Origin of the sequence: Vitreoscilla massiliensis (genome assembly GCF_001457815.1) — a bacterium.
GTDB classification, from domain to species: Bacteria; Pseudomonadota; Gammaproteobacteria; order Burkholderiales; family Neisseriaceae; genus Vitreoscilla; species Vitreoscilla massiliensis.
In genome coordinates, this window is record NZ_LN898217.1 from 1 (window position 1) to 111676 (window position 111676).

Below are 111676 nucleotides of genomic sequence, written 5' to 3' on the forward strand. Positions count from 1 at the left end.
TCGACTTGCATGTGTAAAGCATGCCGCCAGCGTTCAATCTGAGCCAGGATCAAACTCTTATGTTTAATCTCTAAGCTAATATAACTTCTGGTCTGCTTCTCAAAAGAAAAGAACGAGAAATGATTAATATCATATCTTGTCTTTACTTCTTTAGCAGTGTGAGGCTTTTCGCACTCACACTTATCGGTAATCTGTTTTTAAAGAGCTATGCTACGACACTCAAAGAACCAACCGAAGCGGCTGTTTCGTTGCTGTGTCAGCAGCGAAGAAGCCGAATCTTACGCACATCTCGCCTACCCGTCAACACCCAATCAACAATATATTTACATGAAAATGAAAACCTGCTGATTTACTTGCGTTTTATAGGGAAATTATTTTAAGCAACCGGCCAGAAGCCTTGTATTTACTGCATGAACACCGCTCAATAACAATGCAAAATTCGATAACCAGACCGAAAATAAATCCAATATTCCCCGATACAGCATCACAAACTGCTTTAGCAATGTCTTCACATTCAACTTACAGGCCGCTTTAAGAACTAATATCTGTATATCTATATAGAATGGCTGTATTAAAACTGTATTTAGGACGATCCAAAAATTGCACTTGCCACCAAATGCAATAGCTACTGTTCAATGCTCTATCTATATAAAGACACACAGTATAGTTATAGTACAAACCCCACTGCTCATCATATATAGACAGATATAGGTATTGATTCAGTAGTAACGCCAACACAATACAAATGCGGCCTGTAAACTTATTTACAGGCCGCTTCTTTATATTATGTATATGTATCACTATTGCGTCACCGTCTCAGCATACTCTGCCTGTATGGGGACGACTTGCTCTGCACATTGTGCCAAGCACTGGGCGATTTCTGATTGCGCACTGGCGCCCAATTGCTGGCGGCTCATGCCAGTGCTGTCCAGTGCTGCCAAGATGTGTACTTCAGCCACCGATTGCGGCTGCTGTAATAAGGCCACCAAGGTTTGCCACAGACTGATATCGCCGTGGTAAGCCGGTGCGGGGTTTAAATCACCATTGGGCAATGGGTAACGCACACACAGTGCTTGTACTGGCACACCAGCGCTAATCGGCGCTTGAAACAAGCTGTGTTTAAACGGTTTGAGCTGATGGCCATCGGTAGAAGTGCCTTCGGGGAAAATGGCGATGTTGGCACCGGCCTGTAAGGCATTGCTGATGATATCGTTAGCGGCCAAGGCGGCAGCGCGGTTGCTGCGGCTGATGAAGATGGTATCGGAGCGCGCCACCAGCCAACCGATAACAGGCCAAGTTTGAATGTCGTCTTTGCCGACGAAACGCATCGGCTGTACCGCATTGATGGCGAAGATGTCCAACCACGACACATGATTGGAAACCCAAAAGCGGCCTGTATCTTTCGGTATCGCGGCAATGTCACCCACCACTTGCACGCGCATGCCGCACACGCCCAATAATTGTGCCGACCAATTTTGGATGCGGCGCTGTTTTTGTGCTGGGGTGCTGCGCCCAAAAAACAGTGCGATTTGGGTGCAACCTGACAACAAATGCCAACCCACGCGGCCCATGCGCCATGCCAGTAATAACTTATTGCCTGATGTTGCCATGGTCTTATTTCAAAAAGTGACGCGCATAGCGAGGATTGATGCGCGATATCGGCATCATCACCAACACATCGGCACTGTTAAAATCGGTGTCCCAATGCGGCTCGCCACAGATGTACGCACCGGCACGCACATAGCCTTTAATCAAAGCAGGAAGCTCGACTTCCAAGTCTTGTTGTAAGGCAGCTATCGGTAACGGGTTTTTCGGGAACACGCGGTATTCAGGCGGGGCGTAACACTGTTCTTGCAGGCGTCGGAACATGCTGGCGGCGCTGTGACCGCCGTCTTTCATGCACATGCTGCCGCAACCTATCATGTATTCCAAACCTTGTTGCTGCATGAATTGCATCAATCCCGCCCACAATAAGGTGATGGTACTGCCGGAGCGGTAGTCTTGGTGCACGCAGGCGCGACCGAGCTCTACCGTGTGTGGCAAGATGTGTTGCAAACGGCTTAAGTCAAACTCGCTGGCAGAATACCAACCGCCGACGGCGGCAGCGCCTTCGGCTGTCAACAAACGGTAACATCCGATGATGCGGTCGTTTTCGCGCTCGCGCACCAACAAGTGTTGGCAATGTTCATCGTATTTGTCCACGTCCAAACCATTGTTGGACACGATATTGGCGCCCATCTCTTCGGCGAACACTTTGTAACGCAAGCGCTGTGCTTCTTCTATCTCAAACTCACTGCGCGCAAGCGACACGCTTAAACTACCACCTTGGATGTGAACGTGACTTTGGGATTGCAGTTGTAACATTACTTTTCTCCGTGTTGAGTATGTTAAAGCACGATGCTGCTCACTCTACAAAGTGTGAATGACAAACATGTGTCAGCTGACAAAACATTGAAGCGCTGTGTTGCAGTGATATGACTTAAGACTACCAAGCTTGCTTTAAGTTTTTTACACAATAAAAAGCGTCCTGTAAACCTTACAGGACGCTTTTTGTGCAACTGTTTGCAATATGCGACTTTAAGCAGCGATGCGTGTTTTGACTGCTTCTGCCAATTCTGCCAACAGCACTTCAGTATCGTCCCAACCGATGCACGCATCGGTAATGCTTTGGCCGTAGCACAATGGTTGACCTTCGACCAAATCTTGGCGACCTTCAACCAAATGGCTCTCTATCATCACGCCCATCAAATTGCTTTCACCGGCTTTGATTTGCTCGGCCACATCGCGACCGACTTCCATTTGCAATTCGTATTTCTTGCGGCTGTTGGCATGGCTGCAATCGACCATCAATTTGGTGGCGACTTTGGCTTTGCTCAATTCGGCCACGGCGTTTTGAATGGATTCACTGTCATAATTGGTGTTTTTGCTGCCACCGCGCAAAATCACGTGGCAATCAGGATTGCCGGCGGTGCGCACAATTGCTGAATGACCGCTTTTGGTCACCGACAAGAAATGGTGCGGATTGCTGGCTGCACCTATGGCATCAATGGCGATCTTCATATTGCCATCGGTACCGTTTTTAAAGCCTACTGGACAAGACAAACCTGAGGCCAATTCACGGTGAACTTGGCTTTCAGTGGTGCGTGCACCAATCGCGCCCCAGCTGATTAAATCAGCATAGTATTGCGGCGTAATCATGTCCAAGAATTCGGTAGAGGCTGGGATGCCCATATTGTTCAATTGCAACAACAAATGGCGCGCTTGGCGCAAGCCGAAGTTGATGTCGAAAGAGCCATCCAAATGTGGATCGTTAATCAAGCCTTTCCAACCGATGGTGGTGCGTGGTTTTTCAAAATACACCCGCATCACAATGACCAATTCTTTTTCGTATTTCTTTTTCAATGGCAACAAGCGCTCAGCATATTCCAAGGCAGCTTTGGGGTCGTGGATGGAGCAAGGGCCTACCACCACCAACAAGCGTTGGTCTTTGCCATGGATCAAATCTGAAATTTCAGCACGGGTATCGTGTACCAAAGTGCTGGCAGGTTCTGTTAATGGCAATTCGTATAAGTGGGCAATCGGCGGCAATAATTCTTTTATTTCTTTGATTTTAACGTCGTCGGTATTTTTCATATTGATACTCATGCAAAAACTCTGTTTCTCAAAAAGCAATTAAACTCGAATGAAGCTAGGCTAAACGCTTTGAAACCAAAAATCAAGCGCAATTACGGGCAACAATTGAAATTATATTTCAATACCGGCAATTTAAATAAGTTATATTAAAATTTAATTTCTTAAAAATGAATTTATGACGAAATTTATTTCTTAAAATAAAATTTGGCTTCGTGTTAATGGCGCAAAATCTGTTGCCGTGCAGCAAAATGGCAAAATCACTGTGGTGTCGGCTGGTGGTGATTTGGATTACACTCTGTGTTTCATTTATTCCATTGAAAACACCATGAAAGCAATGATATTGGCCGCCGGTCGTGGCGAACGCATGCGTCCTTTAACCGACACCACTCCCAAACCCTTATTACCCGTGGGGCGTGAACCTTTAATCGGTTGGCATTTGCGCCGTTTGCAACAAGCCGGTTTTACTGAGGTGGTGATTAACCACGCGTGGTTGGGTCAGCAAATCGAAGACGTGTTACAAGATGGCCGCGATTATGGTGTGCACATTGCCTATTCGCCTGAAGGCGCTCAAGGCTTGGAAACTGCCGGCGGCATCGCCACCGCTTTGCCGCTGCTTGGCGATGCGCCTTTTTTGGTCATCAATGGCGATGTGCTCACCGACATTGATTTTGCCCAAGCGACTCGCATTGCAGCGCAAATGGCCACGAATAACGCTTTGGCACACCTGTGGTTGGTTAACAATCCCGATCACAATCCCAATGGTGATTTTGGCTTAGACGGCGAGCATGTTGTCAGCCATGCCGACACGCAATACACCTTCAGCGGTTGCGGCGTCTACCATCCAGCGCTGTTCCAACACACGCCCGCGCATCAAGCCGCCAAACTCGCGCCCTTATTGCGCACTGCCATGGCTGAACAGCAAGTCACTGGCCACAAACACACGGGCTTGTGGTTAGATGTGGGCACGGTTGAGCGTTTGCAACAGGCCAATGCACTGATGCAGCACGCTTAATCACTGAGTAAATCCCATTTACAGGCCGCAGCAAGCATTACAGGCCGCGATTAAGCGGCCTGTAAATTCAAATCACACATCACAATACTTTAAAATCATCTTGGCTGAGTAAATCAATACCGCATTCCAAATCTTCTAACCAATCCAAGAAACGGTTGACCATTTCTTTGCCTTTGAACGAGGCGCCGTGTTGCGGCACAATCCATTCCACATCCAATTGGCGCACCATGTTCACCCAATAACGACAAGCTTTGTTGCCGCTCATATAGCGCTTGTGGAAACCCAACATGCCATTGTTGTGCAAGTGGTGGTCAAAATCGTCTATCGGTTTGCCCGCGGTTTCGGCATCAACCAAAGACGCACCGACGTCACCTGAGAACAGGATTTTGCTGATCGGATCGTAAACATGGAAATTGCCGACTGGATGCAAGAAATGCGCTGGCAACAAATGCAGCTCAGCACCTTGCAATTCCACCTTCATGCCTTGTGCCGGAATGCTGGTCAAACGGCCAGTGGTCGCGCCTTTCAAACAAAAATGCGGAATAAAGCGTTCCCATTCTTTGGCAATCAACACATTCGCGTCGGTAATCAACAACCAACCATTGATGGAGGCGATGATGTCAGGGTCGGCGTGCGACGCGAACACATAGCGCGTGTGCGAAGGCAGGAAGTAATCGGAGATTTCCGCCAACAAATGTTTGTAAGTTAAATTACCACCGGGGTCGAGCAACATGCCATCGCCTTTGTGCACGATGGCAAATTGATTGGACTGTACACCTTCACCGGTAACCAAATCTGAAAAGGCGACACATTTGTGTTCACCGTCGTCGTATAAAACCACTGCCATGATGTGACTCTTTCGATTATTGATTTTATGCTAGAGAGTGCTTTTATAACATAGGCATAATTACAAGTGTTTTGCTAATGTGAATTTGCTTGATATAGACTAAATAATTCAGTAGTTTTCAACCGGTTTTGACAATAAAACCACATAGATACCGACACATAGCCAAACAGGCCGCTTGCCGCCCATGTGTGACACATCAGCGACAGCGGCCTGTAAAACGGCAGGTTTATTTCAACAAGCGAAAATCGTCTTGGGTGATTAAATCTATGCCACATTCCAGCTCTTCAAACCAATCCAAGAAGCGATTGACCATCTCTTTGCCCTTAAACGAAGCGCCATGTTGCGGCACGATCCACTCGATGTCCAATTGGCGCACCATGTTGACCCAATAACGACACGCCTTGTTGCCACTCATATAACGCTGGTGGAAACCCAACATGGAATTGTGGTGCAAATGGTGGTCGAAATCGGTCACGGTTTGCGCCGCTTCTTCAGCATCGACGATGGACGCGCCCACGTCACCTGAAAACAGGATTTTGCTGATGGGGTCGTAAATGTGGAAATTGCCGACCGGATGCAAGAAATGCGCAGGAATGATTTGCAGCTCACCGCCGTTCAAATCCAATTTCATGCCTTGCGGCGGGATGGTGACCATGCGCCCAACCGTCGCGCCTTTTAAACAGAAATGCGGGATAAAGCGTTCCCATTCTTCCGCAATCAACACTTCGGCATCGGTAATCAACAACCAACCATTGACCGAGGCGATGATGTCAGGATCGGGATGTGAGGCAAAAATATAGCGCGTGCGCGATGGCAAAAAATAATCGGAAATCTCTGCCAACAAATGTTTGTAAGTCAAATTGCCGCCGGGATCGAGCAATACTCCCTCGCCATTGTGAGAAATGGCAAATTGGTTGGCCTGTACCCCTTCGCCCGTCACCAAATCAGTGAATACCACACACTTATGTGTTCCATCGTCATACAACACCACCGCCATGTTTATGCTCCGTTTCACAATTGATTGATTAATCACTGCATTGCGATGATTATGGCATAGGCGTTTGGGCTGCTGCGTGGGGATGGGGCAGAATCTGCACCCTTGTTGACATAAATTAAGCAAGCCGCAGATTCGGGCTTGCTTAAGTTTGTGACTTGTTTTTGTGGGCGAATTTATGCCACAGACAACAACTCTACTTCAAACACCAAAGTGGCATTTTTGGGAATCACACCACCAACAGCGCGATTGCCATAAGCCAATTCAGGCGGGATGGTCAGTTTGCGTTTGCCGCCGACCTTCATGCCTTCTATGCCTTGGTCCCAACCCTTAATCACTTGGCCTATGCCCAACACGATGGTCAATGGCTGTTTGCGGTCTAAGCTGGAATCGAATTTGGTGCCATCGGTTAACCAACCGGTGTAATGCACAGTCACTTCTTTATTGGCCACGGCTTCAGCACCGGCGCCAACGCTCAAATCTTCTACTTGTAAACCCATAGCGTTTCTTTCTTGGCAAAAGGCGAATGTACCACAAGCCAAGCGCCATCAGACTCAAGCTTTACAAACTGTGACCACAGCCAAACAGGGTTTTGGGTTTGTCATCGGCGAGCAAGGCGGCCTGTAAGCCACGTTTGGCACGGCGTTTGGCCTCTATGCCTTGCCAGATTTTTTCATGGAAATAGAATACGACGGTATTCACAATCGGCTCGACCAATGCTACGGTACTGGAAATGCCGATGCTGCCTGTGAGCGCATAGGCAACGCTGAATGCCACACTGAAGTGCAAGATGGCAAAAGTCAGGGTTTTAATCATGTTATGACCTCTTTAAAACTGTTGGTGATTTCTATATACAAATGATAACTATTATTATTTGTATTTTCCAACAAAATTTACAAATCATGGAATTGGTTTTCTCTATAAGGACAAATATGAGCAGTTGTCACATCGTGGTTTTGGACCGCGGCACCTTAATGCCTTTACCGTGGACGTTTGATTTTGAACACCACCTCACCGAATACGATGGCACACCCGACGAGGAAGCCATTAACCGTTGCCGCGACGCCGAAATCATCATCACCAATAAGGTCAAAGTCGACCGCGCCACCATAGAGGCCAGCCCGAATCTGAAAATGATAGCCATTGCTGCCACCGGTTTTGAGCATGTCGACTTACAGGCCGCTGCTGAGCGCGGCATCATCGTTTCCAACATCAAAGCCTATGGCAACGACACCGTCGCCGAACACGCGTTCATGTTGATGATGGCTTTGATGCGCCAATTGCCGGCTTACCAACGCGATGTCGCCGCAGGCTTATGGCAAAACTCGCCTTATTTCTGCCATTTTGGTGCGCCCATCCACGACATCAATGGCAAAACGCTGTTGATATTCGGCAAAGGTGGCATCGGTTCGGCCTTGGCGCAACGCGCCGAAGCGTTTGGCATGAAGGTGATTTATGGCGAACACAAAGGCGCGGCGGTGTGCCGTGAGGGCTATGTGCCGTTTGCCGAAGCCTTGCAACAAGCGGATGTGATTTCGCTGCATTGCCCACTCAATGCGCAAACGCGCAATATGCTCGGCGAAGAAGAATTGAAAACGCTCAAACCGGGCTGCGTCATCATCAACGTCGGCCGCGGTGGTTTGGTCGATGAAACCGCATTGATCGCCGCATTGAAATACGGCGGCTTGGGCGGCGCGGGTTTCGATGTGATTACCAATGAACCGCCTACCGAAGGCAATCCTTTGGTCAACACCCATTTGCCCCATTTAATCGTCACCCCACACATGGCATGGGGCAGCCAAGAAGCGATGACGCGCTTGTTCCACATGCTCATCGACAACATCAACCAAGGCATGGCCGGCACGCCCCAAAGCGTGGTCTTGCCCAAATAAGCCCACACCTTGATACACAAGCGGCCTGTAAACCCTAAGAAATGGTTTACAGGCCGCTTTTTATATTGCTTTTATTATTAAGATGGCCAACGCTTTAATACTGCGTGATATACGCCTCACTGCGCCATTGCATGTCGCTTTGGGCAGGCCGTACTTGATAATGACGGCACACCGCCCGCCGCAACGGGTCATCGTCGGCAATCAAGCCACCAAAGCCGCCCATCCATGCCCACACCACGCCTTGGTTCAGCAACATGCTGCGGCGCACATGCGATGCGTTTTGGCCTTCGCGACACGCCATTTGCACTTGCACCAAATGCGCATCGTGCGCCAGCTTGGGAAACATGTCGCTCACGGCCGGCGGCGTGCGCTCATACACCACCCATGCCGTCATCGTTTGCGGCAATACCGCTTCTGGCAGAATTTGGATGCTGTCTACCAACAAGGTCACGCGGCGGTGATTGGGATAGTCTATGCTTTCTTGTACGCTGCGGCGCTGACACACAGATTGCAAAGTGTGTTGTTCCAAGACTGTTAACGGCGGTGGCACGCGCGCATCCAATTGCAATGCCGGCAGCGTCTGCTTGTTCACCGCCGCACGCATATAGGCCAACACATCGGCCGCACGGGGCGACCATTGCTGTGCCGTTGGCGTGTGGCAATCCAAATTCAGCATGTGCGTGCCTTGCTGGCTCACGCTTTCCACATACACTTTGCCTTGATAGCGCACATCGCTGTAAGGCAATAACAGCCGCTCCGGTGCCTCAATCACAGGTTTGTCCGCCGGCGCACACGCCCACACGCTGCCACACAACGCCCACAGTGCCACATGTTTCATCGCCGCCACTCCTTTGCCATCAAGACCTTGCGTCTGAGCGCTACAGATTAATCCAATACAGACTTGTTCACAATCGTGTGCTATAGCATCAGCAAGCGGCCTGTAAACCCAATAGCGCTTTACAGGCCGCTTATTCATATTAATAACTGCCATGCCAATACCCAACGCTTGTTTCGACCGCCATCGAAGCGAGAGTGGATGGCTGCGTTTACAGTATCGTCATCTGCACACCAGTTACTCAGGAACCAGCATGGACGACATACACGTACGTTTGGCCAACCACCCCGGCACTTTGGCGCAATTCGGACAATTATTGGGACAGGCCGGCATCAGCTTGGAAGGTGGCGGCGTGTTTGCCACGGGCGACAGCGCCGAAGCGCATTTTTTGGTGGCCGACGGCGAGCGTGCGGCGCAAGTGTTGCGCGCGGCTGGCTTACACGTCATCGGCCAACGCGCAGTGCTGGTGCGCAAGCTGCACCAAGAGCAGCCCGGTCAATTGGGGAAAATCTGTGCGCGCTTGGCCGCCCACCACATCAACATCCACACCATGTACAGCGACCACCACAATCGGTTAATCTTGGTGGTAGACGATGTGGCCGCCGCTGCCGCACACACTCTTGAATGGCAAGCCTGACATGCACTCCTCCGATCCCGCCGTCCACCATGTGGCAGAACTGGCGCGCGTTTTGGCCGAACCCAAACGCGTGCTCATCTTGTTGGCCTTGATGGATGGCCGCGCTTACACCGCCACCGAATTGGCCTTGATGGCCGACATCGCCCCGTCTACCGCCAGCAGCCATTTGCACAAAATGCGTGAACAAGGCTTTATCGCCTGTGTGTCGCAAGGCAAGCACCGCTATTTCCGCCTCAGCAGTGCCGACATTGCGCAATTACTGGAACAACTGCTGCGTTTTACCGCGCTGCAAAAGCCCAGCATGGTGCCGTCCACGCCGCCGCATCTACGGCAGGCCCGCACGTGTTACCAGCATTTGGCCGGTGAAATCGCCGTAGAGCTGGCGCAAGAGATGGTGACCGCGCAATGGCTGCAAGCGGACAGCTATGATTTGACCGAACTCGGCCACCAAGCGCTGTGTCGCAAAGGCGTGCCACTGGCGGCATGGGAAACTTATCCACAACAGCAATGCACGTGCTTGGATTGGAGCGAACGCCAATTCCACATCGGCAAACGCTTGGGCAGCACACTGCTGCGTTTTTTCATGCAGCAAGGTTATTTCAATACCGTGGCCGAAAGCCGCGAGTTGGTGTTAACGCACAAAGGCAAGCAGCATTTGTTGCAGCAACGCTTTATCCAAACCTGATGCACGGGTTTACAGGCCGCATGCAAGTGGTGATGGCCTCTTATTCCCTCTGTGTTGCAACAGACACAGACACACACCCATTTTTCCGCCCACTGTGGCGGCACAGAAAGCCTCTTATGAGCCTCATCGTTGCATTATTGTTGATTTTCTTACTCGCGGGCATGGTCAAAGGCGTCATCGGTTTGGGCTTGCCCACCATTGCCATGGGTTTGTTGACGGTGTTTTACCCGCCGGCCACCGCCGCCAGTTTGCTGCTGATACCCTCAACCGTCACCAATGTGTGGCAATTGTGCTTGGGCGCGCAGTTGTGGCCTTTGTGCAAGCGGCTGTGGCCCATGCTCGCCGGCATCACCATCGGCACGCTGTGGAGTGTGTTGCCGCCACTTTCGAGCAACAATACTTGGGTGCATGCGGGTTTGGGACTGATTTTGTGTCTGTACGCGCTGTGGGGGCTGTTAGCCAAAAAACTGCCCTCGTCTGCACGGCATGAGCGCTGGTTGTCGCCGCTCATTGGTTATGTTACTGGCACGATTACCGCCGCTACCGGCGTGTTTGTGTTGCCCGCAGTGCCGTATTTGCAAACGCTGTCGCTGTCCAAAGACGAGTTAATCCAAGCGCTGGGCTTGTCGTTCACGGTATCGACGCTGGCCTTGGCGGCGCAATTGCTGTGGCAACAAGGCTTGCCGAACATGAATGTGGGACTGTCGGCACTGGCCATCGTCCCTGCCATTGTGGGCATGTATGTTGGCCAATACCTGCGCCAATTCATCAGCGAGACAGTGTTCAAACGCTGCTTCTTCATCGGTTTGTTGCTGCTCGGTGGTTATATGTTGCTCAGTGATGTGCTGAAATAATCAGCAGAACGATTCAATACAAGCGGCCTGTAAATCTGTTGATGGATTTACAGGCCGCTTATGATTGAGGGTGTAACAGTGCTCAGTGTTTCACATGGTGAACCACGTGTTTGGCTGGCAAACGGTGTTTGTACGCCACTTTTTTGGCTTGAGCATGTTTGATTTGGGCATGGTGTTTCGCACTAGGGTGTTTTTTCACCACCACTTTGTGCGCAGGACGGTGTTGGGCAGTGGGGTTTTTTACCGCCACTTTTTTCACGTGTTTGACTTGGTGCGCCGCTACTGGGTGTTTCATGGGCTGATGACTGGGTACGGTAGCGGCCATGCTCATGGCAGTGAAAGAAGCCAAGACGGTGGCGAAAATGGCGGTAACGATTTTTTTCATGGTGTGACTCCTTGCTGGTTAAGCTGTTTGGATAGACACATCATGCACCGCCAGACTTAGTGGCAACTTAGTACAAGTTTAAGTCTGGTAAACGCTGTGTAAGCGTGTTTGAGTAAACCTTAATTCAGATTCAGAGCCCTGTTTTGACTGGACAATTTTTATCCCTATATGCGGCCTGTAAGCCTATTGCGAGTTTACAGGCCGCTTTCATGTCCATGCACACCCCGCCAAACCGCGTTGATTGCACATTCATATGGAATAGAAGCCCGTCTTTGCTAGTTTGTTTACTTTAAGTTAACAATATATTGAAGATTTGCTAGTGTTTTCAACTCGCAAGAAGCAATACACTGCATCCATCAAATCAATAAACAACAACTTAAAGGCAAACAAAATGAAAAAAACCATCATCACCACCGTATTGGCCGCATTGAGCATCTCTACTGCCATGGCAGCCAACATCGCTAACTTCACCAATGCGACCGAACAACAAAACCCATACGCGCAAAGCAATGCCCAAGTGCAAAGCCAAGCCATCGCTACCGAACAAGTGAATTACGGCAAGGTGAATGGCAAAGTGGTGAACCCATTGTTCAAATACACCGGTGCAACCACTGCCAGCCAAGTGTCAGTTGAAACTTCTGGCGTGCGCGTAAGCCACTAATCTGAATGTACTGCTGTAGCACACCGGTTTATCCCTACTCCTGAAGCCAGTGTGCTGCCCAAAGCGGCCTGTAAACCTGATCTCAACGGTTTACAGGCCGCTTTCACTTGTCTGTGGCCTTGCCTAAGATACCAATGTGACAACGCACGACTTACTACCAGCCATCGATTCATCTTGCAGCCCCAACCCAGACTTGCCTACACTGTATCCCTACCGTAAGCGTTTTTCCCAAACCGCCGCCGACAGGCGCCCATCTGCGCCACCTATCGACTAGGAGCCGTGTATGCGAGACGTCACCGCCGCCATTGTGGCCTTCAACCAAGACCGCCAAGCGCGGTTTTTGCCAAACAAATACACGCTGATGGCCAGCAGCCCGTTTCGCTTTTACCGCGGCTCCTGCCATTTGTTTTACCAAGACTTGGTTGGCGCCCAAACATGGCAAGACCCAACGCGCGCATGGATATGCGGCGATTTGCATGTGGAAAATTTCGGCACTTATCGCGGCCGCAACCGCTTGGTGTATTTTGATTTGAATGATTTTGACGAAGCGGCCTTGGCACCGGTCACATGGGAAATCAGCCGCTTCATCAGCAGCGTGTATTTGCTCGGCCACCAACTCAATATCAACACCGCCGAACTCACCTTGATTGCCTTTTCCTTAATGGAATCGTATTTGCAAGCCATCCACATGGGCAAAGCCTTTGTCTTAGAACGCGAACACAGCTCGGGCATCTTGAAAACGCTGATGCACGCCGCCAACACCACCAACAATAAGGCGTTTTACCAAGCCCGCATCGCCCCCAACAGCAAACGCCAACCGACGCTGCTGACCAATGACAAAAAATACTTTGCCATCAAGCCGACCGCGTTCAAACACGCCTTAATCGCCGCGTTTGAACAGCATTTGAACCAATACGCCGATGATTTGGGCCAATTCAAGGTTTACGATGTCGTCATCCGCGTCGCTGGCACCGGCAGCGTTGGCCTCAAGCGCTATATGTTTTTGGTCTACCACCACCAACAGCAACAATTGCTGTTCTTCGACATCAAACAAGCCAAACCCAGCTCGCTCAAGCCATATTTAAGCCTGCCACAACCAACATGGACGAGCGAAGCCGAGCGCATTCACACCATCCAACACGATTGCGCCTATATGTTGCCAGCGTGGTATTCCGATTTTCAATTTCAAGGCGATGACTACATCGTCAAAGAAACCCAGCCCGAAGAAAGCAAAATGAATTTCGCCTTGTGCCAAGGCAAGCCGAAAAAACTGTGGCGCGCCTGTCACGACATGGTCAGGCTGATGGCATATGCACAACTGCGCTCCAGCGCCCGCGGCCTCACCAACAGCAGCGACGAATTGCAAGCGTTCGCCAACGACCACGCCGCATGGCAAATGCACTTAATCGACTACTCACAACAGTATTACCACCAAGTCTTACAAGACTACCAACACTTTTGCCACGACGTCCCCAGCCTCATCGACAACCTGAACAGCAACACCACCAAATCGCGCAAAAAATAAGCAAATAGACATATTAAAGCGGCCTGTAAACACTTTACAGGCCGCTTTATATTGCCATTGCAGCTTAAGCTTGGGTTTTGCGGCTGCATAACAAAAAGGTGGCGGTTTTCGGGTCGGACAACACGTTTTTGGTTTGCAATTGCTTGCCATTGTCGACCAACGTCATGCTGATGTTCTCCATTACCGCCGCTTGCACCGGCTCACCTGGTTCCAAATACACTCGGCTCACCTTGCCACTGATGTGATTCGGGGTGGACTGTTGTATGCTCACCCAGCGGTTTTTATGGCCGCCTTCGTAAAACCACACTTCGACGCTCTTTTTGGCCGCATGCACATACATCATCACACCGTCGTCGCTGTCGTACTTGCCCGCGCACACTTTGCTGCGCTGTTGTGCATTGTCGGCATACGCCCATTGCCCTTGAAAGCCTGCTGGTATGGTCACATTTTTGGCCTGTGCTGCCGTGGCCAACAATCCCATCAAGACCAACAAAGCGGCGCCTGCGCGCCTGTGTTTGAACCCACCCATATTGCCTCCCCTCAGTATCAACCTCAGTATGGACACCACCGCGCCAGACCCACTGCTGAACACGGCTGCATGACACACCGACATAGAATAAAAAGCTTTTGCACCAAATACATAGGCATCATGACACAGACAAATGCGGCCTGTAAATTATTTACAGGCCGCATGCAATCAACCAGAAATACCCTAGCTTAAGAGCCGCAGCGCACCAATACCCGCGTGGTATTGCGCTGCAACACATTCTTGGTCAGGATTTGACGGCCACCCGCTTGCAACACCATTTGCGCCGGCTCGTTGTAGACGGTATCGGCATCATCGCCCTCATAGCGCGTCTCTGTCTGCAACACCCCACGCACTTGTTGTGCGGTTTTGTCTTTCAAACTGAGCCAGCGCAATTGCGCAGTGTTTTCATAAAACTGCACCTGCATCAGATTGCCCATGGCGTCGATGTGCACGGTGGCGGCATCGTCACCTTGGTATTGCTGGCGACACACTTTGTGCGCATTGGCCACATCCACCGCCGAGGCCCAATGCCCATCAAAAGCCGCCGGCATAGACAAGCGCGGCGTCACCGGAAATGGCGCCATAGACGGCTCCGCCCATGCCAAGATGGGCAATAACAGTGCCAAAGCGGCACCGGTGTTCTTCAAATTCAACATGTGTTTCTCCTTATGACCCAACCCAGATGCTTACCCTAACACAGTCCCAACCCCACACCACGCCAGCAACACCGCTGGGTAAAATATGCGACTGCCAGCAGCATTAAACAACACAGCATTCTGTCACATCGGCAAGGCAGTAAGCATAAAAGCGGCCTGTAAATACTGGCTTATAGGTTTACAGGCCGCTTTTAAAGTGAATACAGGTTTACTGATAAAACTGCGGGGTACGACTACACAACACATACAGAGATGTTTTGTTTTCCTCATCCCAGTTGTAGAGCGCCAACTGTTTGCCACCATTTTTTAAGGTCATGCTCACAGCGATGGCTTCTGGCTGAGGATTCTCATCACCTTGCCCTTGAAACAAATAGCTGACAGTCCCTTTCACTTGAGTGTCACTGATTTGCTGCATGTTCAACCAATGAGCATCACCGCCTTCTTCATAAAATGTCAAACTCATGTGATTATTGTTGACATCAATATTCAAATTGGCCGCATCGTCACTCAAATAATCATCTTTACACGCCTTAGCCGAATTTTTGGTGTAAGAAGTCGTTACCCAATGACCTTGAAACCCTTGTGGCATCACAATTTTTGGCTTACTGGCTTGGGCGCTAGACTTAAACTGAGGCGTTTTTTTATTGATAAAGCCTATGGTCACGCGATTGCCGTCGCGACTTTTGACACCGTAATCACCAAACGGAGTGGCAATCACGCCATTTTGACACGCGCTTAAACCCAATACCGCGACCAGCACGGCCACACTTTGTTTTACCATGGTTCTTCCCCTTCATGTATGGACAGCTACTCCTTGCCAACACAAGCAGTCGTCATACCAAATCTGCCCATGTCTGTGCATGGCCCATATTGAGGCTCTGCATTGCATGGATAAATCCATAACAGCAATCCATCTAAAAACACATCTAAAAGCGGCCTGTAAAACATTTACAGGCCGCTTATTACATCCACTATTGCTGCACACCCATCACAGGCTTTGCTTTAAGAAATGTTCACGCTTGAGCAGTGCCGCTTGCATATTCTTCTCTTTCACATGGCCGTAGCCGCGGATTTGCTGTGGCAGCTGCGCCCATTCCAAGGCCAGAGGCAGGTTGCGCAGATTGAGATTGGCGCTGATTTTTTGCATGTCGGCAATGTAATCGTCTATCCATTGGCGTTCGGCTTTGCGCTCCTCGGTATACCCAAACACATCCAGCGGCGTGCCGCGCAACAGCTTGAACACAGACAGGGTTTTGAACAGTGGCAACATCCATTTGGTTTGGAAGTCTTGTTTCACCAAATGGCCGTTGTTATCGCGTTTGCCCAAGGCCGGTGGTGCCAAATGAAATTGCAATTGGTAATCCACCCCTGGTTCGCCGGCAAATTGCTGGCGCAAATTATTTAAAAACTCAGGACGGCTGTACAAACGTGCCACCTCATACTCGTCTTTGTACGCCATCAATTTGGCCAGATTGCGCGCTACGGCGGTGCTCAAAGGCAAGGTTTTATCCACACCGGCGCGCTGCTCATTGGCACGCACTTGCTGCACCACCTCGCGGTAACGCTGCGCATAGCGACCACTTTGGTAAGCAGTCAAAAACGCGCTTTCTTCGGCGATGATGTCGTCCAAAGTCGGCGCTTTCGGCGCTTCGGTTGGGATGTTCAATTGCTGCATCAAGCCGTGTAAATCGTGGGCGGCAAGGCGGCCGTATTCAAATGCCTGTTTGTTTTTCTCCACTTGCACCGCGTTCAGCGTCATCGCTTGCAAAATCGCCACGCGCGTCAGCGGTATCCAGCCTTTTTGCCACGCATAACCGAGCAACAAGGGATTGGCGTAAATGCTGTCACCGAGCAGTTTTACCGCCAACTGATTGCTGTCGAAAAACTCACAACCATCGCCCAAAGCGGCCTGTAATTCACGTTCTATGCTGCCAGACGGGAAAGTCCAATTGGCATTGGTGATGAATTCGGCCGACGGTATCGGCGCGCGGTTGACCACGGCATGGCTCACGCCTTTTTGCAGCTTGGACAAGGCCTCTACTGAGCCGGCCACGATGGCATCGCAACCGAGCAGCAAATCGGCTTCACCGGTGGCGATGCGTGTGGCATGGATTTTTTCGGGACTGGCGGCGATTTGCACATGGCTGAATACCGAGCCACCTTTTTGCGCCAAGCCAGTCATGTCGAGCACGGTCACGCCTTTTTGCTCCAAATGCGCCGCCATACCGAGCAAAGCGCCAACGGTAATCACGCCGGTGCCGCCCACGCCGGTAATCACAATGCCATACGCGTGGTCGAGCTTGGGCAATTCCGGCTCAGGCAAGCCAACAGTATCGAATTTCTGCTCGCTGACCTTCGGTGGCCGCAATTGTGCGCCATTCAAGGTAACGAAGCTCGGGCAAAAGCCTTTCACACAGGAGAAGTCTTTGTTGCATGTCGATTGGTTAATTTGGCGTTTGTTGCCATGCGAAGTTGGTTTCGGTTCGATGGACAGGCAATTCGATTGCACCGAGCAATCGCCACAGGCCTCGCACACATCGGTGTTGATGAACACGCGTTTGGCCGGGTCGGGATAGGTGCCACGTTTGCGGCGGCGGCGTTTTTCGGTGGCGCAGGTTTGGTCGTAAATGATGATGGACACGCCTTCAACTTCGCGCATTTGTTTTTGCAGCGCATCGAATTCGTCACGGTGATGGATGGTAACGCTGTCGGGGATGCCGATGCGTTCGGCGTATTTTTCGGGTTCATCGCTGACAATAATCAGCTTGGCCGCGCCTTCGGCCAACACTTGTTGCGCGATTTGCGGCACGGTGAGCACGCCATCGACAGGCTGACCGCCCGTCATCGCCACCGCATCGTTGTAGAGGATTTTGTAGGTAATATTGGCTTTGGCGGCAATCGAAGCGCGAATGGCGAGCAAACCCGAGTGGAAATAGGTACCATCGCCGAGATTCACAAACACATGTTTGTCGCGGGTGAAATGCATTTGCCCCAGCCACGTCACGCCCTCGCCGCCCATTTGCGTGAAGGTTTCGGTATTCCTGTCCATCCACATCACCATATAGTGACAACCGATGCCCGCCATCGCGCGCGAGCCTTCTGGCACTTTGGTCGAGGTATTGTGTGGACAACCTGAGCAATACCAAGGCTTGCGCTCTACTGTGATGCGCGGCACTTTCGCCTCTTGTTCTTTGGCACGGATGACTTCCAAACGCGCGTTGATTTTGGCGGTGATTTCCTCGGGCAAATCCATGCGCAACAAGCGGCTGGCAATGGCTTTGGCAATGATGGCGGGCGACAATTCATAGCGCGCTGGCAACAGCCATTGGCCGCGCGGTTTCGACCATTCGCCGCCAGCGTGGTCGCGCTCATCAAATTTGCCATACACGCTCGGGCGCACGTCTTCGCGCCAGTTGTACAACTCTTCTTTCAATGCGTATTCCAAAATTTGGCGCTTTTCTTCCACCACCAAAATCTCGTCCAAACCGGTGGCAAATTCACGCGCGTCGCGTGCATCCAACGGCCACACACAACCGACTTTGAACAAGCGTATGCCCACTTGTTCACACACCTCGTCCGACAAGCCCAAATCGGCCAAGGCTTGGCGCACATCCAAATACGCCTTGCCCGCGGTCATGATGCCGAAACGTGCTTGCGGCGAGTCGATTTCAATGCGGTTTAATTTGTTTAAGCGGATGTATTCCAAGGCCGCATACCATTTGTAATCGTACAAACGCTGCTCTTGCGCCAACGGTGTGTCTGGCCAACGGATATTGAGGCCATCGGCCGGCATTTGAAAATCGGTCGGAATTTTGATGTCGACGCGCTCGGGATTGACCTCGACCGAAGCCGACGACTCCACCACATCGGTGACACATTTCATCGCCACCCACAAACCGGAATAGCGGCTCATCGCCCAGCCATGCAAACCAAAATCCAAATACTCTTGCACGTTCGACGGGAACAACACCGGTATGCCCGCCGCCATCAACACATGCTCAGACTGGTGCGCCACCGATGAGGATTTGGCCGCGTGGTCGTCACCGGCCAACACCAACACACCACCGTGTGGCGAAGTGCCGGCGGCATTGGCGTGTTTCAACACATCCATAGAGCGGTCTACGCCGGGGCCTTTGCCATACCACATGCCAAACACACCATCGCGGGTGGCGGTTTCGTACAAATTGGTTTGCTGCGTGCCCCACACCGCCGTGGCCGCCAAGTCTTCGTTCAGGCCGGGTTGGAACACGATGTCGTTTTTGGTTAAGTGTTCTTTCGCTTGCCACAAGGCCAAGTCGACGCCGCCCAAGGGCGAGCCGCGGTAACCAGACACATAACCGGCAGTATTGAGGCCGGCGCGGGCATCGCGCTGCTTTTGCAGCATCGGCAAACGCACCAAGGCTTGAATGCCACTGATGTAGATGCGACCGTGTTCTTGGGTGAATTTATCGTCGAGCGACAAGGCGTTGTTAATCGCCTGAGTATCAGGGGTGGATTGCATGAGATGATTCTCCTCTTACTACATGTTGGTAACACGCGTTGTATTGTTTTTATGTGGTGCGCCATGGGTAGGGCGCTGGGTGTGGGAGGCGCGGATAGACGTCGACCACTGTATTGGTTTGTGACCAATGGCAATGGACAGTTTGTCTTGATTGACATGCGGTATCAAGCATTTACCCCAACAAAATTGGAGTGTGCTTAGCAAAAAAGAACGCGGCCTGTAAACCGTTTACAGGCCGCTTTTACAGGGCTGGCGTTTCATGTGAAACAAGTTGAGGGCTTTACTAGGTTTATTAACCTAAAAAAGCCTATTTTCGGCATTTTGATGGTAAAAATTGTGTCGGTGTGATGTGTATTGTTGAGGCTCAAGTATCACTACGCTTCACGCAATTTTACCAAGACACAACACATTTGCGGCAGCCGATTCCTCAGCTTATGCCTGACCCGCAGCACTTGAGCTGAATGTGGACGCATTTGCAGCCTCTCCCTCACTTCACGCCTTACAGTGCAAATAAGCGGCCTGTAAATGTTTACAGGCCGCTTTTGCAGTGATGCTGAAAGAGGATTAACGCACTGCGCTGTTATAGCTGTCGACCATGTTTTCATAGCGCGATGGGTCTTTATTCGCCTTCATTTCGCGCCAATAGCCAGTAAACGCGGTCAAATTATCGAAAGTGCCTTCAAATTTGTACGAATCGCTGTCTTTGGTTTTGCCATTGGCTGCGTTCAATTCGGCCAAAGCCGCTTCCAACGTTTTTACCTGAGCATCGGCTTGCGCCATTTTGTCGGCATTGTTGATGTCGGCTGGGCTGTTAATCAATTCCAAGATTTCATTCGCCGACATCAAGGCTTTTTCCTGTGCGGCTTCGCGCAATTGTCCAGCCTTGCTAAAGCGCTCTATGCTGGCCAAACGCTGTGCTTTTTCCACTTTGCCCAGCTCCACATTGAACACCTCGTATTCGGCATTGAATTTTTCCCATTGATGCTCAAACGCGGCATTGTCGGCCTTGGTTTTGGCATAGCCATCGTCCATGAATTTCTTGGATTTGAAATAGGCTTCAAGATCGTCGGCCTGTTGTTTCAATTGTGTGCCTGTGGCAAAAAGCTTGCCAGCCGCCGCTTCCAAAGCAGCAAAATCGCCTCCGACTTTGATTTTGCTGGCGCTGTCCAAATTGCCCAACATATTGCGCAACATCGAAGTGTTCAAATACATAATCGGGTCTTTGGGCGTGGCGGTGCTGAGTTTTTGTCGCTTGTACTGCGCCAATAATGGCTCTAGGCCTTTGGTGCTGCCGTAAAACATGCCCACAATATTGTTGTGCGCGCTGACATACTCATTGTAAGCCTCGGCTTGCTTGGCTTCGGCGCTGCTGCCTGCGTCTTCGCCACTGTCCTCGCTCTGGGTTTGCGTTTGCTGTTGCTCATCGTTATTCGCCGCATCGGCACCACCGCCGCACGCGCTCAATAACAAACTGCCGGCGCACAAACACGCCCATAATTTCATTTTGGTTTCCACGCTGCTTCCCTTTCGCTGGCTTTGCCGCCGCATTTCAGCATTCAAGCTGTGAAATACGCCAGCATAAAAGCAATAGACTCTATATTCAAATTGATACTGGTGCAAGAGATGTGTGCAGACTTAATCTGCTGCAATCACTGCGTTTTTCCTTGGTGCGAAAACACCATGTGCATATGAAATATGAATACAACTTCCATGCCAACATCAAAACAGCGGCCTGTAAATCGTTTACAGGCCGCTGCTCAATACCGCGAGGCTTAAATGACTTTGTGCATGTAGATTTCACACGCGGCGCTGTGGCCGGTGTTGCCCAAAGGGGCGGACAAGTATTCAAAGCCCAGCTTTTCATACAAGGCGATGGCGCGGCTGAGGTTGGCGGTGGTTTCCAAATAAAATTCGCCCTTGTCTCTTTGAATGCCAAAGGCAAAACACATCAACAAAAGGGTATTGGCCAAGCCTTGCCCACGCGCCTCGGGCAAGAAATACATTTTTTGGATTTCCAAGATGTGCTCCGCTCCTTTTAAAGGCGCGACACCACCGCCACCCACCACCTCACCGTGCTCGTTTTCCACCACCCAATACGCCGCCCCGTCTTGGCGGTACACCGCATACAAATCGTCTAAAGTCGCATCGGCCACGGCAAAGCCTTGGCTGGGTGCCAAACCAAATTCGGCTGAAACCGTGCGTATCACCGCGGCGATGGTGGCATTGTCTTCGGGCTGTAATGGGCGTAAATACATGGAATTCCTTGGTGTCTAAGATGAATGCAGGTATGCTGAAGCCACATCATAACAAAACACCCCCCACCTCAACACCGCGCCCACTTTGCCCTCTCACTAGGATACCCATGTTGAAATACCCAACCCGCATCAGCGCTGACGTGAATCTTGTTCCACCGCACAGCGAACATGCACGGGTTTTGTTTGACCTCATCCAAGCGAATTTGCCGTATTTGAACGCTTGGCTCACTTGGCCAGCCTTGATGCAAACACCGCTGGACGTGGCCACGTTTTTAAACAAGGCGCAAGAACACAATCGTGACGGCAAGGCGCTGATTTTGCTGTTGCAATACCAAGGGCAAATTTGTGGGGTGATTTCCTACAATGAGTTTCAAGCGAACAACCGCTCTGCCAACATCGGCTATTGGTTGGGCGAGGCTTACCAAGGCTTGGGCATTGTCAGCACCGCCTTGCGCCGCCTCATCCAATATGGTTTTGAAGACTTGGCCTTGAACAAAGTCATCATCCGCGCCGGCGTCGGCAATGCCAAAAGCAGCGCCATCGCTAAGCGTTTGGGTTTTGTATATGAAGGCACCGCCCGCGCCAATGAATTCCTGCACCAACGCTATATCGACCATCAGATTTTTTCGTTGCTGAAAGCGGAGTGGACAACCCAAACCGATAGAGAAGTGTGACACCTAACCCACACTAACGCCTCACACTACAAGCGGCCTGTAAACGATTTACAGGCCGCTTGTATGGAAAATGCCATTTCACGATTGAATCATCCGCACAATTCAGATAAGTTGCCATTATTAGTGTCTAAAATCTAATAAGGGAACATCATGAGCAATCCAAACAATCAAGTTACCACAAACACACTCGCGTTCTGGAGCCAAGACGAAAAATCATTGACCGCCCTCTCTGCACTGGCATGGATGATAAAAATAACCTTAGCCATTTTTGTGGTGATTTTGATTTATGCCACCATCAAACAAGGTTTGGAATACGGTTTATTGGCGGCGTTTGGTTGGGGTGCCGTGTATTTTTTCTTATTGGCCTTGTTGTTCAGCCTCGTGTACAAATGGGGCATCATGAACATCGCCAGAATCATGTTTGCGGCGCGCAAAAAAGACATGGTCAACAGCTTGTCATTGATGAAATTTTCACCCTCAATTAGCCATGCTTGGAGCATGCCCACACCCGGCTTGATTGCCGTAGACCTCCCCCAAAAAGCCATCTTGGCCATCGCACGTGACACACATTACAAACGGGCCTTATTTAAGCCTCATCAAATCACCAATGTCAAAGTCGAACGCGAAACCCATTTACACACCGAAACCAAACACGGTGGCAGTTTTGGTATCATGAGCAGTTCGGGTTTGGGCTATAACTTCGGCAGCCGCTCCCGTTCCAAAACCAAAGTGACCGAAAACATTTTTTTAGAAATTCATTACCAATTACAAGACGACTCAGCACCAGGCTGGATTGCCATTCCATATGGACGCAACCGTCAAGCGGCCGAATCCATGGCCACCACCATACTCAACCTGAAACGCAACGCCTAATCCTCTGTAGCAACAAATAAGCGGCCTGTAACTGGTTTACAGGCCGCTTATTTGTATGTACTCACACTTTTTGGATTAACGAGACCCATCAACGCTTAAGCTGAAAACCGCGCAAATAGCGGCTGCTTTCTACTCTGTCGGTGGCACTGGCCAAGGCGTAGCGGCCGTGTATGCCCAACCAGCGCCACGGTTCGTTTGGCCAAGTTGGGCATTGATAGTCATTCCACGGCAAGGTGGTCAACACGGTTTCTTTGCCCAAAATCTTATCGACCATCAGACGGGCGGCCAAATTGCTCGCCACCAAACCGATGCTGCCCAAACCATACATCCAGCCCAAGCCGGTTTGCGGCTGTAAGCTGACCGACGGCGTGCCATTGCGGGTCATGCCCAACGATGCACGCCATGCGTTTTCAATCACAAACGGATAGTCTGGGAACAAGGCGCTCAAGCGGCGGTACAAATGCACGCTGCTGTCGCTGTCGAGTATGCCCTCGCCGGCATCGGCGCCGCCGTATTGGTAAGGCATGCCGCTGCCGCCAAACGCGATGCGACCATCGCTGGTTTTTTGCGCATAAAACGGCAGATGCGCTATGTCAGCCAACAAATACTGTTCTAGCCAGCCGTATTCTTGCCAAAACGACTCTGGCAACGGTTTGGTCACCAACATCGACGCATTCATGGCGGTGATTTTTTGGTCTTGCAACAAGCGATTGGCATAGGCTTCGGCGCAGCAAATGATGTGGCTGGCGGCGACGTCTTGACCGGCCAAACGGAGTTTGCCCGCTTGCCATGTTTGCACCGGCGTGTTTTCAAACACATGCACACCCAAGGCTTCCACGCATTGCATCAAGCCCATCGCCAGTTTGGCTGGCTGCACGCGTGCGCCGTGTTGGTAATACAAAGCGGCCTGTAAACCGGGGATGCGTATGTGGCTTTGGGCGCTGATTTGCGGCAGCAATTGCAGCTCTTCGTCTTGAAAGCCACAGTCCAATTCTTGTTGGTGTTGGCGTTGTAAACGCACGTGTTGCGCGGCATTGGTCGCCACCAGCAACATGCCGCCGTGTTCGGCATCACAGTCTATTTGTTCACGCTCGGCCACGCGCAATACCTCGCCGACGCTGCCTATCATGTGGCGTTGCAACACGCGCACAAATTGGTTGTCGGTGTGCACGTCTTGCAGCAATACTTGGGCGCTGGAATGCAGTTGCGGCGACAGCCAACCGCTGTTGCGACCGGATGCGCCATAAGTGATGTGGTGGGATTCAAATATCGCGATGCGCAAAGAGGCATCGGCTTGTTTCAGATAATAGGCCAGCCACAAGCCATTGAAACCACCGCCGATGATGGCGACATCGTATTGGTCAGCTATGCGCGGCGCAGTCTGCGGCGGCGCGTACGACGACTCAGCCAAAGACTGTACCCAAAAAGAACAATTGTCTTGTTTGCGTTTGAGCATGGACTCACCTCATGGATTCAAAAACCAACAATGAAAACCACTGTCTGCCCAAGTGCGTCAACCATGACACAGGCAAACAGTGCGCATTTCCGTGACCTTGCCCTGCGTGTTTAAAACGCTGCGGCCATGGTCGGGAAAACCGCCAATTCGTTAATCAATAAAGGGATTGCACTCGTGATGTGTGGGATGCTGTGTTGCGCGATATTGTGTGGTCTGGCGACCTTATTGGATGCGCAGCATGTGGGGGCATTACAGTGTGCCGATAAGCCGGGTTTTGTCGTTGGACAGTCATTCATCTAGCAACATGATTGCTCATGCCGTCAAGCAACCTACCCGAATCCAATGCGAGCCGCATTAACAGATTCTGTTTGGTCTTGCTCCGAATGGGGTTTAGCCTGCGACGCCTTGTTGCCAAGTGCCCGGTGCGCTCTTACCGCACCTTTTCACCCTTACCTGTGCCCTAAGGCCATCGGCGGTTTTGCTTTCTGTTCCACTTTCCGTCGCCTTTCGACGCCCAGCCGTTAGCTGGCATTCTGCTCTGTGGAGCCCGGACTTTCCTCCCCGTGTTGCCACGCGGCGACTGTCTGGCATACTGTAATGCGCGTTCATTATAACATGAATGCGGCCTGAACATTTTACAGGCCGCATCTTCAAGGTAACACATGGGTTGTCACTGCCTTAAAACCCTGATTTATCCACCTTATACATAAGTTATCCACATAATTCACAGCTTATCCACAGCTTATGCAGAGATTTATCCTCATTAAGACAAACCTGCCCAACGCATTAACAATTTAAACAATAAGGTAAAAACGCTGAGCGCGGCGATGCTTGCCATCCAAATGCCCACCAACCACAGATACCGTTGCATGCTTGTCTCCTTAATGTTCATAACCATCGACCACTTTGCCGCGGAACACATAATACGACCAAGCGGTATAGCCCAAGGTAATCGGCAAAATCAACAAAGTACCCAAAATCATAAAGCCTTGGCTTTGTAAGCTGGACGCTGCCTGCCAAATGCTGATGTTGGGTGGAATGATGTTCGGCCATATCGAAATGCCCAAGCCGCTGAAGCCCAAAAATATCAACCCCAAAGTGAGCAAAAATGGCGCCACATGCAGGTTTTGCGCAATCGCTTTGTGTATCCCCCATGCCGCTGCCAACACCAATACGGGTACAGGTAAGAAGAACCACAGATTGGGCAAATCAAACCAACGCGCGGCAATATCGGCATCGAGCAGCGGTGTCCACACGCTGACGATGGCCATCGCCAGCAACAACAATACCGCCAAGCGTCGGCTCCATTGCTGCGCTTTGACATGCAACTCGCCCTCGGTTTTCATCATCAACCATGTCGCACCCAATAAGGCATAAGCGGCCAGTAAACCCACGCCACAAAACAGGCTGAATGGGCTGAGCCAATCGAACGCACCGCCGCTGTAATGGCGGCCTGTAACCTGCAAGCCTTGCACCAAAGCACCAACGACCACGCCTTGGCAAAACGTTGCCACGATGGAGCCGCCAATAAAGGCCTTGTCCCAAAATGCGCGGTGGCTTTCTATGGCTTTAAAGCGAAATTCAAACGCCACACCGCGAAAAATCAACGCGATTAGCATCAAGCCCAGCGGCATCATCAAGGCTTCGAGCACCACCGCATACGCCAGTGGAAACGCGCCAAACAAGGCCGCACCGCCCAAAACCAACCAGGTTTCATTGCCGTCCCACACCGGCGCCACGGTATTGACCATGGTGTCGCGCTCGGCCATGTTTTTCGTCCACGGCATCAAGATGCCTATGCCCAAGTCAAATCCATCCATGATGATGTACATCAACACCCCAAACACGATGATGACAAACCATATCAAAACCAAATCCAATCCCATGTTGGTCTCCTTAATGTTGTGAGTGGGTGTCGCGTGCCACAGCCACATGGCCAGAAGCGGCAATCATGTCAGTGGTTTCTGGTGGCAAACCATCGTCTGGGCCTTTTTTGAGCATGTGCAGCAAGTAATATGTGCCCACGCCAAACACCGAACAGTAAATGACGATGAACACCGCCAAGCTGATGGTCATCGGCAGCGCGCCATGACCCGACACCGCATCCACGGTGCGCTGTACCCCATACACCACCCACGGCTGCCGACCCACTTCGGTGGTAAACCAACCGGCCAATACCGCCAGCAAGCCCGATGGCCCCATCAACACCGCAAAGCGCAAGAACAAAGGCTTGTGGCCCCAACGCTGACCACGACGCAACACATTGCCCCACAGTGCCAATAACAACATCAACATGCCCAAACCGGCCATGATGCGGAACGACCAAAACACAATGGTGGAATTGGGGCGGTCTTCTTTGGCAAACTCGGTCAAAGCCGGCACTTGTTTGTCCAAGCTGTGGGTCAAAATCAGGCTGCCCAAGGCTGGAATTTCCACTTTGTATTGGGTTTCTTCGGCAGCCATATTCGGCAAGCCAAACAAGATTAACGGCGTCGGCTCATCGCCCTCATTTTTAAAATGGCCTTCGATGGCGGCAATTTTCGCCGGTTGGTGTTGTAAGGTATTCAAGCCGTGCATGTCGCCCACCACCACTTGCAACGGCACCAACACAATGAGCAACCCCAAACCCATCGACAGCATTTTGTTCACCGCCGCATCGCGTCTGCCTTTGAGTGCATGCCAAGCGCCGGTGCCGACCACCAATAAGGCGCTGGTAATGAAGGCGGCGATTGCCATGTGGGCCAAACGGTAAGGGAAAGAAGGATTGAAGATGACGGCCAACCAATCGGTGGGCACGACCACGCCGTTTTCAATGATGTAGCCTTGCGGGGTTTGCATCCAAGAATTGGAAGCCAAAATCCAAAAAGTCGACATCAGCGTGCCCAAAGCCACCATGCAAGTGGCAAAGAAGTGCAAACGCGGACCGACTTTGTTCCAACCAAACAACATCACCCCCAAGAAACCCGCCTCCAAAAAGAAGGCCGTCATCACTTCATACGTGAGCAAAGGGCCGGTAATGCTGCCGGCGAATTCAGAGAAGCCGCTCCAGTTGGTGCCGAATTGAAATGCCATCACCAAACCCGAAACCACGCCCATGCCAAAATTCACCGCAAAAATCTTGCTCCAAAACAGATACAATTGCTTGTACACTGGTTTGCGGGTTTTGAGATAACAGCCTTCCAATACCGCTAAAAAACTGGCCAAGCCGATGGTAATCGACGGAAAAATGATGTGAAACGATACGGTAAACGCGAACTGTATGCGCGCCAGCATCAATGCGTCCCAATCAAACATGATGTGTGTTCCTCGTGTGTTGTTGTTTTAAGGTTACTCATTTGATGTAAATCAATTGTTGCTGGCCATTATTGTCAGAAGGCGGCCTGTAAACAATGCGACATATTGCCGCACCACTTATTTTTAATTTGAAATTCAATGTGTTAAAACATGATTAAGAGTTTGCTGTTAGATGAAGAGCGCTTGGCGCAATTGAATATCCACATCCGCTGGCTGTTTATCCTGCTGGCTACCGGTTTATGGGCGGTGTGTTGGGGCGCACAAGTGCCGCTGCCGCATGTGTTGATTGCGCAAGCCATCGCCACCTTGGCCATAGGCAATGGTCTGATTTGGCTGTGGCAAAAAAGCGCTTATGCCAATCCTGCCATCAGCATCCCCATCGGTTTGTGTTTGGATTTGTGGTCGCTGTCGGAACTGCTGTTTCTCACTGGCGGCGCCAGCAATCCGCTGACGTTTTTGTATTTGGTGCCGGTCTTATTCGCCGCCTTGATGTGTTCTGCACGCTTTGCATGGACGCTCAGCGCCATCACCATCGCCTTGTATTTGCTGATTTACTTTTTCCACCTACCCATCGTCAACGCGCATTGGCTGCACCAAAATTTGCAGCTGCACTTCATCGGCATGTGGCTGACGTTTGGCCTTATCAGTACCTTGATTTGCGTGTTGGTCACGTGGTTGATGCACAGCTTGAAAGAGCGCGAGGTATTGCTGCGCTTGGCCTATCGCAACCAAATGCGCGATGAAAACATGTTGTGGCTGGGCATGAATGCCGCCAATTTGGCGCACAAAATGTCGACACCAATGAACAATCTGTATTTGCTGCTGGACGAATTGCGCCAGAACGCACACGCCGAAGACGCCGAAGACTTGGCGCTGATGCGCACGCAACTGGAAGAATGCACCGACATCTTGCACAGCTTGCGCCGCGATGCCAAACGCGAACCGTCACAAGTGGTGTTTGAGGATGCGTTTGCCATCCACTTAGCCCGCTGGCAAAACCTGCGCCCGCAAGTGCAAGTCGAGTGGCAACAGCAGCAAACACCACCAACCACGATGGTGGTCGACCCCTTATTGTGGCCGGCGGTGTTCAATATTTTGAACAATGCCGCCGATGCAGGCGATAATCGCGTCGAAGTGATGACCAGTGTCGCGGAAAACACCTTACACATCGAAATCATCAACCGCAGCGGTTCGCTGCCACAAGCGCAATTGGAATGGGCAGGCCTCAGTGCATTGCCATCGCAAAAACCATCGGGTTTGGGTTTGGGCATGAAGCTATCGCATGCCACGTTTGAAAAACTGGGCGGCAGCTTCAGCCTGTCCAACCAACAACAAGGAGGCGTGCGGGCTGTCATCAGCTTGCCGCTCAACTGATATGAGCCATTTTATTTTAATCGATGACAATGCCACGTTTGCCCGCTTGCTTGGCCGCAGCATGGAGCGGCTCGGCCACCGCCTCACTTGGTGCGAAAACGCCGCCGCCGCCTTGGCCTTAAACGATGGTGGCGACGGCATCATCTTGGATTTGAATTTGGGCGAAGACAGCGGCCTGAAATTATTGCCCGAATTGCACCAACGCTTTCCCGCCACCAAAATCGTCATCCTCACCGGCTATGCCAGCATCAACACCGCCGTCAGCGCCATCAAACTCGGCGCTTGTGAATACCTGCCCAAGCCTGCCGATGTCGACACGATTTTGAATTGCTTTTTCAAAGAGGCCGAAGCGCCAGCCGCCTTGGCGCAAACGCCGCTGGAAAGCGACCCCTTATCACTGAAACGCATGACGTGGGAACACTTGCAGCGCGTATTAGAAGAACACGATGGCAACATCTCCGCCACCGCCCGCGCGCTGAACATGCACAGACGCACGCTGCAACGGATGTTGCAAAAACATCCGGTGAAGAAATAGCAAACACGACACCATACAATGTTTTGAAACACTGGCTGCACGGTAGTCATCAATATCAAAGCGGCCTGTAAACCCATTGCAATGGTTTACAGGCCGCTTGTCATCTCTTGTGTCCTGCATTGTATTGGCAGCTGTGCTCTTGCTGATGTTCTGGTTCAATAAGCAGTCAATATACTGTTATCATGTAGTTGATTTACTTTATTTTTTAAGGGGAGTGAGAAATGCTATTGGTGTTTTTAATGTTCGCTTTGGCGTGGTGGCAAGCCCAAACTTCCGAACCCAAACAGCCGTGGTTTTATGCCGCAGTGTTAACCGGCATCAATGCGCTGCTGAGCCTGTTGTTTGGCACGCCTTTGCTGCCAGTATTGATTTCAGCCGTCATCATGGGACTGATTTTTTGGCTGTATTATTTTTTACTCGACCATTTCACCGACAATGTTGCCCTGTGGTGGCTGATATTGCTGCTTTTCCCTGCCAGCATGCTCATCCTGCCGGTGGCTTTGATTCGGGTCTTGAGCTAGGCATCGGTCGCCAATCTCAGAGCGGGTGACAAATGCCCACTGCTATCCATAGCCGCTCGCACATCTAAGACAAAGCAGCAACAGCTAACCACAGTGGGCAGATTCAAACCAGCGCAGTAAAACCACAATTCTCAATACGCACTAAAGCGGCCTGTAAACCATTGAAATCCGTTTACAGGCCGCTTTTGTATGGTTTCAATCCATAGCTAACAATACTTATGGATTCTTCACCTTAAGCGTCCATTCAAAATTCATCGTCGTCACCACATCACCGTCTTCGTCCACGCCTGTGCCTTGCAGCCACAGCGTCACGCCCTCACGGGTTTGTATGGTTTCGTCTATCGCCGCGGCGATTAAGCCGCCTTGCTCGCAGGTAAAGGTGATGGTGCCGCGGGCTTTTTTGCTGAAATTGGCATTTTGATTCAGCACCAGCATCGAAATCGCTTCCGGCGCAGTGTTCACTGCACGGATGACCATCGCGCCGGTGGACAATTCTGCTGCCATTGCCAAGGCGGCAAAGTAAATCGAACCGAACGGGTTTTGGTTGGCGTGTTGGTGGGTCATGCTGACGGTGCAACGGGTGGCATTGATGGCTGTGACGGCCACGCCGCAAAAATCGGCGGCCGGCAATTGCTCTTTGACCATGTGGTTAAAATGTTCGACGCTGAAAGCTTGCATCTGGCTGTGCTCCTGTAGACATAGGCTGGGGTAATAATGTGTGTGGCGTACGGTTATGGCGCGGCGGTGTCAATCTGTGCCAACTACGCGGCGCAAACCTGAGTCATACTCTAATCCATGCCGATGATACCGCCAATGTGTGGGCGCAAGACAAGCACAATTTTGATGCAAAACCACTAAAACCTTGCTTTATCTCGGCGAAAAGCATACAAAAGCGGCCTGTAAACCATTTAAAAAGGTTTACAGGCCGCTTGATTCAATACGTCACAGCTAGCGAACGCTTACATCAATGCTGGCTTATTTTTCACCACCCACCACCACCACATTCAAGTCGTTGACCTTGATGCGACGCTGCCAAGCCTCGCGGATTTGTGCTGTGGTCAAAGCATTCACTTTTTGGGTGTAAGTGTCCAAATAGTCGCTGGGTAAATTGTAAAAGCCAATGGTGCCCAACCATGACAACAGCTTGGCATTGGTGTCAAAACGCATCGGGAAGCCGCCGATGATGTTGGCCTTGGCCTGTTGCAATTGCGCCTCGGTCGGGCCATTGGCCACATAGGCGCTCACCACTTCTTTGGTCACTTTCAAGGCATCGGTGGCGCTGGCTTTTTTGGTGCTCATGTTGATGCTGAATTCGCCTTTTTGCTGCAAAGGCTCCAAGCTGCTGCCCGCGCCATAGGTATAGCCGCGTTTGTCGCGCAATTCTTGCATCAACAAGCTGTCAAAGCCGCCGGCACCCAAGGTGTAATTGCCGATGAGCAAGGGGAAATAATCCGGATCGTCACGCGTGAACACCGGCAAGCCCAAGGCCAAATGTGCTTGGCTGGCGGGATGGGCAATGGCCGTGGTTTGGCCGCCTTTTACCGGTACGGCCGCAATCGGTGCCAAAGCGATTTTGTCTTGCGGCAAACCAGCTAACAGCGTGGTGGCCACTTGTTCGGCTTGACTGCGGTTCATGTCACCAACAATGGAAATGACGGCGGTTTGTGGGCGGAAATACTGCGCATGAAAACGCTGCAAATCCGCTACCTTGATGGCGCGGATGGTTTTTTCATTTTCCCAAGCGCTGTAACCATATGGATGTTTGGGATAATTCAAGCGCGTCATGGCGCGGTTGCCCAAAAACTGCGGATTGGTTTCGTTTTGCTTCAGCGACAACACCGAACGGTCTTGTTCGCGCTTGAGCACCGCCGCTTCATAGCGTGGTTTAGTCAAAATGGTGTTGGCCAAGGCCAGCGTCGGCTGCAGAGTCTTGGCCTCGCTCAGGCTGCGGATGCGCACACCGGAGCGCTCCAGACCCGCATAACTGGCCACGGTTACCGCCAAATCGCTGCTTTGCTTGCGGATGTCTTCTTCCGACAAATCACCCGCACCCATGTCCATCAAGGCGCCGGCATAATCGGCCACGCCGATTTTGTTGGCGGCATCGCGGCGCGTACCGGCATCGAAGGCCACGTCTATGTCGACCAACGGCAGCTCATGCCGCTCCACCAGCAATACTTTGGCGCCATTGTCCATTTGCCAACGCTGAATGTTGATGTTGTGGCTTTTTACGGGAGAAGCGGCTTGTAAAGGGGTAGCAGGTATGGTGTCAGCATGAGCAACAGCGACCATGCTGCACACAGCCAAGGCCAATAAGGTAGGGGTGTATCTCATTATTTGCTTCCTTTTTGGTTCAAGGCTTCGGGTTTTAAGATGACTTGGGTCACGGTTTCATCACTTAAAAATTGCGCTGCTTGCTGCACTTCGGCCGCAGTCACCGCGTTCAAACGGCGGCGCACTTCGTCTTCGTTTTGGTAGCTAAAGCCTTTGCTTTCCAAATCGCCCATCAATGAGGCTTGGGTGGACATGGAATCTTTGGCATAGGTTTCTGAGGCTTCACGCTGGTTGCGGATGCGCGCCAATTCCTCTTCGCTGACGCCGTTTTTAGCGATGTCGGCCACTTCACCTTTCAAAGCGGCAATCAATTGCGGCACGCTCACGCCTTGCGCTGGCGCGCCAGACAATACAAACAGCGTGTCTGCACGGGTAAGCAGCGAATACGAAGCGCCAGCAGACAAGGCGATGGGTTTGGCCCGCACCAAATTTTTCTCCATGCGACTGGCGGCATTGCCATCGAGCACATCGGCCAAGGTATCGAGCGCATATGGCAGTTTGTCGTCCAATTGTTTCAATTGCGGCACTTGGTAGCCCAAAGCCACGATGGGCAACTCCGATGGCGCCGACACTTCGGCGCTGCGCTCTTGGGTTTGTTTGGGCTCGGCTGGCAAGGCGCGGCTCGGCAATTTCGACGGCTTTAAGCCGCCAAAAGCGCGTTCCACTTGGTCTATCGCTTGTTTGGCATTCACATCGCCGACGATGATCATGGTGGCATTGTTGGGCGCGTACCAGCGCTGATACCACGCACGCGCATCATCGCCAGTCATGTGGGTCAAGTCGTCCATAGAACCAATAATCGGCGATTTATTGCCGCTGGTGTTGAAGGCGGTTTGGTACAGTTTTTCGTATAAGCGGCCTGAAGGGCTGTCGTCGGTGCGCAAACGGCGTTCTTCTTTCACCACTTCCAATTCATTGACATAGTCTTTGTTGCTAAAACCCAAATTCACCATGCGATCGGCCTCCATTTGCAACACTTCAGGCAAGTGTTGCTTGGCCACGGTTTGGTAATACACGGTTTCATCGCGGTTGGTATAGGCATTGAGTTCGCCGCCCATGGCGGTGATGCGTTTGGAGTATTCGCCAGAAGGAACGCTGGGCGTGCCTTTGAACATCATGTGTTCCAATACATGGCTTAAACCGGTTTTGCCCGCTTGTTCGTCGACGCTGCCGACTTTGTACCACAGTTGCGTCACCACCACCGGCGCACGCGCGTCTTCGCGCACGATGACTTTCAAGCCATTGTCCAATGTTTTGCTGAGGGTTTCAGCGAAAACAGGGGCGCTGATCGCTGCGCAGGCCAATGCCAACGTCCAAACTCTTAGAGACATGATTAATCCTTGATTTTTACGCTACAATAGGTGTTACTCAAGCATATATGTTGATTGAAAGCCCTCATGTTCAGTTTCTTTAAGAAAAAATTTAAAAAATCCGAACCGGAACAAAAACAACCGGAATTAGAGCAAGAGTCCCTCTTGCCAGAAGCAAATGATTCTAACAAGGAAGAAGTGCCACAGGAAGCACAGGACAGCCTTGTTAACAAACCTGAACCTAGCGCAACACCGATTGTGGCAGAAGTTGCCACTGTCATTACTGAGCCAGAACAAGTTCCCGAGAGTGTGAATGCGCTGCGCTTCGATGATTTGGATGCGCCAGCGGCCACTGCTGCCCCTGCAACACCTGCACAATCCACTGTTGCCGCACCTATTGCCGAGCCTGAAGTCGAAGTGACGCCTGCGCCAACGCCTGCGCCTACAGTGGCAGCCACCGCAGCACCGACAGCCGCACCGACCGTGGCTCCTACGGTGATGCCTACTGCCATGCCGACACCAGCCCCCACAGCTGCACCCGTGCTTGAGGACATGCAGCCTGTAAACGCAGCAGCGGCAGAAAAACCAACAGCAGAGCTTGCTATCGAAGCAGCAGATGAAATCGCCACTGAGACAGACACCGCAGCCAAAACCACAGAACCACAAGGTTGGGCACGCGGCATTGCCCCGAACAAAGCCTTAAGCGGCCATTTAGACGAGGCTGAAACCAGCAACACCACCGAAGCTGCAACAGAAGAAACCTCGTTCTTTACCCAAAACTGGACGCGCAATATTGTTGCCGAAGACAAGGAAATTGTGGTCAAACCGACCGCGGCTCCGGTGGCAACGGCCGCGCCTGTGGTACAGCAAGACCCGAATCAAAACTTTGAACCCGGCCAAGCCAGCGGCTGGACGGCGCGTTTGAAACAAGGCTTGAGCAAATCGCGCGACAAATTGGGCAAATCCTTGGCCGGCGTGTTCGGCGGTGCCGACATCGACGACGACTTGTACGAAGAATTGGAAACCGTACTCCTCACCAGCGACATGGGCGTGGAAGCCACCGAGCATTTGTTGGAAGACGTGCGCCAACGTGTAAGCTTAAAAGGTTTGAAAAATCCGCAAGAATTGCGCGAGGCTTTGAAAGACGCTTTGGTCGATTTGATTGCACCATTGCAGCAGCCATTGGAAATCCCTGCCGATGCCAAACCGTTTGTCATCATGATGGCAGGCGTGAACGGCGCTGGCAAAACCACCTCCATAGGCAAACTCGCCACCCATTACCAACGCCAAGGCAAATCGGTGTTGTTGGCGGCGGGCGACACCTTCCGCGCCGCGGCGCGTGAGCAATTGATTGAATGGGGTGCGCGCAACAACGTCACCGTGATTTCACAAGCCACAGGCGACTCCGCTGCCGTGTGTTTCGATGCCATGCACGCGGCGCAAGCGCGCGGCACCGACATTGTGCTCGCCGATACCGCCGGCCGTTTGCCAACGCAATTGCACTTGATGGAAGAAATCAAAAAAGTGAAGCGCGTGATGCAAAAGTCGATGGACACCGCACCACACGAGGTGATTTTGGTACTTGATGCCAATATCGGCCAAAACGCGGTCAACCAAGTGATTGCGTTTGACGATGCCTTGGGTTTGACCGGCTTGATTTTGACCAAACTCGATGGCACTGCCAAAGGCGGCGTGATTGCGGCTTTAGCCAAGACCCGTCCGATTCCCATCCGCTTTATCGGTGTGGGCGAGGGCATTGAGGATTTGCGTCCTTTCAATGCGCGTGATTATGCTGAAGCCTTGTTAGGCGATTGATAAGCGGCCTGTAAACACCAATGACCCGTACCCGCGCCTTACTCAACATGCATTTTGCGACCATATTCTTTGGTCTGTCGGGCGTGTTCGCCGCTTTGATACCGTCCTCGGCCATCTCGGTGGTGTGGGGGCGCACCGCCATTGCGGTGGTGGTGTTGTTTTTGGTGTGTGCGCTGAAAAAACGCTTGCCGTGGCAAGGCGTGGCCGCCAAAGAAATCGGCCAATTGCTGCTTATTGGCTGTTTGCTCGGCGTTCATTGGTGGTCGTTTTTCTATGCCATCAAGCTAGGCGGTGTTGCCATCGGCACGCTGGGCTTCTCGTGTTTTCCCGCCGCCATCGCCATCATCGAGGCCGTGGTGTTCAAAGACCGCATCAGCAAACTGGAATTGGCCTTAATCGGCTTGATTACGCTGGGTTTGGTATTGGTCACGCCCAGCTTTAATTTTGCCAACCAAGGCACGGTCGGTTTGTTGTGGGGCATTTTCTCTGGTGTGATTTATGCGGTGATAGCGGCCTGTAACCGTGTGGGCGCGGCCAAACGCCAAGCCTCATCTTTGCAAGCGTGTTGGTGGCAATTCTTTGCCATCACCGTGGTGACGGCATTTGCCGCACCGCAATTGGCTGAGTTAAGCAATATGGGCTGGTTGTGGCTCGCCTGTTTGGGCGTATTGTGTACGGGTTTGGCCTATTGGCTGTTTATCGACAGCCTGTCCGCCATCAATGCGCGCACGGCTGCGATGATATTTGCATTAGAACCGGTGTACGCCATCGCCATCGCTTGGGCATTCTTACACGATGTACCGAGTTTGCGCATGTTGCTCGGCGGCGGTCTCATCATCGCCGCGGTGGTGTTGTCGGCGCGCTTCAAAGCGTCTTGAAAGGCACAGATGATTAAGTTTGAACAAGTCAGTAAAACCTATCCTGGTGGCCATGCGGCCTTAAAAAACCTCAGTTTCAAAATCGACAAAGGCGAGATGATATTCTTGGCCGGTCATTCTGGTGCGGGCAAATCGACAATCTTGAAATTGATTGCCGGCATCACCAAACCGTCTGAAGGCGTGGTGCGCTTGAACCAACATGTGTTGGGCGATTTGTCCGACAACCATTTGGGCTTTTTGCGCCAACACATCGGCATTGTGTTTCAAGACCACAAGATTTTGTTCGACCGCGATGTGCTGGCCAATGTGATGTTGCCTTTGGTGATTTCCGGCGCTTACAGCAAGAAAGATGCGCTGAAGCGGGCGCGTGTGGCGATAGACAAAGTCGGCTTGGCCGGCAAGGAAACCGCCATGCCAGTGACGCTGTCTGGCGGTGAGCAGCAGCGCTTGTGCATCGCTCGTGCGGTGGTGAATCAACCGACTTTGTTGATAGCCGATGAACCGTCGGCCAATTTAGACCGCGCTTACGCGCTCGACATCATGGAATTGTTCAGCTCCTTCCACAAAGCCGGTACCACCGTGGTGGTGGCCGCGCACGATGAAACCCTGATGGCCGATTATGGCCATCGCATTTTACGTTTACAACAAGGCAGATTGATCTGATGAGTCACGCGCTATCCATGCACAAACATGCCGCCGCTCGGGCCTTCAAGACGTTTGTGCGCCAACCTTTGGGCAGTTTGCTGATTTTGGTGATGCTGGGCATCGCCTTAACCTTGCCACTGGCCTTGTATCTGATTGTGCAGTCCAACCAACACATGTTGGGACAACTGACATCCACGCCACAAATCACCGTGTTCATGGCTTTGAGCGCCGAGCAAAAAGACATCAATGCGGTACAAGCCAGTTTGCAAAAGCGGCCTGAATTCAGCCAAGTCGAGTATGTGAGCAAGCAGCAAGCGTTGGCGCAAATGCAAGACAGCATGGGCGAACAAGACTTGGTGTCCATGCTGGACGAAAATCCGCTGCCAGACGCGTTTGTGCTCACGCCCAAGCCCGATACCACCCCAGCGCAATTGCAAGCCTTACAGGCCGAGTTAGCGACCTTGCCCATGGTGGATTTGGCGCAAATGGACGCCGAATGGATGCAAACGCTGTACCGCATCAACCATGTGGTGCGGCAATTGGTGTGGTTCTTGGCCATTACCCTGTGCGTGGCCTTTGTTTTGGTGGCGCACAACACCATCCGTTTGCAAATTTTGACGCAAAAAGAAGAAATCGAAATCACCAAATTATTGGGCGCGCCATCGTCGTTTATCCGCCGCCCGTTTTTGTACCAAGCGTGGTGGCAAGGCTTTTTGGCCTTGCTCATCAGCGTGGGGCTGTGCTGGTATTTGATTCAAGTGAGCACGCCCATGCTCAAATCATTGTTTGCACCGTATGGCATCCAAATGACGTGGCGCTTTTTCAACCTGCCTGAATTGGCAGTGTTATTGGGCTTGATGACGGTATTGGCCATAGGCGGCGCCAGTTTTGCTACCCGCCAACACCTGCGCCATTTCCGCGCCAAAACCCATTGATGTGGGCAGCATCTTGGTTTGATAAAAGCGTTAGACGCTGCGCGGCTTAAGCATTACACTGCCGCTATTACGACACACCCAAAAACAGCGTTCAGGCCGCATCTGAACGCTGTTTGAACTGATAAACCATGAAAAACACCCCCATCCCCATCGTGCCTTGGCGCGCGCCGTCGCTGTGGTCGCTCCAGCCTTATCCCTTGCTGGTCAGCATCGTGTCTTTGTTTGGCTTTGGCATAGGCGATGGCTTGCTGTTGCAGTCGCATTTGGGCAACTCGCCGTGGACGATTTTTGCCGAAGGTCTGTCGCTGCACACACCTTTGTCGGTGGGCATGTCCAGCATGTTGCTCAGCGCCCTCATCTTGCTGTTGTGGTGGCCGTTGCGCATCAAAATCGGCCTGAACACGATATTGAATGCGGTTCTGATTGCCATTGCCATAGACGTCACCCGTCAATACGTCCCAACGCCGACACTGCTGTGGCAACAACTCGCCTTAGGCATTTCAGGCATCGTGTTGGCAGGCATTTGTGGCGCGTTTTATTTGAGCGTCAACATGGGCGCAGGGCCGCGCGATGGTGTGATGGTGGCACTGAGCGCACGCACAGGCATGTCTGTGCCCAAGATACGCACGTTGATGGAGGTGTTTGCCTGTCTCAGCGGTTGGCTGTTGGGCGGCACGGTTGGGCTGGGCACCATCGCCTTTGCCTTGTTAATCGGCCCGGTATTGGGCCTCACCCTTAAGCTGTTTCGGCGTTGCTATCCACACACAAGCGGCCTGTAAGTCCACAAACAGCCACAAAAAAGCCTCGGATGATACCGAGGCTTTGTTTATGCAGTTAAATGAGTTTACAGGCCGCTTATCATGCTTCTGAGCGCTTAAAGTGACGCGGGCGGAAACCCATGATGCCCAAGGCAACAAAATACACCAGTGCACCGATGCCGACCAAACCCATCAATTGCAAGGCACGGATGTGACCTGAGTGATACCAGTCAAACACATACACGGTTTGCGCATGCAATAACAACCACAACACGCCACCCATCGCCGCCACCGCCACCACCAATTTGATGAGGAAGCTGCGCCAGCCGCTTTTCGGTTGGTAAAAGCCTTTCACACGCAACAACACATACAGCAAGATGGCATTCAAGCACGCGCCCAAACCAATGGCCAAGGCCAAGCCCGCATGTTTATAGCCTTCGGCAAACATTTGGATGAAGGTAAAGTTCATGATTTGGGTCACAGTCAAGGTGAAGATGGCGATTTTGACTGGGGTTTTGATGTTTTGACGCGAATAAAAACCCGGTGCCAATACCTTCACCACAATCATGCCGACCAAACCAATGGCATAGGCGACCAGTGCCCATTGCGTATTGACCGCGTCCAAGGCGCTGAACTCGTTGTACATGAACAAAGTCGCCACCAACGGAAACGCCAACACACCCAAGCCCACGGCTGCAGGCAAGGTCAATAACAGACACAGGCGCAAGCCCCAATCGAGCAAGGCGGAGAAATTGGTGGTGTCATTATTGGCAGCGTGTTTGGACAAGGTTGGTAACAAAATCGTGCCCAAGGCCACGCCCAACACGCCGGTTGGCAACTCCATTAAACGGTCGGCGTAATACATCCACGATACCGAACCGGCCACTAGGAACGAAGCGAAAATGGTGTTAATCACCAACGACACTTGCGACACGGATACACCCAAGATGGCCGGCGCCATGTTCAGCAACACGCGTCTGACCGCGGCGTCTTTGAAATTGACTTTCGGCATTTGCAAGAAACCCAAACGCGCCAGCGCCGGCAATTGGAACGCCAATTGCAAGATTCCGCCCACAAACACCGCCCATGCCAAGGCCAAAGCCGGTGGGTCGAAATATGGGGTGAAAAACAGCGCAAACACGATGAACGAAATGTTCAAAAACGTCGGTGTGAACGCCGGTATCGAAAACTGGTGGTAAGTATTCAAAATACTGCCGACCAAGCTCGACAGCGAAATCAGCAAAATATACGGAAACGTGATGCGCAACATCGTCGCCGCCAACTCGAATTTGTCGGCGCTGGTGGCGAAACCGGGGGCGGTGATGTAAATAATCCATGGTGCTGCCAAAATACCGATGGCAGTGACGATGACGAGAATAAAACTGAGCAAACCGGTGATGTGTTGCACAAAAGCCTTGGTGGCTTCGGGCGAACGGGTTTGGCGGTATTCAGCCAATATCGGCACGAAAGCTTGAGAAAATGCCCCTTCGGCAAAAATGCGTCTGAGTAAATTGGGAAGTTTGAAAGCCACAAAAAAAGCATCGGTGGCCATGCCTGCGCCAAACATGCGCGCAATAATGGCATCACGAATAAAACCCAATATTCGCGACACCATGGTCATGCTACTGACCTTGGCTAGGGTTTTTAATAAATTCATCGTAATACACGGGTTAGATCATAAAGGCGAGAGTGTACACCGAAGCGTGTCACAAAGTATCTAGGCATGTTGATTTACAGTGACTTTCATCTGTTTTTACTTTATGTTATTTGTGTGAAAAAGAGCCATATCTCAAGACATGCACTCTAAGAGCGCACAATGCGCGACCTTCACCACGTTTCTTTAAGTCAGGAACGAACGTGGTGGTCATTTAAAACACTGTGTTGGAGAAACAATGATAGATTGGTCAGACGGCTACCATACAGAAGCCTTATACACCTATGGCTATTACAAAGAACTCAGCCCCAGCTTGCAAAAATTGGCGGTCTTGTTGGCTGGTTACGAGCCTTTGCCCAGCAGCGACGACGATGTGCACATGGAGCTGGGCTTTGGCCAAGGCATCAGCATCAACATCCATGCGGCCAGCCAAGCCGGTCGCTACATAGGCAACGACTTCAACCCCAGCCATGTCGCCCATGCACAATGGTTGGCACAAGCCGCACACACGCACATCGAACTCAGTGACGACAGCTTTGCGCAAATGGATGCGCGCACCGATTTGCCGATGTGCAACAGCATCAGCTTGCATGGCATTTGGAGCTGGATTAACGATGAAAATCGCCAACACATCATCAACATCATCCAAAAACACTTAAAACCCGGTGGCATCGTCTACAACAGCTACAATTCCATCAGCGGCCACGCCGGCTTTTTGCCGTGGCGACACATGATGTGGCAGCATTTCCAGCAACAAACCGGCACGGCCTTGGAACGCATAGGCCATACCATCGAGCATTTCTCGGCCATGTTTGAAAAAAATCCGACCTTGCTCGCCAACAACCCGGTATTGAAATCCACATGGGAGCGCATCCAAGCGGCCGACCGCCATTACTTGCTACACGAGTATTTCAATGCCAATTGGGACTGTTTTTCACTCAGCCAAGTCAATGAACAAATGCAAAGCGCCAAATTGCAATTTGTCGGCACCACCGCTTCCAATGCTTACATCAACCATCTGGCCATGGATGAAAACCGCTTGGCACAAGTGCAAGCCCAGCCCAATGTGTTGGCAGCCGAATCCTGGCGCGATGCCTTGCTCGGCAATACCTTCCGCCAAGACTTGTACATCAAAGGCGGCGAAGCCTTAAGCCAACCAGGCATTTTGCGCCGCTTACAACAAGTGCATTTTGTCTGCAGTGTTGAGGCCAGCAATTTCGGCAATTTCTTGTTTTCCACCCAAGACAGCCGCCATTTCAATGCCGATTTGTTTGATCCGGTTAAAGCGCTGTTGGTGGCGGACAATTACGCGCCCAAATCGTTTGCGCAAATACAGGCCGCTGTGGACAGCAAATACTCGTGGCAACACATCTTGCAACTGTTATTGCTGAAAATCCATGTGGGCCAATTGCAACCATGTGTGGCAGCCGCCAGCGACCAAACCCGCCAACAATGCCATGATTTGAATCTGGCCTTATTGGGCAAAATGGATGACAAAGTCAGCGGCGTGTATGTGGCCAGTCCGGTTACCGGCATGGCCCTGACTTTGGAATTCATCTATGCTTGGGCTTTGCGCACTTGGTTGCTCAAACCTGCGGCCAGTCTAGACGACATTGCCGAAAACATTTGGCAAGGTTTGCAAACCCACAATCAAGTGTTGATTGATGAGAACGGCAACAAACTCGTCAGTCGCGAAGAACATATGCAATTAATCCACAGTAAATTGGCGCAGGCGCAAAGCTTGCGTGCCTTGTGGCAAGCCTTGGGTTTATTGCCTTAAGTCAGAGTGCAAACAAAAAGCCCCCAATGGGGCTTTTTTTGATGACCAGATGTAAAAGCGCTAAGTTTAGCGGTGTTGGCGATACGGCTCGTCTACCGCCACAAAAGTCTGCTCTTGTAAGGCGGCCTGTACCCACTTATCCACCGCAGGATGCGCTTGGATGCGAGCCATGTACGCGAGTGTGAGTTCATTCACGGGCAGGGCATAGCTTTTCAAACGCGTCACCACCGGCGCGTAAAACGCATCGGCTATGCAAAATTCACCAAACAAATACTCGCGCCCATCGGCCAAGAGTTTGCCCCACACGCTTTCTAAATACGCCACATCGGCGCGCAAAGCCGCGTTTTCCTGCCACAAAGTCTGACCAATAGCCGCCAAATCGGCATCGATGTTCATCGGGCAGGCATTGCGCAAAGCGTTAAAGCCGCTGTGCATTTCGGCGCTGATGGCACGCGCATGCGCACGCGCTGCCTTATCGCGCGGCCACAAGGCTTTGTCAGGGAAGCTTTCGGCCACGTATTCGGCAATCGCCAAGCTGTCCCATACCGTGATGTCACCATCGACCAATACCGGCACTTTGCCCGCCGCCGAAACCTTGCCAATGTTTTGTTTGAACGCACCATCGGCACTGAAATCATCAAAAGCCAATGCGTGTTCGGTATAAGGCACGGCAAACGCATCCAGCAACACGCCAGCGCGCATAGACCACGAAGAGTAGTTTTTATTCCCAATGTACAAACTCAGCATCACATAATCTTTCTATTAATAAATAATTACTTACATCAACACCATGTTAACAAAAACGGGCTAACATCAACATTGTCCACACAATTATCCACAGCTTGGCGCGTAAATACGATGTTAATTGTATTTCGCACTGCAATAAGTGTGTTTTGCCTAAATCTTAAGCAGCTTAAGACTGGCAAATCTGTGCATAACTTTGTGGATAATACTTTTTAGAAACCGCCACATGTGAGCGCAGACGGCTCTTAAACGAGTTTGCACCCAGTTGATGAAACATCGGATTGTTGGGGTCGGCTTCAGGCCCCAAAGCCAGTTGTTTCAGCTCTGTGGATAAGTTTAAGTGTGGCACGCGACTGTTCAAATGTGGCGCCAAGAAGTAAGCAATCGAATAACGGTCTTGCTGTCCTTGCGGCGTGACCACACGGTGCACATTGGCGCGCAAATAACCATTGGTCGCCAATTCCAAAATCTCACCGATGTTAATCACAAAAGCGTCCTGTAACGGCGGTACGTCTATCCAACCGTGATCGGTTTCCACTTGCAAACCACCGACCTCATCTTGCAATAACAAAGTCAAAATATCGGTGTCTTTGTGCGCGCCCACGCCTTGCGCATCGGCAGCGGCACTGGAAGCGGGATAACGCACCAATTTCAACAAATGCACAGGCGGATCGGCAATCAAATCGTCCAAGGCATTCGCAGGTTGGTCTAAAGCCACCAAGAACGCACGCAAGAGTTTAATCGCCACCGCACGCAGTGTTTGTTGGTAAGCCAATACCGTGGTTTTGAATTCAGGCAAATCGGCCGCTTGTGGCCACAAATTTGGGCCTTGTAAATGCAACCATGGCGCATCGTCGGGGATGTTTTCCCACACAGGCAATTCGGCACCGATGTCAATTTGTTCGCGGTTGTCAGGCTGATTGCGGGTAATTTCTTCTTTGGCGCCGGTATAGCCACGAAATTGCGGGGAGTGTTCCATCGCCAAGGCATTTTTCTGCGCCGCGCTCAATTGGAAGAAAGCGCGCGCTTCGCACTCCATGGCACGAATTTGCGCAATGTCCACACCGTGACCCACCAAATAAAAGAAACCAATGTCGCGCGCGGTTTGGCGCAATTCACGGTAAAAGTCTGCTTGTTGATTGGGGTCGTCAACCCTCGATAAATTGATAACTGGTAGTTGATTTTGCATGGTGATTTGTGGCTGTCGTTGAGGTAAAAAGTAACTTGCAGTATAACGGCAGAGCCAACATTGGGGCAAAGACCCCATTTGACTAAGCTTAGAACCCATATCCACAAGGAAGAGATCATGAGCAGCGATGCATACCGCAATTTCAACCAACAATACATCAATGGCTTATGGCGCGATGGCGCTTCCAGCCGCAGCAGCGACAACATCAATCCTTATACGCAAGAACGCATCAACACCATTGCCTTGGCCAACCAAGCCGATGTCGATGCTGCTTACCAAAGCGCCCAAGCCGCGCAAAAAGCATGGGCAGCCACGTTGCACACCGAGCGCACGGCCTTGGTACAACGCGTCGGCGTCATCTTGCAACAGCGTGCCGAGGAAATCATCGATTGGCTGATCCAAGAATCGGGCAGCACGCGTTTGAAAGCAACGATAGAAGTGGGCGCAGCCCAAGGCATTACCGCAGAAGCAGCCACCTTTCCTGCCCGTATGGTTGGTGCCTTATTGCCTTCCAACATTCCCCACCAAGACAGCCGCTATTACCGTCAGGCTTTGGGTGTGATTGCCGTCATCAGCCCGTGGAATTTCCCGTTTCACCTGAGCATGCGTTCGGTGATTACCGCCATTGCTTGCGGCAACAGCGTGGTATTGAAACCTGCCAGCGACACGCCGATTACCGGCGGCTTGTTGTTGGCGAAGATTTTTGAAGAAGCCGGCTTGCCTGCGGGGGTGCTCAATGTGGTGGTCGGTGCGGGCAGCGAAATTGGCGATTATTTTGTCGAACACGCGGTGCCGCGTATGGTGTCGTTCACCGGCTCTACTGCCGTGGGCAAACGCGTCGGCGCGCTGGCCGTGGGTGGCCGCTACATCAAACGCGTGGCCTTGGAATTGGGTGGCCGCTACATCAAACGCGTGGCCTTGGAATTGGGTGGCAACGCGCCTTTGGTGGTTTTGGACGATGCCGATTTGGATCAAGCCGTTAACATCGCGGCAATGGGGCGCTTCTTGCACCAAGGACAGATTTGCATGTCGACCAACCGCGTCATCGTTGATGCCAAGGTTTACGATGCCTTTGTGGCCAAATTGGTTGATAAAATCAAAACCGTGCGCTACGGCAATCCGGATGAAATGGGTGTGATTGTCGGGCCCATCATCAATGAGTCCCAATTAAGCGGCCTGAAAAAAATCATCGCCCAAGCCGAGCAAGACGGTGCCAAATTGGTATTGGGTGGTGACATCGTCAACAATGTGTTGCCACCGCATGTGTTCATCGACGTTGACCCGCAATCGGCCTTGGCCAAAGAAGAAAGTTTTGGCCCGGTCTTGCCTGTTATCAAGGCGCGCGATGAAGCCCACGCTTTGGAATTGGCCAACGACACCGAATACGGCTTGTCCAGCGCCGTGGTCACACGCAATCACGAACGCGGCGTGGCTTTTGCCTTGCAAATAGAGGCGGGCATGACCCACATCAACGACATCACCGTCGACGACCAAGCACATGCGCCGTTTGGTGGCGAGAAAAACTCAGGCTTGGGTCGCTTCAATGGCGATTGGATTTTGGAAGAATTCACCCGCACCCATTGGATCACGGTGCAAACCCAACCCCGTCCTTATCCATTGTGATGTTGCATATGAATCACTTGTAACATGCATCAATAAGCGGCCTGTAAACATTTACAGGCCGCTTTTGTAACTGTGCATGCTTAATCCACGATCAGCAAAGTCGCACCCGTATCGGTATACGATTGGTGCGCATCGCTGCCATCGCCCACTTGGTAACTCATGCCCGCCGTCAGTTTGAATTCCCGCCCATCTTGCAAACGCGTCATCAGTTCGCCTTGCAAGCAAAACAACACATGGCCTTTTTCACACCAATGGTCGGCCAAATAGCCGGCACTGTATTCCACCATGCGCACACGGATACGATTTTCAGCCTCACCAAAAAACTGTGTGCGCCAATAGGCCATACCGGTTTCGCCTTGGTGTTCGGTGGCGATGATTTCCTGCCAATTGGTGGTAGAAAACGGAAAAGGGAACATCTTCATCACAAGCGGCCTGTAAAAATGGGAAAGCCACCATCTTAGCCTATTCGCGCGCGGCGTGCTCGCTCAGGCCGACCATATGTCCGTACCCAATCTGGCTTCCCATCGCCATGACAACATCGCGCTGCCCACAGCCATAGTCTCCATCTCGCCATCATTGCAGGTGCACATGTTGTTGCAATTGCCGAATTTGCTCCTCAACGGCCGCCACCACCGCAGCATTGTTGTCCCACATGTCCAAAAATCCCCACTCCTCACTCGGGGACAGCAACATGTTTTGCAATATGGCGATGGCCGCTTGCAAAGTGGGCAAGCGCTGTTCTAAATACGCGTATGGCCACGCATACGCAGAACCAAAACAGGCCAATACCACACAAGCCGCCCGCACCGCATCGTATTGTTCGGTATCGGCGCGAAACTCGTGTATGGTGCGCAAGACCCAATCCATGCCACTGCCATTCCAATAGCGAGCAAACCAATCCGCCGCCTCATCATTGTCCCAAGGTGCCGCGCTCCAATCGCCCATTTGCCATCCTTTCATCGTTATTGACCAAGATTTACAGGCCGCTTATCTGTAGCCCATCGCAGCATAGCCAGCGCCAAGTTGGACTTACTTTCAACAAGCCATCCATACAGCAATAAATCTCTGCACAGACAAATATTTATATTTATTTCTGTCTTTACTGAAATAAATATTGACGCTGAAATTTAAATTAATTATATTTCAGTAAAGACAGAAATTTATAAAGGAGTAAATCATGAGAAACAGCGCTGAAACTTTTGTCCATGCCAACCATGCTGTCAACACAGAAACCGTCAGCGATGCTGAATTGCTGCGCAGCATTCCGTTTCATGATTTGCTCAGCCTCAGCCGCAAACAAATCTTCATCAACACCACGTTGTCATGGCCTTGGTTGGGCTTGGGCTTTTTATTGGCCATGCAAGGCTGGTATGTGTTGGCCATCTTGGCCACAGGCATGTTTTACATGTTGGCCTTGCGCCAAGCGCACGATTGTTACCATAAAAACATCGGCTTATCGGCGCGCAATACACAAATATTATTGCATGTTTTGGCGATTACCATGTTGTGCGTGACCCATGCCGTTGGTTTTACCCACTTGCAACACCATCAGCACAAATTGAACGAACACGATATTGAAGGCTCGTGGTCGCGCAAATCGGCTTGGTCGGCCATCGCACTCGGGTGGGTGTTTTTCTACAAAATTCAGCAAAACGGCTTGAAACATGGACCCAAACGCTTACAGCGTCGCGCTTACATCGATTTGGCCTTGATATTTTCGGTATTGTTGCTCACTGCGATTAGCCAACATCCATTGCTGATTTACCATGTGTTGTCGATGTTGGTATGCAGTTGCTTGGTTGGCTTCTTCGCCGTGTGGAGTGTGCACCACGGTTGTGAGGGCGAACACGACATCGCCCGCACCGAGCGCCGTGCTTGGTTGAATTTTGCCACAGCCCACCTGTTATTTCATGTGGAACCCCACCCTTTCCCCGCCGTGCCGTGTAACCATTTGCCCCAATTGGCGCAGCGCATGGACGCCGTGGTGCCACATCTGCTGCAAAAGCGCGTGACTTAAACCATGGTGTTTCACATGAAACCGATAAAAAAGCGGCCTGTAAATATTTACAGGTCGCTTTTTAACACAAAACACATGCTTACACGGTTTCTACCACCACTGCCGTACCAGAAGCGGCCACCATCAACATGCTGTTGGTTTCGCCCAAAACCTCGTAATCCAAATCCACTGCCACCACCGCATTGGCGCCCAATTTGGCAGCACGTTGTTGCAATTCTTCCAGCGCAATGTCGCGGGCTTTTTGCAATTCGCGCTCATACGAACCCGAACGGCCACCCACAATGTCGCGCACACTGGCAAACAAGTCTTTGAAAATATTGGCGCCCATAATGGCTTCGCCATTGACCACGCCGATGTAGCGCACGATTTTATGGCCTTCTAAACTCGGGGTTGTCGAAACAATCATTTTCATTCCTTCTCACAAAACGTAAAAATAAATGCACACAAATTGAAACAAGCTGCCCAATAACACAAAAATGTGCCAAATGCCGTGACCATGCTTGATTTGCGTGTCTTTGATAAACCAATAAATGCCGCCACTGTAGGCTAAGCCACCAGCGACCAACCAAAACAAACCCCAGCCAGCCAAATTTTTCAGCAAGGGTGCAATCGCCACCACCACCAACCAGCCCATTAACACATAAATCACCATCGACAGCCAACGGCTGGGTGAGCGCAAGCCTATGGTCAGTTCTTGGATGATGCCAAACAAACACAGCCCCCAAGACACGCCAAACAAAGACCAGCCCCACGGGCCGTTCAAAGTCACCAAGGTAAACGGCGTGTAACTGCCGGCGATCAGCAAATAAATGGCGCAGTGGTCAAATTTCTGCAACACCGCTTTGGCCAATTTGGGTCTGACACTGTGGTACAAGGTGGAGACCACATACAAAAAAATCAACGCCCCGCCGTAAACACTGGCGGCCACCACCGCCAATTCGCCTTGTCCTACGGCTTTAATCACCAACAATACTGTCGCCAAGATGGCCAACAGCGCACCTATCAAATGGCTATAGGCATTAAAGCGTTCGCCATGGTACATAGTTTTCCTTAAAGAAAATCGCCCCAACGTGCTTGCAAACAGGCAACAGCAGTCATGGCAGCGGTTTCTGTACGCAAGACCCGCGGCCCCAAGCTTAAAGGCACAAAACCGCTGTCTAAAATTTGGGCTTCTTCTTGCGCGCTAAAACCACCTTCAGGACCCGCCATCAACACCGCTTGTGTGGCCGTTTCGGGCAGATGTTGTAAACCTTGTTCATTCACCACACTCAGCAAAATATGCAATTCGCTTGCCGATTTGGAGGCCAAATACTCAGACAATTTTAATACTGGCAATACCTGCGGCACCACCGAGCGACCGCTTTGCTCACAAGCAGAAATCACAATTTCTTGCCAACGCAACAAGCGTTTGTCGGCGCGTTCGCCTTGCAAACGCAGCACACAACGCTCGCTGATGATGGGTTGGAACACACTCACGCCCAATTCCACGCATTTTTGCAAGGTAAATTCCATGCGTTCGCCGCTGGATAAAGACTGTACCAAACTTAAATGTAAATGGGATTCGGTCTCACATGCTTTAACCTCATTTAGCATCACTGTGACCGATTTGCGTCCCATTTCCACAATTTCAGCACTGACATCGTTGCCATCGCCATTGAACAACACCACACGGTCACCGACCTGTAAACGCAACACCTGCACATGTCGCATCACCCGTTCTGGCAAGGCCAAGGTAGATCCAGAGTTCAGAGGCAAGGGGCAGTAAAATCGAGGCATGGTAGGCACTTTGGCTAAATACAAAAACGCTATTGTACCGCAAGCTTGAACACAGTAATTCGTTGACTTATTAACAACATCCCCTAATAATCGTCGTGATAAGTACAGGGCAAGAGGCCCAAAGGTTGGTCATGGTGTTAGATGCATTAATACAATTGGTTAGAGAGGTGGCTGCAACCGAGGTCATGCCTCGGTTTTTGCGCGTCGGTAGCAGTCGCAAAGACGACGGCAGTTTGTTCACGGAAGCCGACATTGCCGCCCAAAATGCTTTTGCACAAGGGCTGACAGCGATTGCGAATTACCCGATGTTGGGCGAGGAAATGGCCAAATGTGACCAAACCGCCTTGTGGCAGCAAAATCCCGATGGTTTGTGGGTGGTAGACCCCATCGATGGCACCACCAATTTCATCAATGGTTTGCCGCATTTTGCCTTGTCTGCCGCCTTGGTTAAAAACGGTGTCAGCCAATTGGGTGTGGTGTTCAATCCCTATACCAATGAATTGTATGCCGCCGAGCGCGGCGGTGGCGCTTACATGAATGACACCCCACTGCCGATTAAGCGCACTCTCAATCCTTTGAGCGAAGCCATCGCCGGCGTGGAAGTGAAATATTTGCGCTCAGGCAAACTCGCCAGCCGCATGCAAACCTTAGCGCCTTGTGGCAGCCAACGCAGCATGGGCAGCTCGACTTTGGATTGGTGTTATTTGGCTACAGGCCGCTATGATGTGTATGTGCACGGCGGACAAAAGCTGTGGGACTACGCTGCCGGGGCGTTGATTTTTGAAGAAGCTGGCGGTCAATTGGCCACATTGGAAGGCGATGAGTTTTGGAGTGGCGAACATGTGTTCAGCCGCTCGGCCATCGCCGCCTTGCAACCCGAGCTGTTCAGCGTGTGGTTGAAATGGATACGCAATAATCAATAAGCATCCAAAAAAACATTAAATCATTCATTTATATGGAATTTATTTCCATGCCATGACACAGGCCAAACAGCAATTGTTTGGCCTGATGTGTATGTTTAAGTTAAAAAATCAATTCCTTCCAACATCTCGCAACTGCCAGTGTAATATAAGCGCTTTCAATCTATTTGGGAGAATAGAAAATGTCCAAATTGCGAGTGGGTGTGGTGTTTGGCGGCAAATCGGCAGAACATGAGGTGTCATTGCAATCGGCCAAAAACATCGTCGAAGCCATGGATAAAAACCGCTTCGATGTGGTGTTATTCGGGGTAGACAAACAAGGCCAATGGCATGTACACGACATCAACGATTATTTGCTCAATGCCAACAACCCCAGCAACATCGCCCTCAATCCTTCTTCTACTGCCGTGGCGCAAGTATTGGGCAAACCGCAAAACCAACTGATAGACGCGGGTAATGCCAATCCCTTGGGCAAAGTCGATGTGATTTTCCCGATTGTGCACGGTACTTTGGGCGAAGATGGCTCTTTGCAAGGCATGTTGCGCTTGGCCAATTTGCCCTTTGTCGGCTCAGATGTGTTGGGTTCGGCCGTGTGCATGGACAAAGACGTGTGCAAACGTTTGCTGCGCGATGCCGGCCTGAAAGTCGCACCGTTCATCACCCTCAATCGCAGCCAACGCCACAGCGTCGACTTTGCTGCCGCCACCGCCAAATTGGGCTTGCCGCTGTTTGTGAAACCGGCCAACCAAGGCTCATCGGTAGGCGTAAGCAAGGTCAAAACCGCCGAACAATACCAGCAAGCACTGGATTTGGCGTTTGAATTTGACCATAAAGTCTTGATTGAACAAGGCATTGTTGGCCGCGAAATTGAATGTGCGGTACTTGGCAATGAGCAGCCACAAGCCAGCACTTGCGGTGAAGTGGTATTGAGCAGCGAGTTTTATGCTTACGATACCAAATACATCAGCGAAGACGGCGCGCGTGTGGAAATCCCTGCCGCCATTCCTGCCGAAGTCAACGAAGCCATACGCCAAGTGGCGGTTGCCGCTTACACCACATTAGGCTGTTGTGGCATGGCACGCGTCGATGTTTTCCTCACCGCTGACAATGAAATCATCATCAACGAAATCAACACTCTGCCAGGCTTTACCAACATCAGCATGTACCCGAAATTGTGGGAAGCCAGTGGCTTGGCCTATACCGATTTGATTACACGCTTAATCGAATTGGCGATAGAACGCCATGCCTTGGACAACAGCCTCAAAAGCTCTATGACGGCTTAAACAGCTCCTAACGATTAAAAAAGCGGCCTGTAAATGTTTACAGGCCGCTTTTTTATGATATTCACTGCTTAAGCAGCATTATTGGGTTTGCACCACCGGATGAAATGCACTGGGCAAGCCTTTGTTGGCAGGGAAAGTCACCCATTCAAAACTGTCAGGTTCACTGAACATCTTTCTGAGCAAGGCATTGTTAATCGCATGACCAGATTTAAAGCCTTCAAACGCGCCTATGATCGGATGGCCGGCAATGTACAAGTCGCCAATCGCATCCAAAATCTTATGGCGCACAAATTCATCGGGATAACGCAAACCCTCAGGATTCAACACATCAAAATCGTCGATGACGATGGCGTTGGTTAAATTGCCACCCAGGCCCAAATTGTGGCTGCGCATCAATTCCACTTCCTGCATAAAACCAAACGTGCGTGCGCGCGCGATTTCTTCCAAATACGAAGCGCCAGCAAAATCAATGCTGTACGTCTGATTGGAACGGTTAAACACCGGATGATCAAAATCAATGGTCAGCGTCACCTTAAAACCATCGTAAGGCAAAAAAGCCACCCGTTTACTTGGGTCTTCCACCACGATGGTTTTTTTGATGCGGATGAATTTCTTTTCTGCCGCTTGATCAAAAATGCCCGCGTCTTGCAGCAAATAAATGAACGGCAAGCTGGAGCCATCCATGATGGGAATTTCTGGCGCATTCAGTTCGATTAACACATTGTCTATGCCCATTGCCGACAGCGCCGACATGATGTGTTCAATGGTGCCCACGCGCACACCACTGTCGGTCACGATGGTTGAAGACAAACGTGTGTCATTGATCAATAAAGGCGATAAGGGAATGATTTCGCCTTGTTCACCTTCCAAATCGGTACGACGAAAACGGATGCCGGTGTCCACATCGGCAGGGTGCAAGTTCAAAACCACCCGTTCACCCGAGTGCAAGCCCACACCTGTGACATGTACCGAAGACGCCAAAGTTCTCTGTAACATAAATCGTATTTACCTGTTTATATGGAATGATTTTAGCCCAGTTTGCGTGAAAACGGGCTTAATTTTAACGCTGACATTATAGTTAAAATTTATGTAATTCTTATCCACATACACACACTTTAAGCCTGCTTGAAATTCAAACTTATACACAGATTACTCTTTTTTGAAATTTTACCCACAATTACTGACAAACCCACCTTTTGAGTTATGCACAGGTATTTTTATCCACAAGCCGTTCTTTTTGATCAATAAATGGGCTTATGCACGCCTTTTCTCTGCCTTCATATTCTTCATCTTTTTATTAATAAAAAATTATTGTTTAATTAAAAAAACAATTTCAGCCAAATCATCTACAATCTTAAATTGCACTTCATAAGCACTGATGTTCATGTAATAAATACGATCTGGAATATTTTGATACGCAGGTCTTGGATCTTGCGCTATGGTTTGTTCTACCAATTCTTGATTCAAATCTGAGACTTGTAATTGCTGCAGTGCTTCTGTAGACCATGTCACTTGCAATACCGGAGGTGCACCATCAACAAAACCACTTTTGGCATCTGCTTTGGCTTCCACAAACGGAATATATGGCTTGATATCTATCACTGGCGTACCGTCCAATAAATCGGCACCACTGCAAATCAAGGTAATTGGTTTATCCAGTTGAATTTCTTCAAGTTTCAATAAAGACAAACCCAAATGATTGGGTCTGTGTGGGGTACGTGTTGCGAAAATACCTTTTTTGGTTTTGCCTCCCAAACGAGGAGGACGCACCAATTCTGACCAACCTTCGGCAATCGCATCATGAAATACAAAATGTACCCAAATATAATCAAATTCAGCCAAACCTCTGACCGCATCTTGAGAAAATTTCTGATCCAAAACAATCTTGATTTTGGCCGCAGGAACCAGGCCTGGCTGTCTTGCGATGCCAAACTTTTGTTTGAACTCGGCCTGTACCGTAGCAATGGCTTCAATGTTAAACGACATACTCATGGTCAATTTCCAGTAAAATAAAAATATTATGTTACCTGAAAGCGCCAATGAACATTTTATTGCTGCGTTTATCCAGTATGGGCGATTTGATCCATACCTTACCTGCCATAGAAGACTTATCGAAACACAGGCCAGATGTGCAATTGGACTGGATGTGTGAAGCGGGTTTTGCCGATATTGCTCGTTTGCATCCGTTTGTAAAACGGGTGATACCTATGCGTTGGCGCTATTGGCGCAAACATTTATTGCAAGTTGAAACCAAAAATGAAATCATGGCCTTACGCAATACTTTGATAGGTCGCGATTACCGATTTTCGGTAGACAGTCAGGGTTTGTTGAAAAGTGCATTGTTTGGCAAAATGGCACACGCGCCGATTTTGGGTTACGACAAACACAGCATACGTGAGCCTTTGGCGAGCCGATTTTACAAACAAACATTTGCGGTGAGTCGACAAGCAGATGCGATTTGGCGTAACCGCGCTTTGTTTGCGCAAATTTTTAATTATGAGTTTGCTGCTGAAGAAGTGGTGTTCGGCGCCAAAGTGCCCAGTGATGTGGCCAAACCTGTTGAAGACACAGATTATATTGTTGCATTACATGCAACCAGCCAAGATGAAAAGCTGTGGCCTGAAAACATGTGGTGGGAATTGTTTGAGCGTTTGCATGCTGAAACTGGGCAGGTGATTTATTTACCTTGGGGAAACAATCAAGAGCGTGAGCGTGCGGAAAAATGGGCGATAAAATTTAATTATGTTAAATTATCTCCCAAGCTTACTCTATTGCAAGCGGCACGTTTGTTGGAAGATGCTCAAGCGGTCATAGGCGTGGACACGGGCTTATTGCATTTGGCAAATGCCCTTAATAAACCGACAGTTGGCATTTATTTACATTCCAATCCGGCCTTAACTGGCGTACAAGAGAGCGCCATTTCCACCAATGTTGGCGATGTTGGAAGCTGTCCAAGTGTTGACACGGTTTTTAATGCTTGGCAATATTGCTATGCAGCAAAAATATAACTGAAATATTCATCGTGAAAAACAGCCTATATTTTGCCTTGATTATGGCCTTATCTAGGCATTTTTCATGTTAATGAATCGAACAATTGAGGATAGAGAATGAAAGCATTAGTAGCCGTGAAGCGTGTTGTTGATTACAACATCAAAGTGCGCGTCAAAGCCGATGGTTCAGATGTGGATATCGGTAATGTCAAAATGTCTATGAACCCTTTTGATGAAATTGCAGTTGAAGAAGCCGTGAGTTTGAAAGAAGCGGGCAAATTGACTGAAGTCGTGGTGGTTTCGATAGGCGTGAAACAATGTGAAGAAACATTGCGTACAGCTTTGGCTATGGGTGCGGATCGTGCTATCCATGTGGAAACCGATGGCAAATTGGAGCCATTGGCGGTTGCAAAATTATTGAAAGCGGTACAAGCACAAGAAAATGCTGAGATTGTGTTGTTGGGTAAACAAGCGATTGACGACGATGCCAACCAAACCGGCCAAATGTTGGCGGCTTTGCTGAATGCACCACAAGCAACGTTTGCCAGTAAAGTGGAATTGTCAGCTGACGAAGTGCAGGTAACACGTGAAATTGACGGTGGTTTGGAAACCGTTGCCATCAAATTGCCTGCAGTGATTACCACTGACTTGCGTTTGAATGAACCTCGTTATGTAAAATTGCCTAACATCATGCAAGCGAAGAAAAAGCCTTTGGCCAAAACTTCTCCTGCCGAGTTGGGTGTGGATGTGACTCCGCGCTTTAGCGTTTTGAAAGTGGCTGAACCGAAAGGTCGCAGTGCTGGTGTGAAAGTGGAAACCGTAGCGGAATTGGTTGCCAAATTGAAAAACGAAGCCAAAGTGATCTAAGGGAGACACGCCATGACAGTATTGATTATCGCTGAACACAATAACAACACCTTGAATCCAGCTACTTTGCACGCAGTGACTGCAGCGCAAAAATTGGGCGCAGTTCACGTTTTGGTGGCAGGCAATGCCGCTGCGGCTGTGGCCGAACAAGCCAAACAAGTGGCGGGTGTTGAAAAAGTATTGCTCGCTGAAGCGGCACAATTTGAAAATGCTTTGCCTGAAGAAGTGGCACCGTTGGTGGTATCTTTGGCCGGCGCTTACAGCCACATCGCTGCCACTGCTACTGCGTTTGGTAAAAACCTGTTGCCACGTGTGGCGGCTTTATTGGATGTGTCACAAGTATCGGATGTGACCGATGTTGTTGATGCACAAACCTTTACCCACCCCATTTATGCCGGTAATGCGTTTGAAACCATCAAAACCACTGAAAGCAAATTGGTATTGACCATCCGCGCGACCGCATTTGATGCAGCCGCTGCCGAAGGTGGCAATGCTGCGGTAGAAACCGTGGCGGCCACTCCTGCTCAAAACTTAAGCCGTTTTGTGGGTCGTGAGTTGACCAAATCTGACCGTCCTGAATTGACGCAAGCCAAGATCATCGTCTCTGGTGGTCGTGCCATGGGCAGCGCCGAGAAATTCAACGAATTGTTAACGCCATTGGCAGACAAATTGGGCGCGGCCATCGGTGCTTCACGCGCCGCGGTAGACGCGGGTTATGCGCCTAACGATTATCAAGTGGGTCAAACCGGTAAAGTGGTGGCGCCTAGCTTGTATGTGGCAGTGGGCATTTCTGGTGCGATTCAGCATTTGGCCGGTATGCAAGACAGTAAAGTCATCGTTGCAATTAACAAAGACCCAGATGCGCCGATTTTTGCGGTGGCTGATTACGGTTTGGTCGGCGATGCCTTTGATTTGGTGCCAGAATTGGTGAATGCACTGTAAGCTAGGCTCAAAAAAAATTTTCGAACGCTCCGCACTGCGGAGCGTTTTTTGTTAGCAACACTAACGGTTTTCACAACATCAATAGTTTGATATCGGCACGGGCGCGGCACCTGTGGGTTGTGAATGCTTGTCTGTTTCGGTTTCATGCTAAGGATACGCAGGCAAGAATGAATACTGAATTCTGTTACAACACACATAAAAGCGGCCTGTAAACGATTTACAGGCCGCTTTTTAATGTATTTCAATCACTTACGCCAAATTGGGATAGCCTTGTTGGCGCAAGGCTTCGTAAATCACTATCGCGGCGCTGTTGGACAAATTCAACGAGCGGATATGCTCAGATTGGGGAATGCGCAAACAGTCTTGTGCCCGCGCTTGCGCAAATTCTTTGGGCAAACCAGTGGTTTCGCGACCGAATAAAAAGTAGATGTCTTGGTCTTGATTGCTGAAATCGTGTGCACTGAAAGGCACGTCGCTGTAAGTTTCAATCAAATACACCTTGGCGTTTTGCGCTGCGGTATGGGCGATGAAGGCATCCAAATCATCGTGGTAATGAATGTCGACATGGGCCCAATAATCCAAGCCAGCGCGTTTGAGCATTTTGTCGTCGGTGGAGAAACCCAAAGGGCGGATCAAGTGCAAACTGGTGTGGGTGCCGGCGCAAGTGCGGGCGATGTTGCCGGTATTGGCAGGGATTTCGGGTTGGTATAAAGCAATGTGTAAAGGCATAAAGCAAATCTTTCAGCATAAAAAACAGCCGTGTGCGTGGGCACGGCGGCTAGGCAATGGCGGCTATTTTAATACAAACACAGACGGGTGGTGCTGTTTCACTGCTTGGGTTTTGAGCTTGTTTTAACAGCCATGGCTGGCGGTGGGATTGCTTGCTTGTGCGTCAGCGCCATCAAAACAGAGGGATTTTGCTTGTCGTCATTGCTGGTGCAGCACAGAAAAGTGATGCCAGCAATCTGGATTTACAGGCCGCATTACAGGTTGTTGGCAGCGTTTTAACTTGTATGACGGTTCATCCAGTTGGTTAATTGCTTGGAAAAAAGCCGCTTAGTTTGGTGGTCTGCGCGGCTGCCCGTATAATCAGCGCATGGAATCAACCACTCACATCACTACCATCGCCGCGCCCACGGTCGCTGAACACAAGGCCAAAGGCAGCCGTTTTCTGGCTTACGCTTATCCCATCACGCAAGCAGAGGATTTAAAACCGCTGCTGCAGGCCTTGCATGACGAGCATCACAAGGCTGTGCATTGGTGTTATGCCTACAGATTGGGCCATGAAGGCACCCAGTTTCGCGCCAACGACGACGGCGAACCCTCAGGCAGTGCCGGTATGCCCATCTTGCGGCAAATCGATTCTGCTGGCCTTACCGACGTCGTGGTGATTGTGGTGCGCTATTTTGGCGGTACGCTGCTGGGTGTGCCCGGTTTGATCCAAGCTTACAAACAGGCGACGGTTTTGGCCTTACAGGCCGCCTCTCGTTTGGACAAACCAATCTTGCAAAGCCACCGCTTGCAATTTGCGTATGAAAAAATGAGTGAGGTGATGCGCTTAATCAAGCGCTGCGAAGGGCAGATTGTTGAGCAACACATGGACATGCAGGTGGCGCTGTGCGTGGCTGTGCCCTTAGTGCATGCGGCAGCGTTCACGCAGCAAATACAAGATTGGCATTGGTTGCAAACGGGCGCAGAAGACGAATAAGGCCAGTGGTTAATCGCATTCTTCAGCACTGTGTCGTGTATTGTTTTCAATCAAGCAAGAAAAAAGGGTTTGCCTGTGCAAACCCTTTTTTAGATGCGGCCTGTAATCAATTGGGCACGTGGTATTGCTTTAATTCGTTCAAGCGTTCGCGATTGGCCTTGGCTTCGCAACTGGCCAAGATGTTTTGGCGTTCGGCATCACTGCCACCACCGCTGGCCGCTTGTTGGCAGCTTTGGCTGCGTTTATTGCGCCACTGGCTTTGTTGTTGGTCCAAAGTCTGTTGTACTTCGCTTGGCAATTCCGCCCACATTTGTTCCACTTGCGCTTCAGAACGGTTGCGTTCGCGTTGGTTTTGCGCGATTTCTTCGCTGGAAATGCCCGCTTGGTAACCATTTTGCTGTGCTTGTTTGGCCAAATCTTGGATGACAGCTTCGGGATCGGAGGCGTTTTGCGGTGCAGACGCGCCGCCACTCATGTCCAGTTGCACATCGGGCGTCGCCAACACATCAGAGGCCATGCTTGGGGCGGCAGTTTTGAGTTGGCCCATGGTCAACAAGCGCAATAAGAATTGCGTCAGCTTGGTATCGGCATCGGAGCGCACCATCGGACTCTTGGTATCGACTTCGCCGCTGACTTGGTATTTCACCTCGGTTTGGTAAAAGCCATTGCTGCCTTGCGCCATTTCCGCTTGGAAGGCTTCGGCAGCCAAATTGAAGGTTTGGTTCAATTCATTGGCTTTCAATTGCGCCGCGATGACGACATCGTTGGGAATGGAAACCACCACATCGGCCTGACACATTTGCGGCGTGTCTGTCGGTTTGGATTCGGTGTGTATGCTTTCCAGATTGAACTGGATGCTGTCCAAAGCCTGTTCAATTTGGCTGAAATTCAAACTGCCGTACACTTCTGGTTGGGCTTGGGCCAAGTATTTGAGTTTGGCCATGATTTGTTGCTTGGTACCCAAATCAAACGTGGATTTCACCACATCGCTGTCACAAGCGACGGTGGCCACTTCCTCTTTTTGCGGTTGGCAAGCGCTTAAAACCCCCATCAGCAAAAGCGATAAAGCGAGTTTTTTCATGCAACGGTTTCCCACTAGGTGTCGAAAAAATCATTATCGCCAATAATTTCGATTAGGGGTTTTATTTTTGCGTACTTTGGCATTTAACTAGGCAAGCTTACGACAGCGCATTAAAATAACGCCTTTGTATTCAAGCACTGGGTAGAAGATGAAAGTTTTGGTAATTGGTTCTGGCGGGCGTGAGCACGCATTGGCATGGCGTTTGGCGCAATCTGCGCGAGTTGATGAAGTGTTGGTGGCTCCTGGTAATGCCGGTACTGCCACTGAGCCGAAGTTAACCAATGTTAATTTAACTGCCCACCGTGACTTGATGCAATTGGCGCGCGATCAAGACGTGGCCTTTACTTTGGTTGGCCCTGAAGCGCCGTTGGCCGCTGGTATTGTCGATGAATTCCGTGCTGCTGGTTTGAAGATTTTTGGCCCAACTCAGTACGCGGCACAATTGGAAAGCTCAAAAGACTTTGCCAAAGCCTTTATGGCCAAATACAACATTCCAACCGCGGGATATCAAACTTTCAGCGATGCCACTGAAGCGCATGCTTACATCGCTGCCAAAGGCGCCCCAATAGTGATTAAGGCCGATGGTTTGGCGGCGGGCAAAGGCGTGATTGTGGCCATGACTTTGGACGAAGCCCATGCTGCCATCGACGACATGTTGGTGGGCAATAAAATGGGCGACGCTGGCGCGCGCGTGGTCATCGAAGACTTTTTGACCGGCGAAGAAGCCAGTTTCATCGTGATGGTCGATGGCGAGCATGTGTTGGCGATGGCCACCAGCCAAGACCACAAGCGTTTGCTCGATGGCGACCAAGGCCCGAATACCGGCGGCATGGGCGCTTACAGTCCAGCACCGGTGGTCACTGATGCGGTCTACCAACGCGTGATGGATGAAATCATTTACCCGACCGTGCGCGGCATGCAAGCTGAAGGCCATCCATTCAGTGGCTTTTTGTACGCCGGTTTGATGATAAACGCGCAAGGTGCGCCGTTTACCATCGAATTCAATTGCCGTTTTGGCGATCCGGAAACCCAACCCATCATGAGCCGTTTGGAATCGGATTTTGCCGAATTGGTGGAAGCGGGCATAGACGGCCGCTTGCATGAGGTGGAAGCCAAATGGAGTGACAAAACCGCAGTGGGTGTGGTCTTGGCGGCAGAAGGCTACCCAGAATCACCGCGCAAAGGCGATGTGATACACGGCATAGACGCGGCCAACCAACATGGCAAAGTGTTTCACGCTGGCAGCAAACTGAATGAACAAGGTGAATTGGTGACCAATGGCGGCCGCGTATTGTGCGTGGTGGGCTTGGGTGACAATGTGCAAGGCGCGCAAACTCAGGCTTATGCGGCATTGGCGCAAATTCAATTTGACGGTATGCAATACCGCCGTGACATCGCCAATAAGGCGTTGTAATGGAGTAAGCGGCCTGTAAGTGTTTCACATGAAACGTTTTACAGGCCGCTTGAACAATATGTACACACACAGAATCATGGGCGCTACCGAACAGCGCCGTCTCAAAACCCATTTAAAACGCGGTGGTGTCATCGCATATGCTTGTGAAGCCTGTTTTGGCTTGGGCTGTTTGCCAAACAATCAGCGCGGTTTGCGCCGCGTGATGGCGATTAAACAGCGCCCACAATCGAAAGGTTTGATTGTCATCGGCGACAGCTTAACGCGTTTACAACCCTTGTTAAAACCGTTGACCGCCGCGCAAACCGAGCAAGTGAACAGCGCTTGGCCAGCAGCCAAAACCTTCATCATCCGTTCTTCTGACAAAGTATCGCCCTTATTGCGCGGCAACGGTCGCAACAAATTGGCCGTGCGTGTGCCCGCACACGACGATGCGCGTTTGTTGAGCAAATTGGCGGCATCGCCCTTGGTTTCGACCTCGTGTAACCGCAGCGGCAAGCGTTTTTGTACCAGCACGCGCGAAGTAAAACGCCAATTTGGCCGTCAAGTGATGGTGATTACCGGCTGCATCGGCAAGAACAAAAATCCTAGCCAAATTTACGATTTAGACAGCGGACGCCGTTTGCGCTAGGCGCAGGCGTCGCAATCTCCCGCAGCGCCACACACACACAGAGCATGGCAGCGGTGGCAAATAAATGTTTCAGCGTGTGGCCACTGATAAGGTGGGCACTGGCGCTGAAGATGTGCGCATCTAAAGCCTCGGTGATTTTCGAGGCCACATAAAAAGTGATGGCCCACAATAAGGCGTGGGTGATGTGGCGCGGTGCGCGTGCCTGCCACAACCACAGCGGCAAGGCCAAAATCGTGAACACTTGCAAACCCAAATACAGGCGCAAATCGCCGCTGACATGCCAATACCCAACGCCGACTATTGCCAATAACACCGCTGCACTCAATACCCACGCATCGCTGCGCTGATGCGTGTATTGAAACACCATGCCCAATAAGCCGGCGCATATCAACGAAATCGGCAGCCTGTCCCAAATCAAGGTGAAATCATTCGGTTGCAAATGGTAATAGCCCGAGCCTAATCCCGTCAGCGCAATGGCGCTGGCCAATACATACAGACTGATGCGGCCTGTAAACGGGGTGTGGCTGCGGCGCAAGTCCAGTAAAGCCCAAATGCCTATGATCAATAAGCCCAGATTCGACCACACGTCTTTGCCATTGGGGAGGCCTAACCATGGCTGTTGGTCAGCAAAATCGTGGTAATGCGCCAATTGGTCGATGTGACCCGCGGCCAATAAGGCCAACAGCACGATGGCGAGCAAGAACCAACTGGGGCGGGTGTGCAGCGTCGTTGAGGTATGCATGAGACTTCTCCTAGGTGGATGCAACGATGCTGCCATGCAACGGCGGCGGCGGCGAAGTCTGGCAAACTTTGCGCAGAGCACAGGCTTTAAAGTATCATGTGACGCTACTGTGTTTCATCAAGGGGAGCAAAACATGGAGCAACAACAAATATTTGCGGTGTTGAAGCAGCAATTGCACGCGCAAGGCAAGACTTACGCCGACTTGGCCAAACATTTGGACGTGTCCGAGTCCAGCATCAAGCGTTTGTTCGCCAATCAAAGTGTGACTTTAGAGCGCTTATTGGAAATTTGTCAGTATTTGCAGCTGAATTTTGCCGAATTGGCACGCTTGGTCGATGAACAACGGCCGGTGCTCGACCAATTGACGCTGGCGCAAGAAAAGCAATTGATGCAAGACCCCAAACTGATTTTGGTGGCGGTGTGCATGATGAACCATTGGCCGATAGAAGCCATCATCGAGCATTACCAAGTGGATTTGCCTGAGTGCATTTTGAAGCTGACACAGCTCGATAAAATGGGCATGTTGCAATTGTTGCCGAATAACCGCGTGCGTTTGCGCGTGAGCCAACAATTTAATTGGCAACCGAATGGCCCGATTCAACGCTACATCGAAGAGCAAGGCATAGGCGACTTTTTCGATGCCCACAGCGATGAAGAAGACCATGAAGAAATCCTGTTTGGTCACGGCATGCTCAGCAACGATTGTGTGCACGCGATGCGCACCGCCTTGAAAAAATGCCAACAGCAAATGGCGCAAGCCCACCGCCAATCCTTGCCTGTGCCCCAAAGCCAAAAACGCGGTATGGCGATGGTGTTGGCACTGCGCACGTGGGAGCCAAAATGGTTCCGTCAATTGCGTCGGGTGGAAAAGCAAATCGACAAATAAGTTTGGTGTGAAAGGGTTTGTCAGCTGCACCTGCGCGTAGGTACCGACACAAACATGGCTTAATGTATTTATATTGAGATTTGTCTTAAAGTCAAAAAACACCTGTTTGATGCGGCCTGTAAACGATTGACAGGCCGCATCTGCATGCAAATGGCGCTATGGGCTTGCTTATTCAGGCATTTCTTCCTATAATCGCGCCAACTCTTAAGGGAGTAATCATTACAGGCCGCTTTCATGGCGGTTTGAAATCCCAGTCAACACATTTGCGCCGCAGCGCATGGTTGGGATGTCTGATTCGGTGACGAATGAGGCTGATGAGACTTAAGACTGGATGAACGACCCATGTGGGCGGCGTTTGTCTGGTCTTTTGTACACAATATCAGCCCACAAACGGAACCTCATTCTATGGACGCTTTTCTCTATTCCACCGCTGCCGTTGCTTTGGCCGAAGTGGGCGACAAAACCCAATTGCTTACCTTGTTTTTGGCCGCACGTTTTCGCAATAAATGGGCGATTATTGCCGGCATTTTTGCGGCCACAGTGATTAACCATTTGGTCTCTGGCTGGTTGGGCGCTTGGGTCGGCTCGGCTTTCAATGAAAACATGCTTGCTTGGATTGTCGGCATCAGCTTTGTTGTGGTCGGTTTGTGGCTGCTTGTGCCCGACAAAGAAGACGAAGAAGACGGCAAATGGCTGACTTACGGCGCCTTCTTGGCGACGACAGTATTGTTCTTCTTGGCCGAAATCGGCGACAAAACCCAAATTGCCACGGTCTTACTGGCCGCGAAATACCAAGCGGTATTCTGGGTGGTGGCCGGCTCGACCTTGGGCTTGATGATTGCCAACGTGCCTATGGTGTTTTTGGGTGATTGGTTGCTGAAAAAACTGCCGCTGAAAGTCATCCGCATCGCCGCCTGCGTGTTGTTCGTGGTGTTGGGCTTGATTACCTTATACCAACCAATATTGGCCTTGTTCGGCTAAACCTGTTTTCAAGACATAAAAGCGGCCTGTAAATTATTTACAGGCCGCTTTTGATTAGGCTAGAGCTTAGTGGCTGACGCGCACGCTGTAGGCTTGGCCTTCAGTTGAGCCAGTGGTGGCAGGGCTAACCACTTTGTACAATGGGTTCACTTCTTTGGGATTTAATTTGGTGGGTGTGGCCACCAATTCTACGGTCACTTCATTGCCTTTAATTTGCGCATTGCTTTGGGCAAATGGGTTCAATTGTGCACCATTGTGGTTCACGCCCACGGCGGCTGTAGCCAAAGTTGAAGTCAAAGCCAATACGGCCACGGCGCTGCTCAAGACGATTTTTTTCATTTTGCTTACCTTTATTTGTTAATCTGTTTTCTTAATTTATGGAGCCATTATACTGTTAAGCATTAATGCGAGTAAGAGCGGTTTAATTAAATGATTGTTAATCATTAATTAATGATGTAAGCAAACGTGGCTTGGCGTAAAATTTTAGAAAATAAAAATAGGACATCTTGATGATGTCCTATTTGTCTGTACACAGGTCAGATATGGCTTATTCTACAAAATGGGTGAAATCTTCTGCTTTTACCCTAGGGGTAATGAATTTGTTCACAATCTCGGTTTCATCGGCGTAGCCCAAAGCCATGCCACACACCAATTCTTCGTCTTCGCTTGCGCCGACTATCGGCAAGATGACTTTGTGGTAATGGTTCCACGCCGCTTGTGGACAAGTCGCCAAGCCGCGTGCTTGTGCTGCCACCATCAGGTTTTGCATCATCATGGCGATATCCATTTTCGAGCCTATGCCCATCGCTTTGTTGACGGTGAAAAACAAGGCCACAGGCGCATCAAACAATTTGAAATTGCGTTGGTGTTGCTCGTGCATTTTGTCTTTTTCGCCTTTTTCGATGCCAAGCAAGCCATACAAGCCCCAACCGTTTTCGCGGCGGCGGTCGATGTAAGGTGAAATCCACTGTTCAGGGTAATACTGATACGACTCGGTGTATTGCTCGGCCACGGCTTTGTCGCTGCGGGCGGCATCGTGCAAGGCGCACACTTCGGTCACTATGCGGTCGCGCGCGGCGCCGGTGGCCACATACACCTGCCACGGTTGGCAATTGGTGCCTGATGGCGCACGCGCGGCCACGTTCAACAATTCCAAGATGAGGGCTTTATCGACGGTTTGCGAGGTGAAAGCGCGCACAGAATGGCGGCCTGTAATGGCTTGATAAACGGTTTGGTAATCCATAGATGGTTCCTAAAACGGGTTTAACTGAATTTGCGTAATAATTGCTGCATAAAGCGGTCGCAGCGGTTTAATTGGGACAATTCGATGTATTCATCGGCTTTGTGCGCTTGCACGATGCTGCCAGGGCCGCAAATGACGGCTTGCATGTTCGCCAATTGAAAATGGCCACCTTCGGTGGCGTAAGCGACTTTGCTGCGCTGTTGTTCGTCGACCAAGGCTTCAATTAAGCTGTACAAGGCATTGCCTTCGGCGCTTTGCATCGCCGGCACTTGCTCCATTTGTTTGAAGACGATGGTGGCATCGCCATGCACTTGCTGCATTTCCTGTATCAATTCTTGCAGATAAGCCTTAAGCGGCACCAGCACGGCATCGCTGTTCATGGTGGGCAAATTGCGGTAATCAAATTGCAATTCGCATTCATTTGGGATGATGTTGACGGCGGTGCCACCTTTGATGCGGCCGACATTGAGGGTGCTGAATGGCACATCAAACGCCGCATCTTGTTCATGTTCGGTTTGTAGTTGTTTGGCCAAGCCTTGTAAAAACACGATGATGCGCGCGGCGTAATCAATGGCGTTCACGCCTTGCGGTGTCAGCGATGAATGGGCGGAATGGCCATGCACTTTGCACGAATACACATTGATGCCTTTGTGTGCCACCACCATTTGCATGCTGGTCGGTTCACCGACGATGCATTGCGTCGGCGACAAGCCATGTTCGTGCAATTGTGCCAACATCACCGGCGCGCCCAAACAGCCAATTTCCTCGTCATAGCTGAGCGCTAAGTGTATCGGTTCGCGCAGCTGGGTTTGTAAGGCTTGCGGCACCATGTTCAAGCAGGCGGCGATAAAGCCTTTCATGTCACACGCGCCACGGCCATACAATTTGCCATCGCGTATCTCGGCCTGAAACGGGTCGCTAGACCAAGCCTGCCCATCTACTGGCACCACATCGGTGTGACCCGACAATACCGTACCGCCAGCGATGCTGCCATCGTGTGCGGGCAAGGTGACAAACAAATTGGCCTTGCTGCGATCGGCATTCCAAGCGCGCCAAGCGTGTAAGCCCAAGCCGCGCAAATACTCATCGACGCAATCGATTAACTGGAGGTTGGAATGGCGGCTGGTGGTGTCAAAAGCGATTAATCTGCTTAACCAATCTACGGTATTCATGGCGGCTGCTCAAGGTGAACAAGAAGCATTAACCTTACCACAAACTGCCCAAAACCGTGTGCAATGCGGCCTGTAAAGCAAGATGGTGGCACAGCGAAAAGAGTACGGCTCGATTGAAAATGTGTTTAAGCCTTGATGTTTCACATGAAACCCTAACGCTGTGACACCTAGTGTGTTGGTGCCTGCGCTGTGCTGTGGCTTAGGTGTGGCACATGGCTTGATGTGGTCAGCCGTGACAGGATTTACAGGCCGCATATGGGTGCATTTGAGAGCGTATAGCCGCCATTTACCTGTATTAACTGTTTAAATTGGCCATATCGTGCTTATATGATGTTGATGAACACAGATGAAGGGAGGTGGATGATGAAAACCAAGGTGTGGGCTTTTTTGTTGTGCGCGCTGGCGGTGCAAGCGCCGGCAGACACGTTGCGGCCCATCATCAGCAGCCCGTCTCAAGGCGGCAATCAAGTGGGCAAACCGAATCGGCCCTACCCAGACCGACCGCGCCCGCCGCCGCGTCCTTATCCACGGCCACCGCATCATCATCCTGTGCCGCCGTATTATCCGTATTATCCCGTCTACCCTAGCCAAACCGTGGTGGTGCAACAACCGATGGAACCTGTGGCGATAGAGAGTTTGCGTGTGGGCGACCGCATGCCGCCAGATTACCGTTACAGTGATTACGCTGTCGATGATTACCGTGGTCATGGTTTGAACAAACCGGCATCGCATCAGCGCTGGGCCTTGATTGCGGGACAGTATTATTTGTACGATTTAAAAAGCTGGCAAATCAAAAGCATTGTGCGGCAATGATGTGATGCATGGATAAGCGGCCTGTAAGCATTTACAGGCCGCATTTTCATTTCGCGCCCACTTGGAAACCGTTACAATATCGGCATGGATACTTCATTACTCAAAGGCTTAAATGCCGAGCAATTGGCCGCGGTGACTTGGCCACCCGCTGCCGCTTTGGTGCTCGCGGGCGCCGGCAGTGGCAAAACCCGTGTCTTGACCACGCGCATTGCGTGGCTCTTGGATACCGAGCAAGCCAGCGTGCACAGCATCATGGCGGTGACTTTTACCAATAAAGCAGCGAAAGAAATGCAACACCGCTTGGGTGAGATGGTGCCGTATTCAACGCGGGCGATGTGGTTGGGCACGTTTCATGGCTTGTGCCACCGCTTTTTGCGCATCCATTACCAAGATGCCGGCCTGCCCAGTGCGTTTCAAATTCTCGACAGCGGCGACCAATTGTCGGTGATTAAGCGCTTACTCAAAGGCTTGAACATTGCCGATGAGGTATTGGCGCCCAAGTCTTTGCAATACTTCATCAACAACAGCAAAGAAAATGGCCAACGCGCCAGCGTGTTGTCAGCGAATGATGTGGCCATGCGCCAATTGGTGCAGTGTTATCAGGCTTACGATGATTTGTGTCAGCAAGAAGGTTTGGTCGACTTTGCCGAATTGATGTTGCGCAGTTATGAAGTGATGCAAACCCATGCCAACATCCGCTTGCATTACCAGCAGCGCTTTAACCACATCTTGGTAGACGAATTTCAAGACACCAACAATTTGCAATACCGGTGGCTAAAACTGTTTGCCGGTGACAGTGCCGCTGTGTTCGCCGTGGGTGACGATGACCAAAGCATTTACGCGTTTCGCGGTGCCAATGTCGGCAATATGAGCGCCTTGATGCGCGATTTTGGCATAGACGCGCCGATTAAATTGGAAGTGAATTACCGCTCGGTTGGGCACATTTTGACTGCCGCCAATACCTTAATCGCCAACAATGAACAGCGCTTGGGCAAAAACCTGCGTTTGCCAGATGAGTCTGCCAACGCACATGGTGAAAAGCTGCGGTTTTATTGGGCGGATACCGATTTTATCGAAGCCGATTTTGTGGTCAAAGAAGCGAAAGCACGCGTGCAAGAAGGCGTGGCGTTTGACAATGTGGCGGTGCTGTATCGCAGCAATGCGCAATCGCGGGTATTGGAGCAAGCGCTGTTTGCGGCCGGTGTGCCGTATAAAATTTACGGTGGCTTGCGCTTTTATGAGCGCCAAGAAATCAAACACGCATTGGCGTATTTGCGCATGGCGGTACACCCACAAGACGACAATGCGGTGTTGCGCATCATCAATATGCCGCCGCGCGGCATCGGTGCGCGCAGCATCGAAGCGGTGCAGGCAGTGGCGCAAGACTTACAACTGAGTTTGTGGGAAGCCTTATTGCATTTGGCCACTGAGCCGAAAAACCGCAAGCTGATTGTGTTTGTCGAGTTGATACAAAACCTGCAAATCCAAGCACAAGGCTTGGACTTGGCCGAAACCGTACAGGCCGCTTTGAACCTCAGCGGTTTGGTTGAGCACTATCAAAACGCTAAAGGCGACAATCAAGAACGCATAGACAACTTGCAAGAGCTGATCAGCGCGGCGATGGCGTTCAAACCCGATGAGGTGGTGTTGGACGAATGGGCCAGCCCCGATACCGAAACCTTGCCCTTGGTGGCGTTTTTAAGCAATGCCTCGCTGGAGGCGGGCGAACGTCAAGCCGGTGAAGGTGAAGCAGCACTGCAATTGATGACGGTACACGCGGCCAAAGGCTTGGAATTCGACACGGTGTTTTTAACCGGTTTGGAAGAGGGCTTGTTCCCCAGCGATTATTCCTTGCAAGAACGCGGTGGTTTGGAAGAAGAGCGGCGTTTGATGTATGTGGCGATTACGCGCGCGCGCCAACGCTTGTATCTGAGCGCAGCGCAGCAGCGTTTGCTGCACGGCCAAAGCCATTACGCGATGGTGTCGCGCTTTGTGCAAGAAATCCCCGAAGATGTGGTGCAAGCACTTTCAAGCGGCCTGAAACGGGCACAGCCCAGCCTTAAAACCCGCGAAGAGCCGCTGATTAAGGCCAAAAGCAAACAAGACAGCTTTGCCGGCTTTGCCTTGGGGCAAAACGTGCGCCATGAGAAATTTGGCGTCGGTGTCATCATCGATGCCAGTCACAAAGGCGAACACGCCAATTTGAAAATCAATTTCGGCAAAAACGGCATCAAGGAATTGAACACCCAGTTTGCCAAATTGGAACGCGTGGGCGGTTAAATGGGCGACATCCAGCCAAAGACGCACTACTGCACTGAGGAGGAGCTGGCTCCTTTGGTTGGTGGCCATGTTTTGCACGCTTCTTGTTTGTGTGGTCGCAACTGTGTGCGTTTGCATCTGCCCAGTTTGGCCGTGCCGTATTACCAATGCCATTGCTCTTTGTGCCGCAAACAATCGGGCACAGACAGCAATATGGCGACGCTACTGCTGCACACGCAAGTGCAATGGCTGAACGAGCATAGCAAGGCTTATCGCAAAGACAGCGGTTTTTATGTGCAGTTTTGCGATGATTGCGGTACGGCTTTGCCCAACCGCATAGTCAGCAGCGATTATGTGTGGTTGCCCTTGGGCATTGTTGATGGTGATTTTACAGGCCGCTTGCAAGTGCAAGTGTGTTGGGATTCAAAATGGCCTTGGACGGCAGAGTCGCCTATGGCAAGCTGTTGTTGGCAGGGATTGCCGGGCAGTGTGGATGCTTTATACCAAGGCTTATGGGGCACAGCGTTGCTGTAGGGTTTACAGGCCGCCTTGGCATGGCTGTGGCGTGTAAGCAGCCGATTCGGGTGTTTAGACTAGATTGTATTGCCGAATCAAGGAGATGTGAGCATATTTTATCACCCATTAGCGAAACATTGCCTTATAATAGCAACATCTGGCTGACCTTAGGGTTGGCGTTTGTTTTTTTTATGGAGTGAATTATGTTGTTCTCATCTGCTGTTCGCAACAGCGCGGCCATCTTGGCTTTGGGTTTGGGTTTAAGTGCTTGTGGTGGTCAATCTGCGGATGCTACCAAAGCAGGTAGCAGTGCACCTGCGGCTTCTGCTGCCAGTGGCGCCACTGCTGCCGCAGGTCAAACCTATAAAATCGCTTTGAATGCCGAGTTTGCACCGTTTGAATCCATGTCTACCGATGGCAAAATCGAAGGTTTTGACGTGGACGTGATGAATGCCATGGCCAAAGCCGGTGGCTTTAACGTGGAATACAAACACCAACCTTGGGAAGGCTTGTTCGCCACCTTGACCAATGGCGATGCCGATGCGGTGATTTCTGCGGTAACCATTACCGACGAGCGCAAACAGCAAATGAGTTTCACCGATCCTTACTACGCGATTACCCAAATCGTGTTGGTACCACAAGGTAAAAACGTTGCCAGCGTCGATGATTTGAAAAAATTGGACAAAATTGGCGTGATTACCGGCAATACCGGTGACTTGGCTGCGCAAAAAATCTTGGGCGCAACCAGCGAGAAAATCGTGCGTTATGAAGCCTTCCCATTGGCAGCCAAAGAAGTGGAAACCGGCTCTGTTGATGCGGTGATTTCTGACAGCGCGGTGGTGGCCAACTATGTGAAAAACAACAGCGATAAAGGCTTCACCATGGTGAAAGTACCTGACTTTGCTGAAGAGCATTACGGCATTGCGGTGGCCAAAGACAACACCGAATTGTTGACCAAGTTCAACGCCGCTTTGAAAACCATCAAAGACAACGGTGAGTATCAGAAGATTTTGGACAAATACTTCGCCAAATAATGTGTTTTAATAGGCTGTCTTTGTGACAGCCTATTTTTTTATTAAAACTACATTAAAAACGGGAGAACTCATGTCTTTCACTCAATTGCGCAGCCTTGGTTTGGCCTTTGCAACGGCCAGCTTGTTGGCCGCTTGTGGCGGTGGTCAATCTGCATCCAATACCGCTCCAGCAGCGTCTACTCCAGCTTCGGCCAGTTCGGCTACTGGCGCCGCGCCTGCTACCGATGGCGATAAAGTCTTGAAAGTGGCGATGAATGCCAATTTCCCGCCGTTTGAATCCATGAACCCAAATGGTCAAATCGAGGGCTTTGACGTCGATGTGATGAATGCCATAGCCAAAGAAGAAGGCTTTAAAGTGTCTTATCACCAACAGGCTTGGGACGGCATTTTCGCCAGCTTGAAAGCCGGTGACAACGACATCTTGATTTCGGGTATTACCATTACCGATGAGCGCAAACAGCAAATGCTGTTCTCCGAGCCGTATTACAAAATCACCCAAGTGATATTGGTACCGCAAGGCAAATCCATCAAATCGGTAGAAGACTTGAAAAAAATGGACAAAGTCGGTGTAACTTTGGGCACCACTGGCGATTTGGCGGCGCAAAAAATCTTGGGTGCCACCAGTGAAAAAATCATCCGTTTGGAAAATCTGCCGTTGATGCTGAAAGAAGTGGAAACTGGCGCAGTAGATGCTGTGATTTCAGACAGTGCAGTGGTGGCAGACTATGTGAAGAAAAAAGGCGACAAAGGTTTCACCATGGTGGAAGTGCCTGATTTCACCGTGGAATACTATGGCATCGCCGTGCGTCAAGACGACAAGGCCTTGATGGACAAAATCAATGCTGGTTTGAAAGAAATCCAAGCCAATGGCGAATATGACAAAATTTCAGACAAATATTTCGCTAAATAAGCATTTGGTTTAAGTAGCGGTTTTTGAATCACAGCGTCCTGTAAATTGCACACATCTTGATTGAAATGGTCACAAAATCCATTTTGATGGATAGTCCGATTTACAGGACGCTTTCGTTTGGCTAATATTGATTGACTAGAATCAATGTTCGATATTAATAAGCTCTTGAAAGCGATTTAATTTTTGGGCAAGCACACCTTGTTTTTAGAACTGATGATAGAATAAGCACCGAATTGAATAATTAATCCAATTTTACAGTTAACCTGGCTTAAGGACAAACAATGAAAACGATGTTAAAACTGATGGCAGCCACCGTAATCATGGGCAGTTTATCTGGATGTATTGGCTATGGTTACCAACAAGCGGTGATTACCCCTGAGCAACGTGAGCAAATGGCTTACGATTCACAACGTGTACAAGATGCCGAACGTGTCGAACGTGCTGAACGCCGTGCTGAGCGCCATGAAGAGCGCATGAGCCAAGCAGAAGCTTACCGCCGCGCCACCAGTGGCCAAAACGTTTACATCTTGCATTGATTTACACATCAACAATCGATGACTGACTCATTTATTTTAAGGACTTAATCATGAAAAATTTGCTGATTGTATTGACGGCTTCGGCGGTATTGTTAACCGGTTGTGCGACGGGTGGGTCTGTCGGTGACATGGCCATTGGTGACGATTCAACTGCAATCAAAGCAGGTCGTAACCGTGCTGAAGCGCAATTGTCGCGTGCGGAGTTGGAACAACACCGTCGCCAACGCACCAACGTGTCTGAAGAATTGGATTTGGAACAGAAAAAACGTTCTAACAAGCAACAACAAATCGGTGGCGCCATGGGTACGATTATTGGTGGTGCTGCGACAGTGGGTGCGGTTGCCGGTACCATCAAAGCCTTGGGTTCTTGGTTCTGATACTTGCCAGTGTCAAAAAAGCTGCCTTTCGGCAGCTTTTTTTATGTGGGTTTGTGTTGCTTAACAGAAGTGGCCACATACACAATCACCGCGAGCCAGACCAAGGCATAACCGATGAAGCGCTGCATGTTAAAGGCCTCATGAAACAGCAATAAACCGGTCACAAATTGGGCAGTGGGGGAAATGTATTGAATGATGCCCATTTCGGTCATGGAGATGCGTTTGGCTCCAGCTGCAAACAGCAATAAAGGCACGGAAGTGACGATGCCAGAGCCCACGAGCAAGCCCCAATTCAGTGTGCTTAAGTCCATAAACAAACTGCCTTGCTGGCCTTGCCAGAACAAATACAACACCGCTATGGGCAACATGCACAAGGTTTCTAAGGCCAAGCTCGGCAAAGCTGCCAACGGCGCCAATTTGCGCACCAAGCTGTAAAAACCAAAACTGATGGTCAAACCCAGCGCAATCCAAGGCACGTTGCCATACAGAAACACTAACCACAACACGCCCAAGACAGCGATGCCTATGGCAGCGGCCTGTAAACGGCTCATGCGCTCATTAAAGAAGATGCGTCCCAGTAAAATGCTGAACAAAGGCGACATAAAATAGCCCAAGCTCGCATCCAAAACATGGCTGTTGGTAATCGCCCACAGATATATCAACCAATTGGAGCCCAATAAACAGGCGGAAACGGCAAACACACCCAATAGTTTGGGTGTACGAGCGGCCTGTAACAAAGGTCCAGCTTGGCGCAATACCACCACCAACAATAAGGCAAATACGGTAGACCAGACCACGCGTTGCGCCAAAATTTGGCTGGCTGGCATGGCGGTTTGGGTAATCGGGTACCAATACAGTGGGAATAAACCCCACAAAACATAACAGCTGACTGCGTAGATTAAGCCCTGTTTTTTTTCTTGTGCGGGCAATGATGATGACATGTGTGTTCCTCAGAAAAGTGAAGCCACCTCGCGGTGGCTTATTAGACGGTGGATGGTTTGATTCTAAATCAAATTCAGGTTGTCCACACGTTCAAATACGTGTTTCTTATCGCGGCCCTCTTCCCACAACTTGATCGACAAGCGCAAATCGTTGATGGAGTCGGCATTGCGCAAGGCTTCTTCGTAATCGATTTCGCCAGATGCGTACAAGCGCAGCAAGTGTTGGTCGAAGGTTTGCATGCCTTCTTCTTGGGCACGGTTCATGATGTCTTTGATGCCGCTGATGTCACCTTTGAACACCAAGTCTTGTACCGCTGGATTGTTCAACATGATGTCCATCGCCACGGTGCGGCCTGTACCGTCTTTTTTCAACACCAAGCGTTGGGAAATAATCGCTTTCAGGTTCAAAGCCAAGTCCATGAAAATTTGCGCATGACGGGCTTCATCGTAGAAGTTAATCACACGTTCAATCGCTTGGTTGGCATTGGTGGCGTGCAAGGTACACATACACAAGTGACCGGTTTGCGCCAATTCCATCGCGCGGCTCATCGATTCTTCGTCACGCACCTCACCAACAATCACTACATCCGGTGCTTCACGCATCGCGCTCTTTAAGGCCGCATGCCAGCTTAAAGTATCCATGCCCACTTCGCGTTGGGTGACAATACTCTTGTGGTGGCGGTGCACATACTCGACCGGATCCTCGATGGTGATGATGTGACCTGCCAACAACTTGTTGCGGTGGTCTACCATGCCGGCCATGCTGGTGGATTTACCCGAGCCGGTTGCACCCACCACAATAATCAAGCCGCGCTTTTCCAACGACAAGTCTTTCAGAATCGGTGGCAAACCCAATTCGTCCAAAGTGGCGATTTCGGTATTGATTTTACGCATCACCATGCCGATGCGGCCTTGTTCATGGTAAGCGTTGACACGGAAACGCACTTCGGAATTGGCCTTAATCGCGTAGTTCAATTCCAACTCGTTTTGAAAATCTTTGATTTGCTTCGGTGTCATCGTCGACAACACCGTATCGCGTGTGGTTTCGGCCGAATAGGCTTTCGACGACAGTGGTGTGATTTTGCCGTTGATTTTCACCGCAGGCGGAAATTCGGGCGCGATAAAAATGTCCGACGCGTTTTTTTCAGCCGCGTACAACATGATTTTTTGCAGGTTCAAATATGCTTGTTGCAATTGTTGGGGACCAGCATTGGAAGTGCTGGCATTGGCTGTTGCAGCGGGCATCTCATGATCGGCGTTGGACTGAGCCGCAACATCATTGAGCATGGATAAGAGTTCATTGGTATCGTTAGGCATGGTCGTCACTCAATCAGTTGATTAAATCAGGGTTGGTTGCTTTGCTGCGTGCCATATCCACAGAGATTTGGTTACGGCGCACCAAGTTTTGCAAGCATTGGTCCAAAGTCTGCATGCCGTATTGTTGACCGGTTTGCATCACGGAGCCGATTTGCGCAATCTTGTTTTCACGAATCAAGTTACGTACCGCCGGCGTACTGAGCATGATTTCATGCGCGGCCACACGGCCACTGCCGTCTTTGGTTTTCAATAAGGTTTGTGATATTACCGCGCGCAAGCTCTCAGACAACATCGAGCGCACCATCTCTTTTTCACCAGCAGGGAACACGTCGACAATACGGTCAACGGTTTTGGCGGCACCGGTGGTATGCAAAGTACCGAATACCAAGTGACCGGTTTCGGCTGCGGTCAAGGCCAAGCCTATGGTCTCAGGGTCACGCATCTCACCCACCAGTATCACGTCCGGGTCTTCACGCAAAGCCGATCTTAAGGCATTGGCAAAACTGTGCGTGTGCTCGTGCAATTCACGTTGGTTGACCAAGGCTTTTTTAGACTGATGCACAAACTCGATGGGGTCTTCGATGGTTAAGATGTGGGCAGGGTGGTTTTCATTGATGTAATTAATCATCGCTGCCAAAGTGGTGGATTTGCCCGAGCCGGTTGGGCCGGTAACCAATACCAAACCACGTGGTGTGTCGGAGATTTTTTCAAACACTTTTGGCGCTTGCAATTGTTCTAGCGTCAATACCGTGCTCGGAATGGTACGAAACACCGCCGCAGGGCCACGATTGGACATGAAGGCATTGACACGAAAACGCGCAATATTGGGTAATTCAAACGAAAAGTCGGTTTCCAAGTTTTGTTGGAAGATTTTGCGTTGGTTGTCGTTCATCACATCGGTAATCATGTCGAATACCTGCTCTTGATTGGCCGCAGGCAAGTTGATGCGGCGCACGTCACCGTGTACCCGTATCATCGGTGGCAAGCCCGTGCTGATGTGTAAGTCCGACGCTTTGTTTTTAACGCTAAACGCTAATAAATCAGTAATTTGCATGTTTATCCCTTATGCACACAAACCCCATCTGTGCTACGTTTGCTTTGATTCTCATTCGTGCTGTCAGGCCACGATTGTGATAAGGTTAGATGTTGTTTGTGTTGTTGTTGTCAGTCCATCCGTTACATCGTGGAGCCGTAATATGTCCCAGACCACCTTAATAGAACGATATCAAACGGTTATCGCCCACATTAAGCAATTATCACACCAATACCGTCAAGATGAAACTGCTGTAACGCTGATTGCTGTCAGTAAGACTTTTCCCAGTGACGATATTCGCACGCTTTACCAGCAAGGACAACGTCATTTTGGTGAAAATTACATCCAAGAATGGTCGCAAAAGACCGAACAATTATCAGATTTGGACATAGACTGGCACATCATTGGCCAAATCCAATCGAATAAGAGTCGCATTGTGGCGGAAAAAGCCGCTTGGGTGCACACCATAGACCGCGAAAAAATTGCACGCCGCTTGAGTGAGCAGCGACCAACAGAATGCCCACCGCTCAACGTTTGCATTGAAGTAAATACTTCAGGTAGTGCCGATAAGCACGGTGTGATGGCTGCCGATGTGTTGAATTTGGCGCAGCAAGTGAGCGCATTGCCACAACTGCGTTTGCGCGGTTTGATGTGCGTGCCCAGCCATCCAGAAGACGCGCAACAATTGCAGCAAGAATTTGCATTAATGCAACAGCTATTCAAAGGCTTACAGGCCGCTAATCTGGATGTGGACACTTTATCCATGGGCATGAGTGCCGATATGGAGCAAGCCATCGCCGCTGGTGCGACCCATGTGCGCATCGGTTCGGCCATATTTGGCCAACGCTAAACACCACTAATCCATGCTGTCACACAGCATCAAGAAAGAAAGAACATGCAAAAACTGTATTTTTTAGGCGGCGGCAATATGTGCCAAGCCATCGTGTCGGGTTTGGTGAAGCAAGCCAGCTTTGATATCACTGTTATCGACAACAATGCCGATAAACGCGCACATTTGGAACAGGCGTATGGCGTGCACACAGGCACGGTAGTTCCTGATTTACAGGCCGATGATGTGCTCTTATTGGCAGTGAAACCGCAAGACATGGCTGCAGCCACCGCCCATGTGAAGAGCAATGGTGCGTTGATTTTGTCGATTGCTGCGGGTTTGGACATCGCCACCTTGAGCGCGATGTTAAACAACCCTCGCATCATCCGCATTATGCCCAATACCCCTGCGCAAATTGGCATGGGTGTGGCGGGTGTGTTTGCGCCTGCAAGTTTACAGGCCGCTGACAAACACATTGCCGAACAAATCATGAGTGCTGTGGGGCAAGTGTATTGGCTCGCCGAAGAAAATCGCTTGCACGCCATTACTGGCATCAGTGGCAGCGGCCCTGCATATGTGTTTTATTTGATGGATGCTTTGGCACAAGCGGCGCAAGCGCAAGGTTTTGATGCGGCAACCGCCCGCGAATTGAGCTTGGCCACGTTCAAAGGTGCGGTGGCCTTGGCCGAACAATCGGGTTTGCCATTTGCGCAATTGCAAAAAAATGTCACTTCCAAAGGCGGCACCACTTTCGCCGCGATTACCGCGTTTGAAGCGGCGCACATTGCTGCAGACATACAGGCAGGTGTAGACGCGTGTGTGGCGCGTTCGGAAGAAATGCAAAGCCAATTGGCCAAGGCCAACCACGATGGTTGATGCTGTTTACATGTTGGCATTGGCGTTTGCCATTGTGTGTTTTGCGCGCATGTTGTTGCAAGTGGGGCGTTTGCACATAGACCACCCGTTGGCGCAGTTTTGCATGAAAACCACGCAATGGCTGATTAAGCCCTTGCGCCGCATCGTGCCACCGCTCGGACGCTTTGACATGGCGTCTGTCGTGGCAGCGGTGTTGGTCATTTATTTGGCATACATTGTGGTTGCAATATGGAGATTTCAAGGTTTAAGCGAATTGGGCAATGTGCGCTTTTTGGCGGGCGCGGTGTTTGCCAGCGTGTTGGACACACTCAAAGCTTTCAGCTATGCCTTATTGTTGGGTTTGCTGATTCAATCGGTTTTGAGTTGGCAGCAACGACCCACGCATTTGTTAACCGTGTTGCAGCGCATTTACAGGCCGCTTACCAAACCATTTGCATGGATGCGTTACCGCCAGTTTGATTTTTCTGCCGCGGTATTGGCCTTGATATTGTGGTGGTGGTTGGTGTCGGTATTGCCGTATTTGCAACAAAACTTAAACACTTGGTCTTTACAATAAGCGGTTTATGTGGTTTAAAGTAAGATTCACCAAACCTAATGAGCATTCATCAGGTCTTAAGGCTAATGCGATGAGCCTTAACTTTAAAACATGGACTTAGATTAAATCGGTTGCCGTCAAAGTATGTTACTATGCCGCGCTATTTTTTATAAAAATCAGACCGATTTAACTGACTTGCCGTCTAGCGCGGCGATTGATAAGTAGAGGGGCTAATCATGGCTAAACTTACCGAACAAGACATCATCAACTGGTCAGGACCGGAAGAAGATTACATGAATGAAGATCACTTGGCGTTCTTCAAAGAATTATTGACCAAATTGCAAGAAGAGTTGATCAACAATGCTACGTCGACCACCAATCACTTACAAGAGCAAGTGGTGACGCCTGATCCTGCCGACCGCGCGACTTTGGAAGAAGAATATGCGTTGGAATTGCGCACCCGCGATCGTGAACGCAAATTGTTGACCAAAGTGCAGGCTTCTTTGCGCCAAATCGAAGACGGTTCTTACGGTTTCTGCAAAGATACCGACGAACCCATAGGCTTGAAACGCTTGTTGGCGCGTCCAACTGCGAACTTGTCGGTAGAAGCGCAAGAGCGCCGTGAACAAGTGAAAAAACAATTTGCTGATTGATATCAACAGCATCACCAAGCCGCTGCCAAATGGGGAGCGGCTTTTTTTATTCGCGCAAATTGAGGCAATTGGCATAATTTGTGTTAGTTTCATATCTTGAATTGCCATCACAACAATACATTCAAAAAGAGGGAATAACCATGTTAAGCGCTGTAATCATAGAAGATGAGGTGTTGGCGGCAGAGCGCTTGCGCATCTTGCTGCAAGATTGTCAGGTGACTTTGCTCCACCATTTTGAGCACCCACAAACCGCGTTGGAATGGCTGAGCCAACACCAAGTGGATGTGGCATTTGTGGACATCGGCTTGCCCGAAATCGATGGCTTGCAATTGGTAGAGCGCTTGAATCGCTCATCGGGCGTGCCACCGAAAGTCATTTTTACCACCGCGTATGAAGAACATGCACTGAAAGCATTTGATTTGGCGGCGGTGGATTATTTGTTAAAACCGATCAAAATGACGCGTTTACAGGCCGCATTAGAGCGCATAGAGCCACATAAAAACACCGATGAATTCACCGCATTCAAAGTGATGAGCCGCGAACGCATGGTGGAGATTCCGTGGCAAAAAAGCCGTTATTTGGTGGCAGAAGAAAAAAGCGTGATTTTGGTCACCGCTGATGGTAAAACGTACGACTTACCGAAAACGCTGATTTACTGGGAAGAGCTGCTCGGTGAGCGCGTGATCCGCATCCACCGCAATGCCTTGGTGATGCGACATGGTTTGGATTCATTGGTGCGTTTGCCTGGCAAACACGTGGACGACACCGCCAACTGGGGGGCAAAAATCTTGGATTTGGAAGAGGTTTTGCCTGTAAGCAGAAGACAATTGGCAAATTTGCGCAAGCAAATGCGCGCACGTTAAACGCGTGTACATGAGGACAATATGAGTCAATACATTGACATGCCCCGTTTGGGCTTAGGCACTTGGCGCTTAGAAGGTCAACAAGCCAGTGACACCGTGGCACAAGCCATACAATTGGGCTACCGCCACATTGATACCGCCACCCGTTATGAAAACGAAGCCGCCGTCGGCATCGGTTTGCAACAAAGCGGTGTTGCCCGCAAAGAATTGTTTGTCACCACCAAAATTTGGTACGACCAATTGGCACCAGAGGCAATGCGCCGTTCTGCTGCCGCCAGTTTGGAAAAACTGCAATTGGATATGGTGGATTTGCTGTTGATACATTGGCCCAATCCCGACCCAGCGTGGAACATGGCCGCCAGCTTGGAAACTTTGGCGGAAATCAAACAACAAGGTTGGGCGAAACACATCGGCGTGGCCAATTTCCCTGTCGCCTTATTGCAGCAAGCTTGGGGCATCATCGGTGAGGAATTGAAGGTCAACCAAGTGGAATACCACTTTGCCTTGCAGCAACAAGCCTTGCTCGAATTCACCCAGTCGCACAATATGTTGCTTACTGCCTACAGCCCATTGGCACGCGGCGATTTCAATGACAATCCGGTTTTGCAAGCCATAGCGACCAAACATGGTGCCAATGTCGGCCAAATCGCCTTGGCGTGGTTGTTGCGCCAAGACGGCGTGGCGGCAATACCGAAAGCAAGCAGTGTCGCGCACTTGCAAAGCAATTTACAGGCCGCTGCCATCGCCTTGGATGGCGATGATTTGGCGCAATTGCAAGCCATACCAAAAGACCAGCGTTTGATTAATCCTGATTTTGCGCCGCAATGGGATGCCTAACTGCACGATGATTTACAGGCCGCTTAGCGGCCTGTTGTGTTTCATGTGAAACCAAAGCTTTGCAATACAGCCAATTTCATTCTATACAGGAGAGGATATGAAGCATTTCTTATGGGTATTGACGGTGATGGCCACAATGTCGCATGCAGATGTGGTTCTGTATGGGCCAATTAAAGGTGGTAATGGAGTGACATTTGAATCCACAAATAATAGTGTCGGAGAGATTACCCAAATGGAGGATTACGGTCGACGTATAGCGGATATGGGGTTTTCTAAAGACGCGACTTGCCGTTTGGAATACCGACAAACGGCTAAGGGTAAAGAGATTTGGTTGTTTGGTTTAACCGGAGATTTTGGTATTTGGAATGACACCTATCTGCCCAGTGCTACGGTGCCATGGGAAAAGTGGCCGGCAAAGGTGAAACCAACAGAGATTGCTACTGTGAATGCGCACACCAACGATTGTTATGATTTGCACTTTTGGAGTGGGGACAAAGCCAAAGGTCGCGACTATCCCATTTTAAAAAAACTGCGTTGACTCAGTAAGTGCATCCCGTAAACAAAGTGGCTTCTTATCAAGAGCCACTTTGTTTGCATTTAAAACTTCTCTATACGACAGCCGCGTTGTTTCTTGGCCGTGTCTGCCCACTGCGCCAATTGCGCTTGTTGGTCTGCGCTGGCAGTGCCTGATAAATGCGCTTGCCACACTGGCATAAATTCACTGGCCTTGGTATCGCGCACCACAAAACTGCCCATACACAGGCAATATACTTTGGTATCGACATTGACGCTGGTTTGTTCTTTTAAGCACTGCGCCACATATTGCTGCTCAAATTCGGCACCAAAGCCGTTTTGTTGGGCGGTGGTGTCTTGGGGTTGGGTGGGTTTGCTGCTGGCTTCAGGTGCAGAAGGGGCACAAGCAGACACAATCAGTGCGCTGAGCAAAGACAAGCAGACGGTGGTGTAAGAAGCGTTCATGGTGGTTTTCCTGAGTATGGCGCTATTGTAACGGTTCGCCCGTCGGCTGTTAACCAAGGCCATGTACACACCCATTGTGTTTTATGGAGAACACCCCATTTACAACATGGTATTGCAATACCTTAAGCGGCCTGTAAATAGGTCATCACGCCAATGAATACCGTGCAATACCAAGTTTGATGACGATGCATATGATGGTGTGGCTGCAGCATAAAAACGGCTTGTTATCATGGATGGAAATATGCGGCAAGCAGATGGTGATGCGGTACACACAAGGCGGTACGGTTGGGAATGCTCTCGCTGTTTTGTCGCCAGTGTCGCGCTGCTCAAGCCCTTATCGTGCCCACGCAAACCCTATGTAGCCAAGCTTACAAGCTGTAAGCACACATTTCACGCCTCGCCATCATCTGCCGCAGTGAGCGTAAATAAGTCGGCCTGTAAGCATTTACAGGCCGCTTATGTGTTTAGATTTGCTATAATCTGCCCGTTTACAGGTGTTGAAACACCTGTTTTTTAATGTTTTTGGAACCCAGTCATGACCAGTAATCGCACCGAACTGTTGTATTCACTCTTAAAACAACGCATCTTGCTGTTAGACGGCGGCATGGGCACGATGATCCAGCGCCACAACCTGTCTGAGGCGGATTTTCGCGGTGAGCGTTTCAAAGACTGGCCCCAAGACATACGCGGCAATAATGACATTTTGGTGTTGACGCAGCCAGACGTTATCGCGGGCATAGAGCGCGAATATTACGAAGCCGGCGCAGACATCGTCGAAACCAATACTTTTAATGCGACCAGCATCGCCCAAGCCGATTACGGCATGGAAGGTTTGGTTTATGACATCAACTTTGCCGCCGCCCAAATCGCGCGCGGTTTGGCCGATGAATTCACCCAGCTTACGCCGAATAAACCGCGTTTTGTTGCCGGCGTGTTAGGCCCCACCAACCGCACCGCGTCCATCTCTCCCGATGTGAACGACCCCGGCTTTCGCAATGTGAAATTCGACGAATTGGTGGAAGCCTATTTGGAAGCGATAGATGGCTTGGTAGAGGGAGGCGTTGACTTGTTGATGGTGGAAACCATCTTCGATACCTTGAATGCCAAAGCAGCGGTATACGCCATCGAGAAATACTTCGATGACCACAACATGCGTTTGCCGGTGATGATCTCCGGCACCATTACTGACCAATCTGGCCGTACGCTGACAGGCCAAACCACCGAAGCGTTTTACAACAGCTTGCGCCATGCGCAGCCGATTTCTTTTGGCTTGAACTGTGCCTTAGGCCCTGATTTGTTGCGCCCGTATGTGGAAGAAATGAGCCGCATTTCTGAGACGTTCGTGTCTGTGCATGCCAATGCGGGTTTACCGAATGCGTTCGGTGGCTACGATTTGACTCCAGACGACATGGCGGTAAATATCAAAGAGTGGGCCGAATCAGGCTTGGTCAATATTGTTGGCGGTTGCTGTGGCACCACGCCTGACCACATCCGCGCCATGTGCGCTGCGGTAGAGGGTATCACCCCACGCGCTTTGCCTGAGCTCAAGCCTGCGATGCGTTTGTCAGGCTTAGAGCCGTTCAATACCGATGCCGACAGCTTGTTTGTCAACGTCGGCGAGCGCACCAACGTTACTGGTTCAAAAGCGTTTGCGCGTTTGATTTTAAACGGCCTGTATGACGAAGCTTTGGAAGTGGCCAAAACCCAAGTGGAAAATGGCGCCCAAATCATCGACATCAATATGGACGAGGGCATGCTCGACGCCGAAGCGGCAATGGTGCGCTTCTTGAACTTGGTTGCGGCCGAGCCTGATATTGCGCGTGTACCGATTATGGTCGACAGCTCACGCTGGAATGTCATCGAAAAAGGCTTGAAATGCATCCAAGGCAAGGCGATAGTGAACTCGATTTCCCTGAAAGAAGGCGAAGCCGAATTCATTGCCCATGCCAAAGAAATCAAGCGCTATGGTGCGGCCACTGTGGTGATGGCATTTGACGAAACCGGCCAAGCCGATACTTACCAAAAGAAAATCGACATCTGCAAACGCAGTTACGACATCTTGGTCAACCAAGTCGGTTTCGACCCGAACGACATCATTTTTGATGCGAATATTTTCGCCGTCGCCACCGGCATTGAAGAACACGCGCGCTATGGTTTGGACTTTATCGAAGCCGTCGGTTGGATACACCAAAACCTGCCGCACGCCAAAACCTCAGGCGGCGTGTCTAATGTGTCGTTCTCATTCCGTGGCAATAACAAAGTGCGCGAAGCCATCCATGCGGTGTTCTTATACCATGCGATTAAAAACGGTTTGACCATGGGCATCGTCAACGCTGGTGCTTTGGAAGTGTACGAAGAAGTCGAGCCTGAATTGCGCGAACGCATTGAAGACGTGGTATTGATGCGCACGCCCAAAGACGGCGGCGATGCCACCGAGCATTTGATTGAATTGGCCGAGCGTTACAAAGGCGAAGCCGTCGGTGGCAACAAGCAAGAAGATTTGGCGTGGCGCGAAAAAACCGTGCAAGAGCGCATCACTTATGCCTTGGTCAAAGGCATTGCTACCTACATCGAAGCCGATACCGAAGAGGCGCGGTTGGCCGCCAATCGTCCGATTGAAGTGATTGAAAACACCTTGATGAATGGCATGAACGTGGTCGGCGATTTGTTTGGCGCTGGCAAAATGTTCTTGCCGCAAGTGGTGAAGTCGGCACGGGTGATGAAGCAAGCAGTGGCGTATTTGCAGCCGTTTATTGAAGAAGAAAAACGCTTGCTCGGCTTGGAAGACCAGCCAGCCAACGGCACCATTGTGTTTGCCACAGTTAAAGGTGATGTGCACGACATTGGTAAAAACATTTGCGCGGTGGTGTTGCGTTGTAACAATTACAACGTGATTGACTTGGGCGTGATGGTGCCGAGTCAAACCATTTTGGATGCGGCCAAAGAGCACAATGCCGACATCGTCGCCTGCTCAGGTTTGATTACGCCGAGCTTGGAAGAAATGAGCCACATCGCCAAAGAAATGCAGCGCCAAAATTTCCAAATTCCATTGTTGGTGGGCGGTGCGACCACATCTAAGGCGCACACGGCAGTGAAAATCGAGCCGCATTACCACAACAACATCGCCATGCACTCACTCGATGCTTCACGTTTGGTCGGCGTGGTATCGCAATTGTTGCAAGACGACCAAGCAGCAGTGGAAGCGTTCAAGCAAAGCGTGCGCGATGAGTATGTGGACGTGCGCGAGAAGCACAACAAAAAACAGGCCAAATTGGTGAGCATAGAGCAAGCGCGCGCCAACAAAACCCCGATAGATTGGGACGCTTACCAACCGGTCAAACCAAGCTTCTTGGGTCGCAAAATCATCGACAACATCGACTTGGGCGAATTGGTAGAGCGTTTCGACTGGACCGTGTTCTTCCAAAGTTGGGAATTGGCTGGTCGCTATCCGGCAATTTTAAGCGATGAAGTGGTCGGTGAAGCCGCCACCGATTTGTTTAACAATGCGCAAGTGATGCTGAAACAAATCATAGACGAAAAATGGCTGACTGCTCGCGCCGTCATCGGCTTCTACCCTGCCAATGGCTTGGAAAACGATGACATCGTGTTCAAAACCCCAGAAGGCGACGCCGAAGCGATGCGTTGGCACAGCCTGCGCCAACAATTGCCAAAAACCCGTGGCGCCTACAATTCATGCCTCACCGATTACATCGCGCCAGAAAGCAGCGGCAAAACCGATTACATCGGCGCATTTGCCGTGACCGCAGGCATAGGCATAGACGAGCATGTGCAACGCTTTGAAGACGCTGGTGACGACTATTCTGCCATCTTGCTCAAAGCCTTGGCCGACCGTTTCGCCGAAGCCTTGGCCGAACGCATGCACGAATTGGTGCGCAAACAGTATTGGGGCTACGCCGCCGATGAAAACCTCAGCAATGAAGATTTAATCGACGAGAAATACCAAGGCATACGTCCCGCGCCAGGCTACCCCGCCTGCCCAGACCACACCACCAAAGCCGATTTGTGGAAGCTATTGAACCCAGACGAAATCGGTCTGACCCTGACCGAGTCATACGCGATGTGGCCAACCGCCGCTGTCAGCGGCTTCTACATCGCCCATCCAGAATCGCGCTATTTCGGCACCGGCAAATTGGCCATAGACCAAGTAGAAGACTACGCCAAGCGCCGCGGCGTCAGCATGGAACAAGCCGAACGCGACTTGGCACCGGTGTTGGGGTATTGATGGATTAAGCTGCAACCATATCACTGGTAATAGTTTAATAAAGGGCATCATATTTTATGACTGCCCTTTATATATATATGCTAGTAAATATGCTTATTAAATAAATTAAAGCTTTTTTTAAGGAATCTAAAAATGAGACTGATTTCAATTACAGCAATGAAGATTTTTGGCTATTTAGATTACTATTTAGATTTTAATCAAGATTTAAACTTACTCATTGGAACAAATGGTTCTGGTAAAACTACTATTCTAAAAATGATATTAGCTATTTTTGCAAATAATTTTGTGTATTTAGCTTCGCTTAACTTTAAAGAAATTGAGCTTAAATATATAGACAATAATGGGAAAAATGTAATAGTAACATTGAAGGGTTCTGAGCATACATACAAGAATAAAGGTAAACCAATACTAAGTTCGTTTGAGGTATTTGTTAGTAATCCTGCAGTTGAAATTATAGTTTCAATTCGTGACGGAGAAGTATTTGCCATTGAAGATTTATTGAATAATCATGGAGAATATTTACTTTCTGATCTTGGTCGGCCAATGTTTTTGGGGGCTTGATAGGAAATTTGTTTTTTTAGAACATAGTTTTAATGACTATGTGGATAACTTCTTATTTGATAGATATATTGATAGTGAAACAATTGATGATGATGGGTTATTTTACATTCAAGGCTTGTTAAGAAGTTATCATAATCATATGAAAAATAGATATTTGAAATATTCGACAGGGGTTCGTAATCAAATTTTAGAAATTTTTTTAGAGAAGAAGTCAGAAAAAATAACTAATGATTTATTAGATGATTTAGTAGAAACGGCGGTTAAGTCAGAAAAAATATGGTTACAAATCCAAGAGTCTATTAATCAAGGATTATTACGATTACCTATAAAAGTAGTTGAATTATTGGAGTTAAGAGTTAAAGAGTTCTCAGAAGCGGTTAAAATTTCCTCTCCTCTGTTTATGTATGCAATGAATATGGAAAAGCATGAGGAATTAGCTGAAAATATGGATATGCACTTTAGAGTTTATAAGGTATTGAAAGTATTAGAAAAACTGGAGGATTTTGGTGAGAAAAGCAATAAAAAGATTTTAGAATTTGAAAGAATTATTAATAGTTTTTTGATTGAAAATAATAAAAAAATTAAGATAGATGGTAATGGAATTATTAAAATAAAGCATGGAAATCAACAAATTGATATTGAGAATATTTCTTCAGGTGAACGACAATTAATTATATTGTTTGGAAATGTAATTTTTAATGAAGAAATTGAGAAGCAGCAAGTTTTTATTATAGATGAACCAGAGTTATCACTTCATTTATCGTGGCAAGATAAGTTTACTTCGTCTTTATATCAATATTGCATGGAAAATAATAAAAAATTGCAGTTGATTTTGGCAACACACTCTCCATCAATTATTAATGATTATAGTAAAAAATTGAAATTTGTGAGGGGCTATAATGATTAATAGTTCTATTCCAACACTTTCTAATCGGGCTTCAAATAATCTGCCATATTTGTATGCAGATTTGCAAGATATTTCAATTTTTGTGGAAGATACAGCTGGAGAAACAAAGGCTTTTTATACAAAGTTAATGAGAAAGCTGGTGCCAAATATTAAGATACATTCTATTTTTACGTTAGGTTCAAAAAAATGTGTGATTAAATCAGCAGAAAATACTCAGGATATAACTAATAGACTCTATATTATTGATGGGGATTTGGACTTATTCCATGGTTCAAAAGTTACAGTAAATGGGTTATTTAGAAGTAGTGTTTATTGCGTAGAAAATTATATTTGTAGTGAACAGTCACTTGCAGCATTAATAGAGGAAAGTTCTGGAAAAGTTATATTTGAAGAGGCGTTAGAAATATTGTGTTGGGATGAGTTTGTAGGTTCTATAACTTTAGCATTTGAAGAAATTTTTATTCTCTATGCGATTGCGCACAGACTAAATAAAATATTAGTTAGATGTGATAGGGTTAATGAACAAATAAAAACAATTTCTAGATTTAAAAATGAAACTTGGATAAATCATCAAAGCCAATATAAATCTCCTAACATCAGTGTTATTCAGCAGGAAATAATACAATTAGAAACAGAAATTTTACAATTTATTGAAATTGAGAAATTGGTTAGATGGAAAACTGAAATTTCGATAAAATTAAATGATTTAAGCCCAGATGAAAAAATGGATTTCATATCAGGTAAAAATTATATAATACCATTTATTAGAAATTACTTAATATATAAAGATGTACCAGCTATCAGGAGTGTGCCTCTTGAATCGCTGAAATATAGATTATTGGCTGCTTCAAATCATCCTAAATTAAATGAATTACAATATGCATTAAATAAGGTAGTTACCGAAGGACAGTATATTCATAATTTGCCTTAAAGCTATTCATCATTAGACTAGGCCTGTAAACATTTACAGGCCGCTTTATTATGGTTCCTACACCATTTAAAACATCACCAAACTACTTCACCACCACACCCTGCACCAAACTCCTTAACACCCCACCGCAATGCTCAAAATAATAATCGCTAAGTTCTGGCCAGTGGTTGGCTTGGGGGTGAACGAGCAGTGTGTGGGTGCCGGCGCCGCGGCCGGCGCTGAGGTCGTATTCGTAGTCGCCAACCATAATCGCGTCGTGGCTGTCGGCTTGCCAGTGGTTCAAAATATGGTCTATGCCGGCGGGGTCGGGTTTGGGGGCGGCTTCGTCGCGGCCGAGGATGACGGGCTCATCGAAATAGTCGAGCAAACCGATGGCATCTAGGGTAATCAGCGCCAGCTTTTTGTCGTTGCGGGTGAGGATGGCGAGTTTGCGCTCTTGCTCGTGTAAGTGTTGTACCAAATCGCTAGCGCCCTCGGCTGGTATGGCGTTTTTGGCCAAGTCGACTTCGTAATCCCACAACCACTGGCGCATTTGCGCGGCGTCGTGCTCGCTTTGGCGGGCGACGAAGGCGAGGATGTCCAAATCGCCGTCGGCCATGCCCAATTGGCGGCGCATGTATGGGAAATCGTGACTGGCGATGGTGAGGGTGCCATCCATGTCAAAAATCCAATGGCGTAAACTGTTTAAACCTTGTGCATTCATGGCAATCGTGACGGAAGTGAATAACAGGTCTACTGTAGGATGAATCGGGCGGCCTGTAAACTCTTGGCGTTGTGGCTGGGCAGATAACGAGCATCAATATGGGTGTTGGGCTGCGTGTGCAGCGTTGGCGCTGTGTGAACCAATTTGTCGCTAACGGGTGCCAGCTTAGGTCTTTACGCATGTTGCAATACCCGCGTTGACTCAGACGCTGACGCTACTGAATGGTTAAATACAAGCGGCCTGTAAGCTTTACAGGCCGCTTTATTGTGTACAGCGTTTATAAAATATCGCTGTGGATGCGCTTGAATTTGCCGTTTTGCTCCAACCAGTACTCGCGCCGACACACCGATGGCGCATCGCCGCCTTCTTCGGTCACGCCGGTAAGCACCATTAAGCGGCTGTTGGTTTGGAAGCTGATGTCTTTGTCACGCCATTCGTCGCTGCCCTCTTTCGGTGGGCAATCGTTAAGTGCGCTGACGAATTGGCTGGCGCCGCTTTTGACATCGACCATCATGGCAATGATGCAGCCGGTGCCGCAGCCAGCATAACCAATGGCGTAATGACCGGCGAAATTGGGTTTTTCTTGGGCCAATGCGCGAAAGCGGGTGCGAAAGCTGCGTGTGTCGGCATTGAGTTTGAGCGCGGCATTTTTGCCCTTGTAGACTTTGGCAGGGTAGTGCGCGAATTGCGGCACTGGCGCCGCTTGTGCCAAGGGCAGACACAATATGGCAGTGGTCAGCAGCAAGAGGGTTGGGCAAAGTTTCATACTGGCCTTTCTTTGATATGGGTTTACAGGCCGCTTGTCTGCATAGTTGAATGGCTGGCCATGCGGTTTTGCGCTATTGATGCGGCCTGTAAAGACAATCCGTTGTGTTGATGGACGGAGTGACTTATTCCGACAAGCGTTGCTGTTCCAGTAAGCGTACCTTGCCTTTTTCAGCGATAAACGTCTTGGTGTAGCACGCGCCGCTGGTGTCGCCAGCATCGGTAGTGGCGACGATTTGCAGCCAGCTGCTGCTGGCGGCTTTGCGCGTTTCTGCTTGCATCATCAGATTGGGCTGGTCAGTGCAAGGGGACACCGCGCCTGTGGGCAAGAGTTGGGTGGCGCCGGTGCGGGCATTGTAGAGCAAACCGATGGCACAGCCGCTGCCACAACGGGCAAATTCCAATACGTATTCACCGGCGTAATTGATGCTGTTGGGTGTGCGGTACATGGTACGGAACAGCTTGCGGTAGCGCTGTGTTGCCGTGGTGAATTTGGGCGCGACGTGAGCGCCGCCATAAGCCCGTGCAGGATAGTGGTCGGCCTCGTTGAGCCAGCTGGGAAAACGTGGCTCGGCTTGGGCGGGGGTGATGCCCAAGCAGCTTAAAACCAAGGCGATGGCGATAGCGATTTTGTGCATGTGTGACTCTGTATGTGGCTGGAGAAATGGACGCTGGGTAGGTGCAGACCTTGCTGCACCTGCATACAAGCGGCCTGTAACTTTATGTTTGCTGCCATGCGCAGCAAGGCCAATGCCAGTGTTCAATGCATGGCGGTTTTGTTCAGCAAGCGCACCGTGCCTCGGTCGGCGATGAAGTTTTTGGTGTAACACACGTCGCCTGTGCTGTCGGCATCGTTCATGGTGGCGACTATTTGCAGCAAGCGGCTGTTCGGCTGATAGTAGCGTTCAGCTTGTTCCATCAATGCGGGCTGACCATAGCAACTGGACACCGTGCCCGTGGGCAAGAATTGGGTGGCGCCAGTGCGGGCGTTGTAGAGCAAGCCTATGGCGCAACCTGTGCCACAGCCAGCAAAATCCAGCACATATTCGCCGCCGTAATTGATGGCTTGTTTTTGCAACATGCGCAAAGTGCTGCGAAATTCACGCGTTTTGGGGGTGAATTTGGGGGCGGCGTGTTTGCCGGTGTAGACGGCAACGGGGTATTTGGCGGCTTCGGCCTGCCAGTTGGATGCCACGGGTTCGGCTTGGAGACAGACGGCGCTCAAGCCTACGACAGCGAACAAGAAGTGATGCGTTTTCATGTGCTTACCCTCCATGCGATGTGGGGTTTATTGTATGCCAAATTTGTTTTGCCTGTGGGTGAAAAACGCGGTTGGGCGCTGATTTGCGGCTGGGCAAACTTTCATCTCACGCGCCGCAAAATAAGCATAGAATATTGCCATACCGCTTTTGGTGACGGCTGACAGAGATGGGTGGCAAGGTGTACAAAGAATTGAAGATGAAATCGTTTTTGCTGGCGATTTCGGGGGTGTTGATATTGTGGCTGCCGGTGCTGTTATTGCATTTGAGCATCGTGTTGTTTGCGGCCTTGATTACCTACAGTGCCAGCAATCTCATTGCCGAAAAATTGCGCACAGTATGGCCGCAAGGTCGACACCTGCCTTTGTGTGGCGTGTTGTTATTGCTGTTGCTGTTGGCAGGGGCCGGCTATGTGTTTGGCGATTGGCTGGTGGACAAAACCGGCAGCCTCACCATCACCAGTTTGCTCACGCAAGCAGCGGTGATACTCGACCAAGTTCACACCCATTTGCCCGCCAGCATCGCCGAACATGTGCCGCATTCATTGGAAAGCCTGAAAGTGAGCCTGTCCAATGCGATGAAAGGCCATGCCGGACAAGTGCAAACCGCGGGTTTGCACACGTTGCGCGGCTTGGGCTATTTGATTGCTGGCTTTGTTATCGGCGCAGTGGCGGTGATACAAACCAGCGGAGAGCGCGCCCAGTATGAAAAGCCGTTAAGTCGCATCGTGCATGCGGAATTCACCGAATTGTTGCACGGCTTTACCGATATTTTTTACGCGCAAATCCGCATTTCTGCCATCAATACCGTGCTCACGGCGGTGTATTTATTGGGCATCTTGCCTTTGATTGGCAAGCCTTTGCCTATGGCCGGCACCTTGGTGATGGTGACGTTTTTTGCCGGCTTGCTGCCCGTGGTCGGCAATTTGATTTCCAATACTTTTATTGTGATTTTAAGTCTCAGCGACAGCTTGGCGGTGACCATCATGTCGCTCATGTGGTTGGTGGGCATACACAAGCTGGAGTATTTTTTAAACGCCCACATCATCGGCCACAAAATCAAGGCGGCGATGTGGGAATTGCTGATTGTGATGATTGTATTGGAAGCGACGTTTGGCATGGCCGGCTTGGTCAGCGCGCCCATCATCTATGCACAAGCCAAACGCAGCTTGCACAATCACGGTTGGATATAGCGCGTATTTGATAAAAAAAAGCGGCCTGTAAACGATTTACAGGCCGCTTTTATCGTGTTGGGCACGATAACAACTTAAGCACCCAAGGCTTTTTTAATCTTTTGGTCGGTTTTGTATTGCGATAAGGCGTAGACCGCCCAAATGGTGGCGGGCAACCAGCCCAGTAAAGTAATCTGCAAAATCAGACAAACCAAACCGGCAAACGGGCGACCTATGGTGAAAAACGTCAACCACGGTAAAAACAAGGCAATCAGCAATCTCATCGTCAGTCCTTCAGTGTTGGTGTTCTCGCTGCTTGCCATCATAACGGAAAGCCAAGACGATACCAAACAGTGCTTTACAGGCCGCATCTCTGCCAGAGATACTGGTTAACATACAATGGCTGATGGCGGCTGCCGCTACCATTTCTGCATACTTCTCTTAATCTTACATCCTTAATCTTATCTTGTGAGTGCTATGAACACATTTTTGCGCCGTATGGCCACCGCCCAACAAGGCTTGGCAGCGGAGACGCGTTTTGCCGCTGGTTCTGTGGGCAGCTTGCAAGCGCTGCAGCATTTGGGCTATGTGCAAATCGACACCATTTCCGTGGTCGAGCGTGCCCACCATCATGTGTTGTGGAGCCGTGTGCCCGAGTACGAGTTGGGGCATCTCAATCAATTGGTGCACGAGCAACACGCGTTTGAATACTGGTATCACGCCGCCGCGTATTTGCCCATGCGCGACTACCGTTATGCGCTGTTGCAAATGGAGGAAGTGCGCGCAGGCAATAGCCGCTATTTCAACCGCGGCGATGCGCACTTGATGCGCGAAATCGTGGCGCGGGTGCAAGACGAGGGCAGCATCCGTTTGCGCCACATTGCCAAAAATCCGCAAGACCAAAGCGGCGGCTGGTGGAATACCGGGCCGGCGCGGCGCTCGGTGGAGCAATTGTTTATGCAAGGTGATTTGATGGTGTGTGAGCGCAATGGCATGGAGAAAGTGTATGCGCTGCGCGAGACGTGTTTGCCGACGGGCTTGGACGTGAGCACGCCGACGCTGGCGGAGTATGCTGACTATGTGTTCGCCACCACGCTGCGCGCACACGGCGTGTTCACGTGGAAGCAATTGCTGCATTTGAAGACCGGCAATGCGCTGCGCGTGGCCATGCGTGAGGTGGTGAGGCAGCAGTTGGAAGCGGGCAAGATTGTGGCGCAGCAGCTGGCAAGCGGCGATGAGGTGTATGTGGATGTGGCGCTGTTGTCGCAAGAGGCGCCAGTAGCAAGCGGCCTGAAAATCCTGTCGCCGTTTGACAATGTGCTCATCCACCGCGAGCGCTTAAGCGCTTTGTTTGGTTTTGATTACCGCATCGAGTGTTATGTGCCGGCGGCCAAGCGCGTGTTTGGCTATTTTTGTTTGCCGCTGTTGTATGGCGAGACGATGGTCGGGCGCATGGATTGTAAGGCGCACCGCCGCAGCAAGACTTTGCAAGTGTTGAGTGTGCATTGGCAAGAGTCTGTGCCCGAGCGCGAGCACTTACTTGCGGCATTGCGCAGCGAGTTGCCGCGCTTTGCGGCGTTTAACCAATGCCATGACATTGATGCGACGGTATTGGATAGGGGTTAAATGCTGGGGCAATGGAAACCGTTTGGATGATTGTTGCTTAGTTTATGAATAGGGAGGTGTGAGTGGATTGTGATGTGGTCGCACTGATTTTGCGTTGAATGGGCAGTTTCAAATCACTGAGCGCATATCACACTTGGGAATTTTAAACCGACTTACAGGCCGCTTGTATGGGCATATGGCATAAAAATTCAAATGCGCCAATGTGAAGATAATTAGAATTTCACATTAACATTAATTTAATGTTGACCATAATCATGCTAAAGATGGTAATTTGTTGTTATGTGTCAAAATAAAATGGCAATCGTCCTGTACACTGTGTTTTTGAAAATGTGACTCAGAAAATGCGATTGTGCCTACAAACTGAGTCATTACCTAAATTTTCAACGCATGGGCCATAATCGGTATGGTTTATGCTACTTGAATCCCCATCATTAACCTCATTGTTTAGTTTTGCCATGGCCATTATTGCATTTAACGACAAAAACCTGCCTAAAAACCCAGCCAAATCCAATGTGTGGATGGAGCGGGCCTTATTGCAATTGGAAGAAATCGTGAGCGTGCTCAATGGCAAAAATGCGGTGATGTTTGAATCCGAAGGCAGTTTTATCCATTTGGCCACCGGCGGCGTTTTATTCAAAGGCAAGCGTCACCAACAATGGCGTTTCAAGCCGTTTCCAGGTGAGCGCACTGTGCGAGTACTCGACAGCGATGAGCTCAATCAGCAAATCAACCGCAGCTTCAGCGCTGCCATGGCCGCTAAAAAAACCGCTTAAGTGCGGTTTTTTTGTATCTGTCGGCAACCAAGCTGCTTCAATAGGTTTCAGGCCGCTCTTTGGGCACTTGGTCGCTGATTTTCAAATACGTGCCGCCGGCATACACGCCAAAGCCAAAACCGCAGCTGCCATTGCCGTCTTGCGTGACCTTGATGCGTTCGCCATCTGCTTTTGAAGGCAAAAATTGCAGGCGGATGTCGCAGCGGTCTGTGCTGCCCGTATCTTGGTAGTGATAGCTGGCGACTTGGCTGTTTTTGGCCATCGTGGTGCTGAAATTGCCCATATTCGGGCCGTTGAGCCAGCCCATCAAGCCCATGCGCAAACCTTCAAAATCGATGTCGTAGCCGTTGCTGCCATCGCGCACAGTCAGGTAACTCCATTGCCCTTGTCCCACATAGCTGACGTATTGGCCACGCTTGTCGCGGCTGGGTTTAATCGCGGGCAATTGTTTTAGATTGAACGGACTCGGTGCCACCTTGGGCATGATTTCATACCAAGCGCGGGCCCAGCGGTAATCGCCTTGTTTGGCATGACTGAGGCCGACATTGTTCAAAGCGATGTTGAGGCGTTTAGCCTTGCTTTGGTCGCTGCTGCCATCGTCGATATTGGACAGGCAAAACGACAGCAAGCCCGCTTGTTTGTTGTAAGCGTTTTCTGCTTGGCGGTAGTCACCGGCGCGGTAGAACTTGTCGCCTTGTTGGGTGATTTGGGGCAATTGTGCACATTCTTCGGCCACGCCCGCAGGCACATCTTGCGCCTGCGCCACGGGCAACAAACAGGCACTGCTCAATAACAGCAAACCGACACGGTAGCAAAACATGGTGAACTCCTTGCGAATAAACGTGCATGGCGCGGCGGCTGTGCACAGAGGGTTGGCAATCAATCGCATTATGATGAGTGCCATTGTTGGCAGCACTGGTGCATTTGTAAACCTCCGTGTGCCATGGCAACAACGGTGCTGCTTGAAGGTGCAAGCTTTGCACCATGTGGGCGGGTTTGGGGTTTACAGGCCGCTTTTATTTGCCATCAGCAAGGTATTGAGGCGGCCTGTAAGCGTTTAAGCCTCGCGCAAAACGTCGCGGATGCTGGCGTCTTTGTCAAATTGGGCTTTGGCAAACGGGCACAGCGGGATGATTTTGAGGTTTTTCTCGCGCGCAAACGCAATTAAGGCGTCGAGCAAGGTGCGGCCGACGTTTTGGCCGCGGTAAGCATCGTCGACATGGGTAGAGTCGATGATGAACATATTGGGGCCGGCCCAAGTGTATTTCATTTCACCGGCGCTGTTGTCGCCATCTTGTAAGCGAAACAAGCCGTGTTTGCCGTCGTCGGTTTGGGAAATTTGCATGAGAAACTCCATCTGTAAAAAGGTGGGGAGGCATGTTGCCACGACAGCACCATCTTAGCACTGCTCTGCATCTTGTAGGCAAGTCTTGCGTCGGCACAGCTGGACCAGCGTCGATGCTATACTCATGCCATCTGTTGACTGATAGTGTGAACCCATGTCTGGAACCCTTATGAAGCGCGACATCGCGGTAGCCCGCCGCATGCACGACATCGAACCCTTTCGGGTAATGGCCTTATTGGACCGCGCCAAAGCCTTACAGGCTGCTGGTCGTGACATCATCCACATGGAAATTGGCGAACCCGATTTCACCACCGCCGCCCCCATCGTCGCTGCGGCCGAGCAAGCCTTACAAGATGGCAAAACTGCCTATACCCAAGCCTTGGGAATACCCGAGTTGCGCCAAGCCATCGCTGCTTGGTATCAGCGGCAATATGGCTTGGACATCTCTGCCAATCGCATTGTTGTCACTCCGGGTGGTTCGGGTGCTTTGCTGTTGTTGTCGGCCTTGCTCATCAATCCCGATGAAGAATTGTTGCTGTCCGACCCCAGCTATCCGTGCAACCGCCATTTTTTGCGCCTGATTGAAGGCCGTGCCCGCCTGATTGAAACCACGCCTGAGACGCGTTACCAACTCAATGCCGATTTGCTGCGTGCGCATTGGCAGCCGCAAACGCGCGGTGCGTTGGTGGCGTCGCCCGCCAATCCAACTGGCGAAATGCTCAGCCGCGACGAATTGCGGGCGCTGGCCGATGCTTGCCGCGAACGGGATGGCGTGTTGTTGGTGGACGAGATTTACCATGGTTTGACTTATGGTGAAGACGCGGTCAGCGTGTTGGAAGTGGCCGATGATGCGTTTGTGCTCAACAGTTTTTCCAAATACTTCGGCATGACCGGTTGGCGCATCGGCTGGTTGGTGGCGCCTGAAGCCTTGGTGCCACAAATCGAAAAACTGGCGCAAAACCTGTACATCTCGGTGACCACGGTGTCGCAATACGCGGCTTTGGCGGCGTTTTCCGACGAAGCGGTGGCGATACACGAGGAGCGCCGCGCTGCTTTTGCCGCGCGCCGTGATTATTTGGTTGGCGCTTTGCGCGGCTTGGGCTTTACCGTGCCGCATGTGCCGGCGGGAGCGTTTTATGTCTATGCCGATGTGTCGGCGTTCACATCCGACAGCCGCCAGTGGTGTTTGGATTTGCTTGAGCAAGAAGGCGTGGCGGTGACGCCTGGTGAAGACTTTGGCGTCTACCGCTGCGATGAGCATGTGCGCTTTGCCTATACCGACGATTTGCCGCGCTTACAAGAAGCAGTGGCGCGCATCCAGCGTTTTATCGCGGCTTAACATCATGACATGCGGCCTGTAAACCTCTAAACAACGTGTTACAGGCCGCTTTTTTTAAGGGTTTGTATGTCTGAAAATTGTGTGGTCATCCAAGCGGCGTTGCCATTGGAATGTGAGTATTTGGTGGGTTTGCTGGCGAACGTGCGCCAAGAAATTCGTGGTGGTTGGGTGTTTTGGCGTGGTGAGTATGAAGGCGTTGACCTCATCGTCTCGAAAACGCGCATGGGCTTGAGCAATGCCGCCGCCGCTACCGCCATAGCCATCGAGCGCTACCAACCGCGTGCCATCATCAACCAAGGCACGTCGGGCGGGCACGACCCTGAGTTGAATGTGTTCGACATTGTGTTGGGGGTGCAAACCGTCAACTGCGGCATGGTGAAAACGCCGTCGGTGGCAGCAGGTGGCGGCAGCAACAGTTTGACATGGGTAGAGGCGTTTGACATGTTGCCCGACGACGAGTCCGACCCCGAACCGATACGCCAGCGCTATTACCCTGCCGATGCCGAACTGTTGGCGGCGGCGCGGGCGCTGCGAGCGAATTATACGCATGGCAAAGTGGTGGAAGGCACCATCGCCTCGGCCGATTGTTGGAACAACGAGCTCGACCGCATCGCGTTTTTGCGCCAGCATTATGGCAGCAGTGTCGAGGAAATGGAGGCGGCATCGGTGGCGCAAATCGCGCAGCAATACGGCGTGCCCATGCTGGCGATACGGGTGGTGTCGAACAACATCACCAATGGCGGCGCTTACAATCCTGATACCGGCAAGGCCTGCCAAGACTTTGTGTTGCAAGTGGCCAAGCGTTATTTGCAGGCGTGATCGTGTTTTAAAAAGCGGCCTGTAAACCCCAAACCGTTGCATTTGAAAGCGAAGGAGCGTGGTATGAAAGCTTGCTGTGTGTTATTGGGCATATTGCCGGTGCTTACTTGGGCCGCACCTGCGATAACAGATTTTGTGCCGCAAGGCTGGACGCTGGAGCAACAGGTTGACGGTGATTTGAATGGCGATGGTCGCGCCGACAAGGTATTGGTATTGCAGCAGCAAGACGCGGCCAATTGGCAAGACAATGAGGGCTTGGGTTCGCCGCGTTTGAACCTGAATCCGCGTACGCTGTTGGTGTTGTGGAACACGCCGCAAGGCTACAAGGAAGCGGTGCGCAATACCACGTTGTTACCGAGTGCAAACAGTGCCGACACGCCGTGTTTGGCCGATCCATTGGATGATGGCGGCATCAGCATACGCAAACAGGTGTTGCTGGTTGATTTGCACTATTGGCTCAGTTGTGGCTCATACAGCGTCAACCACATGCGCTATACCTTTCGCCATCAACAAGGTGCGTGGCCGTTGATCGGCTTGGATGTCGACAGCAGCGCGCGCAACAACGAGGACACTGAGCGCTCGAGTTACAATTTTGCCACCGGCAAGGCGCTGTATACCGGCGTGAAAACCCAGAACACCGCCAGCGGTGGCAGTAAAGTCGTGCGCAGCAGCAAACCCAGTCGTATCAGCAATCCACGCGTGGATTTGGGCCAAACCGATGTGGAGGTTCGATTGGGGCGTTGGCTAGAGCAGCACGCCTTGTGATGGTAGTTCATACAAGCGGCCTGTAAACCCTGTGCGAGGTTTACAGGCCGCTTATGTGTTGGGGCAAACTTATTCTGAGGTTTCGGTGGCGTGCAAGAACGGCAAGGCCACCGGTGAAATCACAAAAGTGTCGCCATCGGCATCGTTCTTAAAAATAAAGCCGCACAGGCAATAGCCTTGTGGGCTGGGCAACCAAAACACATACGGTTCATGGCGCGGGCTGTCGACGTGGTAGCCGAGTTTCTCGGCTTCGATCAAGGCCTCAGCATAGTGTTGGTTGAAATGGTCGATGTGGTGCACGGTTTTGTGTTCCACCAGCACTTCCATGGTGGCATCAAAATACAGATTCGGTTGTGAGGCGATGTTTTGCGAGTGTATGGTTGAAGCCTTGCCCAGCCAAGTTTGGGTTTCGGTTAGGCTTTGCAATGGTTGAAAATCATCCACTGGAAATGGGGCAAAATAACTGTACCAATTGTTCATCTTTTTTCCCTTGTAGCGTTTTTGTTGTGCGGCTATTGTGGTCAGGAAGCAAGGCAGCGTCAAGTCGTTGCACCGGCTCAAATCGCTGACTGGGCGCGAAAATGCATGCAGGTTTGATGGCCATCAAACTTTTGATTTAATTCTCAAAACTGACATAAATGTGTCATCAGGAGGTTGTATGCAAGAGCTGCTGGTGCGCTTGGCGCGCATGGATGAGCGGGCAACACTGTTGCAGATACACCAAGCTTCGGTGCAAGGCTTGTGCACTGGCCAATACACGGCCGAACAAATCGCGCATTGGTTGGATGGGCGCGATGCCACGATGTACACACAAGGCATAGAACAGCAACGGCTGTGGGTGGCGTGTGCGCCTGAGCTGGTGGGCTTTGTCGAAATCAGTACCAACAGCATAGACAAATTGTTTATTGCACCACCAGCAGCGGGTTTGGGCGTGGGCAAGGTCTTGCTCACGCATGCATTGGGCACCTTGCAAGCACAAGGCTTGCGCCAAGTGGTTATTGAAGCGACTTTAACCGCGGCGCCGTTTTACCAAAAACACGGTTTTCGCATCATAGAGACAGCAATTTCGGCGCATGGTGGTGCTGAAGCGCCGTTGCAAGTGGTGAACATGCAATGGGATGCGCCTGTGAATTGACATTAATATGGGTTGGCGTGGGTGCAATGAATCGTGAGAATGCTTACAGAATCAAGCCGCTATGAATGGCCTAGATAAGCGGCCTGTAAGTGTTTTAATCGGTAATTTTGATTGACCGATTAGAGCAAATACCGTTATGGTGACATTTCTGAGCTGACGCTTTGGGGTGTGGGCATGAAAAGAATGTGGTTATTATGGCTGTGTGCATGGTCTGGGGCTGCTTTGGCCCAAGAGGGTGCGATTGATGCCAGCAATGACAACATCGACACCAGCTATTCTCTGCACAGCGACGACGCGCCTGTCGGCATCATCACCACTTACATCAACAAAACCCAACTCGAAACCCCGAATGCCTTGCTCGTTAATCCCGGTACCGAAAGCCAATACAGCTCGTTTGGCATAGGTCCGAGTGTGAAATTGGGCGATTATGTCACCGCTTATGGCGTTATCGGCGCCGCTGGTGATAGCCGCAGCAGCTACCAAACCGCCATTCCGGTGCAAGCCTTAACCTTGGACAACGATTCACGCATGTACGGCGTGGGCATGCAAATTCGCCCGACTCAAGATTGGCAAATCGACATGAAATACCAAAATGCCAATTTGAACAGCGGTGCCGATTCATCGCGCCAAGTGAACTATTTTAATGTCGGCATAGGCTATAAGTTTTGGTGAAGTACATCGCCATCTCTGCGTACAAAACAAGCAAAAGCGGCCTGTAAATGATTTACAGGCCGCTTTTGTATGGCTAAGCACATTAACGGTGTTTCACCACCACGGCTTTTTTAGCCATGTGTTTTTTGGTCACCGGTTTTTTGACAATTTTCTTTTTCGCTACTGGTTTTTTCACCACTTTTTTAGGCGCAGGTTTCACCACGTGTTTGGTGACATGTTGGGCTGGATGTGCAGGAGCGGCGGGTGCAGCCATGCTGACAGTGGTCACGCTGGTGGCGGCAGTGCATAAGATGGCAGCGATGATTTTCTTCATAATAAGCTCCTGCAAAGCGGATACAGGTTTAAGGATTCAACTGATTTCTTGTCTGGAGCCCATCTTACCGATGCAAACTTAGCACAGCCTGAGGGCAAAGTTAGTTTGGGTTAAGTTTCAGGTTTGCATCCAAGGCTGTGAATAAGAAAGCCGATGTATTGGAAAATAGCGGTGTACACGCGATGACTGTGCTTGAATGACTTGAATGGAAGCGATGGCATAGTGGGGCTGACAGCGACCATATGCACTGTGTATAGAAAAAGCCGTGGCGCTAAAGCCACGGCTAATAATTTTTAGTGCTAAGTATTGAATAAGAGGTTCTTTTTCAAGCGGCGCAGAAAGCGCTAGGATGGCAGACATTAACTGACGCCATGCGCAAGTTAATGTTCTCCTTCTAGTTCAATTGATGATGTCTTGCGGCGTTCTGTAGGGTGCAGAACGCCATTTTTTTTGCGCGCTACTTGCCGATGCAAAAACGGCTGAAGATGACGCCGAGCAAATCATCGGCGGTGAATTCGCCGGTAATCTCGTTCAAACACACTTGTGCCAAACGCAGGTGTTCGGCCAACAAATCAATCGCCTCACCACAGTCGGCAGCATAAGCCAATTCCACTGCAGCGGCCTGTAAGGCATGCAAATGGCGTGTGCGTGCCAAAAACAAACCTTCGGCCTCGCCTTGCCAACCAACTTGCTTGAGCAAGGCTTGCTTGAGCTGGTGCAAACCATCGCCTTTTTTGGCCGACAGCGTCATCACGTCGCTGGCGCGGGCGATGTATTGCTGAGTTTGCAACACGGTGGCGTCGAGCAAATCGCTCTTATTGTGGATTTCCAAACACGGCAAATGCTCGGGCAGGCCATCGACGATTTCCTGTGTGCGCGCGTTCACGCCTTCGCGTGGGTCGATGAGGATTAAGGCCACATCGGCTTGTTGTACCGCTTTGTGGCTGCGCTCTATGCCGATTTGCTCGACCACATCATCGGTGTCGCGCAGACCGGCGGTATCGATGATGTGCATCGGCACGCCATCGACGGTAATCATTTCGCGCACGGTGTCTCGGGTGGTGCCGGCGATGTCGGTAACAATGGCGATGTCGTCACCGGCCAAGGCATTGAGCAAACTGGATTTGCCCACATTTGGCGCACCCACCAACACCACTTGCATGCCTTCACGCAAAATCGCGCCTTGCTGCGCTTGCGCCATCACGCCATCGAGTTGTTCGCGTATGTGTTGCAACTTGCCTTTGGCATCGGCTGCTTCGAGAAAATCAATGTCTTCTTCTGGAAAGTCCAAAGTCGCTTCCACCAACATGCGCAAGGTGATGACATCGTCGACCAAGGCGTGTATGTGATTGGAAAACGCGCCTTTGAGCGAGCGCAGCGCCATGCGCGCCGCCGATTGGCTGGAGGCATCAATCAAGTCAGCCACGCTCTCGGCTTGGGCCAAATCGAGTTTGTTGTTCAAGAACGCGCGCTTGGTGAATTCACCCGGCTCGGCCATGCGTGCGCCCAACTCCAAGCAGCGGCTGAGCAACATTTGCATCACCACTGGGCCGCCGTGGCCTTGCAATTCAATCACGTCTTCGCCGGTGAAACTGGCGGGCGCGGCAAAATACAATAACAAGCCATTGTCTATCGGCGTGCCATCGGCGGCGACAAAGTCGCTGTACAGTGCCAAACGCGGCGTGGCGGTTTTGCCGCCGGTGAGGGTGGCAACCAAGGGCAACAGGTTTTGACCCGACAAACGTATCACGCCCACGCCTCCTCGACCGGGAGCGGTGGCAATGGCGGCTATGGTGACGGTTTCAGACATCTTGCATACTCAATCAATAAACGAATACAACCATTGTAACGCAACAGGCGGCTTGTAAGTTTACAGGCCGCCTGTTTCAACACCAATATGGGATTTAAATCAAACCGTTTGCAAACGCTGACGGCGTTTCAATTGCACAAAACCGCTGAACAAGGCGATGGCCCACAAGCCAAACGCGCTGCAGTAAATGATGACGGCGCGGCTCACACCCAAATGGTCGGCCAGCCAACCCAAGACAATGACGGGCATGATGGCACCGAAATAACCCGACACCAAAAACGTCGACACCACGGCGGCGCGGTTGTGGTGGTTGGTCACTTCTTGCACCTTGCCAAAACCGGCCATCAGCGTCAAACCGTGTGCCATGGCTGTGGCGACCACGCTGCAAGCGAACAAGACCATGGAATGCAACTGCAAGGTGAGCACCAACATCACATTGGCAATCAAAATCATCGCCGTGGCGGCGGCGTATGCCTGTGCCAAACTCAAGCGGCGCAAACCCAATTGCGTGGCCGAGGACAAGAACAACACCAAGGCCAACGCGCCACCGCTGACGGCAGGGCCATGCCACGGCAAAAATTCAGCGATGAACGAGCCCGCCAAAGACGCATACAGGCTGAACATGGCAAACGCTGCAAACGCGCCACCCGCGGCCAAGTAAAACTGTTTGCGCCCTAAACCTGCCGCCGGCAAGGCCAAGCGTGGTTTGAAGTCCAACGGTTTTGGGTCACTGGGCGCATGAAACGGAATGCGGCACATTTGGTATAACACCACCGCGGTTAATACAATGACCGGCACATATGGCAACCACACCGAGCCGCCGCTGATTTGTGCCACCACGCCGCCGATTAAAGGGCCCATGCCAAAACCGAAGCCATTCAAAGACGCATACCAACGGGCGGTTTGGCCTTCATTGGGCAAGGGGCTGGTTTGCAACATGCCCATCATGCCCGAAGTGCTGATGAGGCCAGAGGCGATGCCGATGAGGACGCGGGCACTGGAAAGCATGAAGGCGTTTTGCGCCAGCGCCGACAAGATGACGCCGAGCAATACCAGCAGCAAACCGGCGCGCAACACCTTGGCAAAACCCAAGCTGTCGCTCAAGCGGCCCAAAAATAAAATCGATAACAGTGTGCCCGCCATGTAGGCGATGAACATGGTGGTGATGTCGCTGGGCTGCAGTTGCCACAGTTGTTGGTACAGTGGATAAAGCGGGCTGGCTAAGGCCGTGCCCATGGTGCCGCTGATCAAGGCCGCGCACACCCAATAAAATGGTATCCAGCGTTTTTGCATGATGCGTTCTAAACTTTTTGAAAATAAGAATGATGGTACGACAATGTTACAGGCCGAGTATTGATGTTAGTAGCAGTTGTGCACTGCGTCAATTTTGCGCGGCCATAGCAGTTATGCAGGTAAATCAGATAAAGAGGCTGGCAAAATTTGTGCTGCATCAAATGACAAGTCATTTGGCATGTTTTGACCCCAATTGTTTGCGCTAACTCAAAATACACTTGGGTGTGAGGCAGTACATTGCATCTCGTGATGACAGCAAGTGACCACCTTGATGGTTGGGCATAAAAGTGTAGGTGGGGAAATTTTTTATGCGCAAGTCTCAATTTGGCACACGACCTGTTTCACTGATGTGTGTATGAACTTTCTTCATGATGATGTGACTTAAAAACCCGACACGAGTGTCGGGTTCTTTTTTTGTGTTTGCTGCAAAGTTTACAGGCCGCTTAATCGTCTTGACCTAAGAAGCCGCCGCTTTGGCGCTGCCACAGTTTGGCGTACAAACCGTTTTTCGCCAACAATTCCTCATGGCTGCCGCTTTCAACAATTTCGCCCTCATTGAGCACAATCAATCGGTCCATTTGCGCGATGGTAGACAAACGGTGGGCAATCGCCACCACGGTTTTGTTTTCCATCAAGCTGTACAGATTCTCTTGTATCGCCGCTTCTACCTCTGAGTCCAACGCACTGGTGGCCTCGTCCAACAGCAAAATCGGTGCATTTTTCAAAATCACCCGCGCAATGGCAATGCGTTGGCGCTGACCGCCCGACAGTTTCACCCCACGCTCACCGACATGCGCATCCAAGCCACGGCGACCTTGTGAGTCAACCAATTGGTCGAGAAAGTCGCTCACTTGCGCTTGTGCCAATGCGGCCTGTAAATCGGCATCGCTGGCATCGGGGCGACCGTACAAAATATTGTCGCGCACCGAGCGGTGCAATAAAGACGTGTCTTGCGTGACCATGCCGATGTGTTTGCGCAGCGACACTTGGCTGACTTGGGCGATGTTTTGCCCATCGATGCTGATGTCGCCGCCATTGATGTCGTACAAGCGCAGCAACAAATTCACCAGCGTCGATTTGCCTGCACCTGAGCGGCCGACCAAACCAATTTTTTCGCCACCACGGATGTGCAGATTGAATTGCTGCAACAATTGTTTGTGCTCATAGGCAAAATCGACGTTATGGTAAGCAATATTGGCTTGCGTCACTTGCAGCGCCGGCGCATTCGGGATGTCCAACACTTGGCGCTCTTTCGCCAAGGTATTCATGCCGTCTTGTACCGTGCCGATGTTTTCAAACAACTGTGCCGATTGCCACATCATCCACTGCGACAAACCATTCAAGCGCAAGGCCATGGCGGTAGCCGCGGCGACGGCACCGACGGTAATCAAACCGCCTTGCCACAAATACACACACAACACCGCAGTTAAGGCGATGAGCAACATATTGAAGCCATGATTGACGGTGTCGATTTGCGTGCCCAAGCGCATTTGCTTGTGTACCGTGGCCATGAATTCGTCCATCGCTTCTTTGGCATACGCCGATTCACGCTGGTTGTGCGAGAACAGTTTCACTGTGGCGATATTGGCATAAGCATCGGTGATGCGACCGGTCATCAACGAACGGGCATCGGCTTGGTTGCGTGCGGCCGTGGCCATTTTCGGCACGAAATACGCCAACATGCTGGCAAAGGTGCAGAGCCACAAAATAAACGGCAACAGCAAACGCCAATCAAATTGCGCCAAAATCACGCCTATGGACACAAAGTAAATCAGCAAATACACCACCATGTCGGCGAAGATCATCACCATATCGCGCACTGCCAACGCCGTTTGCATCACTTTGGCCGACACGCGACCGGCAAACTCGTCTTGGTAAAAGCGCATGGATTGACCCAGCATCAGGCGGTGAAACTGCCAGCGCAAACGCATCGGCACCACGCCTTGCAAGGTTTGCAAGCGCACCGATGAGCCGCTCAATACCCACAGCGGACTCAACACCAATAAGGCCAACATCGCCAACAACCAGCTTTTTTTCTCCGCCCACAATTGTGCCGGCGCAATGGTGTGCATGGCGTCGACCAATTGCCCCATCATTTGAAACAAATACGCTTCAAATGCGCCGACGCCGGCGGCAAACACCATCATCACCCCTATCCACACGCCACAGCCTTTGAGGCAGGCGCGGATAAATGCCCACATATTGTCGCGCGCCAACGGAGGCAATTCATCGGGGTACAAATTCAAACGGGTTTCAAACCAATTAAACCACTTGTTCATCATGCGGTTTCAACTTTCAAATCAATAGGGTTGTCATAGTTTACAGGCCGCTAGTATAGCAATTGAAGCAGATAAAATGGGTAAAGGCCGACCACGTGGGTCGACCTTAAGTGTGTGTGTAGCTGTGTGGGGATTATTACGCTTTATTGCGCAAATTGTCTAAGGCAAACGCGCCGCTGCCTGCAACAAAGAAGAACAAGAAGGTGAAACACCATTGCACCGCCAATTCACCGCTGTTCAAAATTGGCATCAAGAAGTTGCCACCGTCGGCCACATGGCCGATGAAGTAAGCCGCAGCCATTTGACCTGACAAGATAAAGGCCACAGGGCGGGTAAACAAACCCAAGATAATCAAAGCGCCACCGATCAATTCGATGATGCCAGCGGCACCAAACATTGAACCTAAAGGCACGTTGGCAAACATTTCAATGTAGGGGATTTGGAATAATTTGGTCATGCCATGCATAATAAACATGTAACCTGTTACGATGCGCAATAAACCCAGCGCATACGGTTGGTATTGAGTCAGTTGGTTGTTGGTCGACATTTTGTATTTCCTGTTATTTGATGAATTGTGTGTGAGTTTTGGGCTGTGTGGTGCAGCTAATTCGCATGCAGCGCAGTTTAGCGACTCTGACCCGACCAATCGAGATGCAATTTAGGATAGAATTATTTACTGATGGTTAAAGATATATCATGGACTTACTGACCAGCATACGCGTGTTCCGCCAAGTGGTGATGCGCGGTAGTTTTACCAAAGCGGCTGAAGATTTGGAGATGTCTACTGCCATGGCAAGTAAGCACGTCACCAATTTGGAGCAACACGTGCAAGCGCGTTTGTTGATGCGCACCAGTCGCCGTTTGCATTTGACCGAGGCTGGGCAAATGTATTTTGATGAATCTGGCCACGCCTTAGACATCTTGCAACAAGCGGGTGCGAACGCGAGCTCCGGCGCCAAACAGCCCAAAGGCACGTTGAAAATCACCGCCCCCGGTTGGATGGCGATACCGGGGTTTGCGCGTTGGTTGGCGGAATACCACGCGCTGTATCCCGAGGTGATGGTGCACCTGAGTTTGGAAAACCGCCGTGTCGATTTGGTTACCGAAGGCTATGACTTGGCCTTGCGCGTGTCGCACGACCCATCGCCGTCGCTGATAGTCAAACCAATAGAGAGCATCAATTTCTTCTTGGTCGCTTCGCCCGAATACTTGGCCAAATACGGCACACCGCAACAGCCAGCTGATTTGCTCAATCACAAAGGCGTGTTGCCCACTTACACCAATTTGTCCAACGTGGTGATCCACATGGACAAGGCCGAAACCGAATTCGTGTTGCCGCCGTCTGTGCTCACCAGCGATTCCTTGATGAATTACCAATTGGCCAAAGTCGGCATGGGTTTGGCCTATTTGCCAGAACCAGTATTGTTTGAAGATTTGGCCAATGGCAGCTTGGTGCGGGTCTTGGCCGAATACCAATACGAGCCAGTGACTTTGTACGCCGCTTACATCAACCGCCAGTATTTGAGTGCCAAAGTGCGCACGTTTATTGATTTTCTGGCCGAGAAAATTCGCGAACGCCATGTGTTGTATGGCAAAGATTCTTAGTAAGCAATCTCAGTAATATGCAGTCGTAAGCCCTGACCAGCACACATTGGTAGGGCACACATCACACAAGAGGAGTGTTTATGTTGGTATTGGTAACAGGTGCTTCAGCAGGTTTTGGTGAAGCCACATGTCGCTTATTGGTACAAAAAGGCCACAAAGTCATCGGCGCGGCGCGCCGTTTGGAGCGCTTACAAGACTTGCAACAAGAATTGGGCGCGGCTTTTTTGCCGGTGCAAATGGACGTCAGCGATTTGAACAGCGTTGATGTGGCTTTGCAAAACTTGCCTGAAGCATGGCAAGGCATAGAGGTATTGGTCAACAATGCCGGTTTGGCCTTGGGTTTGGAGCCGGCGGACAAGGCCGACTTTGCCGATTGGCTGACGATGATCAACACCAACATCATCGGCCTGACCTACCTCACGCGCAAAATCTTGCCGGGCATGGATGCGCGTGGTCGCGGCCATGTGATTAACTTGGGCTCGGTAGCGGGCACTTATCCATATCCGGGTGGCAATGTGTATGGCGCGACCAAGGCGTATGTGAAGCAATTCAGCTTGAATTTGCGCGCCGATTTGGTCGGCAAACCGATACGCGTGACCAATGTCGAGCCCGGTTTGTGTGGCGGCACCGAGTTTTCCAATGTGCGTTTTAAAGGCGACGATGACAAAGCGGCCAAAGTGTATGAAAAAGTACAATACCTGACCGCTGAAGACATCGCCAACACCATCGTGTGGGTGGCCGAACAGCCAGCGCACATGAATGTGAACAGCATCGAAATCATGCCGGTGGCGCAAGCGTTCTCACCGTTTAATGTGGCGCGTGAAGCCTAGTGGTGTGAGCACAACAGTCTAGTCAGCGGCCTGTAAATGCTTACAGGCCGCTTTTGTATGCGGCTGAGCGGGGTTTGCTGACCTGCGCAAATTCTCAGTAAAATTGTGCGATTTGGTGTAAATACTGCAATTTTTGCGGCCAATGTGGTTAGAATAAGCCCGTGTCGATAAGACACTTTCCCAACTACTGAGGAGCATGCATGAATAAAGACGTGATTGAAGGCAAGTGGGATCAGTTGGTCGGTAAGGCCAAAGCGAAATGGGGTGATTTGACCGACGACGATTTGACCCAAGCCAAAGGCAATGCGCAAGTGTTGGCGGGCAAAATCCAAGAACGCTATGGCAAGACCAAAGAAGAAGCAGAAAAAGAAATTGATGATTGGTTGAAAGACACCGATTGATGTCAGTAAACTGTATTGAGAATTGAAAAACGCTGCCGATGAGGCAGCGTTTTCTATTGCGAGCGTTTTATTTCAACATATTCTTCAAAGCCAAACGCACGCCCTCGCTGACATCGCAGCCCGCAGGCAAACCTTTACAGGCCGCTTTGGCTTCGCGTTCGTTGTAGCCCAGTGCCAATAAGGTGCTGAGGATGTCGTCGCTGGCATCGGGTTCGGGTGCAAACAAGCCGTCGGCCGCCATAGCTACCGTGCCCGCAATGTGCAATTTGCCGCGCAATTCCAAGGCCAAGCGCTCGGCGGTTTTCTTGCCTATACCGGGGACGGAACTCAATACTTTGATGTCTTCATCGGCGATGGCGCGCGCCAAATCGTCGCTGGACAATACCGACAAAATGCCCAAAGCGGTTTTCGCGCCTATGCCCGATACCTTGACCAATAAGCGGAAGGTTTCGCGCTCGGCAGTATTGCCAAAGCCAAACAGCAAGTGGGCATCTTCGCGCACCACCAATTGTGTGTACACGCGCACTTTCTCGCCGGTAGCGGGCAAGCCGTAAAATGTTTGCATGGACACATGCACTTCATAGCCGACGCCGCCGACATCAATAAGAATAAGTGGCGGTTGTTTGTCGATGATGCTGCCTGTCAATTGACCTATCATGGTTTCCCTTTGTGGATGGGTTTACAGGCCGCTTTTTCTGTATCAATGCGGCCTGTAAACAAGTCAGCGGGTGGTAAAACGCCCGCGTTTCACGCTCAAGCCTTGTTGAATTTGGGCGGCCAAATTATGGTTGCGCAGCGCATGGGTAATCGCCACTGCCAAAGCATCGGCGGCATCGGTAGACGGCGTGCCATTGAGGCGCAGCATTTGTACCACCATGTGTTGCACTTGTTCTTTCGCCGCCTTGCCTTGACCGACCACCGCTTGTTTCACCTGCAAAGCGGTGTATTCGTGCACCGGCAGTTTGCCATGTACCAACGCCGCCACACAGGCACCGCGAGCTTGACCGAGCATCAACGTTGCCGCCGGATTCACGTTCACAAACACTTGCTCGATGGCGCTGACCGTTGGTTGGTAGGTGTGGATGACTTCGGTGATGTGTTCAAACAAGACCGCAATGCGCTCAGACAACACCGCTTTGGGCGGGGTTTTGATGCAACCGGAGGCGACATAAGTCTGTTGGCGACCGAGCAAGTCGATCACGCCAAAGCCTGTAACACGGCTGCCGGGGTCTATGCCTAAGATGCGGATGGGAGTAGTCATGCGCCGATTGTAACGGAAATCAACCCCGAGTCAAAGCTGAGGCTTTACCAAAGTTAAAATCAGAGTGTGTTACAGTGTTTCGCATCTTACATGTGTGGGGCAAATAAGATGGAAGTCGTCAATCTGGGTTATTTGTGTGTGGCCTTGGCTTTGGGTGTGTGTCTGCCGGCAGAGGCCAAACGCGTGGCCAGCATCGAAGCGCCGCGGGTATTGTACCAATGGGCCACACCGGTGGAGCAAAGCGTGAATTTATTTCGGGTAACGCCGACCTTGTTTCGCAGCGAACAATTGCAGGCCAAAGACCGAGCCTTGCTGCCACAAAACAACATCAAAACCATCATCAATTTGCGTTATTTCGACCGCGATGACGATCAAGAAGAGCTGTCACAACCGGGGCTGAAATTGATGAATCACCCGCTCAAATCATGGCGCATCAAACCCAAGGAAATCGCCGCGGTCTTGTATGAAATCGAGCAAGCGCAAAAACAGGGTGGGGTGTTGGTGCACTGTTATCACGGTGCCGACCGCACCGGTTTGATTATCGGCATGCACCGCATCGTGCAACAAGGTTGGAGCATAGACGAGGCCAAACGCGAAATGGTGGAAGGCCCATATGGCTT

The 111676-nt window shown here is 50.6% G+C and carries 117 protein-coding genes, 1 rRNA gene and 1 other RNA gene (1 of these 119 cut by a window edge); 60 read left to right on the forward strand and 59 right to left on the reverse strand.

Annotated elements, in window-relative coordinates; translation table 11 throughout:
* The 4 genes from BN3003_RS02200 to aroG all read right to left on the reverse strand — a co-directional run.
* Positions 1-65: ribosomal RNA gene (locus BN3003_RS02200) — 16S ribosomal RNA — on the reverse strand; the annotation flags it as partial.
* Positions 66-800: 735 nt separating this feature from the next.
* Positions 801-1610, reverse strand: coding sequence for a lysophospholipid acyltransferase family protein (locus BN3003_RS02205; protein ID WP_082625497.1), 810 nt, complete (start codon positions 1608-1610; stop codon positions 801-803).
* Between the two features lie 4 nt (positions 1611-1614).
* Positions 1615-2364, reverse strand: coding sequence for a GNAT family N-acetyltransferase (locus tag BN3003_RS02210; RefSeq protein ID WP_058305110.1), 750 nt, complete (start codon positions 2362-2364; stop codon positions 1615-1617).
* A gap of 213 nt (positions 2365-2577) precedes the next feature.
* Positions 2578-3633 (reverse strand): 3-deoxy-7-phosphoheptulonate synthase AroG, encoded by a 1056-nt coding sequence (gene aroG, locus BN3003_RS02215; protein WP_108721471.1) that lies wholly within the window; start codon positions 3631-3633, stop codon positions 2578-2580.
* 325 nt (positions 3634-3958) lie between these two features.
* Here aroG and murU point away from each other — a divergent pair, with 325 nt between their 5' ends.
* Positions 3959-4645, forward strand: a complete 687-nt coding sequence (murU, locus tag BN3003_RS02220) for an N-acetylmuramate alpha-1-phosphate uridylyltransferase MurU (RefSeq protein ID WP_058305442.1) — start codon at positions 3959-3961, stop codon at positions 4643-4645.
* 79 nt (positions 4646-4724) lie between these two features.
* On the opposite strand, the gene BN3003_RS02225 is transcribed toward murU, so the two are convergent.
* The 4 genes from BN3003_RS02225 to BN3003_RS19045 form a co-directional block, all read right to left on the reverse strand.
* Positions 4725-5492: an oxygen-binding di-iron domain-containing protein gene (locus BN3003_RS02225; RefSeq protein WP_058305112.1), complete on the reverse strand. Its 768-nt coding sequence runs from the start codon at positions 5490-5492 to the stop codon at positions 4725-4727.
* Between the two features lie 226 nt (positions 5493-5718).
* A complete protein-coding gene (locus tag BN3003_RS02230) occupies positions 5719-6489 on the reverse strand; it encodes an oxygen-binding di-iron domain-containing protein (RefSeq protein WP_058305113.1) in 771 nt (256 codons plus the stop codon).
* A gap of 173 nt (positions 6490-6662) precedes the next feature.
* Complete coding sequence (locus tag BN3003_RS02235) at positions 6663-6986, reverse strand: FKBP-type peptidyl-prolyl cis-trans isomerase (RefSeq protein WP_058305114.1); 324 nt, start codon at positions 6984-6986, stop codon at positions 6663-6665.
* A gap of 61 nt (positions 6987-7047) precedes the next feature.
* Positions 7048-7302, reverse strand: coding sequence for a DUF2061 domain-containing protein (locus BN3003_RS19045; RefSeq protein ID WP_058305115.1), 255 nt, complete (start codon positions 7300-7302; stop codon positions 7048-7050).
* Between the two features lie 116 nt (positions 7303-7418).
* Between BN3003_RS19045 and BN3003_RS02245 the strand changes: the two genes are divergently transcribed.
* The gene (locus BN3003_RS02245) at positions 7419-8378 is read left to right on the forward strand and encodes a D-2-hydroxyacid dehydrogenase (protein WP_058305116.1); all 960 of its coding nucleotides are present in this window, start codon (positions 7419-7421) and stop codon (positions 8376-8378) included.
* Between the two features lie 94 nt (positions 8379-8472).
* On the opposite strand, the gene BN3003_RS02250 is transcribed toward BN3003_RS02245, so the two are convergent.
* Entirely contained in the window at positions 8473-9216 is a 744-nt protein-coding gene (locus BN3003_RS02250) for a hypothetical protein (protein ID WP_058305117.1), read from the reverse strand.
* A 250-nt stretch (positions 9217-9466) separates the two neighbouring features.
* Between BN3003_RS02250 and BN3003_RS02255 the strand changes: the two genes are divergently transcribed.
* From BN3003_RS02255 to BN3003_RS02265, 3 genes are all read left to right on the forward strand, one after another.
* Positions 9467-9850 carry a hypothetical protein gene (locus BN3003_RS02255; protein WP_058305118.1) on the forward strand — a complete coding sequence of 128 codons (384 nt, stop codon included), beginning with the start codon at positions 9467-9469 and terminating at the stop codon, positions 9848-9850.
* Between the two features lies 1 nt (position 9851).
* Positions 9852-10535, forward strand: a complete 684-nt coding sequence (locus BN3003_RS02260) for an ArsR/SmtB family transcription factor (protein ID WP_058305119.1) — start codon at positions 9852-9854, stop codon at positions 10533-10535.
* A gap of 116 nt (positions 10536-10651) precedes the next feature.
* Entirely contained in the window at positions 10652-11389 is a 738-nt protein-coding gene (locus tag BN3003_RS02265; protein WP_058305120.1) for a sulfite exporter TauE/SafE family protein, read from the forward strand.
* An 82-nt stretch (positions 11390-11471) separates the two neighbouring features.
* Here the strand turns inward: BN3003_RS02265 and BN3003_RS02270 are convergent, their stop codons facing one another.
* Positions 11472-11774 carry a hypothetical protein gene (locus BN3003_RS02270; RefSeq protein WP_058305121.1) on the reverse strand — a complete coding sequence of 101 codons (303 nt, stop codon included), beginning with the start codon at positions 11772-11774 and terminating at the stop codon, positions 11472-11474.
* Positions 11775-12165: 391 nt separating this feature from the next.
* Here BN3003_RS02270 and BN3003_RS02275 point away from each other — a divergent pair, with 391 nt between their 5' ends.
* Both BN3003_RS02275 and BN3003_RS02280 read left to right on the forward strand, forming a co-directional pair.
* Positions 12166-12435: a hypothetical protein gene (locus tag BN3003_RS02275; protein WP_058305122.1), complete on the forward strand. Its 270-nt coding sequence runs from the start codon at positions 12166-12168 to the stop codon at positions 12433-12435.
* Positions 12436-12718: 283 nt separating this feature from the next.
* Positions 12719-13960, forward strand: coding sequence for a DUF2252 family protein (locus tag BN3003_RS02280; RefSeq protein WP_058305123.1), 1242 nt, complete (start codon positions 12719-12721; stop codon positions 13958-13960).
* Positions 13961-14024: 64 nt separating this feature from the next.
* Here BN3003_RS02280 and BN3003_RS02285 read toward each other — a convergent pair whose 3' ends face one another.
* The 6 genes from BN3003_RS02285 to BN3003_RS02310 all read right to left on the reverse strand — a co-directional run bounded on the left by BN3003_RS02285 (position 14025) and on the right by BN3003_RS02310 (position 21901).
* Entirely contained in the window at positions 14025-14489 is a 465-nt protein-coding gene (locus BN3003_RS02285; RefSeq protein ID WP_058305124.1) for a hypothetical protein, read from the reverse strand.
* Between the two features lie 188 nt (positions 14490-14677).
* Positions 14678-15145, reverse strand: coding sequence for a hypothetical protein (locus BN3003_RS02290; protein WP_058305125.1), 468 nt, complete (start codon positions 15143-15145; stop codon positions 14678-14680).
* Positions 15146-15353: 208 nt separating this feature from the next.
* Positions 15354-15926, reverse strand: coding sequence for a hypothetical protein (locus BN3003_RS02295; protein ID WP_058305126.1), 573 nt, complete (start codon positions 15924-15926; stop codon positions 15354-15356).
* Between the two features lie 207 nt (positions 15927-16133).
* Complete coding sequence (locus tag BN3003_RS02300; RefSeq protein WP_058305127.1) at positions 16134-19646, reverse strand: indolepyruvate ferredoxin oxidoreductase family protein; 3513 nt, start codon at positions 19644-19646, stop codon at positions 16134-16136.
* A 564-nt stretch (positions 19647-20210) separates the two neighbouring features.
* Positions 20211-21161 (reverse strand): DUF3829 domain-containing protein, encoded by a 951-nt coding sequence (locus BN3003_RS02305; RefSeq protein ID WP_058305128.1) that lies wholly within the window; start codon positions 21159-21161, stop codon positions 20211-20213.
* Between the two features lie 257 nt (positions 21162-21418).
* Positions 21419-21901 (reverse strand): GNAT family N-acetyltransferase, encoded by a 483-nt coding sequence (locus tag BN3003_RS02310; protein WP_058305129.1) that lies wholly within the window; start codon positions 21899-21901, stop codon positions 21419-21421.
* Between the two features lie 107 nt (positions 21902-22008).
* On the opposite strand from BN3003_RS02310, the gene BN3003_RS02315 reads away from it, so the two are divergent.
* Positions 22009-22575 carry a GNAT family N-acetyltransferase gene (locus tag BN3003_RS02315; RefSeq protein WP_058305130.1) on the forward strand — a complete coding sequence of 189 codons (567 nt, stop codon included), beginning with the start codon at positions 22009-22011 and terminating at the stop codon, positions 22573-22575.
* Between the two features lie 150 nt (positions 22576-22725).
* A complete protein-coding gene (locus BN3003_RS02320) occupies positions 22726-23448 on the forward strand; it encodes a hypothetical protein (protein WP_058305131.1) in 723 nt (240 codons plus the stop codon).
* An 88-nt stretch (positions 23449-23536) separates the two neighbouring features.
* Here the strand turns inward: BN3003_RS02320 and BN3003_RS02325 are convergent, their stop codons facing one another.
* The 5 genes from BN3003_RS02325 to BN3003_RS02335 form a co-directional block, all read right to left on the reverse strand.
* Positions 23537-24904 (reverse strand): NAD(P)/FAD-dependent oxidoreductase, encoded by a 1368-nt coding sequence (locus tag BN3003_RS02325; RefSeq protein WP_058305132.1) that lies wholly within the window; start codon positions 24902-24904, stop codon positions 23537-23539.
* 247 nt (positions 24905-25151) lie between these two features.
* Positions 25152-25500: RNase P RNA component class A (gene rnpB / locus BN3003_RS04040), an RNA gene on the reverse strand.
* A gap of 167 nt (positions 25501-25667) precedes the next feature.
* On the reverse strand, positions 25668-25775 hold the full coding sequence (locus BN3003_RS18305) for a DUF2474 family protein (protein ID WP_199822537.1): 108 nt from the start codon (positions 25773-25775) through the stop codon (positions 25668-25670).
* A 10-nt stretch (positions 25776-25785) separates the two neighbouring features.
* Positions 25786-26790, reverse strand: a complete 1005-nt coding sequence (gene cydB / locus BN3003_RS02330) for a cytochrome d ubiquinol oxidase subunit II (protein WP_058305133.1) — start codon at positions 26788-26790, stop codon at positions 25786-25788.
* A 10-nt stretch (positions 26791-26800) separates the two neighbouring features.
* Positions 26801-28198, reverse strand: a complete 1398-nt coding sequence (locus BN3003_RS02335) for a cytochrome ubiquinol oxidase subunit I (protein WP_058305134.1) — start codon at positions 28196-28198, stop codon at positions 26801-26803.
* Between the two features lie 150 nt (positions 28199-28348).
* Here BN3003_RS02335 and BN3003_RS02340 point away from each other — a divergent pair, with 150 nt between their 5' ends.
* The 3 genes from BN3003_RS02340 to BN3003_RS02350 all read left to right on the forward strand — a co-directional run bounded on the left by BN3003_RS02340 (position 28349) and on the right by BN3003_RS02350 (position 30628).
* Positions 28349-29572, forward strand: a complete 1224-nt coding sequence (locus BN3003_RS02340) for a sensor histidine kinase (RefSeq protein ID WP_058305135.1) — start codon at positions 28349-28351, stop codon at positions 29570-29572.
* Position 29573: 1 nt separating this feature from the next.
* The gene (locus tag BN3003_RS02345; protein ID WP_058305136.1) at positions 29574-30107 is read left to right on the forward strand and encodes a response regulator transcription factor; all 534 of its coding nucleotides are present in this window, start codon (positions 29574-29576) and stop codon (positions 30105-30107) included.
* A 221-nt stretch (positions 30108-30328) separates the two neighbouring features.
* Positions 30329-30628 (forward strand): hypothetical protein, encoded by a 300-nt coding sequence (locus BN3003_RS02350; protein ID WP_058305137.1) that lies wholly within the window; start codon positions 30329-30331, stop codon positions 30626-30628.
* Positions 30629-30844: 216 nt separating this feature from the next.
* Here BN3003_RS02350 and BN3003_RS02355 read toward each other — a convergent pair whose 3' ends face one another.
* The 3 genes from BN3003_RS02355 to BN3003_RS02365 all read right to left on the reverse strand — a co-directional run bounded on the left by BN3003_RS02355 (position 30845) and on the right by BN3003_RS02365 (position 34293).
* A complete protein-coding gene (locus BN3003_RS02355) occupies positions 30845-31306 on the reverse strand; it encodes a DUF4442 domain-containing protein (protein WP_082625501.1) in 462 nt (153 codons plus the stop codon).
* Positions 31307-31603: 297 nt separating this feature from the next.
* A complete protein-coding gene (locus BN3003_RS02360; protein ID WP_082625502.1) occupies positions 31604-32962 on the reverse strand; it encodes a M16 family metallopeptidase in 1359 nt (452 codons plus the stop codon).
* The gene (locus BN3003_RS02365) at positions 32962-34293 is read right to left on the reverse strand and encodes a M16 family metallopeptidase (protein WP_058305138.1); all 1332 of its coding nucleotides are present in this window, start codon (positions 34291-34293) and stop codon (positions 32962-32964) included. The genes BN3003_RS02360 and BN3003_RS02365 overlap by 1 nt, the downstream gene beginning before the upstream one ends.
* Positions 34294-34770: 477 nt before the next feature.
* Here BN3003_RS02365 and ftsY point away from each other — a divergent pair, with 477 nt between their 5' ends.
* The 5 genes from ftsY (at position 34771) to BN3003_RS02390 (ending at position 39324) form a co-directional block, all read left to right on the forward strand.
* Positions 34771-36087, forward strand: a complete 1317-nt coding sequence (ftsY, locus tag BN3003_RS02370; RefSeq protein WP_082625532.1) for a signal recognition particle-docking protein FtsY — start codon at positions 34771-34773, stop codon at positions 36085-36087.
* A 20-nt stretch (positions 36088-36107) separates the two neighbouring features.
* Positions 36108-36965 carry a DMT family transporter gene (locus BN3003_RS02375; protein ID WP_058305139.1) on the forward strand — a complete coding sequence of 286 codons (858 nt, stop codon included), beginning with the start codon at positions 36108-36110 and terminating at the stop codon, positions 36963-36965.
* A gap of 9 nt (positions 36966-36974) precedes the next feature.
* Positions 36975-37628 (forward strand): cell division ATP-binding protein FtsE, encoded by a 654-nt coding sequence (locus BN3003_RS02380; RefSeq protein ID WP_058305140.1) that lies wholly within the window; start codon positions 36975-36977, stop codon positions 37626-37628.
* The gene (ftsX, locus tag BN3003_RS02385) at positions 37628-38545 is read left to right on the forward strand and encodes a permease-like cell division protein FtsX (RefSeq protein ID WP_058305141.1); all 918 of its coding nucleotides are present in this window, start codon (positions 37628-37630) and stop codon (positions 38543-38545) included. The genes BN3003_RS02380 and ftsX overlap by 1 nt, the downstream gene beginning before the upstream one ends.
* 128 nt (positions 38546-38673) lie before the next feature.
* Positions 38674-39324, forward strand: coding sequence for a YczE/YyaS/YitT family protein (locus BN3003_RS02390; protein WP_058305142.1), 651 nt, complete (start codon positions 38674-38676; stop codon positions 39322-39324).
* A 79-nt stretch (positions 39325-39403) separates the two neighbouring features.
* On the opposite strand, the gene murJ is transcribed toward BN3003_RS02390, so the two are convergent.
* Positions 39404-40960 (reverse strand): murein biosynthesis integral membrane protein MurJ, encoded by a 1557-nt coding sequence (gene murJ, locus BN3003_RS02395; protein ID WP_058305143.1) that lies wholly within the window; start codon positions 40958-40960, stop codon positions 39404-39406.
* A 235-nt stretch (positions 40961-41195) separates the two neighbouring features.
* On the opposite strand from murJ, the gene BN3003_RS02400 reads away from it, so the two are divergent.
* Positions 41196-42737: a class I SAM-dependent methyltransferase gene (locus tag BN3003_RS02400; RefSeq protein ID WP_058305144.1), complete on the forward strand. Its 1542-nt coding sequence runs from the start codon at positions 41196-41198 to the stop codon at positions 42735-42737.
* A 66-nt stretch (positions 42738-42803) separates the two neighbouring features.
* Here BN3003_RS02400 and BN3003_RS02405 read toward each other — a convergent pair whose 3' ends face one another.
* Entirely contained in the window at positions 42804-43484 is a 681-nt protein-coding gene (locus BN3003_RS02405) for a glutathione S-transferase family protein (protein WP_058305145.1), read from the reverse strand.
* A 166-nt stretch (positions 43485-43650) separates the two neighbouring features.
* Positions 43651-44670: an isopenicillin N synthase family dioxygenase gene (locus BN3003_RS02410; RefSeq protein ID WP_058305146.1), complete on the reverse strand. Its 1020-nt coding sequence runs from the start codon at positions 44668-44670 to the stop codon at positions 43651-43653.
* 117 nt (positions 44671-44787) lie between these two features.
* Between BN3003_RS02410 and BN3003_RS02415 the strand changes: the two genes are divergently transcribed.
* Complete coding sequence (locus tag BN3003_RS02415; protein WP_058305147.1) at positions 44788-46293, forward strand: aldehyde dehydrogenase family protein; 1506 nt, start codon at positions 44788-44790, stop codon at positions 46291-46293.
* Positions 46294-46373: 80 nt separating this feature from the next.
* On the opposite strand, the gene BN3003_RS02420 is transcribed toward BN3003_RS02415, so the two are convergent.
* Together BN3003_RS02420 and BN3003_RS02425 are read right to left on the reverse strand one after the other, a co-directional pair.
* A complete protein-coding gene (locus tag BN3003_RS02420) occupies positions 46374-46715 on the reverse strand; it encodes a DHCW motif cupin fold protein (RefSeq protein ID WP_058305148.1) in 342 nt (113 codons plus the stop codon).
* Between the two features lie 151 nt (positions 46716-46866).
* A complete protein-coding gene (locus tag BN3003_RS02425; protein WP_058305149.1) occupies positions 46867-47238 on the reverse strand; it encodes a hypothetical protein in 372 nt (123 codons plus the stop codon).
* A gap of 232 nt (positions 47239-47470) precedes the next feature.
* On the opposite strand from BN3003_RS02425, the gene BN3003_RS02430 reads away from it, so the two are divergent.
* Entirely contained in the window at positions 47471-48310 is an 840-nt protein-coding gene (locus tag BN3003_RS02430) for a fatty acid desaturase (protein WP_058305150.1), read from the forward strand.
* A 79-nt stretch (positions 48311-48389) separates the two neighbouring features.
* On the opposite strand, the gene BN3003_RS02435 is transcribed toward BN3003_RS02430, so the two are convergent.
* The 3 genes from BN3003_RS02435 to BN3003_RS02445 are packed head-to-tail and all read right to left on the reverse strand — an operon-like array spanning position 48390 to position 50086.
* Positions 48390-48716, reverse strand: a complete 327-nt coding sequence (locus BN3003_RS02435) for a heavy metal-binding domain-containing protein (RefSeq protein WP_058305151.1) — start codon at positions 48714-48716, stop codon at positions 48390-48392.
* A 12-nt stretch (positions 48717-48728) separates the two neighbouring features.
* Positions 48729-49352: a PAQR family membrane homeostasis protein TrhA gene (trhA, locus tag BN3003_RS02440; RefSeq protein ID WP_058305152.1), complete on the reverse strand. Its 624-nt coding sequence runs from the start codon at positions 49350-49352 to the stop codon at positions 48729-48731.
* A gap of 8 nt (positions 49353-49360) precedes the next feature.
* On the reverse strand, positions 49361-50086 hold the full coding sequence (locus tag BN3003_RS02445; protein ID WP_058305153.1) for a 16S rRNA (uracil(1498)-N(3))-methyltransferase: 726 nt from the start codon (positions 50084-50086) through the stop codon (positions 49361-49363).
* Positions 50087-50220: 134 nt separating this feature from the next.
* Between BN3003_RS02445 and BN3003_RS02450 the strand changes: the two genes are divergently transcribed.
* Positions 50221-51009 carry an inositol monophosphatase family protein gene (locus tag BN3003_RS02450; RefSeq protein WP_058305445.1) on the forward strand — a complete coding sequence of 263 codons (789 nt, stop codon included), beginning with the start codon at positions 50221-50223 and terminating at the stop codon, positions 51007-51009.
* 179 nt (positions 51010-51188) lie between these two features.
* Positions 51189-52289 carry a D-alanine--D-alanine ligase gene (gene ddlA / locus BN3003_RS02455; RefSeq protein WP_058305154.1) on the forward strand — a complete coding sequence of 367 codons (1101 nt, stop codon included), beginning with the start codon at positions 51189-51191 and terminating at the stop codon, positions 52287-52289.
* A gap of 78 nt (positions 52290-52367) precedes the next feature.
* Here the strand turns inward: ddlA and lpxC are convergent, their stop codons facing one another.
* Complete coding sequence (lpxC, locus tag BN3003_RS02460) at positions 52368-53285, reverse strand: UDP-3-O-acyl-N-acetylglucosamine deacetylase (protein WP_058305155.1); 918 nt, start codon at positions 53283-53285, stop codon at positions 52368-52370.
* Positions 53286-53597: 312 nt separating this feature from the next.
* Positions 53598-54275 (reverse strand): tRNA (N6-threonylcarbamoyladenosine(37)-N6)-methyltransferase TrmO, encoded by a 678-nt coding sequence (gene tsaA / locus BN3003_RS02465; protein ID WP_058305156.1) that lies wholly within the window; start codon positions 54273-54275, stop codon positions 53598-53600.
* A 53-nt stretch (positions 54276-54328) separates the two neighbouring features.
* Between tsaA and waaC the strand changes: the two genes are divergently transcribed.
* The 3 genes from waaC (at position 54329) to BN3003_RS02480 (ending at position 57088) form a co-directional block, all read left to right on the forward strand.
* Complete coding sequence (gene waaC, locus BN3003_RS02470; protein WP_058305157.1) at positions 54329-55297, forward strand: lipopolysaccharide heptosyltransferase I; 969 nt, start codon at positions 54329-54331, stop codon at positions 55295-55297.
* A 99-nt stretch (positions 55298-55396) separates the two neighbouring features.
* Complete coding sequence (locus BN3003_RS02475) at positions 55397-56146, forward strand: electron transfer flavoprotein subunit beta/FixA family protein (protein ID WP_058305158.1); 750 nt, start codon at positions 55397-55399, stop codon at positions 56144-56146.
* A gap of 12 nt (positions 56147-56158) precedes the next feature.
* Complete coding sequence (locus tag BN3003_RS02480) at positions 56159-57088, forward strand: electron transfer flavoprotein subunit alpha/FixB family protein (RefSeq protein WP_058305159.1); 930 nt, start codon at positions 56159-56161, stop codon at positions 57086-57088.
* A gap of 249 nt (positions 57089-57337) precedes the next feature.
* On the opposite strand, the gene trmL is transcribed toward BN3003_RS02480, so the two are convergent.
* On the reverse strand, positions 57338-57817 hold the full coding sequence (gene trmL, locus BN3003_RS02485; RefSeq protein WP_058305160.1) for a tRNA (uridine(34)/cytosine(34)/5-carboxymethylaminomethyluridine(34)-2'-O)-methyltransferase TrmL: 480 nt from the start codon (positions 57815-57817) through the stop codon (positions 57338-57340).
* Positions 57818-58184: 367 nt separating this feature from the next.
* Here trmL and BN3003_RS02490 point away from each other — a divergent pair, with 367 nt between their 5' ends.
* Positions 58185-58796 carry an IMPACT family protein gene (locus tag BN3003_RS02490; RefSeq protein ID WP_058305161.1) on the forward strand — a complete coding sequence of 204 codons (612 nt, stop codon included), beginning with the start codon at positions 58185-58187 and terminating at the stop codon, positions 58794-58796.
* A 106-nt stretch (positions 58797-58902) separates the two neighbouring features.
* Here the strand turns inward: BN3003_RS02490 and BN3003_RS02495 are convergent, their stop codons facing one another.
* Entirely contained in the window at positions 58903-59877 is a 975-nt protein-coding gene (locus BN3003_RS02495) for a lysozyme inhibitor LprI family protein (RefSeq protein ID WP_058305162.1), read from the reverse strand.
* 148 nt (positions 59878-60025) lie between these two features.
* Between BN3003_RS02495 and purD the strand changes: the two genes are divergently transcribed.
* Together purD and BN3003_RS02505 are read left to right on the forward strand one after the other, a co-directional pair.
* On the forward strand, positions 60026-61291 hold the full coding sequence (gene purD, locus BN3003_RS02500; RefSeq protein WP_058305163.1) for a phosphoribosylamine--glycine ligase: 1266 nt from the start codon (positions 60026-60028) through the stop codon (positions 61289-61291).
* A 28-nt stretch (positions 61292-61319) separates the two neighbouring features.
* Entirely contained in the window at positions 61320-61919 is a 600-nt protein-coding gene (locus tag BN3003_RS02505; protein ID WP_234332992.1) for an L-threonylcarbamoyladenylate synthase, read from the forward strand.
* On the opposite strand, the gene BN3003_RS02510 is transcribed toward BN3003_RS02505, so the two are convergent.
* Positions 61876-62661 carry a hypothetical protein gene (locus BN3003_RS02510; RefSeq protein WP_058305164.1) on the reverse strand — a complete coding sequence of 262 codons (786 nt, stop codon included), beginning with the start codon at positions 62659-62661 and terminating at the stop codon, positions 61876-61878. The genes BN3003_RS02505 and BN3003_RS02510 overlap by 44 nt on opposite strands.
* A gap of 133 nt (positions 62662-62794) precedes the next feature.
* Between BN3003_RS02510 and BN3003_RS02515 the strand changes: the two genes are divergently transcribed.
* Together BN3003_RS02515 and BN3003_RS02520 are read left to right on the forward strand one after the other, a co-directional pair.
* Positions 62795-63547 carry a helix-turn-helix domain-containing protein gene (locus BN3003_RS02515; RefSeq protein ID WP_058305165.1) on the forward strand — a complete coding sequence of 251 codons (753 nt, stop codon included), beginning with the start codon at positions 62795-62797 and terminating at the stop codon, positions 63545-63547.
* A 405-nt stretch (positions 63548-63952) separates the two neighbouring features.
* Positions 63953-64528, forward strand: coding sequence for a TMEM165/GDT1 family protein (locus tag BN3003_RS02520; protein ID WP_058305447.1), 576 nt, complete (start codon positions 63953-63955; stop codon positions 64526-64528).
* 66 nt (positions 64529-64594) lie between these two features.
* On the opposite strand, the gene BN3003_RS02525 is transcribed toward BN3003_RS02520, so the two are convergent.
* The 3 genes from BN3003_RS02525 to argE form a co-directional block, all read right to left on the reverse strand.
* Positions 64595-64867 (reverse strand): hypothetical protein, encoded by a 273-nt coding sequence (locus BN3003_RS02525; protein WP_058305166.1) that lies wholly within the window; start codon positions 64865-64867, stop codon positions 64595-64597.
* A 208-nt stretch (positions 64868-65075) separates the two neighbouring features.
* The gene (locus BN3003_RS02530; RefSeq protein WP_058305167.1) at positions 65076-65771 is read right to left on the reverse strand and encodes a nitroreductase; all 696 of its coding nucleotides are present in this window, start codon (positions 65769-65771) and stop codon (positions 65076-65078) included.
* A gap of 20 nt (positions 65772-65791) precedes the next feature.
* Positions 65792-66943: an acetylornithine deacetylase gene (gene argE / locus BN3003_RS02535; protein ID WP_058305168.1), complete on the reverse strand. Its 1152-nt coding sequence runs from the start codon at positions 66941-66943 to the stop codon at positions 65792-65794.
* 360 nt (positions 66944-67303) lie between these two features.
* Between argE and BN3003_RS18585 the strand changes: the two genes are divergently transcribed.
* From BN3003_RS18585 to BN3003_RS02570, 7 genes are all read left to right on the forward strand, one after another.
* Positions 67304-67756: an RcnB family protein gene (locus BN3003_RS18585; RefSeq protein WP_058305169.1), complete on the forward strand. Its 453-nt coding sequence runs from the start codon at positions 67304-67306 to the stop codon at positions 67754-67756.
* A gap of 84 nt (positions 67757-67840) precedes the next feature.
* The gene (locus tag BN3003_RS02545) at positions 67841-70036 is read left to right on the forward strand and encodes a UvrD-helicase domain-containing protein (RefSeq protein WP_058305170.1); all 2196 of its coding nucleotides are present in this window, start codon (positions 67841-67843) and stop codon (positions 70034-70036) included.
* A complete protein-coding gene (locus BN3003_RS02550; RefSeq protein WP_058305171.1) occupies positions 70037-70549 on the forward strand; it encodes a GFA family protein in 513 nt (170 codons plus the stop codon). It abuts the gene before it with no gap.
* Between the two features lie 185 nt (positions 70550-70734).
* Positions 70735-71565, forward strand: coding sequence for a basic amino acid ABC transporter substrate-binding protein (locus tag BN3003_RS02555; RefSeq protein WP_058305172.1), 831 nt, complete (start codon positions 70735-70737; stop codon positions 71563-71565).
* Positions 71566-71635: 70 nt separating this feature from the next.
* Entirely contained in the window at positions 71636-72475 is an 840-nt protein-coding gene (locus tag BN3003_RS02560) for a basic amino acid ABC transporter substrate-binding protein (RefSeq protein ID WP_058305173.1), read from the forward strand.
* 281 nt (positions 72476-72756) lie between these two features.
* Complete coding sequence (locus BN3003_RS02565; RefSeq protein ID WP_234332995.1) at positions 72757-73011, forward strand: hypothetical protein; 255 nt, start codon at positions 72757-72759, stop codon at positions 73009-73011.
* Between the two features lie 50 nt (positions 73012-73061).
* Positions 73062-73388 (forward strand): NGK_0946 family protein, encoded by a 327-nt coding sequence (locus tag BN3003_RS02570; RefSeq protein WP_058305174.1) that lies wholly within the window; start codon positions 73062-73064, stop codon positions 73386-73388.
* A 41-nt stretch (positions 73389-73429) separates the two neighbouring features.
* On the opposite strand, the gene rarD is transcribed toward BN3003_RS02570, so the two are convergent.
* From rarD to BN3003_RS02585, 3 genes are all read right to left on the reverse strand, one after another.
* On the reverse strand, positions 73430-74329 hold the full coding sequence (gene rarD / locus BN3003_RS02575) for an EamA family transporter RarD (protein ID WP_058305175.1): 900 nt from the start codon (positions 74327-74329) through the stop codon (positions 73430-73432).
* Positions 74330-74392: 63 nt separating this feature from the next.
* Positions 74393-75646 carry a PilT/PilU family type 4a pilus ATPase gene (locus BN3003_RS02580; protein WP_082625505.1) on the reverse strand — a complete coding sequence of 418 codons (1254 nt, stop codon included), beginning with the start codon at positions 75644-75646 and terminating at the stop codon, positions 74393-74395.
* 13 nt (positions 75647-75659) lie between these two features.
* A complete protein-coding gene (locus tag BN3003_RS02585) occupies positions 75660-76700 on the reverse strand; it encodes a type IV pilus twitching motility protein PilT (RefSeq protein WP_058305176.1) in 1041 nt (346 codons plus the stop codon).
* 142 nt (positions 76701-76842) lie between these two features.
* On the opposite strand from BN3003_RS02585, the gene BN3003_RS02590 reads away from it, so the two are divergent.
* From BN3003_RS02590 to BN3003_RS02620, 7 genes are all read left to right on the forward strand, one after another.
* Complete coding sequence (locus BN3003_RS02590) at positions 76843-77529, forward strand: YggS family pyridoxal phosphate-dependent enzyme (RefSeq protein WP_058305177.1); 687 nt, start codon at positions 76843-76845, stop codon at positions 77527-77529.
* Between the two features lie 45 nt (positions 77530-77574).
* Positions 77575-78384, forward strand: coding sequence for a pyrroline-5-carboxylate reductase (gene proC / locus BN3003_RS02595; RefSeq protein WP_058305178.1), 810 nt, complete (start codon positions 77575-77577; stop codon positions 78382-78384).
* A complete protein-coding gene (locus BN3003_RS02600) occupies positions 78377-78940 on the forward strand; it encodes a YggT family protein (RefSeq protein ID WP_058305179.1) in 564 nt (187 codons plus the stop codon). The genes proC and BN3003_RS02600 overlap by 8 nt, the downstream gene beginning before the upstream one ends.
* 215 nt (positions 78941-79155) lie before the next feature.
* On the forward strand, positions 79156-79572 hold the full coding sequence (gene dksA / locus BN3003_RS02605; protein WP_058305180.1) for an RNA polymerase-binding protein DksA: 417 nt from the start codon (positions 79156-79158) through the stop codon (positions 79570-79572).
* 140 nt (positions 79573-79712) lie between these two features.
* Positions 79713-80435 carry a LytR/AlgR family response regulator transcription factor gene (locus BN3003_RS02610; protein WP_058305181.1) on the forward strand — a complete coding sequence of 241 codons (723 nt, stop codon included), beginning with the start codon at positions 79713-79715 and terminating at the stop codon, positions 80433-80435.
* Positions 80436-80456: 21 nt separating this feature from the next.
* Positions 80457-81272, forward strand: a complete 816-nt coding sequence (locus BN3003_RS02615; protein ID WP_058305182.1) for an aldo/keto reductase — start codon at positions 80457-80459, stop codon at positions 81270-81272.
* 97 nt (positions 81273-81369) lie between these two features.
* Positions 81370-81810, forward strand: coding sequence for a hypothetical protein (locus tag BN3003_RS02620; RefSeq protein WP_058305183.1), 441 nt, complete (start codon positions 81370-81372; stop codon positions 81808-81810).
* Between the two features lie 59 nt (positions 81811-81869).
* On the opposite strand, the gene BN3003_RS02625 is transcribed toward BN3003_RS02620, so the two are convergent.
* Positions 81870-82250, reverse strand: coding sequence for a hypothetical protein (locus BN3003_RS02625; protein ID WP_058305184.1), 381 nt, complete (start codon positions 82248-82250; stop codon positions 81870-81872).
* A 535-nt stretch (positions 82251-82785) separates the two neighbouring features.
* Here BN3003_RS02625 and metH point away from each other — a divergent pair.
* The 4 genes from metH (at position 82786) to BN3003_RS02645 (ending at position 88892) form a co-directional block, all read left to right on the forward strand.
* On the forward strand, positions 82786-86493 hold the full coding sequence (gene metH, locus BN3003_RS02630) for a methionine synthase (RefSeq protein ID WP_058305185.1): 3708 nt from the start codon (positions 82786-82788) through the stop codon (positions 86491-86493).
* Positions 86494-86625: 132 nt separating this feature from the next.
* Positions 86626-87054 (forward strand): AAA family ATPase, encoded by a 429-nt coding sequence (locus BN3003_RS02635; RefSeq protein WP_058305186.1) that lies wholly within the window; start codon positions 86626-86628, stop codon positions 87052-87054.
* The gene (locus BN3003_RS02640) at positions 87002-87961 is read left to right on the forward strand and encodes an AAA family ATPase (RefSeq protein WP_058305187.1); all 960 of its coding nucleotides are present in this window, start codon (positions 87002-87004) and stop codon (positions 87959-87961) included. Before BN3003_RS02635 ends, BN3003_RS02640 begins: the two co-directional genes overlap by 53 nt.
* Complete coding sequence (locus tag BN3003_RS02645; protein WP_058305188.1) at positions 87954-88892, forward strand: DUF4435 domain-containing protein; 939 nt, start codon at positions 87954-87956, stop codon at positions 88890-88892. Before BN3003_RS02640 ends, BN3003_RS02645 begins: the two co-directional genes overlap by 8 nt.
* A gap of 82 nt (positions 88893-88974) precedes the next feature.
* Here the strand turns inward: BN3003_RS02645 and BN3003_RS02650 are convergent, their stop codons facing one another.
* From BN3003_RS02650 to BN3003_RS02665, 4 genes are all read right to left on the reverse strand, one after another.
* Positions 88975-89595, reverse strand: a complete 621-nt coding sequence (locus tag BN3003_RS02650; protein ID WP_058305189.1) for an HAD family hydrolase — start codon at positions 89593-89595, stop codon at positions 88975-88977.
* Between the two features lie 277 nt (positions 89596-89872).
* Positions 89873-90361 carry a hypothetical protein gene (locus tag BN3003_RS02655; RefSeq protein WP_058305190.1) on the reverse strand — a complete coding sequence of 163 codons (489 nt, stop codon included), beginning with the start codon at positions 90359-90361 and terminating at the stop codon, positions 89873-89875.
* A 124-nt stretch (positions 90362-90485) separates the two neighbouring features.
* A complete protein-coding gene (locus tag BN3003_RS02660) occupies positions 90486-90998 on the reverse strand; it encodes a hypothetical protein (protein WP_147645310.1) in 513 nt (170 codons plus the stop codon).
* Positions 90999-91120: 122 nt separating this feature from the next.
* A complete protein-coding gene (locus BN3003_RS02665) occupies positions 91121-91621 on the reverse strand; it encodes a hypothetical protein (protein ID WP_058305192.1) in 501 nt (166 codons plus the stop codon).
* A gap of 197 nt (positions 91622-91818) precedes the next feature.
* Between BN3003_RS02665 and BN3003_RS02670 the strand changes: the two genes are divergently transcribed.
* Positions 91819-92811 carry an AI-2E family transporter gene (locus BN3003_RS02670; RefSeq protein ID WP_234332997.1) on the forward strand — a complete coding sequence of 331 codons (993 nt, stop codon included), beginning with the start codon at positions 91819-91821 and terminating at the stop codon, positions 92809-92811.
* A gap of 74 nt (positions 92812-92885) precedes the next feature.
* Here the strand turns inward: BN3003_RS02670 and BN3003_RS02675 are convergent, their stop codons facing one another.
* Positions 92886-93074, reverse strand: coding sequence for a YqaE/Pmp3 family membrane protein (locus tag BN3003_RS02675; RefSeq protein WP_058305194.1), 189 nt, complete (start codon positions 93072-93074; stop codon positions 92886-92888).
* Between the two features lie 193 nt (positions 93075-93267).
* Between BN3003_RS02675 and BN3003_RS02680 the strand changes: the two genes are divergently transcribed.
* On the forward strand, positions 93268-94416 hold the full coding sequence (locus BN3003_RS02680) for a winged helix-turn-helix domain-containing protein (protein WP_058305195.1): 1149 nt from the start codon (positions 93268-93270) through the stop codon (positions 94414-94416).
* A 455-nt stretch (positions 94417-94871) separates the two neighbouring features.
* Positions 94872-95189: a hypothetical protein gene (locus BN3003_RS02685; RefSeq protein ID WP_058305196.1), complete on the forward strand. Its 318-nt coding sequence runs from the start codon at positions 94872-94874 to the stop codon at positions 95187-95189.
* A 37-nt stretch (positions 95190-95226) separates the two neighbouring features.
* Here the strand turns inward: BN3003_RS02685 and BN3003_RS02690 are convergent, their stop codons facing one another.
* Positions 95227-96009 carry a tetratricopeptide repeat protein gene (locus BN3003_RS02690; protein WP_058305197.1) on the reverse strand — a complete coding sequence of 261 codons (783 nt, stop codon included), beginning with the start codon at positions 96007-96009 and terminating at the stop codon, positions 95227-95229.
* A gap of 237 nt (positions 96010-96246) precedes the next feature.
* Positions 96247-96534: a GNAT family N-acetyltransferase gene (locus BN3003_RS02700; protein WP_058305199.1), complete on the reverse strand. Its 288-nt coding sequence runs from the start codon at positions 96532-96534 to the stop codon at positions 96247-96249.
* 154 nt (positions 96535-96688) lie between these two features.
* Here BN3003_RS02700 and BN3003_RS02705 point away from each other — a divergent pair, with 154 nt between their 5' ends.
* The 3 genes from BN3003_RS02705 (at position 96689) to BN3003_RS02715 (ending at position 99457) form a co-directional block, all read left to right on the forward strand.
* Positions 96689-97873, forward strand: a complete 1185-nt coding sequence (locus BN3003_RS02705) for a pyridoxal phosphate-dependent aminotransferase (RefSeq protein WP_234332998.1) — start codon at positions 96689-96691, stop codon at positions 97871-97873.
* Positions 97874-97939: 66 nt separating this feature from the next.
* Positions 97940-98692 (forward strand): 5'-methylthioadenosine/S-adenosylhomocysteine nucleosidase, encoded by a 753-nt coding sequence (locus tag BN3003_RS02710; RefSeq protein ID WP_058305201.1) that lies wholly within the window; start codon positions 97940-97942, stop codon positions 98690-98692.
* Between the two features lie 63 nt (positions 98693-98755).
* Complete coding sequence (locus tag BN3003_RS02715) at positions 98756-99457, forward strand: hypothetical protein (RefSeq protein ID WP_058305202.1); 702 nt, start codon at positions 98756-98758, stop codon at positions 99455-99457.
* Positions 99458-99526: 69 nt separating this feature from the next.
* On the opposite strand, the gene BN3003_RS02720 is transcribed toward BN3003_RS02715, so the two are convergent.
* Positions 99527-99937, reverse strand: a complete 411-nt coding sequence (locus tag BN3003_RS02720) for a hypothetical protein (protein WP_058305203.1) — start codon at positions 99935-99937, stop codon at positions 99527-99529.
* A 178-nt stretch (positions 99938-100115) separates the two neighbouring features.
* Here BN3003_RS02720 and BN3003_RS02725 point away from each other — a divergent pair, with 178 nt between their 5' ends.
* Positions 100116-100592, forward strand: coding sequence for a GNAT family N-acetyltransferase (locus BN3003_RS02725; RefSeq protein ID WP_058305204.1), 477 nt, complete (start codon positions 100116-100118; stop codon positions 100590-100592).
* A 183-nt stretch (positions 100593-100775) separates the two neighbouring features.
* A complete protein-coding gene (locus BN3003_RS02730) occupies positions 100776-101264 on the forward strand; it encodes an outer membrane beta-barrel protein (protein WP_058305205.1) in 489 nt (162 codons plus the stop codon).
* Positions 101265-101346: 82 nt separating this feature from the next.
* Here BN3003_RS02730 and BN3003_RS02735 read toward each other — a convergent pair whose 3' ends face one another.
* From BN3003_RS02735 to BN3003_RS02755, 5 genes are all read right to left on the reverse strand, one after another.
* On the reverse strand, positions 101347-101577 hold the full coding sequence (locus BN3003_RS02735; protein WP_058305206.1) for a hypothetical protein: 231 nt from the start codon (positions 101575-101577) through the stop codon (positions 101347-101349).
* Between the two features lie 457 nt (positions 101578-102034).
* On the reverse strand, positions 102035-103387 hold the full coding sequence (gene mnmE, locus BN3003_RS02740; RefSeq protein WP_058305207.1) for a tRNA uridine-5-carboxymethylaminomethyl(34) synthesis GTPase MnmE: 1353 nt from the start codon (positions 103385-103387) through the stop codon (positions 102035-102037).
* Between the two features lie 99 nt (positions 103388-103486).
* The gene (locus BN3003_RS02745; protein WP_058305208.1) at positions 103487-104680 is read right to left on the reverse strand and encodes an MFS transporter; all 1194 of its coding nucleotides are present in this window, start codon (positions 104678-104680) and stop codon (positions 103487-103489) included.
* A 443-nt stretch (positions 104681-105123) separates the two neighbouring features.
* A complete protein-coding gene (locus tag BN3003_RS02750) occupies positions 105124-106962 on the reverse strand; it encodes an ABC transporter ATP-binding protein (RefSeq protein ID WP_058305209.1) in 1839 nt (612 codons plus the stop codon).
* A gap of 133 nt (positions 106963-107095) precedes the next feature.
* Positions 107096-107506 (reverse strand): DoxX family protein, encoded by a 411-nt coding sequence (locus BN3003_RS02755; RefSeq protein WP_058305210.1) that lies wholly within the window; start codon positions 107504-107506, stop codon positions 107096-107098.
* A 149-nt stretch (positions 107507-107655) separates the two neighbouring features.
* Here BN3003_RS02755 and BN3003_RS02760 point away from each other — a divergent pair, with 149 nt between their 5' ends.
* From BN3003_RS02760 to BN3003_RS02770, 3 genes are all read left to right on the forward strand, one after another.
* A complete protein-coding gene (locus BN3003_RS02760; protein ID WP_058305211.1) occupies positions 107656-108564 on the forward strand; it encodes a LysR family transcriptional regulator in 909 nt (302 codons plus the stop codon).
* An 80-nt stretch (positions 108565-108644) separates the two neighbouring features.
* Positions 108645-109394 (forward strand): SDR family oxidoreductase, encoded by a 750-nt coding sequence (locus BN3003_RS02765; protein ID WP_058305212.1) that lies wholly within the window; start codon positions 108645-108647, stop codon positions 109392-109394.
* Between the two features lie 200 nt (positions 109395-109594).
* Complete coding sequence (locus tag BN3003_RS02770; RefSeq protein WP_058305213.1) at positions 109595-109795, forward strand: CsbD family protein; 201 nt, start codon at positions 109595-109597, stop codon at positions 109793-109795.
* A 67-nt stretch (positions 109796-109862) separates the two neighbouring features.
* Here BN3003_RS02770 and ruvA read toward each other — a convergent pair whose 3' ends face one another.
* A complete protein-coding gene (ruvA, locus tag BN3003_RS02775; RefSeq protein ID WP_058305214.1) occupies positions 109863-110453 on the reverse strand; it encodes a Holliday junction branch migration protein RuvA in 591 nt (196 codons plus the stop codon).
* A 63-nt stretch (positions 110454-110516) separates the two neighbouring features.
* Positions 110517-111056, reverse strand: coding sequence for a crossover junction endodeoxyribonuclease RuvC (ruvC, locus tag BN3003_RS02780; protein WP_058305215.1), 540 nt, complete (start codon positions 111054-111056; stop codon positions 110517-110519).
* A gap of 108 nt (positions 111057-111164) precedes the next feature.
* On the opposite strand from ruvC, the gene BN3003_RS02785 reads away from it, so the two are divergent.
* Positions 111165-111676: the 5' portion of a phosphatase domain-containing putative toxin gene (locus BN3003_RS02785; protein WP_082625507.1), read on the forward strand. The gene runs 94 nt beyond the window's last position; 512 of the gene's 606 nt are visible here — the first part of the coding sequence; it begins with the start codon at positions 111165-111167; its stop codon lies off the right edge, out of view.

What these genes read in the sequence shown, in the direction of transcription:
- BN3003_RS02210 (WP_058305110.1), bottom strand. Translation starts at nt 2,364, where the DNA reads ATGTTACAACTGCAATCCCAAAGTCACGTTCACATCCAAGGTGGTAGT.
- BN3003_RS02265 (WP_058305120.1), top strand. Translation starts at nt 10,652, where the DNA reads ATGAGCCTCATCGTTGCATTATTGTTGATTTTCTTACTCGCGGGCATG.
- BN3003_RS02205 (WP_082625497.1), bottom strand. Translation starts at nt 1,610, where the DNA reads ATGGCAACATCAGGCAATAAGTTATTACTGGCATGGCGCATGGGCCGC.
- murU (WP_058305442.1), top strand. Translation starts at nt 3,959, where the DNA reads ATGAAAGCAATGATATTGGCCGCCGGTCGTGGCGAACGCATGCGTCCT.
- BN3003_RS02720 (WP_058305203.1), bottom strand. Translation starts at nt 99,937, where the DNA reads ATGAACAATTGGTACAGTTATTTTGCCCCATTTCCAGTGGATGATTTT.
- ddlA (WP_058305154.1), top strand. Translation starts at nt 51,189, where the DNA reads ATGTCCAAATTGCGAGTGGGTGTGGTGTTTGGCGGCAAATCGGCAGAA.
- BN3003_RS02310 (WP_058305129.1), bottom strand. Translation starts at nt 21,901, where the DNA reads ATGTATTTACGCCCATTACAGCCCGAAGACAATGCCACCATCGCCGCG.
- BN3003_RS02565 (WP_234332995.1), top strand. Translation starts at nt 72,757, where the DNA reads ATGAAAACGATGTTAAAACTGATGGCAGCCACCGTAATCATGGGCAGT.
- BN3003_RS02530 (WP_058305167.1), bottom strand. Translation starts at nt 65,771, where the DNA reads ATGGATTACCAAACCGTTTATCAAGCCATTACAGGCCGCCATTCTGTG.
- BN3003_RS02365 (WP_058305138.1), bottom strand. Translation starts at nt 34,293, where the DNA reads ATGTCTCTAAGAGTTTGGACGTTGGCATTGGCCTGCGCAGCGATCAGC.
- mnmE (WP_058305207.1), bottom strand. Translation starts at nt 103,387, where the DNA reads ATGTCTGAAACCGTCACCATAGCCGCCATTGCCACCGCTCCCGGTCGA.
- BN3003_RS02390 (WP_058305142.1), top strand. Translation starts at nt 38,674, where the DNA reads ATGAAAAACACCCCCATCCCCATCGTGCCTTGGCGCGCGCCGTCGCTG.
- BN3003_RS02610 (WP_058305181.1), top strand. Translation starts at nt 79,713, where the DNA reads ATGTTAAGCGCTGTAATCATAGAAGATGAGGTGTTGGCGGCAGAGCGC.
- BN3003_RS02665 (WP_058305192.1), bottom strand. Translation starts at nt 91,621, where the DNA reads ATGAAAACGCATCACTTCTTGTTCGCTGTCGTAGGCTTGAGCGCCGTC.
- BN3003_RS02600 (WP_058305179.1), top strand. Translation starts at nt 78,377, where the DNA reads ATGGTTGATGCTGTTTACATGTTGGCATTGGCGTTTGCCATTGTGTGT.
- BN3003_RS02355 (WP_082625501.1), bottom strand. Translation starts at nt 31,306, where the DNA reads ATGCAAGCTTTCAGCGTCGAACATTTTAACCACATGGTCAAAGAGCAA.
- ftsY (WP_082625532.1), top strand. Translation starts at nt 34,771, where the DNA reads ATGCCTACTGCCATGCCGACACCAGCCCCCACAGCTGCACCCGTGCTT.
- BN3003_RS02445 (WP_058305153.1), bottom strand. Translation starts at nt 50,086, where the DNA reads ATGCCTCGATTTTACTGCCCCTTGCCTCTGAACTCTGGATCTACCTTG.
- BN3003_RS02550 (WP_058305171.1), top strand. Translation starts at nt 70,037, where the DNA reads ATGGGCGACATCCAGCCAAAGACGCACTACTGCACTGAGGAGGAGCTG.
- BN3003_RS02380 (WP_058305140.1), top strand. Translation starts at nt 36,975, where the DNA reads ATGATTAAGTTTGAACAAGTCAGTAAAACCTATCCTGGTGGCCATGCG.
- BN3003_RS02295 (WP_058305126.1), bottom strand. Translation starts at nt 15,926, where the DNA reads ATGGTAAAACAAAGTGTGGCCGTGCTGGTCGCGGTATTGGGTTTAAGC.
- BN3003_RS02225 (WP_058305112.1), bottom strand. Translation starts at nt 5,492, where the DNA reads ATGGCAGTGGTTTTATACGACGACGGTGAACACAAATGTGTCGCCTTT.
- BN3003_RS02280 (WP_058305123.1), top strand. Translation starts at nt 12,719, where the DNA reads ATGCGAGACGTCACCGCCGCCATTGTGGCCTTCAACCAAGACCGCCAA.
- BN3003_RS02300 (WP_058305127.1), bottom strand. Translation starts at nt 19,646, where the DNA reads ATGCAATCCACCCCTGATACTCAGGCGATTAACAACGCCTTGTCGCTC.
- BN3003_RS02555 (WP_058305172.1), top strand. Translation starts at nt 70,735, where the DNA reads ATGTTGTTCTCATCTGCTGTTCGCAACAGCGCGGCCATCTTGGCTTTG.
- rarD (WP_058305175.1), bottom strand. Translation starts at nt 74,329, where the DNA reads ATGTCATCATCATTGCCCGCACAAGAAAAAAAACAGGGCTTAATCTAC.
- BN3003_RS02760 (WP_058305211.1), top strand. Translation starts at nt 107,656, where the DNA reads ATGGACTTACTGACCAGCATACGCGTGTTCCGCCAAGTGGTGATGCGC.
- BN3003_RS02745 (WP_058305208.1), bottom strand. Translation starts at nt 104,680, where the DNA reads ATGCAAAAACGCTGGATACCATTTTATTGGGTGTGCGCGGCCTTGATC.
- BN3003_RS02645 (WP_058305188.1), top strand. Translation starts at nt 87,954, where the DNA reads ATGATTAATAGTTCTATTCCAACACTTTCTAATCGGGCTTCAAATAAT.
- BN3003_RS02750 (WP_058305209.1), bottom strand. Translation starts at nt 106,962, where the DNA reads ATGATGAACAAGTGGTTTAATTGGTTTGAAACCCGTTTGAATTTGTAC.
- BN3003_RS02340 (WP_058305135.1), top strand. Translation starts at nt 28,349, where the DNA reads ATGATTAAGAGTTTGCTGTTAGATGAAGAGCGCTTGGCGCAATTGAAT.
- BN3003_RS02290 (WP_058305125.1), bottom strand. Translation starts at nt 15,145, where the DNA reads ATGTTGAATTTGAAGAACACCGGTGCCGCTTTGGCACTGTTATTGCCC.
- BN3003_RS02260 (WP_058305119.1), top strand. Translation starts at nt 9,852, where the DNA reads ATGCACTCCTCCGATCCCGCCGTCCACCATGTGGCAGAACTGGCGCGC.
- BN3003_RS02635 (WP_058305186.1), top strand. Translation starts at nt 86,626, where the DNA reads ATGAGACTGATTTCAATTACAGCAATGAAGATTTTTGGCTATTTAGAT.
- BN3003_RS02320 (WP_058305131.1), top strand. Translation starts at nt 22,726, where the DNA reads ATGAGCAATCCAAACAATCAAGTTACCACAAACACACTCGCGTTCTGG.
- ruvA (WP_058305214.1), bottom strand. Translation starts at nt 110,453, where the DNA reads ATGATAGGTCAATTGACAGGCAGCATCATCGACAAACAACCGCCACTT.
- BN3003_RS02700 (WP_058305199.1), bottom strand. Translation starts at nt 96,534, where the DNA reads ATGCAAATTTCCCAAACCGACGACGGCAAACACGGCTTGTTTCGCTTA.
- trhA (WP_058305152.1), bottom strand. Translation starts at nt 49,352, where the DNA reads ATGTACCATGGCGAACGCTTTAATGCCTATAGCCATTTGATAGGTGCG.
- argE (WP_058305168.1), bottom strand. Translation starts at nt 66,943, where the DNA reads ATGAATACCGTAGATTGGTTAAGCAGATTAATCGCTTTTGACACCACC.
- BN3003_RS02230 (WP_058305113.1), bottom strand. Translation starts at nt 6,489, where the DNA reads ATGGCGGTGGTGTTGTATGACGATGGAACACATAAGTGTGTGGTATTC.
- BN3003_RS02360 (WP_082625502.1), bottom strand. Translation starts at nt 32,962, where the DNA reads ATGAGATACACCCCTACCTTATTGGCCTTGGCTGTGTGCAGCATGGTC.
- BN3003_RS02560 (WP_058305173.1), top strand. Translation starts at nt 71,636, where the DNA reads ATGTCTTTCACTCAATTGCGCAGCCTTGGTTTGGCCTTTGCAACGGCC.
- BN3003_RS02425 (WP_058305149.1), bottom strand. Translation starts at nt 47,238, where the DNA reads ATGGGCGATTGGAGCGCGGCACCTTGGGACAATGATGAGGCGGCGGAT.
- BN3003_RS02525 (WP_058305166.1), bottom strand. Translation starts at nt 64,867, where the DNA reads ATGAAAAAAATCGTCTTGAGCAGCGCCGTGGCCGTATTGGCTTTGACT.
- BN3003_RS02655 (WP_058305190.1), bottom strand. Translation starts at nt 90,361, where the DNA reads ATGAAACTTTGCCCAACCCTCTTGCTGCTGACCACTGCCATATTGTGT.
- BN3003_RS02420 (WP_058305148.1), bottom strand. Translation starts at nt 46,715, where the DNA reads ATGAAGATGTTCCCTTTTCCGTTTTCTACCACCAATTGGCAGGAAATC.
- BN3003_RS02480 (WP_058305159.1), top strand. Translation starts at nt 56,159, where the DNA reads ATGACAGTATTGATTATCGCTGAACACAATAACAACACCTTGAATCCA.
- ruvC (WP_058305215.1), bottom strand. Translation starts at nt 111,056, where the DNA reads ATGACTACTCCCATCCGCATCTTAGGCATAGACCCCGGCAGCCGTGTT.
- BN3003_RS02350 (WP_058305137.1), top strand. Translation starts at nt 30,329, where the DNA reads ATGCTATTGGTGTTTTTAATGTTCGCTTTGGCGTGGTGGCAAGCCCAA.
- BN3003_RS02580 (WP_082625505.1), bottom strand. Translation starts at nt 75,646, where the DNA reads ATGCCTAACGATACCAATGAACTCTTATCCATGCTCAATGATGTTGCG.
- BN3003_RS02245 (WP_058305116.1), top strand. Translation starts at nt 7,419, where the DNA reads ATGAGCAGTTGTCACATCGTGGTTTTGGACCGCGGCACCTTAATGCCT.
- BN3003_RS02705 (WP_234332998.1), top strand. Translation starts at nt 96,689, where the DNA reads ATGTCTGGAACCCTTATGAAGCGCGACATCGCGGTAGCCCGCCGCATG.
- BN3003_RS02545 (WP_058305170.1), top strand. Translation starts at nt 67,841, where the DNA reads ATGGATACTTCATTACTCAAAGGCTTAAATGCCGAGCAATTGGCCGCG.
- aroG (WP_108721471.1), bottom strand. Translation starts at nt 3,633, where the DNA reads ATGAAAAATACCGACGACGTTAAAATCAAAGAAATAAAAGAATTATTG.
- BN3003_RS02615 (WP_058305182.1), top strand. Translation starts at nt 80,457, where the DNA reads ATGAGTCAATACATTGACATGCCCCGTTTGGGCTTAGGCACTTGGCGC.
- BN3003_RS02755 (WP_058305210.1), bottom strand. Translation starts at nt 107,506, where the DNA reads ATGTCGACCAACAACCAACTGACTCAATACCAACCGTATGCGCTGGGT.
- BN3003_RS02285 (WP_058305124.1), bottom strand. Translation starts at nt 14,489, where the DNA reads ATGGGTGGGTTCAAACACAGGCGCGCAGGCGCCGCTTTGTTGGTCTTG.
- BN3003_RS02345 (WP_058305136.1), top strand. Translation starts at nt 29,574, where the DNA reads ATGAGCCATTTTATTTTAATCGATGACAATGCCACGTTTGCCCGCTTG.
- lpxC (WP_058305155.1), bottom strand. Translation starts at nt 53,285, where the DNA reads ATGTTACAGAGAACTTTGGCGTCTTCGGTACATGTCACAGGTGTGGGC.
- BN3003_RS18585 (WP_058305169.1), top strand. Translation starts at nt 67,304, where the DNA reads ATGATGAAAACCAAGGTGTGGGCTTTTTTGTTGTGCGCGCTGGCGGTG.
- BN3003_RS02475 (WP_058305158.1), top strand. Translation starts at nt 55,397, where the DNA reads ATGAAAGCATTAGTAGCCGTGAAGCGTGTTGTTGATTACAACATCAAA.
- BN3003_RS02670 (WP_234332997.1), top strand. Translation starts at nt 91,819, where the DNA reads ATGAAATCGTTTTTGCTGGCGATTTCGGGGGTGTTGATATTGTGGCTG.
- BN3003_RS02735 (WP_058305206.1), bottom strand. Translation starts at nt 101,577, where the DNA reads ATGAAGAAAATCATCGCTGCCATCTTATGCACTGCCGCCACCAGCGTG.
- BN3003_RS02410 (WP_058305146.1), bottom strand. Translation starts at nt 44,670, where the DNA reads ATGCAAAATCAACTACCAGTTATCAATTTATCGAGGGTTGACGACCCC.
- murJ (WP_058305143.1), bottom strand. Translation starts at nt 40,960, where the DNA reads ATGAATTTATTAAAAACCCTAGCCAAGGTCAGTAGCATGACCATGGTG.
- BN3003_RS02415 (WP_058305147.1), top strand. Translation starts at nt 44,788, where the DNA reads ATGAGCAGCGATGCATACCGCAATTTCAACCAACAATACATCAATGGC.
- BN3003_RS02710 (WP_058305201.1), top strand. Translation starts at nt 97,940, where the DNA reads ATGTCTGAAAATTGTGTGGTCATCCAAGCGGCGTTGCCATTGGAATGT.
- BN3003_RS02660 (WP_147645310.1), bottom strand. Translation starts at nt 90,998, where the DNA reads ATGCACAAAATCGCTATCGCCATCGCCTTGGTTTTAAGCTGCTTGGGC.
- BN3003_RS02725 (WP_058305204.1), top strand. Translation starts at nt 100,116, where the DNA reads ATGCAAGAGCTGCTGGTGCGCTTGGCGCGCATGGATGAGCGGGCAACA.
- BN3003_RS02505 (WP_234332992.1), top strand. Translation starts at nt 61,320, where the DNA reads ATGAAACGTTTTACAGGCCGCTTGAACAATATGTACACACACAGAATC.
- BN3003_RS02730 (WP_058305205.1), top strand. Translation starts at nt 100,776, where the DNA reads ATGTGGTTATTATGGCTGTGTGCATGGTCTGGGGCTGCTTTGGCCCAA.
- BN3003_RS02270 (WP_058305121.1), bottom strand. Translation starts at nt 11,774, where the DNA reads ATGAAAAAAATCGTTACCGCCATTTTCGCCACCGTCTTGGCTTCTTTC.
- trmL (WP_058305160.1), bottom strand. Translation starts at nt 57,817, where the DNA reads ATGCCTTTACACATTGCTTTATACCAACCCGAAATCCCTGCCAATACC.
- BN3003_RS02585 (WP_058305176.1), bottom strand. Translation starts at nt 76,700, where the DNA reads ATGCAAATTACTGATTTATTAGCGTTTAGCGTTAAAAACAAAGCGTCG.
- BN3003_RS02375 (WP_058305139.1), top strand. Translation starts at nt 36,108, where the DNA reads ATGACCCGTACCCGCGCCTTACTCAACATGCATTTTGCGACCATATTC.
- BN3003_RS02515 (WP_058305165.1), top strand. Translation starts at nt 62,795, where the DNA reads ATGGAGCAACAACAAATATTTGCGGTGTTGAAGCAGCAATTGCACGCG.
- BN3003_RS02520 (WP_058305447.1), top strand. Translation starts at nt 63,953, where the DNA reads ATGGACGCTTTTCTCTATTCCACCGCTGCCGTTGCTTTGGCCGAAGTG.
- BN3003_RS02325 (WP_058305132.1), bottom strand. Translation starts at nt 24,904, where the DNA reads ATGCTCAAACGCAAACAAGACAATTGTTCTTTTTGGGTACAGTCTTTG.
- BN3003_RS02650 (WP_058305189.1), bottom strand. Translation starts at nt 89,595, where the DNA reads ATGAATGCACAAGGTTTAAACAGTTTACGCCATTGGATTTTTGACATG.
- BN3003_RS18305 (WP_199822537.1), bottom strand. Translation starts at nt 25,775, where the DNA reads ATGCAACGGTATCTGTGGTTGGTGGGCATTTGGATGGCAAGCATCGCC.
- BN3003_RS02255 (WP_058305118.1), top strand. Translation starts at nt 9,467, where the DNA reads ATGGACGACATACACGTACGTTTGGCCAACCACCCCGGCACTTTGGCG.
- BN3003_RS02430 (WP_058305150.1), top strand. Translation starts at nt 47,471, where the DNA reads ATGAGAAACAGCGCTGAAACTTTTGTCCATGCCAACCATGCTGTCAAC.
- BN3003_RS19045 (WP_058305115.1), bottom strand. Translation starts at nt 7,302, where the DNA reads ATGATTAAAACCCTGACTTTTGCCATCTTGCACTTCAGTGTGGCATTC.
- BN3003_RS02640 (WP_058305187.1), top strand. Translation starts at nt 87,002, where the DNA reads ATGGAGAATATTTACTTTCTGATCTTGGTCGGCCAATGTTTTTGGGGG.
- BN3003_RS02690 (WP_058305197.1), bottom strand. Translation starts at nt 96,009, where the DNA reads ATGTTTTGCTACCGTGTCGGTTTGCTGTTATTGAGCAGTGCCTGTTTG.
- BN3003_RS02770 (WP_058305213.1), top strand. Translation starts at nt 109,595, where the DNA reads ATGAATAAAGACGTGATTGAAGGCAAGTGGGATCAGTTGGTCGGTAAG.
- BN3003_RS02590 (WP_058305177.1), top strand. Translation starts at nt 76,843, where the DNA reads ATGTCCCAGACCACCTTAATAGAACGATATCAAACGGTTATCGCCCAC.
- BN3003_RS02680 (WP_058305195.1), top strand. Translation starts at nt 93,268, where the DNA reads ATGAACACATTTTTGCGCCGTATGGCCACCGCCCAACAAGGCTTGGCA.
- BN3003_RS02275 (WP_058305122.1), top strand. Translation starts at nt 12,166, where the DNA reads ATGAAAAAAACCATCATCACCACCGTATTGGCCGCATTGAGCATCTCT.
- BN3003_RS02400 (WP_058305144.1), top strand. Translation starts at nt 41,196, where the DNA reads ATGATAGATTGGTCAGACGGCTACCATACAGAAGCCTTATACACCTAT.
- purD (WP_058305163.1), top strand. Translation starts at nt 60,026, where the DNA reads ATGAAAGTTTTGGTAATTGGTTCTGGCGGGCGTGAGCACGCATTGGCA.
- BN3003_RS02675 (WP_058305194.1), bottom strand. Translation starts at nt 93,074, where the DNA reads ATGAGATTGCTGATTGCCTTGTTTTTACCGTGGTTGACGTTTTTCACC.
- cydB (WP_058305133.1), bottom strand. Translation starts at nt 26,790, where the DNA reads ATGGGATTGGATTTGGTTTTGATATGGTTTGTCATCATCGTGTTTGGG.
- BN3003_RS02625 (WP_058305184.1), bottom strand. Translation starts at nt 82,250, where the DNA reads ATGAACGCTTCTTACACCACCGTCTGCTTGTCTTTGCTCAGCGCACTG.
- proC (WP_058305178.1), top strand. Translation starts at nt 77,575, where the DNA reads ATGCAAAAACTGTATTTTTTAGGCGGCGGCAATATGTGCCAAGCCATC.
- BN3003_RS02435 (WP_058305151.1), bottom strand. Translation starts at nt 48,716, where the DNA reads ATGATTGTTTCGACAACCCCGAGTTTAGAAGGCCATAAAATCGTGCGC.
- BN3003_RS02335 (WP_058305134.1), bottom strand. Translation starts at nt 28,198, where the DNA reads ATGTTTGATTGGGACGCATTGATGCTGGCGCGCATACAGTTCGCGTTT.
- BN3003_RS02685 (WP_058305196.1), top strand. Translation starts at nt 94,872, where the DNA reads ATGGCCATTATTGCATTTAACGACAAAAACCTGCCTAAAAACCCAGCC.
- BN3003_RS02235 (WP_058305114.1), bottom strand. Translation starts at nt 6,986, where the DNA reads ATGGGTTTACAAGTAGAAGATTTGAGCGTTGGCGCCGGTGCTGAAGCC.
- BN3003_RS02405 (WP_058305145.1), bottom strand. Translation starts at nt 43,484, where the DNA reads ATGCTGAGTTTGTACATTGGGAATAAAAACTACTCTTCGTGGTCTATG.
- BN3003_RS02510 (WP_058305164.1), bottom strand. Translation starts at nt 62,661, where the DNA reads ATGCATACCTCAACGACGCTGCACACCCGCCCCAGTTGGTTCTTGCTC.
- metH (WP_058305185.1), top strand. Translation starts at nt 82,786, where the DNA reads ATGACCAGTAATCGCACCGAACTGTTGTATTCACTCTTAAAACAACGC.
- waaC (WP_058305157.1), top strand. Translation starts at nt 54,329, where the DNA reads ATGAACATTTTATTGCTGCGTTTATCCAGTATGGGCGATTTGATCCAT.
- BN3003_RS02715 (WP_058305202.1), top strand. Translation starts at nt 98,756, where the DNA reads ATGAAAGCTTGCTGTGTGTTATTGGGCATATTGCCGGTGCTTACTTGG.
- BN3003_RS02620 (WP_058305183.1), top strand. Translation starts at nt 81,370, where the DNA reads ATGAAGCATTTCTTATGGGTATTGACGGTGATGGCCACAATGTCGCAT.
- BN3003_RS02765 (WP_058305212.1), top strand. Translation starts at nt 108,645, where the DNA reads ATGTTGGTATTGGTAACAGGTGCTTCAGCAGGTTTTGGTGAAGCCACA.
- BN3003_RS02495 (WP_058305162.1), bottom strand. Translation starts at nt 59,877, where the DNA reads ATGAAAAAACTCGCTTTATCGCTTTTGCTGATGGGGGTTTTAAGCGCT.
- dksA (WP_058305180.1), top strand. Translation starts at nt 79,156, where the DNA reads ATGGCTAAACTTACCGAACAAGACATCATCAACTGGTCAGGACCGGAA.
- BN3003_RS02315 (WP_058305130.1), top strand. Translation starts at nt 22,009, where the DNA reads ATGTTGAAATACCCAACCCGCATCAGCGCTGACGTGAATCTTGTTCCA.
- tsaA (WP_058305156.1), bottom strand. Translation starts at nt 54,275, where the DNA reads ATGTCGTTTAACATTGAAGCCATTGCTACGGTACAGGCCGAGTTCAAA.
- BN3003_RS02250 (WP_058305117.1), bottom strand. Translation starts at nt 9,216, where the DNA reads ATGAAACATGTGGCACTGTGGGCGTTGTGTGGCAGCGTGTGGGCGTGT.
- BN3003_RS02570 (WP_058305174.1), top strand. Translation starts at nt 73,062, where the DNA reads ATGAAAAATTTGCTGATTGTATTGACGGCTTCGGCGGTATTGTTAACC.
- ftsX (WP_058305141.1), top strand. Translation starts at nt 37,628, where the DNA reads ATGAGTCACGCGCTATCCATGCACAAACATGCCGCCGCTCGGGCCTTC.
- BN3003_RS02490 (WP_058305161.1), top strand. Translation starts at nt 58,185, where the DNA reads ATGGAATCAACCACTCACATCACTACCATCGCCGCGCCCACGGTCGCT.